Below are 115,343 nucleotides of genomic sequence, written 5' to 3' on the forward strand. Positions count from 1 at the left end.
CATCAGCGATAACAATTACCATCAGCTACTGTTCCAAAGCCGGGCGCTGTTGAAGCGAGCTGGCTTACCGGATGGTTTGCTGGTCACGCTGCCGTATCATGGCGTGCGCCTAAACGAAGAGAAACTCATGGCGATAACACGCTAAATCGTCAGCAAAAAAAAAGGAGCCCGAAGGCTCCTTTTTTTATCAGGCCAGACGGCCGTGACACTGCTTGTATTTTTTGCCGGAACCACATGGGCAGAGATCATTACGGCCCACTTTACGCTCCCCGCCTTGTGCGGCTAACGCTTCGGCTGCTGCGGTGGCATCATCAACATGGCTCAGCTGCTGCTGTTGCGCTAAACGCTCCGCTTCTTCACGGCGCTGCTGCTCCATCGCTTCCACTTCTTCTGGCATGCGTACCTGAACTTTGCTCAGGGTGCTAATCACTTCGTACTTCAGTGATTCAAGCATCGCCGCAAACATAGAGAAGGATTCACGCTTGTATTCCTGCTTCGGATCTTTCTGGGCATAACCGCGCAGGTGGATGCCCTGACGCAGGTAATCCATCGCTGCCAGATGCTCTTTCCACAACGAATCCAGCGTTTGCAGCATCACGCCTTTCTCAAAGTTGCGCATCATCTCTTCGCCAACCACTTCTTCTTTAGCAGCATAGCTTTCTGCGGCGTGGGTCATGATACGTTCGCGCAGCGTCTCTTCGTGAAGATCGGGCTCTTTATCCAACCACTCAGCAATAGGCAAGTTGAGATCGAAGTCGTTACGCAGACGCTCTTCCAGGCCGGCAACATCCCACATCTCTTCCAGTGACTGCGGCGGAATGTAGGTATCAATGGTAGTTTTATAGACATCTTCACGGATGCTATTGATGGTTTCAGACACATCAGACACATCCAGCAGTTCGTTACGCTGGCTGTAGATGGCGCGACGCTGATCGTTGGCAACGTCATCGTATTCCAGCAGCTGTTTACGAATATCGAAGTTGCGGCTTTCCACTTTACGCTGCGCGTTGGCAATCGCTTTAGTCACCCATGGATGCTCGATTGCTTCGCCTGGCTTCATGCCCAGTTTACGCATCATGTTCGATACGCGATCTGAAGCGAAGATACGCATTAATGCATCTTCCATCGACAGGTAGAAGCGTGAAGAACCGGCATCACCCTGACGACCCGCACGACCACGCAGCTGGTTATCGATACGGCGAGATTCGTGACGCTCAGTACCAATAATGTGCAGACCGCCTGCAGCCAGCACCGCATCGTGACGCAGTTTCCACGCTTCTTTCATCGCCTGAATCTGCTCTTCGGTTGGCTCGTCCATTGCGGCGAGCTCAGCCTGCCAGCTCCCGCCCAGCACGATATCGGTACCACGACCGGCCATGTTGGTTGCGATAGTAACCGCTGCAGGTTGACCCGCCTGAGCAACGATATCCGCTTCGCTGGCATGGAATTTGGCATTCAGTACGCTGTGTTTAATGCCCGCGCGCGTCAGTTCATTGGAAACGACTTCAGATTTCTCAATCGAAATTGTACCCACTAACACCGGCTGCCCTTTAGCAGTGCAGGCACGGATGTCTTCGATAATGGCGTCAATCTTCTCTTTCTCGGTCATATAGACCAGATCGGCCATATCTTTACGCACCATCGGACGGTTGGTTGGCACCACGATCGTGTCGAGCTTATAGATGGAGCTGAATTCGAATGCTTCGGTATCTGCGGTACCGGTCATACCGGCCAGTTTCTCGTAGATACGGAAGTAGTTCTGGAAGGTAATGGAAGCCAGCGTCTGGTTTTCATTCTGGATTTCCACGCCTTCTTTCGCTTCAACCGCCTGATGCAGACCATCTGACCAGCGGCGACCTTGCATGGTACGGCCGGTGTGTTCATCAACGATGACCACTTCGCCATCTTTAACGATGTAATCAACATCGCGGGTGAAGAGTGCATGAGCACGCAGCGCCGCAGTAACGTGGTGCATCAGCATGATGTTGGTCGGGGAGTAGAGTGACTCGCCCTCTACCATGATGTTTTGGCTAACCAGTAGCTCTTCAACTTTTACCAAGCCGCGCTCGCTCATGTGTGCCTGGCGCGCTTTTTCATCGACCCAGAAATCGCCTTCGCCCTGGAAGGTTTCAGAGTCTTCTTTTTCCTGACGCACCAGATGCGGGATGATCTTGTTAACTTTGGTATACAGCTCAGAGCTGTCTTCCGCCGGACCAGAGATGATCAATGGCGTACGTGCTTCATCGATCAGGATTGAGTCGACTTCATCCACTAATGCGTAATGCAGCTTACGCTGCACGCGCTCTTCCGGACTGAACGCCATGTTGTCGCGCAGGTAGTCGAAGCCGTATTCGTTGTTGGTGCCGTAGGTGATGTCAGCGGCATAAGCTGCACGCTTAGCCACGGCTGGCATGTTTGGCAGGTTAATGCCGATGGTCAGGCCAAGGAATTCAAACAGTGCACGGTTATTTTCGGCATCACGCTGCGCCAGATAGTCATTGACGGTAACAACGTGCACGCCTTTGCCGCTCAGCGCGTTCAGGTAAGCGGGCAGAGTCGCGGTCAGGGTTTTACCTTCACCGGTGCGCATCTCTGCGATGCAACGTTCGTTGAGCACCATGCCGCCAATCAGCTGCACATCAAAGTGACGCATACCGAAGACGCGCTTACTTGCTTCACGTACGGTGGCAAAGGCCTCAGGAATCAGGCTCTCAAGGCTTTCGCCTTTTTTCAGGCGCTCGCGGAACAGGTCAGTTTTCGCTTTCAGTTCATCGTCAGAGAGCTTTACGAAATCCGGCTCCATCTTATTGATGACGTCGACGATTTTGCGCATACGGCGCAGAGTACGATCATTGCTGCTGCCGAATACTTTAGTTAATAATTTGATTAGCATGATAAATTTTTCTCAATTCAGCCGTGATTTCACGGGCTGCAAAATCTGATTCAGGATGTGGAAAAAACGTTAGCAGTTAAGCAATGAAAGGCCCGGCGCGGATGCCATGAATAGCAGCTTGCCAATCAGCAGAGGAAAGGATTTGTGGTTCGTTGTGACGCAGGTTTTGTTGCGGCTCAATAACAGTCAGCGATTGCGCCGGAGAAGTCAGCAACGCCTGAAGCGAACCTATCAACGCCAGCTTTTGTGCCGTTAGCGGCACAGCTTGATCGGCTTCCGCCTGAGCGGGCGGCGTCATACTAAAGGAAAGGTGGCGAATAACGGTGCGAATCGCATGCTGGTGCCAGTAATCGACGTTGAAATTCGGTCGACGCGCGCTTTCCTGCAGACGAATCAGATGGTCAAAATGGACAACATTGCCGACAAACAGGCTGCTGATCGGCGAATCATTTGCTTTCGGCTCAGAACTTTGCGCACAGGCAGGCAAACCTAAACTGGCCGCCACCATCCCCAACAGGAGATGCGGCCAGAAATAGCGTCTGCCTAATTGTCGCCAGCGTGAGAAAATCCCGATCACAATCCGTCCACAATGCATTGAATATGGTAATAAAGCGGTAGCAAAAATCTGCGTTACCCAGCTTATGTGAGCGCCAGATGATAGCACTTATGTGGGGCTACGACACCAGTGATTAAAGGGGCTTCGGCGGAATTCACGTTTTTTTGTACAGGGTTTCGCCAGTTGCTACAGCGAATTGAGATCGGCTTGGCAGGAATAAAAATGAGGCAATAAAAAACGGCAGGTTCAACTGACCGGAGAGGGTGTCAGCGAAACCTGCCGTTTTATGTCTGACTTACGCCAGAACTAAATTTGGTGCTTTGAATGCTAGTGGCAGTTCAGCTTCATCTTCGAAGGTCGCCCATTCCCAAGCTTCCTGTTTAGCCAGAACCGCTTGCAGCAACTTGTTGTTCAACGCATGGCCCGATTTAAAGGCGGTAAACGCGCCAATTACATTATGACCGCACATGAACAGGTCGCCGATCGCATCGAGCATTTTATGACGAACAAATTCGTCTTCAAAGCGCAGACCGTCTTCGTTTAATACGCGGAAATCATCAAGGCCAATCGCACAATCTAAACTACCGCCCAGGCACAGGCCTTTAGACTGCAGATATTCGATTTCACGCATAAAGCCAAAGGTGCGCGCACGGCTGATTTGGCGAACAAAGTTCTCAGCCGAGAAGTTGAGCTGGTAACGCTGCGAGCTTGAGTCGATCGCTGGATGTTTGAAGTCGATAGTAAAGTCGAGTGAGAAACCGTTATACGGCTTGATCTCGGCCCACTTATCGCCATCTTCCACACGCACCGTTTGCTTAACGCGTACGAATTTCTTCGCGCTGCTTAGCTCTTCGATGCCAGCGTCCATCAGCAAATAGACAAAAGGCGCGGCACTGCCATCCATGATCGGGATTTCCGGTGCATCAACTTCAACAATAATGTTGTCGATGCCCAAGCCCGCCAATGCGGCGTTCAGGTGTTCAACGGTTGAAATACGCACGCCTTCATCGTTCACCAGGCAAGTACTCAGCATGGTGTCGCGCACATATTTTGCATCAGCCGGGAAATCTACCGGTGGATTCAAGTCAGTGCGACGATAGATGACCCCGGTGTTAGCCGACGCAGGGCGTAACGTCAGTGTGACTTTCTTGCCGGTATGTAAACCGACACCAGTCGCCTGAACAATACGTTTTAATGTCCTTTGTTTGATCATCGCTTTATCTCGCAATATTACCTGTCCGACCGCCAGTATAAATTACCAGCGGGCGAATACTTTAGCACAAAGAGCGGAGAATCCCAATTCTCGGGATATTCTTAATCAGCTTGCTTACGCAAGAAGGCTGGAATATCAAGGTAATCGGGTTCTTTGCTGGATGCCGCCGGTTGGTCATTCACCACTTTCGCAGCCGGCTTCTGCTCCTGCGGCAGCGGCGCCATGCCGTGCTGCTGGTAGCGATGATCCATCACTGGCTGAGTGGCCGGCTTGTTGGTCACCAGCGTGATTTCCGGACGCTTATCCATGCCGATGCCGGTTGCAACTACGGTCACACGCAGTTCGTCGTTCATCTCTGGATCCAGAGAAGTACCGATAACCACGGTTGCGTTGTCAGAAGCGAAGGCGCGGATGGTGTTACCCACGGTTTCAAACTCATCAAGACGCAGGTCGAAGCCCGCAGTAATGTTGACCAGCACGCCGCGCGCGCCAGACAGATCGATGTCTTCCAACAGCGGAGAAGAGATAGCCATTTCTGCCGCTTCTTCCGCACGATCTTCACCACATGCCACGCCTGAACCCATCATGGCGTAACCCATTTCTGACATCACGGTACGCACGTCCGCAAAGTCAACGTTCATCAGGCCAGGACGGGTAATCAGTTCAGCGATACCCTGTACAGCGCCTTTCAATACGTCGTTGGCTGCGCCGAACGCATCCAACAGAGAAATACCGCGACCCAGAACTTTCAGCAGCTTGTCGTTTGGAATAGTAATCAGTGAATCGACATGCTTAGACAGTTCAGCGATACCTTGCTCAGCAAAAGCCATACGCTTTTTGCCTTCAAAGTTGAACGGTTTAGTTACCACCGCAACGGTCAGGATACCCAAATCTTTTGCCACTTCAGCCACAACTGGCGCTGCACCAGTACCGGTACCGCCGCCCATGCCAGCTGCGATGAACACCATGTCTGCACCATCCAGCGCAGCACGCAGTGCTTCGCGATCCTCTTCTGCAGAGTTACGGCCCACTTCTGGGTTCGCACCTGCACCAAGACCTTTGGTGATATTGGTCCCGATCTGGATCGTCTGGCCGACCGCTGTCTTACGCAACGCTTGCGCGTCGGTGTTCACAGCGAAGAATTCCACACCTTCGATACGCTCGCGTACCATGTGCTCTACGGCGTTGCCACCGCCACCGCCGACGCCGATGACTTTAATCACCGCGTCATTGGTTAATTCCATAGGTTCAAACATGATTTCTCTCCGTTATGTGCCTGTCGCCTGGAGATCATAAACATTGCCAGCATGATCTCCTTTTTCAAAAATTAAAACTCTTTCTTCAGCCAGCTGTTGATTCGCTTGAACCAGTTGCCCACTGAAGCACGTTTTTCCGTTTCTGCATCACCGTTCATGTGTGACTCTTTGCCGTAATGCAGCAGGCCAACCGCCGTAGAGTAATACGGCTCCTGCGCATAGTCCGTCAGGCCGGTGATGTTAAGCGGCTGTCCGATGCGCACTTGCGTGTGGAACACGCGCTGTGCGCAGGCTGCCAAACCTTCAATCTGCGCCGCACCACCGGTCAGCACGATACCGGCCGCCAGATGATGTTTCACGCCTTGCTGGCGCAGCTGCTCCTGTAATTGCAGAATCTCGTCGTTGACCAGATTCAACAGTTCGGTGTAACGCGGCTCGATGACTTCAGCCAGCGTTTGACGCTGCAGGCTACGTGGTGGACGTCCACCTACGCTCGGCACTTCAACATTTTCGTCTTTGCCGACAATCGAGCCCAATGCACAACCGTGACGCACTTTAATTGCTTCTGCGTCGGTCGGCGGAGTACCAAAAGCGTAAGCGATATCGCTGGTTACCACATTCCCGGCATACGGGATCACTTTGGTGTGACGCAGTGCACCGCCAGTATAGACAGCGATATCCATTGTACCGCCACCGATATCAACAACACAGACGCCCAGCTCACGTTCATCTTCCGTCAGTACGGAGAAACTGGATGCCAACCCGGCAAAAATCAGTTGGTCAACTTTCAGGCCGCAACGTTCAACGGCTTTGACAATATTTTTTGCCATATCGTTGTGGCAAGTGATCAAATGTACTTTCGCCTGCATACGTACGCCAGAAAGTCCCACTGGATTCTTAATGCCTTCCTGATAATCGATGGCATATTCCTGCGGGATAACATGCAGAATACGATGCTCATCGCGTACGCGAACGGATTTCGCCGTATGCACCACGTTCTCTACATCATCCTGAGTCACTTCCTCTTCCGAAATCGGAACCATCCCGATTTCGTTCTGGCAACTGATATGTTTGCCCGATAAAGCAAGGTAGACCGAGGAAATCTGGCAGTCCGCCATCAATTCAGCCTGATCGATGGCGCGCTGTACGCATTTCACCACCGATTCCAGATCGTTTACGCCGCCTTTATCCATGCCGCGAGACGGGCAACTGCCCACCCCAATAATATTGACCATACCATCGGGCAGAATTTCCCCAACCAGGGCGGACACCTTCGCGGTGCCAATTTCGAGTCCTACTACCAGTTTTCTGTCCGTTGCCTTGATCATTGTGGTTTAGCCTGTGCCTGGTTCTGTTGCTGATTACTGTCCTGTGGCTCTATCGGTGCAGCGGCCCAACCGACTGCGGCGCCCGAATCGTAGCGCAAATCAACGTACGTGATGCGCTGGTTCTGACTTTGGCCCTGCTGCTGCAAATCCGGATAAAGCTCAATAAAACGGTTCAGACGCTTCATGGTATCGCTACGACCTAATTCGATGCGCACATCGTCACTGGTCACTAACTGCCACGAGCGCCGCGCCGTCATCGACGCGACCTTCAGGGTAAACTTGTTAGCCTTTAATACATCACTCATGGTGTGATAGCCGGCTAACACCTCGTTTTCACTGCCTTCCGGACCGTACAGCATCGGCAACGTTTCTTTGCCAACGTGACTGGCCGGAACGCTGAAGGAGACGCCAGCTGCGTCCACCATATGTGAGTCATTCCAGCGTGCAACCGGAACATACTCCACCAGATTTATCTTCAGCTCATCAGGCCACTGCTTGCGCACACTGACCTGCTTAATCCAGGGTAAACGCTCAATCTGCTGCTGGATGATATCCACGTTCTGCGACATGAAGGTTCCCGGCGCGCCAAGCGATAAAATGGCCTGACGAATATCATCATGCGTGGTGTAGTGGGTTTGCCCGGTCACCACCAGCTTCGATAACGGCAAGCGTGACGCGTCATTCATCCACTTCAGCACCACGAGGCCACCCGCCACCATAATGCCCAACACAATCAACAGGAACACCATGCCAAACAGTCGCGCACCGTTGCTGCGCCCGGAGCGTGTCCGCTCCTGAGGTTCGCGATTGCGTACTCGTATCGCTGCCTGAGACATATCAGTCAGCCAGCTCCAGAATACGCGCCACCAGCTGCGGGAAGCTGTATCCCGCTTGCTTAGCGGCCATCGGCACTAAACTGTGGCTGGTCATGCCGGGCGAAGTATTCACTTCCAGCAGCTGGAAGTTGCCCTCACCGTCAGCCATCACGTCCACGCGACCCCAGCCGCTGCAACCCAATGCGCGCCAGGCTGACCACACCAACGTCTGCAATTCTGCTTCCTGCTCGGCGCTTAATCCGCTCGGGCAGAAGTATTCAGTATCGTCAGAAATGTATTTAGCTTCATAGTCATAGAACTCGCTGGCGGTTTTAATTCTGATAGAAGGCAGAATTTGCTCACCTACGATGCCCACGGTGTATTCCGCGCCGCTCAGAAAAGCTTCGATCAGCACGTCATCATCATGACGAAAGGCTTCTTCAAGCGCTGCGGGTAATGCATCCGTATGGTTCACGCGGCTGATACCGACGCTAGAACCTTCGCAGCTTGGCTTGACAAATAGCGGTAAACCCAGCGCCTCAATGGCTTTGGTGGTATCCGCGTTTAAACCTTGTTCATGCTGCTGACGCGTCAGCCAGACAAATTTGCCTGAAGGTAATCCCCTGCCCTGCCACAGCAATTTGCTGCGCAGCTTATCCATGGTGATGGCGGAAGCCATCACACCGCTGCCGGTATAGGGCAGTTGCAGAAACTCCAGCACCGCTTGCAGCGTGCCGTCTTCACCACCACGACCGTGCAAAGCAATAAACGCTTTAGCGAAGCCTTGCTGTTTCAGGTCAAGCACCGACACATCACGCGTATCGACTGCATGCGCATCAATGCCCATTTCACGCAGTCCGGCCAGCACTGCCGCACCGGACATCAGCGACACATCACGCTCGGCCGAGGTGCCGCCCATCAATACTGCAACCTTCTCAGTCATAGCGCGCCTCCGACTTAACGGCAGGCTGTAATTCGTTTTCGGCCAGCTTGCGGGCAATCTTGCCGATGTTGCCTGCACCCTGCACGATCACCAGATCGTCGCCCGACAGCAACGGTGCCAGCGCATCTGGCAGCGCGTCATGCTCAGAGACCAGAATCGGATCAACTTTGCCACGGTTACGAATCGCGCGGCACAGCGAGCGGCTATCAGCGCCGGGAATCGCCGCTTCACCCGCCGGATAGACATCCAGCATCAGCAACACATCCACCTGCGACAGCACATTAGCGAAATCATCAAACAGGTCACGCGTACGCGTGTAGCGATGTGGCTGGAACACCATCACTAGCTTCTTGTCAGGCCAGCCCGCACGTGCGGCTTTGATGGTGACATCCACTTCGGTGGGATGGTGGCCGTAATCGTCGACCAGCATCGCACTGCCTGGATTACCGTTGACGGCGGCGGTATCGAACTCGCCCAGCACGTCAAAGCGGCGTCCGGTGCCCTGGAAGCTCTCCAGCGCGGCCAGAATCGCGTTATCTTCAATCCCCTCTTCGCTGGCAACAGCTACCGCGGCGGCCGCGTTCAGCGCGTTATGACGGCCCGGCGCATTCAGCGTTACTTTCAGCACCGGCTTATCCTGACGAATAATGGTGAAGTGGCCTTGTGCGCCACGCTGCTCGTAATTCTCGATACGCACATCTGCGTCATCGCTGAAGCCGTAGGTGGTTACCTGGCGGCCTACGCGCGGGATCAGGTCACGAATCACTGCATCATCCACGCACATTACCGCGCGTCCATAGAATGGCAGGTTGTGCAGGAAGTTAATGAACGTCTGCTTCAGGTTCTCGAAATCGCCCTGATAAGTGTCCATGTGATCCGCTTCGATGTTGGTGACAATTGCCACCATCGGTTGCAGATGCAGGAAGGACGCATCACTTTCATCTGCTTCAGCAATCAGATAACGGCTGCTGCCCAGGCGCGCATGCGTGCCTGCGGCTTTAACCAAGCCACCGTTAACGAAGGTGGGATCCAGCCCGCCTTCCGCGTAAATGCTGGTCACCATCGCGGTGGTGGTGGTTTTACCGTGCGTGCCCGCAACCGCAATGCCATGACGGAAACGCATCAGTTCAGCCAACATCTCAGCGCGACGAATCACGGGAATACGCTGCTCACGAGCGGCAACCAGTTCAGGATTATCCTGCGCTACAGCCGTCGACACCACGACAACGCTGGCATCGGTAACGTTTTCCGGACGATGGTTGAAATAAATCGTCGCACCCAGCGCAGCCAGATGCTGTGTCACCGCGTTCGGCGCCAGATCAGAACCGCTGATGTGATAGCCTTCGTTCGCCAACACCTCGGCAATACCGCCCATGCCAGCACCACCGATGCCGACAAAGTGAATGTGCCGGACGCGACGCATCTCGGGCACAATAGAACGCAGTTTTGCCAATTGTTGTGTATTCATCTGTTTCAATTACCTGTTTTTCCCGTTTGTACCTGCTAAAAGGTACGGGCCAAATCAACTGGCCGATTAATTTACTTCGCGACGCGCGCCACTTCATTTGCAACCCGCTCGGTTGCATCGGGAATCGCGACCTGACGGGCTTTTTCTGCCATCGCCAACAATGTGGTGCGATCCCAGTGACGCAGCGTGTCCGCTACCACAGCCGCGGTGAACTGCGGCTGCTCGAAAATTTTGGCTGCGCCCGCTTTTTCCAGCGGCAACGCGTTCCAGTACTGCTGACGATCTTTGTGCTGAAACGGTACGAAGATTGCCGGTAAACCTGCGGCCGCCACTTCACTTACCGTCAATGCGCCCGAACGGCACACTACGACATCGGCCCAGGCGTAAGCTTCGGCCATGTCATCGATAAATTCGGTGACTTTGTGCTGCGGTTGACCCGCTGCGCGGTAAGCCTGCTGCACGGTTTCCAGTCCGCCTTTACCGGTTTGATGCCAAACCGTAATGGCATCGCCCAACGCTGCGGCCACTTGCGGCACGGTCTGGTTGAGGATGCGCGCGCCCTGGCTGCCGCCAACCACCAGCACGCGAATCGGGCCGAAACGTGCACTTAGACGCTCTGCCGGTAACGGCAGCGCTAACACATCGGTACGCACCGGATTGCCAACCACTTCAGCATTCGGAAACGCCCCCGGAAACGCCTGCATCACTTTGGTGGCGATCTTAGCCAGCCACTTGTTGGTCAGTCCGGCAATGCCGTTCTGCTCATGCAGCACCACTGGAATACCGCAGCTCCACGCCGCTAAGCCGCCAGGGCCCGAAACGTAGCCACCCATTCCCAGCACCACATCCGGCTGCCAGCTCTTCATGATGCGACGCGCCTGGCGCCATGCATTGAAGATGCGTACCGGTGCCAGCAACTGCGCTTTTACACCTTTACCGCGTAAGCCGCTGATGCGGATAAAATCAATTTCAATGCCGTGTTTCGGCACCAAATCCGCTTCCATTCGGTCAGCGGTTCCCAGCCAGCGCACCTGCCAGCCTTGTTCCATCAGGTGATGGGCAACGGCCAGACCGGGGAACACATGTCCGCCAGTACCGCCTGCCATGACCATCAACCGTTTGCCACTCATCGTGCACCTCGGGTAAACGCCTGCGCTTTTGCCAGACGCGTTTCATAATCTATGCGTAATAAAAACACGATGGCGGTCGACATGATGATCAGACTCGAACCACCGTAACTAATCAGCGGCAGCGTCAGACCTTTCGTCGGCAGCATGCCAGCAGCTGCACCCACGTTAACCAGCGCCTGGAAGCTAAACCACACGCCAATTGAGCAAGCGAGGAAGCCTGAGAAGCGCTGATCGATCTCCAGAGCACGGCGACCAATCGACATCGCGCGAAAAGCGACGAAGAATACCATCAACAGCGCTAAAACCACACCGACATAACCCAACTCTTCACCGATGATGGAGAAGATGAAGTCAGTATGTGCTTCCGGCAGATATTCCAGTTTCTGCACCGAGTTGCCTAAGCCCTGCCCCCAGAACTCACCGCGCCCAAACGCCATCAACGATTGCGTCAGCTGGTAGCCGCTGCCGAAGGGATCTTCCCACGGGTTCCAGAAGGAGGTCACACGGCGCATACGGTACGGTTCGGCAATGATCAGCAGCACCACGGCGAAAATGCCGGAGCCGATGATCGCCAGGAACTGCCACATTTTCGCCCCGGCGAGGAACAGCATCGCCAGCGTGGTAACAAACAGCACAACGACGGTACCGAGATCCGGCTGTGCCAGCAGTAGCACGGCCAGCACCACCATCACGCCCATCGGCTTACAGAAGCCCCAGAAGTTGTTACGCACCTCTTCGACTTTGCGCACCAGGTAACTGGCGAGATAGCAAAACAGCGTCAACTTCGAAAGCTCGGCTGGCTGAATACGCAGCGGGCCAAGGGCAATCCAGCGCGATGCACCGTTCACCGAGCTACCGACGACCAAGACGATCAGCAGCATCACCACGGACACCATCAGCATCACGTTGCTGTAGCGCTGCCAGAAATCCATCGGGATGCGCAAGGTCACCAGCGCCATACCAAACGCTAAAGCGATATAAAACGCATCACGCTTGGCAAAGTAGAACGGATCTTCGTTCAGACGTTGACCAACCGGCATCGACGCCGACGTCACCATCACAAAACCAATCAGCGCCAGCCCAAAGGTCAGCCACAGCAGCGTGCGGTCGTACAGCACCACCGGCGCATCATCACTGTCGCGCGCGCCCATCACCCACTCACGCAGGCGCAACGACAGATAGTTGGCGATACCGGCTCCAGGAATGCGCATCAGCTCAACTCCTTCGCCAGTTGCGCGAACTGATCACCGCGCTGTTCAAAATTACGGAACTGGTCAAGGCTGGCGCAGGCCGGTGATAACAGCACCATATCGCCGGCTTTAACCTGGGCGGCAATCTGCGTCATCGCCTGCTGCATGGTTTCAGTGCGCGTGGCGATCTCCGGACGCAATGCCGCTAACGCATCACCATCTCGACCAAAACAGAACAGCTTCACGTTGTCGCCCTGCAGATAGCGCACCAGCGGGCTGAAATCAGCCGACTTGCCGTCGCCGCCCAGCAGCAGCCACAAGGTACCTTTCACCTGCAAGCCATTCAGCGCCGCTTCGGTGCTGCCAACGTTGGTGGCTTTGGAATCGTTGATCCAACGCACGCCATTGGCTTCATGCACTAGCTGGAAGCGGTGCGCCAGGCCGGTAAAGGTGGTTAAGGCTTTCAGGCTGGAAGCGCGTGGAATATTCACCGCGTCGGCCAATGCCAGCGCTGCCAGCGCGTTGGTGTAATTGTGTTGGCCCACCAGCGTCATCTCATCGGTGTTCAGGACTTTTTCGCCCTTCGCCCGCAGCCAGGTGCTGCCCTGCTGCTGATTGAGATGATAATCGCCGAGATTGATGCCGAAGCTTACGCAGCGCTGATCAACACCGCGCACCGGCATGGTCATACCATCGTCGGCATTCACCACGCAGACGCTGGCGTTTTCGTAAATGCGCAGCTTGGCGGCACGATACTGCTGCATGCCAAGCGGATAGCGATCCATGTGATCCTCGGTGAGATTGAGGATCGTCGCCGCCGCCGCTTTCAGGCTATGCGTGGTTTCCAGCTGGAAGCTGGAGAGTTCGAGTACATAAAGCTGTGCTGGCGATTTCAACAGCGTCAGCGCCGGCAAACCGATGTTACCGCCCACGCCTACCTGCCAACCTGCTGCGCGCGCCATTTCACCCACCAGCGTCGTCACGGTGCTTTTACCATTCGAACCGGTGATCGCCACAATCGGAGCCTGCGCTTCACGGCAGAACAGCTCAATATCGCCGATGATTTCAATCCCGGCATCGGCGGCTTCGCTCAATGCAGGATGCGCCAGCGCGATCCCGGGGCTGGCGATAATCAGATCGGAGGCCAGCAGCCAATCACTATTAATACCGCCAACATAGCGCTCCACCGAAGCTGGCAGTTTGTCCAGCCCCGGCGGCGAGACACGGGTATCCATCACGCGTGGCGTTACGCCTTGCGCGAGGAAGAAATCAACACAGGAGAGGCCAGTAATGCCTAATCCAATGATGACGACTTTTCTGCCCCGATAGTCAGCCATGATTAACGTACCTTCAGCGTTGCCAGGCCAATCAGCACCAGCATCAGCGAAATAATCCAGAAGCGCACAATGACGCGCGGCTCCGGCCAGCCTTTCAATTCATAGTGATGGTGAATCGGCGCCATGCGGAAAATACGTTGACCGCGCAGCTTGAACGATCCCACCTGCAGAATCACCGACAGCGTTTCAACCACAAATACGCCGCCCATGATTAACAGCAAAAATTCCTGGCGCAGCAGCACGGCGATGGTGCCGAGCGCACCACCCAGCGCCAATGAGCCGACATCGCCCATGAACACTTGCGCTGGATAGGTGTTGAACCACAAAAATCCGAGTCCGGCTCCGACAATCGCGGTGCAGACAATCACTAATTCGCCCGCGTGCCGTAAATAAGGAATGTGCAAATATTCGGCAAACTTAACGTTACCGGTCGCCCACGCCACCAGCGCAAAGCCTGCGGCCACGAACACCGTTGGCATAATGGCTAAGCCATCAAGACCATCCGTTAAGTTAACCGCGTTGCCGGTACCGACAATCACGAAGTAGGCCAGCACCACGTAGAACAGGCCCAGCTGCGGCATCACGTCTTTAAAGAACGGCACCACCAGCTGCGTTGCAGGCGTATCTTTACCGGCGATAAACAGCGCGAACGCAACCGCCAGCGAAATCACTGACATCCAGAAATATTTCCAGCGCGCGATCAGGCCTTTGGTGTCTTTGCGCACCACCTTACGATAGTCATCCACAAAGCCGATGATGCCAAAACCGACCAGCACCACCAGTACGCACCAGACATATGGATTAGACGGATAGGCCCACATCAGCACCGAAATGGTGATGGAGGTGAGGATCATCACGCCGCCCATGGTTGGCGTGCCGCGTTTGCTGAAGTGTGACTCTGGACCGTCGTTACGCACCACCTGACCGATCTGCAGCTTCTGCAGCCAGGCAATCAGGCGCGGTCCCATCCACAGAGAAATGAACAAGGCGGTCAGCAGGCTGACAATGGCGCGAAACGTCAGATACGAGAAGACGTTAAAGCCGGAATAAAATGCGACCAGATGTTCGGCCAGCCAGACTAGCATGTTCCTTTCTCCTGTAAGCTCTGTACTACCTGCTCCATGGCGGCACTACGTGAACCTTTAACCAAAATAGTGATGTCCTGATGTTCGGACAGCAATGTGCGTAAACGTTCAGTTAGCGCGGTTTTTGTGGCGAAATGCTCGCCTTTACCGCTGTTTTCGCCAATCAGCTGGCTCAGAGTCCCAATGCTCAGCACGCGATCGACACCGGCCGCTTTGGCCGCATCGCCGACCTGGCGATGACACAGTTCGGCTTCATCACCCAATTCAGCCATATCGCCCACTACCATCACGCGGTAGCCCGGCATATCGCCTAGCACCTGTGCGGCGGCAGTCATAGAACCGACATTGGCGTTGTAACTGTCATCCAGCAGCAGTTGATTAACCGCCAGGCGAATCGGGAACAGTCGACCAGGAACAGCCTGCAAGGTTTTAAGGCCAGTTTGAATCGCCGACAGCGGCGCATCTACTGACAATGCCAACGCTGCAGCGGCTAACGCATTCGAGATGTTATGACGGCCCGGCAGCGGCAGCTCCACGGCGATATCACCGCGTGGCGTATGCAGCGTGAACAGCGTGGCATCGGCTCGCAGCACGATTTCGCTGGCGCGGAACTCCGCATCAGCCATCGGCTGCGGCGAGAAGCGCCACAAGGTTTTATCTGCAAACTGTGATTGCCAGTTGACCAGATCGTTGCTGTCAGCGTTGACGATCGCGGTACCGTGTACTGGCAAGCCGCCAAAAATTTCGCCTTTGGCTTTCGCCACACCCGCCAGCGAGCCAAAGCCTTCCAGATGGGCAGCAGCAAGGTTATTCACCAGCGCAGTTTCCGGACGCACCAGATCGGTGGTGTAAGCAATTTCACCCTGATGGTTGGCACCTAACTCGATCACCGCGTAAGCATGCTCTTTGGTGAGACGCAGCAGCGTCATCGGTACACCGAAGTCGTTGTTCAGGTTGCCGGCCGTGTAAAGCGTTTCGCCACACTGACGCAAAATCGCGGCGGTCATCTCTTTGACCGAGGTTTTGCCGGATGAACCGGTCAGCGCAACCACGCGAGCGTTCGCCTGTTGGCGTACCCACGCGGCGAGTTGCCCAAAAGCAATCCGCGTATCAGCCACAACCACCTGCGGGACAGAAACCGGCAGCAGCTTACTGACCAGCAGCGCCTGCGCACCGTTAGCAATGGCATCGTTAGCAAAATCGTGAGCATCAAAACGTTCACCCACCAGCGCCACAAACAGGCTGCCGGCGGTGACCTTTCGGGTATCGGTGGTGACATCGGCAAGGGTTAAATCCGCGCCGTGCAGTTGACCGCCGCTGATTTCGGCCAGCGTATTGAGAGAAATGGGAATCATGCCATCACCCCCAACAAACGGGCGACGGTGTCGCGGTCGGAGTAATCCAAACGGCGGTTGCCAATGATTTGATAATCTTCGTGGCCTTTTCCGGCCACCAACACGATGTCATCGGCGCCAGCTTGCATCACGGCGTTGGTGACCGCCTGCGCACGACCGGAAACCACGCGTGCGCGGCCCGGATCGAGCAAGCCGGTGAGAATGTCATTCACAATCGCCATCGGCTCTTCGCTGCGTGGATTATCGTCGGTGATCACGACGATGTCGGAGAATTGCTCAGCAATCGCGCCCATTAGCGGACGTTTGCCTTTGTCGCGATCGCCACCGCAGCCAAACACGCACCACAGCTGGCCTTTACAATGCAGACGCGCCGCTTCCAGCGCTTTTTCCAGTGCATCAGGCGTGTGAGCGTAATCGACAACCACCGTAGGTTTGTCTGGCGCAGTGAATACTTCCATGCGACCACACACCGGCTGCAGCTGCGGTGCAGTGGCAACCAGCGCATCAAGCGGGTAATCCAGCGCCAGCAGCGTACCCAGCGCCAGCAACAGGTTGCTCACGTTAAAAGCGCCCATCAGGCGGCTATCAAACTCGCCGTTGCCCCAGCTGGAGCTGAACTGAATATGCGCACCGCCGTCGTGATAATCCACCGCCGTGGCTTTCAGCCAGCGGCCATGACAGCCCGATTGCAGATTGTCTTCCATGGTGACCGCTACCGCATCCGGCAATTTTGCCAGCCAGCGACGTCCCACGTCATCATCAGCATTGATGATGGCTTCAGCGACCTGATGCTCAGAGAACAGTAACCATTTAGCGGATTCATAACTCTCCATATCACCGTGATAATCGAGGTGATCGCGGCTCAGGTTAGTAAATACCGCGGCCGCAAACGGCAAGGCGGCAACGCGATGCTGCACCAAACCGTGTGAGGAGACTTCCATTGCCGTCAGGGTTGCGCCCTGCCCGACTAAATCATTCAGCACATGCTGCACATCCACCGCAGAACCGGTGGTGTTTTCGGTTGCCACCAGTTGACCGTAAAGGCCATTGCCTACCGTGCCCATCACTGCGCCGGTTTCACCGAGCAGATTGGCCCACTGCGCCATCAGTTGCGTGGTGGTGGTTTTGCCGTTAGTGCCAGTAACACCAATCAATTTCAGTTTGCTTGCAGGCTGCTGATAAAAGCGTCCGGCCAGTGCAGAGAGACGCTGCTGCAACTGCGCCAGATAGATAACCGGGACGCCATGCATCTCGCGGATATCTCCATCGCTGGCTTCGCCTTCGGCTTCGGCAATCACTGCCGCTACGCCTTGAGCAATAGCCTGCGGAATAAAACGACGTCCATCAGCATGATGGCCCGCCACGGCGATAAACAGATCGCCAGAAGCCGCCGCGCGGCTATCTAGTGTCATGTCACGGAGTGGACGCGCCGGCGCACCCGGCACCCACGGGGCCAGTAAGTCGCGCAGGTTACGATCTGTCACTTGATTCCTCACTTCTATTCTTCACCAACTCGTTCTTATCAACTGTTGGCAGCGCATCAGGTTCGATATTCATGGTACGCAATACGCCGCCCATGATGGCGCCAAACACCGGTGCTGAAACCGCACCACCATAATATTTACCGGCCTGGGGATCGTTGATCACCACCACCAGCGCAAAACGAGGACGGCTGGCAGGCGCAACGCCTGCGGTATAAGCAATGTATTTGTTGACGTAACGTCCATCCGGTCCAACTTTCTTGGCGGTACCGGTTTTGATGGCAATGCGATAGCCCTTGATGGCGGCTTTAACCCCACCACCGCCAGGCAACGCAACGCTTTCCATCATGTGCATCACCGTTTTCACCAGGTCTTCCTGGAAAACGCGTTCACCCGCCACTGGCGGGTCAACTTTGGTGATCGACAGCGGGCGATTGATGCCGTAGCTGCCAATGGTTGCGTAGACTCGCGCTAACTGTAACGGCGTTACCATTAGCCCGTAGCCGAAAGAGAAGGTGGCCCTCTCTATGTCAGACCACCGTTGTTTTTGAGGGTATAAGCCACTACTTTCCCCGACCAGCCCCAAATTGGTCGGTTTACCCAGTCCAAAGCGCGCGTAAGTATCTACAAGTGCTGAGGAGGGCATCGCTAACGCCAAACGTGAAACCCCGACGTTACTCGACTTCTGTAAAACCCCGGTAAGGGTCAATTCGTTGTAGCGCGCCACGTCTTTGATCTCATGACCATTGACGCGGTACGGCACGGTATTCAGTACGCTGTTCTCTTTCACCACACCGCGCTGCAAAGCCGTCATCACCACCATCGGTTTCACGGTGGAACCTGGCTCGAAGATGTCGGTAATAGCGCGGTTACGCATCACGTCTTTCGGCGTGTTGCTGAGATTATTCGGGTTGTAAGCGGGGCTGTTCGCCATCGCCAGCACTTCGCCGGTGTTTACATCCACCAGCACCGCGGTGCCTGATTCGGCTTTGTTGAACGCCACGGCATTATTCAGTTCGCGGTACACCAGCGCCTGCAGACGTTCATCAATGCTTAGCGTCAGGTTGTGCGCAGCGCGACTGTCTACCGAGGAGATATCTTCAATGACGCGGCCGTTGCGGTCTTTACGCACCGTACGTTCACCCGGTGCGCCGGTCAGCCATTTGTCGAAGCTTTTTTCGATGCCTTCAATGCCCTGGCCATCAATGTTGGTAAAACCAATCAGGTGCGCGGTCACCTGGCCCGCCGGATAGTAGCGGCGCGACTCTTCACGCAGGTAGATGCCCGGCAGCTTAAGCTTTTTCACATACTCGCCAATCGCTGGATTCACCTGGCGCGCCAGATAGACAAAGCGCCCTTTCGGGTTGGCATTGATACGTGCAGCAAGTTGATCGAGCGGGATCGATAACGCATCCGACAGCGCTTTCCAGCGACTATCCAGCGAGACGCCGCCGTGTTCGGTCAGCTCTTTCGGATCGGCCCAGATCGCATTCACCGGCACGCTCACCGCCAGCGGACGACCGGCACGATCGCTGATCATACCGCGCGCGGTTGGCACCGATTGCACGCGCAGCGAACGCAAATCGCCCTCTTTCACCAGCTTGTCAGGGTTGATCACCTGCAGCCACGCTACGCGCGACAGCAGTCCGCCCAGCGCCAGTAAAATGCACCCGCACAGTAACGCAAAGCGCCAGCTTACAAAGCTGGCCTTATCTTCTTGTTTTTTTAACTTCAGCGTTTTGCCTGCGCCACTCATTGAGTTCTGCGATTCCTTATTTCTGCACCACAATATTTTCCTGCGAAGGATCAACATGCTGCATTTGCAGTTTATCGGTTGCTATCCGCTCTACGCGGCTGTGATCGCCCAGTGCGTTCTCTTCAAGAATCAGGTTGCGCCATTCGATATCGAGCGCATCACGCTCCAGCACCAGCTGTTCACGCTGCGCCGTTAACAGGCGCGTCTTATGCGTGGTGGTCACGACCATTACCGAGGACACCAGCACCGCGATCAACAGCAACAGCGGGATCTTGCCAAATCGCAGCAAGTCCCCACCAATGACACCGGGTAAGCTGTGGCGCTCGTTGCCAATCATGAGGCCGTTCGCTCCGCGATACGCAATACCGAACTGCGCGCACGTGGGTTTTCGTTCACTTCGGCTTCGCCAGGAATCAATTTGCCCAGCGTTTTCAGCTCACGGCCGCCTAAGGCTTTAAGCTGCGACTCCGTCATCGGAATGCCTGCTGGCACCTGAGGACCGCGGCTCTGATCGCGCATAAAACGCTTCACTAAGCGATCTTCCAGTGAGTGGAAGCTGATGATCGACAACCTGCCGCCTGGCGCGAGAACCGACAAGGCCCCTTTCAGCGCGGTATCGATCTCTTCCAGCTCACTGTTGATCCAGATACGAATCGCCTGGAAAGTACGCGTTGCCGGGTGCTTAAATTTGTCTTTGACGGGCATGGCGGCGGCAATCACCGTCGCCAGCTCTTTGGTGCGCGTCATCGGCTGGTCGCGGTTACGTTCTACGATGGCGCGCGCAATGCGTTTACCGAAACGCTCTTCACCGTAGGTCTTGATCACGAAAGCGATATCCGCCTCCTCTGCGCTCATCAGCCATTCGGCGGCCGATTGCCCGCGTGTTGGATCCATACGCATATCCAGTGGCCCATCACGCATAAAGGAGAAGCCACGTTCGGCATCATCCAGTTGCGGAGAAGAGACGCCCAGATCGAGCAGAACGCCATCGATCTGGCCGGTCAGCCCGCGCTCTTCAACGTATTCTGCCAAAGCCGAAAACGGCCCATGGACGATCGAGAAGCGCGGATCTTTTATCTCAGCGGCTGCGGCTATCGCTTGCGGATCGCGATCAATCGCTATCAGTTGCCCTTTCTCACCAAGCTGCGAAAGGATTAAGCGCGAGTGACCGCCGCGACCAAAAGTGCCATCAATATAAATGCCGTCTTCCCTGATATTGAGGCCGTTTACCGCCTCATCCAGCAGCACTGTGGTGTGTTTGAAATTTTCCTGCATAGCTATAGCGACAAGTCCTGCAACCGCTCAGATAAAGGCTCCTGAGCCGACTGTTCTGTGTCAATATCATCCTTAACTTGTTGATACCAGGTCTGTTCATCCCACAGCTCAAACTTATTGAACTGTCCAACCAGCATCACTTCTTTGGTCAGGCCGGCATGTTGACGTAACGTGTTCGCCAACAACAAACGACCCGCATTATCCATCTGGCATTCACTGGCATGTCCCAACAGCAGTCGCTGTACGCGACGCTCGGCAGGATTCATGCTGGATAAGCGAGACAGCTTTTTCTCAATGATTTCCCATTCGGGCAGGGTATAAAGCAGCAGGCATGGCTGGTGGAGGTCAATGGTGCATACCATTTGCCCCTGAGACTCTGCGACAAGCAATTCTCGATAGCGCGTTGGTACTGCTAATCGTCCTTTGCTGTCGAGATTGACTAACGTTGCTCCACGGAACATGCCAGCCTTACCCCTCAATCACCCGTTTTCACCACTTTATCCCACTTTTTACCACGAAACGAGTTTACGGAGCCGATGAAATCCTTGTCAAGCCGCAACGGCAAGTGAATATCACTATTTACATCGGGTGAAATTAATCAATGAGGGAATTAATCGACATGGATTCGTAAAATAAAAAATTAACCTGATGAATAATTGAATAAAAATTTCTGCACGAGGATAAATGGCGAAAAATAAAGCGCTCCGGCGCAAAAGTATAATTGCCCCGCAATCTGCGACAGCGGCGGCATTTTAGGGGATTTCTGAAAGGAAGCCCAGCATCATCGCGCCAGCTCTGCCGCGCCTCACTGGTGAACATGTAAACAATTAAGAAAAGTCAGCAAGGTTAAATTGTTAGCTGGAGTGGCGATTATTTACGCTTATTTACGCCCTAAGGTTTCAAAATATCGACAGGATTAATAAATGCTGGGCAGCGAACTGCCCAGCATTTCATTTAGAGCGGCGACTTAATTGTCCGCGGCGGAATAAATTGCGACGAATACGGGTTAAACCCGGCTTGGGTTTACGTGGTTCATCTAGCGAGGCTAACACCAGTTCCAGCACGCGCTCAGCCACGTCGCGGTGACGTTGCCCCACCGCCAGCACCGGGCACTCGAGGAAATCCAGCAATTCATGGTCGCCAAAGGTGGCGATCGCCAAATCTGTCGGCAGGCGACCATCACGCTTCAGCGTAATGTCCATTACGCCCTGCAGCAGCCCAAACGACGTGGTGAACAGCGCCTCCGGCATCGGATGATCTTCGAGGTACTTCTCAAACAGCGCCGCAGCGGCGGCCCGATCGAAACTGTTGCAGTAGATGTAATCAATTGGCCGCTCATCATCTTTCCACGCATCGCGGAAACCTAACTCACGCAGGAAGCTGACCGACAACTCAGGCAGCGCGCCGAGGAACAGCACATTTTTCACCGGTAGCTGACGCAATTCAGCCGCCAGCGCCTGCGCATCATCCTGATCGGCACCCACTACGCTGGTAAAGTGTTCACGATCCAGCGCACGGTCCAGCGCGATAATCGGTAACGGATCGTTGATCCAACGCTGATAGAACGGATGCTCTGGTGGCAGTGAAGTTGAAACAATGATGGCATCAACCTGGCGCTGCAACAAATGCTCGATGCAGCGCATTTCGTTGTCTGGCTGATCTTCTGAGCAGGCAATCAGCAGCTGATAGCCGCGCTGACGCGCCTGACGCTCCAGATAATTCGCAATGCGCGTGTAACTGGTGTTTTCCAGATCGGGGATCACGAGGCCAATCGAACGTGTGCGCCCGGCGCGCAGCCCAGCCGCGACGGCATTGGGGTGATAGTTGTGTTCACGCACCACCGCCATCACTTTTTCGACGGTTTTTTCGCTGACACGATACTGCCGCGCTTTGCCATTAATTACATAGCTGGCCGTGGTGCGCGACACGCCTGCCAGGCGCGCAATTTCATCCAGTTTCACGGTGACACCTTAATTCTGATAAGCCAGCGCTGACGAAAATATCCGCAGAGTAGCTATGGGTAAAACATTTGTAACATCTAACCCCAGAACACTACGTCGAGCAACCGCTTTTCTCTCGCATCCTGGTTAAGCGCATAAAATAAAAAAACCCGGCATTTCGCCGGGTTAGGATCAGATGAAATCGTTACTTTGGGTGATTAACGCATCACGCGATCGCCGCGCGACACACCCACAATTCCTGAGCGCGCCACTTCGACAATTTCTGCCACGTCACGAACGGTGTTGAGAAACGCATCGAGTTTATCGCTGGTGCCTGCCAGCTGAACCGTGTAAAGCGTTGGCGTGACATCGATAATCTGCCCACGGAAAATTTCCGCGCTGCGCTTCACTTCTTCACGGCCGTAACCGCTGGCCTGGATTTTCACCAGCATGATCTCACGCTCAACGTAAGCGCCCTGACCCAGCTCGCTGACACGTAACACGTCCACCAGCTTGTGCAGCTGCTTCTCAATCTGCTCCAGCACTTTCTCGTCGCCGACCGTTTGAATGGTCATGCGTGACAAGGTGGGATCATCGGTCGGTGCCACAGTCAGGCTTTCGATGTTATAGCCACGTTGAGAGAACAGCCCCACTACGCGGGACAATGCGCCGGATTCGTTTTCCAGCAGAACCGATAAAATACGACGCATAATTAAGTCCTCTCCGTTTTGCTCAGCCACATCTCATCCATCGAACCACCACGAATTTGCATCGGGTAAACGTGCTCGCTGCCGTCAATGTTTACATCGACAAACACCAGACGGCCTTTCGCCAGCGTATCCAGTGCCAGCTGCAGCTTCTCTTCCAGCTCCGCCGGATGCGCAATGGAAATGCCCACATGCCCATACGCTTCGGCCAGACGCACGAAGTCAGGCAGCGATTGCATGTAGGACTGCGAGTGGCGGCCCGAGTAAATCATGTCCTGCCACTGCTTAACCATGCCGAGGAAGCCGTTGTTGAGGTTCAATACCAGCACCGGTAAATCGTACTGCAACGCGGTCGACAGCTCCTGAATGTTCATCTGGATACTGCCATCGCCGGTCACGCAGATAACCGTCTCATCCGGCAGCGCCATCTTCACGCCTAACGCTGCAGGCAAGCCGAAGCCCATGGTGCCTAAGCCGCCGGAGTTGATCCAGCGACGCGGCTTGTCGAACTGGTAGTAAAGTGCGGCAAACATCTGATGCTGACCAACGTCAGACGTCACGTAAGCTTCGCCTTTGGTCAAACGACAGATGGTCTCGATGACTGCCTGCGGTTTGATTTTGTCGCTGGTACGATCGAATTCCAGGCACTTGCGACCGCGCCAGCCTTCAATGGTCTGCCACCAGTCGCGCAGGCTATCAAGTTCCTGCTTCGCATCGCTTTGCGCCAGCAGCTCTAACATCTGTGCCAGCGTCTGCTTCGCATCGCCAACGATTGGAATGTCGGCGCTGACCGTTTTGGAGATCGACGTCGGATCGACATCGATATGCATGATGGTGGCGTTCGGGCAGTACTTCGCCAGATTGTTGGTGGTGCGGTCGTCGAAGCGCACGCCAATACCGAAAATCAGATCGGCATTGTGCATGGTCATGTTGGCTTCGTAAGTGCCGTGCATCCCCAGCATGCCGACACACTGACGATGTGTGCCAGGGAACACGCCCAAGCCCATCAGCGAGGTCGTTACCGGAATATTCAGTTGCTCTGCCAGCTGCAGCAGCTCGGCTTCGCAGCCCGACATAATCGCGCCGCCGCCGGCGTAAATCACCGGCTTGTGTGCTGCCAGTAACGTTTGCAGCGCGCGCTTGATCTGTCCTTTATGGCCCTGAATGGTCGGATTGTATGAGCGCATGCTCACTGTTTCCGGCCAGACGTACGGCAGCTTGTTGGCGGGATTCAGGATATCTTTTGGCAGATCGATCACCACCGGTCCCGGGCGACCGCTTGCTGCCAGCCAGAAGGCCTTTTTCAACACGGTTGGGATCTCTTCGGCGTTTTTCACCAGGAAGCTGTGCTTCACCACCGGGCGGGAGATGCCGACCATGTCGCACTCCTGGAACGCATCGTAACCAATCAGTGACGAAGGCACCTGACCCGACAGAATTACCATCGGGATCGAATCCATATAGGCGGTTGCAATACCGGTAATCGCGTTGGTGGCGCCCGGACCGGAGGTCACTAGCACCACGCCCACTTCACCGGTCGCACGCGCAAGGCCATCGGCCATGTGCACCGCGCCTTGTTCATGACGGACTAATACGTGGTCAATACCACCGACCGTTTGCAGCGCATCGTAAATATCGAGCACCGCTCCGCCCGGATAACCGAATACCTGCTTAACGCCCTGATCGATCAACGAACGGACGACCATTTCGGCTCCTGACAACATCTCCATTTTCTGCCTCCAGGCTTGAGGGACTGAATCCACTGACGTTCGCGTTTCCCGCACGCCACTGATATCCGGCCCCCGATCGCCAATTAAGATCAAAACCTTATGTTTATGCTCAGAAGGCGGCGTTCTGTCCGCCTTCCAGGTACAGGGAATCTACTTGAGTTAATTATTTGAGAGTAGGTCGATTACCATAACCGCAGACAACCCGCCCTGCAAACGCCAGAACGCCACGTCGCGCCCGATCCGGCAATAAAGGCACTGATGCGTGATTATTGCCTGCGAGGATTAAACTAATGCTTCGTCATAACCACAGAGGAAAATGCTGGTTTATAGATTATTTGCAGCGTGTTCTAAGAAATATGATTTTCATATTGCCTGACCACTCAGTCCACAATCTTTTGTGATAATTACTTTCTGGCGTGATTATCTATAAAACGACCTGATCACATCATATTCTTCTTAACAACAAGCCTAATCTTGTTTTATCAGTAATGCGCATTAGCAACTTAAAATTTTAATTATCAACAATTTAAAATAAATTCTATTTTCTAAACGATTTTTTAAGTGGATGGATTCACTTACTCTGTTGCTAATTAATGTCATTGCTCTGCGCAGCCGAAAAATCACAGCACATCGCCCTTCTTACTTCACAGAAATACCCTTGTACTTAAGGTTGACTTCACACGTCAATTCCAGTACCAATATGTGCAGCACTCAATTTACGAGGTTTGACTCATGTTTCATTCTTTCCGCCTACTCGGTCTACTACTAAACGCATCCAGTTTGCGCGGTAGACTCGTGGGCGGAATCAACAACTGATTCGAACCTGCAGAAGTTTAAGAAACCCGCGCCAATGCGCGGGTTTTTTTATGCTCGTAGCACCGGCAAAGTTAATGCATAAGGAAGATTACGATGAGCCAGCAAGTTATTATTTTCGATACCACTCTGCGTGATGGCGAACAGGCTTTACAGGCCAGCCTGAGTGTTAAAGAAAAACTGCAAATCGCTCTGGCGTTGGAACGTATGGGCGTGGATGTAATGGAAGTGGGTTTCCCCGTTTCCTCTCCAGGCGATTTTGAATCCGTACAAACCATCGCTCGTACCATTAAAAACAGCCGCGTCTGCGGACTGGCACGCTGCGTTGAGAAGGACATTGACGCCGCTTACGAATCACTGCGTGTGGCTGAAGCGTTCCGTATTCACACCTTCATCGCGACTTCGCCGATGCACATCGCCACCAAATTGCGCAGCACACTGCCAGAAGTGATTGAACGCGCAGTGCACATGATCAAACGCGCCCGCAACTATACCGACGACGTTGAGTTTTCCTGTGAAGATGGCGGGCGTACGCCAATCGACGATTTGTGCCGCATGGTTGAAGCCGCGATCAATGCCGGTGCAACCACCATCAACATTCCGGACACCGTCGGCTACACCTTGCCAGGCGAATACGCCAACATCATTGGCCAACTGGTGGCACGCGTTCCAAATATCGATAAAGCCATCTTGTCGGTTCACACCCACGACGATTTGGGTATGGCGACCGGCAACGCCATCGCTGCGGTATTGGCCGGTGCGCGTCAGGTTGAAGGTACGCTGAACGGTTTAGGCGAACGCGCCGGTAACTGTGCGCTGGAAGAAGTGATTATGGCGATCAAAACCCGCCAGCAGATCATGAACGTCCACACCAACATCAATCATCAGGAAATCTACCGCACCAGCCAAACCGTGAGCCAAATCTGCAACATGCCGATTCCAGCCAACAAAGCGGTGGTCGGTTCTAACGCCTTCGCCCACTCTTCCGGTATTCACCAGGACGGCGTGCTGAAGAATCGCGAAAACTACGAAATTCTGACGCCAGAATCTATCGGCCTGCACAAAATCCAGCTGAACCTGACTTCCCGTTCTGGCCGCGCTGCGGTGAAACACCGCATGGAAGAGATGGGTTACAAAGAGTCCGATTACAACCTCGACACGTTGTACGACGCCTTCCTGAAGCTGGCCGACAAGAAAGGTCAGGTGTTCGATTACGACCTGGAAGCGTTGGCCTTTATCAACAAGCAGAACGAAGAGCCAGAATATTTCGAGCTCAACGAATTCAACGTGCAGACCGGCTCCAGCGTAACCGCAACGGCCTCCGTGCAGTTGGGCTGCGGTGAAGAGACCAAAGCCGACGCCGCAACCGGTAACGGTCCGGTTGATGCGGTCTATCAGGCAATCAACCGCATCACCGGCTTTGAAGCTGAGCTGATTAACTACAAGCTGACGGCGAAAGGCCACGGCGAGAACGCGCTGGGTCAGGTCGATATCGTGGTCAACTACAACGGTCGTAAATTCCACGGCGTTGGCCTGGCGACCGATATCGTCGAATCATCGGCGAAAGCGATGGTGAACGCGTTGAACAATATTTGGCGTGCTAAGCAGGTGGAAAAAGAACTGCAGCGTAAATTTAAAGATCAGAAGGAAACGGTGTAACTATGTCTAAGTCTTCTCATATCGCGGTATTGCCAGGCGACGGAATTGGTCCGGAAGTGATGGCGCAGGCCATGAAAGTTCTCGATGCAATTCGTACGCGTTTCGACATGCGTATCACCACCAGCGAATATGATGTTGGCGGTATCGCCATCGATCGTCATGGTGAACCGCTGCCACCGGCTACCGTTGCTGGCGCAGAGCAGGCAGATGCAATTCTGTTTGGCTCCGTAGGTGGCCCTAAATGGGAACATCTGCCACCTGCGCAGCAACCCGAGCGCGGTGCGCTGTTGCCGCTGCGTAAGCACTTCAAGCTGTTCAGCAACCTGCGCCCTGCTGCGCTGTATAAAGGCCTGGAAGCGTTCTGCCCGCTGCGTAGCGATATCGCCGGACGCGGTTTCGACATCCTGTGCGTGCGTGAACTGACCGGCGGCATCTACTTCGGTCAGCCGAAAGGCCGCGAAGGCAGCGGCCCGCACGAGCGCGCTTTCGATACTGAGGTTTATCATCGTTTCGAAATCGAGCGCATCGCGCGTATCGCGTTTGAATCCGCGCGTAAGCGCCGCAACATCGTCACCTCAATTGACAAAGCCAACGTTTTGCAGACTTCCGTCATGTGGCGCGAAATTGTGAACGAAGTGGCAAAAGATTATCCGGATGTGCAGTTGAGCCACATGTACATCGATAACGCCACCATGCAGCTGATTAAAGATCCATCACAGTTTGACGTGCTGCTGTGTTCTAACCTGTTTGGCGACATTCTGTCAGATGAATGCGCGATGATTACCGGTTCAATGGGCTTGCTGCCTTCCGCCAGCCTGAATGAAGAAGGTTTTGGCCTGTTTGAGCCAGCGGGCGGTTCCGCACCGGATATCGCCGGTCAGAACATCGCTAACCCGATTGCGCAGATTCTGTCGCTGTCACTGCTGTTGCGTTACAGCCTGAATGCGGATGAAGCCGCCGCAAGCATTGAACGCGCCGTGAGCCGTGCGCTGGAAGCGGGTTATCGCACCCGTGATTTGGCTGGTGACGGCAAAGCCGTGAGCACAGATGAGATGGGCAGCATCATTGCCGGTTTCATCGCCGAGGAAAAATAATAAAATGAAAAGCTTATATCAGAAGTTATTTGATGCACATGTCGTTAACGAAACCCCGAACGAAACGCCGTTACTCTATATCGATCGCCATCTGATCCATGAAGTGACGTCGCCGCAGGCCTTTGATGGTCTGCGTGCGCACGGGCGCAAAGTGCGTCAGCCGTCGAAAACCTTCGCCACCATGGATCACAACGTTTCGACGCAGACCAAAGACATCAATGCGTCTGGCGAGATGGCGCGTATTCAGATGCAAGAGCTGATGAAAAACTGTGCTGAGTTCGGCATTCAGCTGTATGACCTGAATCACCCGTTCCAGGGCATCGTGCACGTCATTGGGCCAGAGCAAGGTATGACGTTGCCGGGCATGACCATCGTCTGCGGTGATTCCCACACCGCCACGCACGGCGCGTTTGGTTCGCTGGCATTCGGTATCGGTACTTCCGAAGTTGAGCACGTGTTTGCCACGCAAACCCTGAAACAGGGCCGCGCGAAGACCATGAAGATTGAAGTGCTGGGCGAAGCGGCGCCAGGCATTACCGCCAAAGACATTGTGTTGGCCATTATCGGTAAAACCGGCAGCGCTGGCGGTACCGGTCACGTTGTCGAATTCTGTGGCCCCGCGATCGAAGCGCTGAGCATGGAAGGCCGCATGACGCTGTGTAACATGGCGATTGAAATGGGCGCCAAAGCGGGCCTGGTCGCGCCGGACGACACCACTTTCAATTATCTGAAAGACAAGCAGTTCTCGCCGAAGGGCGAGCAGTGGGAACAAGCGGTCGCTTACTGGCGCACGCTGAAGTCTGACAGCGATGCCAAATTCGACAGCATCGTCACGCTGCACGCGGAAGATATCGCTCCGCAAGTGACCTGGGGCACCAATCCAGGCCAGGTAATGGCGGTAGATCAAGCGATTCCGAATCCACAATCCTTTGCCGATCCGGTTGAGCGCGCCTCAGCAGAGAAAGCGCTGGCTTACATGGATCTGCAGCCCGGCATCAAACTGACTGACGTGGCGATCGATAAAGTGTTTATCGGTTCCTGCACCAACTCACGTATTGAAGATTTGCGCGCCGCTGCTGCGATTGCCAAAGGCCGTAAAGTGGCGCCGGGCGTGGTGGCGATGGTGGTGCCAGGTTCGGGTCCGGTAAAAGCACAAGCCGAAGCCGAAGGTTTGGACAAAATCTTCCTCGAAGCCGGTTTTGAATGGCGTTTACCGGGTTGCTCCATGTGTCTGGCCATGAACAACGACCGCCTCAATCCAGGCGAACGTTGCGCATCAACCAGCAACCGTAACTTTGAAGGCCGTCAGGGCCGCGGTGGACGTACTCACCTGGTGAGCCCGGCAATGGCAGCTGCGGCTGCCGTAACCGGTCGCTTTGCCGACATTCGTGAATTGACTCAGGGAGCGTAAGCCATGGCGAACAAATTTACTCAACACACCGGCATTGTGGCGCCATTGGATGCGGCCAACGTCGATACTGATGCCATTATTCCAAAGCAGTTCCTGCAGAAAGTGACGCGCACCGGTTTTGGCGCGCATCTGTTCCACGACTGGCGTTTTGAAGATGATGCGGGCACCGTGCCAACCGCCAGCTTTGTGCTGAACAAACCGGAGTTCAAAGGCACCAGCATTTTGCTGGCGCGTGAGAACTTTGGCTGTGGTTCATCGCGTGAGCACGCGCCGTGGGCGCTGACCGACTTCGGCTTCCATGTGGTTATCGCGCCAAGCTTCGCCGACATTTTCTACGGCAACAGCTTTAACAACCAGCTGCTGCCGGTAAAGCTGAGCGATGAAGAAGTGGATGAGATGTTCAAACTGGTTGCCGCGCAGCCGGGCATCACCTTCACCGTGGATCTGGAAGCGCAAACTGTAACCGCAGGCGATAAGACTTATAGCTTCGAAATCGACAGCTTCCGCCGTCACTGCATGATCAACGGCCTCGACAGCATTGGCCTGACGCTGCAACACGAAGCGTCTATCTCCAGCTACGAGACCAATCAGCCCGCGTTCTTACGCTGAGGCAACAAGGGCGACATCCTGTCGCCCTTCTCTTTGCTATCTATCAACCACATCCCGCACGCGCGACGCCAATCCCAACGCCAGCACCGCCAGCCCCAACGCCAGCCAGTAAACCGACTCATGACCAAAGCGTTCGCTCATGGTGCCCTGAATGATGCCGGCGATAATCATGCCGGTGGAAATTGAGGTGGTGAACAGCGTCGTCGCCGCACCTGCGCGGCCCGGCATTAAATCCTGGAACCACAACATGCCAATTCCGGCGATGATGCCAACAAACGCGGCATTAAACAGTTGCAGCACCATCAACGCTGTCCGCGACTGGAACATCACCAATCCGAGATAAAACACAATCGCCGCCACCAGCGCCAGCAGCATCAGGTTGCGTTTGCCGGTGCGCCGCGCGTAATGCCCGGCCAGCAGCATAATAGGAATCTCCAGCCCGGCGGCGGTGCCCATCAGCAAGCCCGCCAGCTTCTCCGGCAGGCCAAGCGTGGTACTGATATACAGCGGCATATCAATGATATACATGGTGTTGCACGCCCACATGGTGACGGAGGCGATAAACAGCAACCGCACCTGACTGTCCTTCCACGGGCTCAGCTGCGTCAGCACCTCTTCAGGCGATGCCACCACGCGCGGCACCGAGGGCAAGGTGCGCCAGATCAGCAGCATGCTTAGCAGGAAAATCCCCGCCGCCACGCAAAACAGCGTCACAAAACCGTAATTAAGCGCCAGTGCAAACGACAGCGGTGGCCCGATCACCCACGCCAGCGACAGCTGCGCACGCATCACCGAGCTGAACATCACCACTTCACGCGCCGACTGATCGGCATATTCCCGCGCGAGGGCGAACACCTGCGGAATCGACACGCTGGCCAGCGCCGACAAAAACACGCCCAGCGTCACCAGCGTTAAATAGTGGCGATTGAAGGCAAACAGCAGCGCATTCAGCGTGGCCATCAGGCAGCAAAACAGAATCAGGTTGCGGCGATCGCCCTGATTATCGGAGCGTTTCGCCATCAGCAGGCTGACCACAATCCCCGCGATCGCATTGATGGTAAAGAACAAGCCGACCCAGAACGGACTTACCTGTACTTCGCGCGTCAGAAACAGGCTCAGCGTCGGCGCCTGTAGTGCACCGGCCACGCCGGTCATAAACGACACCGCCATAAACGAGAGGTAGACCGGATTGATGCGACGTTGACGCGTTAACAGCGATTTCATGCAGAAATCCCTTTGCGAATAAAAAAGGTAGAGAAATGAGGGTAGAAGATTCTACAGCAAAACGAAAAAAGCCAGCAGATAAAGCGCTGCTGGCGGTGAAAATGCACCCTACTCAGAAAGGGGTTCCACGTCGGCGGAACCGCTGGCAGAGCGCCATTCATTACTGAATGCCTCCCGCTCTTCCATTGCCGGGCAGTATGCCTCTAATATGAGGCAGGAAAAACTGAGCGATTCTGACAAGGAGTTCCCCTTTTATGTCCTCTTCACGTCTGCAGCAGCAATTTATCCGCCTATGGCAAAGCTGTCAGGGGCAGGATCAGGAAACCACGCTCAGCGAGCTGGCCGATCTGCTGCACTGCTCGCGTCGCCATATGCGTAACCTGCTCAACGCCATGCAAAGCGAAGGCTGGCTGATTTGGCAGGCAGAAGCGGGACGTGGCAAGCGCTCAATGCTGAGTTTTTGCTACACCGGCCTGGCGCTCCAGCAGCAGCGCGCCGAGGATCTGCTGGAACAAGATCGTATCGAACAGTTAGTGCAGCTGGTGGGCGATAAAAACCAGGTGCGCCAGATGATTGCGGCACATTTAGGCCGCAGCTTCCGCCAGGGTAAACACATCCTGCGCGTGCTCTATTATCGCCCGCTGCCCAATTTGCTGCCCGGTTCGCCGCTGCGCCGCTCGGAAACCCATCTGGCACGACAAATTTTCAACGGCCTGATGCGCATAAATGAGGAAAAGGGGGAAATCGAACCCGATATCGCCCATCACTGGCAGCAAACCTCGCCGCTGCAGTGGCGTTTCTTCCTGCGCCCGGCGATTCGTTTTCATCATGGCCGTGAACTGGAAATGGCGGATGTGATTGCTTCGCTGGAGCGCGTGCGCAGCCAGCCGCTGTTTTCTCACATCAGTAAACTGGATTCGCCCGCGCCCTGGACGCTGGATATCCATCTGAGCCAGCCGGACGATTGGTTGCCGTGGCTGCTGGCCAGCGTCAGCGCGATGATCCTGCCGCGCGAATGGCCCACGCTGCGCCAGTTTGCCCGCCAGCCGCTTGGCACCGGTCCGTACAGCGTGGTGCGCAATCAGCAAACGCAGCTGAAAATCGCCGCCTTTGATGATTACTTTGGCTATCGCGCGCTGATTGACGATGTGTCGATTTGGGTGCTGCCGGAGATCAGCGACGAGCTGGTGTATGCCGGAGTCAAGTTGCAGGGCGAAATCGCCGATGAAAAATCGGAAGAAAGTCGTCTGGAAGAAGGCTGCTACTTCCTGCTGTACGATCAGCGCTCCGAGTTGGGCCGCGATGCGCATTTCCGCCGCTGGGTAAGCTATCTGTTTAATCCCATCGCCTTACTGAATCATGCTGGCGTCGGCTATCAGCGTTACTGGTTCCCGGCTTATGGCTTGCTGCCGCGTTGGCACCATCGCCGCGATCTTACCTCCGCCGATAAACCGGCAGGCTTAACTCAGCTGACGCTGAGCTGGTACAGCCATCACGTTGAGCATGAAGGTATCGCTAACGCGCTGCGACCGCTGCTGGCGCAGCAAGGTGTTGAGCTAATTACTCGTGTCGTGAGCTACGAAGCGTGGTTCGAGGGCGAAGGTGAAAGTGATATCTGGCTCGGCAGCGTCAACTTTACCCTGCCGCTTGAGTACGCGCTGTTCGCGCAACTGTTCGAGCTGCCGTTGATGCATCACTGCATTCCGATTGACTGGCAAGCCGATGCCGCGCGCTGGCGGCAGAAAGCGTTACCGCTGGCGGAATGGAGCAAACAGCTGATCGACCGCGACTATCTGCATCCGCTGTTCCATCACTGGCTGCTGCTGGAAGGGCAACGCAGTATGCGCGGCGTGCGGCTGAATACGCTCGGCTGGTTTGACTTCAAATCAGCCTGGTTTGCACCACCGGAGCTGTGATCCTTTCGCGCTGTCATATAAATGTCTAGAATGAGCCGTTCTCAACGGGGTGCCTTGATATCAGGGCTGAGAGAAACCCGTCGAACCTGATCCGGCTAATACCGGCGTAGGGATTTGAGATGCCTCACGCCTCAGATCCTTTGCGACTCAACATCTCTTCTCCTCAAGGAGCGCAAAGTGTTAAACAAAGTTCTGCCTATGTTGCTGCTGGTTACGGCTCCGGCTTTCGCTGCTAAACCGGTTCTGACCGTCTACACCTACGATTCGTTCTCTGCCGATTGGGGCCCCGGTCCGGCGGTAAAAAAAGCCTTTGAAGCGCAGTGCGACTGCGAATTGAAGTATGTGGCGCTGGAAGATGGTGTATCGCTGCTCAATCGCGTGCGCATGGAAGGTAAAAACAGCAAAGCCGATGTGGTGCTGGGGCTGGATAACAATCTGGTGCAGGCGGCGGAGAAAACCGGCTTGTTTGCCAAAAGCAGTATTGATACCCGCAGCTTAAAACTGCCGGATGGCTGGAACAATCAAACCTTTATCCCGTTCGATTATGGCTACTTCGCTTTCGTCTACGATAAAAACAAACTGAAGAACCCGCCGAAAAGCCTGAAAGAGCTGGTCGAAAGCCCGGAAAAATGGCGCGTGATTTATGAAGATCCGCGTACCAGCACGCCGGGTCTTGGCCTGCTGCTGTGGATGCAAAAAGTGTATGGCGATAACGCAGCTGATGCGTGGCAGAAGCTGGCGCAAAAAACCGTTACCGTCACTAAAGGCTGGAGCGAAGCTTACGGCCTGTTCCTGAAAGGTGAAGGCGATCTGGTGTTGAGCTACACCACGTCTCCGGCTTATCACATCATCGAAGAGAAGAAAGAGAACTACGCCGCGGCCGAATTCAGCGAAGGCCACTATTTACAGGTGGAAGTCGCCGCGCAACTCGCCAGCAGCAAACAGCCTAAGCTGGCGCAGCAGTTCATGCAGTTTATGGTTTCTCCGGCCTTCCAGCAGACCATTCCTACCGGCAACTGGATGTATCCGGTGATCAAAAGCGATCTGCCAGCCGGTTATCAAACGTTGCAGGTGCCCGCGAAGGCGTTGCAATTCACGCCAGCCGAAGTCGCCGACCATCGCGCCGCGTGGATCAGCGCATGGCAACGCGCCGTTAGCCGTTAATGCCCGGCTGGTTGATTCCCGGTAGCGCCATCGCGCTGTTGCTGTGCGCGGTGGCGCTGCTGGCGTTTGGCGCATTGGTGGTGGTCGCTCCGGCCACCGACTGGCGCGCGCTACTCGACGACAGCTATTTGCATCATGTGCTGCTGTTCTCGTTTGAGCAGGCGCTGCTGTCGGCGCTGCTTTCGGTGCTGCCCGCGATCCTGCTGGCGCGCGCGCTCTATCGCCGCCGTTTTCCGGGACGCAATCTGTTGCTACGTCTGTGCGCCATGACGCTGGTGCTGCCGGTGCTGGTGGCGGTGTTTGGCTTGCTCAGCGTGTACGGTCGCAGCGGCTGGCTGGCACAACTGTGCGCGACCATCGGCTTTGACTACCACTTTTCGCCGTATGGCCTGCAGGGCATTCTATTGGCGCACGTCTTCTTTAACCTGCCGCTGGCGACGCGCCTGCTGTTACAGGCATTGGAGAACATTCCCGGCGAGCAGCGCCAGGTCGCCGCCCAGCTTGGCCTGCGCGGCTGGAATCTGTTTCGCTTGCTGGAGTGGCCGTGGCTGCGCCGTCAGATTCTGCCGACGGCGGCACTGATCTTTATGCTCTGTTTCGCCAGCTTCGCCACGGTGCTGGCGCTGGGCGGCGGACCACAAGCGACCACGCTAGAACTGGCGATCTATCAGGCGCTGAATTTCGATTACGATCCGGGCCGCGCGGCGCTGCTGGCGCTGTTACAGCTCGCTTGCTGTTTGCTGCTGGTGCTGCTGAGCCAGCGCTTTAGCAAAGCCATTCCCACCGGCAGCCAGAGCATTCGCGGCTGGCGCGATCCGCAGGATTCATGGCAGGCGCGCATCAGCGATACGTTGCTGATTGGCCTGGCGCTGCTGCTGCTGTTACCGCCGCTGGCGGCATTAATCGTCGATGGTTTGCGCGGCGGCGTTGCCGGTGCGCTGCAACAAGCGGCGCTGTGGCAAGCCACCTTTACCTCGCTGCGTATTGCCGTAGGCGCCGGCGTGCTCTGCGTGCTGCTGACCATGATGCTGCTGTGGAGCAGCCGCGAACTGCGGCAGCGCCAGAACAGAGTCGCCGCGCAGGCGATGGAGATGAGCGGCATGCTGATTCTGGCGATGCCGGGCATTGTACTGGCGAGCGGTTTCTTTCTGCTGTTCAACGCCACCGTGGGGTTGCCGCAGCGCGCCGATGGTTTGGTGATCTTCACTAACGCCCTGATCGCCATTCCTTATGCGATGAAAGTGCTGGAGAATCCGATGCGCGATATCAACGCCCGTTACAGCCAGCTCTGCGCTTCACTCGGCATCTCCGGTTTCAACCGCTTGCGGCTGATTGAGCTGCGCGCGCTGAAACGCCCGATTGCTCAGGCGCTGGCGTTTGCCTGCGTGCTGTCGATTGGCGATTTCGGCGTGGTCGCGCTGTTTGGCAGCGCCGATTTCCGCACGCTGCCCTTCTATCTGTTCCAACAGATTGGCGCCTATCGCGGTGCGGACGGTGCCGTCACCGCACTCCTGCTGCTGCTGCTCTGCTTACTACTTTTTACTCTGATGGAAAAATTACCGGGTCGCCATGCTGACACTGAATAACCTCACTTACCTTTATCAGCATCTGCCGATGCGCTTCAGTTTTGCGGCGCAGGCGGGTGAACGTCTGGCGATCCTCGGTCCGAGCGGCGCGGGGAAAAGTACTTTACTGAGTCTGATTGGCGGCTTTTTGCCGATCAATCAAGGCGCGCTGGTGATGAACGGCGTTGATCATACCCACAGCGTGCCGTCGGCGCGCCCGGTTTCCATGCTGTTCCAGGAGAACAATCTGTTTCCGCATCTCACGGTGCAGCAAAACATGGCGTTGGGCTTACATCCGGGCCTGAAATTGACGCGCGAACAGCAGCAGCAAGTGGTGGATATCGCCGAGCAAACCGGCTTGCAGGCGATGCTCACGCGTTTGCCTGGTCAGCTTTCCGGTGGCCAGCGTCAGCGCGTGGCATTGGCGCGTTGCCTGCTGCGCAATCAACCGATTTTGCTGCTGGATGAACCCTTCTCAGCGCTGGATCCGGCGCTGCGCAACGAGATGCTGCAGCTGGTACGTTCGGTATGCGAAAACCGCAACATCACCTTGTTGATGGTGTCGCACAGCCTGGAAGATGCTCAGCAGATTGCGCCGCGCAGTTTGGTGATCGTCGACGGGCGCATCTATTGGGATGGCAGTACAGAGAGTTTGGTGCGCGGTGAAAGTGCCGCGGCCGCCATCCTTGGCGTGACAGCGCGTTAAGCGAAGAAAACTTTCCACAGCAGGTGGCGGAAGATTGGCATCATCGGATGGAACTGGATTGCGATAAACGCGCCCAGGCCAATCGCCGCCATCAGCGGTGCCAGCCAGCGCAAACGCGATGCAGGCAGATACTTTGTCGCCCAATCCACCGTTTTACCGCTGCGCGACCAGCGCCACAGCAACCAGCCACCGATCCACAGCAGCAGCGCCACCAGCAACAGCAGCCATTTAAAGCTGCCGCCCTGCGCGGCCTGTGGTACATCAATTGCCACGCCCGCCAGAATGCCCGGCATCAAATACGCGGGCGGCCAGAGAATGCAGCCAATCAGGTTAGGCGGCAGGAATTTGCGCACCGGCAACTCCAGCATGCCCGCTGCTAGGGGAATCAGCGGACGCGTCGGGCCGACAAATCGCCCCACCAGAATGGTGAACATGCTGTGTTGATGCAGCGCATGCTCGGTTTTATCCAGCAAACCCTTGTACTTTTTCAGATATTTCCAGCGATGCAGCGGCCCCTGAAACTTCCAGCCGATGCCGTAGGAGACCCAATCGCCAATTAAACAGCCAACGAATCCGGCCGCCCACGCAGGGTAAAGACCAATTTGTCCGCTTCCGACCAGCGCCCCAAGGCTGGCCATTAATACCGTGCCCGGCAACAGCAATCCCACGAAGGCCAGCGACTCAAGGAAGGTCACCAGCGCCACAGCGATCAGCGCGTACTCCAGCGATTGCGAAAACAGGTGTTGAATCCAGGCTTCCATAAATATCCTCTGCGGAATATAGAGGCTGGATTGTCCAGAGCATACACATGGTCGTCAAGGCAAGAATTGTAGAACGATGTTGACAAAGTGGTGACAATTTCGCCTGCAGGACACTGTATAAACATCCATGTTATACTCAATGCAATTCATTCTCTGGAGTTCACGTGACCGATCCGCGCGCAGGTTTTCTGCTTACCCGACATTGGCGAGATACGCCGACCGGCAGCGAAGTGGTGCTGTGGCTGGCCACCGACAGCGGCCCGCAGCGGCTGGTGCTGCCTGCCCAGGAATCCGTGGCGTTTGTGCCCGAGGAGTTTCGCACGCCAACCGAAGCGCTGATCCGCGACGAACGTCATACGCGCCTGCAAACGCTGGAGCTGAAGGATTTCCGCCGCCGCCCGGTGTTTGGCCTCTATTGCCGCAGCAATCGCCAGCTGCAAAATCTGGAAAAGCGCCTGCGTGAAAACGGCATTCCGGTCTATGAAGCGGATATTCGGCCACCCGAACGCTATTTGATGGAGCGCTTTATCACCGCGCCGGTGTGGTTTAGCGGTGAAACACGTGGTGACAGCGTGGTCAACGCGCGTCTGAAACCGCATCCTGATTACCGTCCGCAGCTGAAATGGGTATCGCTGGATATCGAAACCACGCAGCACGGTGAGCTCTACTGCATCGGGCTGGAAGGCTGCTGTCAGCGCCAGGTTTACATGCTCGGTCCGCCCAACGGCGATGCCAGCACGCTCGATTTTGAACTGATCTATGTTGATAGCCGCCCGCAGCTGCTTGAGCAGCTCAACGCATGGTTCGAGCGGCATGAACCGGATGTGATTATTGGCTGGAATGTAGTGCAGTTCGATCTGCGCGTACTGCAGAAACACGCCGATCGCTACGGCATTCCGCTGCGTCTAGGGCGTCAGAAGCAGGCGCTGGAGTGGCGCGAGCACGGCTTCAAACCTGGTGTGTTCTTCGCGCAGGCAGCGGGCCGCTTAATTATTGATGGTATCGACGCGCTCAAATCCGCGTTTTGGGATTTCCCGTCATTCAGCCTCGAAGCGGTCTCGCGCCAGCTGCTCGGTGAAGGCAAGGCCATCAATAATCCGTGGGATCGCATGGAAGAGATCAACTGGCGCTTTGCCAACGATAAACCGGCGCTGGCGAAATATAATCTCAAGGATTGTGAGCTGGTGACGCGCATTTTCCAGCACACCGCCATCATGCCGTTCCTGCTGGAACGCGCCACGGTAAATGGTTTAGCGGTGGATCGTCACGGCGGTTCGGTGGCGGCCTTTGGTCATCTCTATATCCCGCGCATGCACCGCGCCGGTTTCGTGGCGCCGAATCTCGGCGAAGTGGCGCCGGAAGCCAGCCCCGGCGGTTACGTGATGGATTCGCGGCCCGGCCTGTACGATTCGGTGCTGGTGCTGGATTACAAAAGCCTCTATCCCTCAATTATTCGCACCTTCCTTATCGATCCGGTGGGTTTGGTGGAAGGCCTGGCGCACCCGGATGACGCCGATTCCGTGCCCGGCTTCCGCAATGCGCGCTTTTCCCGTGAGACCCACTGTTTACCGGCGATTGTCGAGCAGATTTGGCAGGGGCGTGAAGCCGCCAAGCGCGACAACAACAAACCGCTGTCGCAGGCGCTGAAAATCATCATGAATGCTTTTTATGGCGTGCTCGGCACCAGCGCCTGCCGCTTCTTCGATCCGCGCCTCGCGTCATCCATCACCCTGCGCGGCCACGCCATCATGCAGCAAACGCGCGAGCTGATTGAAGCGGAAGGCTTTGATGTGATTTACGGCGATACCGATTCCACCTTCGTCTGGCTGAAAGGCGCGCACAGTGAAGCGGAGGCGACGGCGATTGGTCGTCATCTCGCTGAACAGGTTAACGGCTGGTGGCGGCAGCATCTGCAATCAACTTATGGGCTGGAGAGCGCGCTGGAGCTGGAGTATGAAACGCACTTCAGCCGTTTCCTGATGCCCACCATTCGCGGCGCCGAACAGGGCAGCAAAAAGCGCTATGCCGGCATGATTCTCAGAGAGGGCGGCGAGCGGCTGGTGTTTAAAGGCCTCGAATCAGTGCGCACCGACTGGACGCCGCTGGCGCAGCAGTTCCAGCAAAATCTGTATGGCCGTATTTTCCGTGGCGAGCCGTGGCAGGATTACATTCGCGAAACGGTGGCGCAGCTGCTGGCCGGTGAACTCGACGATCAGCTGGTGTATAAAAAACGCCTGCGGCGCGCGCTGAAAGATTACGAGCGCAATGTGCCGCCTCATGTGCGCGCTGCGCGTCTCGCCGATGAGCAAAATCGCAAGCTGCAGCGCCCACTGCAGTATCAAAATGGTGGCTCGATCCGCTATGTGATGGCCACGGCCGGACCGGAACCGCTCGAGGCGCGTAATACGCCCCTCGACTACGATCATTACGTCACCAAACAGCTGCAGCCGGTGGCTGACGGCATTTTGCCGTTCGTCGGTGACGACTTTGCTACACTCATTACTGGGCAGCTGGGGCTTTTTTGACAGGTGACGAATGCCTTGCCATCCAGTACCATAGCGCCCTTCCTGATTCTCACCGCACTCACAATCTGACCAAACACCCGTTTGGCGGTTGGGTATTGCCTGAGTACAGGTGAACTTCTTTATGGCATGTCAGAGAGTCGAGCAAAAAATATATGGTTTTTACACTGGGTCAGCGCTGGATTAGTGATACGGAAAGTGAACTGGGATTGGGCACGGTGGTCGCGCTCGATACGCGCATGATCACCATGCTTTTTCCGGCAACCGGCGAAAACCGCCTGTATGCCCGAAACGATTCTCCGGTCACTCGTGTGATTTTCAATCCGGGTGACACCATCACCAGCCACGAAGGCTGGCAGATGACCGTCGATGAAGTCCGCAACGAAAACGATTTAATGACTTACATCGGCACACGTCTCGACACCGAAGAAGCGGGCGTCGTCATGCGCGAAGTGATGCTGGACAGCAAACTGGTGTTCAGCAAGCCGCAGGATCGCCTGTTCGCCGGTCAGCTCGACCGCATGGACCGCTTTGCGCTGCGTTTCCGCGCACGCAAATACCACAGCGAGCAATACCGCCTGCCGATCAGCGGCCTGCGCGGGATGCGCACCAATTTGATTCCGCATCAGCTGCACATCGCTCACGATGTCGGCCGTCGCCACGCGCCGCGCGTGCTGCTGGCGGATGAAGTGGGCTTGGGTAAAACCATTGAAGCCGGGATGATCATCCAGCAACAGCTGCTGGCCGGTCGTGCCGAGCGCGTGCTGATTGTGGTGCCGGAAACGCTGCAACATCAGTGGCTGGTGGAAATGCTGCGTCGCTTTAACCTGCGCTTTGCGCTGTTTGATGACGATCGCTACACCGAAGCGCAGCACGACAGCGACAATGCCTTTGAAACCGAGCAGCTGATTATCTGTTCGCTCGATTTTGTACGCCGTAACAAGCAGCGTCTTGAGCTGCTGGCCGATGCCGAGTGGGATCTGCTGGTGGTTGATGAAGCGCACCATCTGGCATGGAGCGAAGACGCACCAAGCCGCGAATATCAGGTTATCGAGCAGCTGGCAGAGAAAACCGCTGGCGTACTGCTGCTGACTGCCACGCCAGAACAGCTGGGCTTAGAGAGCCACTTTGCGCGTCTGCGTCTGCTCGACCCAAATCGTTTCCACGATTTCGGCCAGTTTGTCGAAGAGCAGCAGCATTATCGTCCGGTGGCCGATGCGGTGAGCTCGCTGCTGGCCGACCACGCCATCAGCAAAGATGAGATGAACCTGATCAACGATCTGATCGGTGAACAGGATATCGAGCCGCTGCTGCAAGTGGCGAACAGCGATCGCGATGGCAAAGAAGACGCGCGTAAAGAGCTGGTCTCGATGCTGATGGATCGCCACGGCACCAGCCGCGTGCTGTTCCGTAACACCCGTAACGGCGTGAAGGGCTTCCCGAAACGCGAGCTGCACCAGATTCGTCTGCCGCTGCCGGCGCAGTATCAAACCGCGATTAAAGTCTCCGGCATAATGGGCACGCGCAAAAGCGCAGAAGAGCGCGCGCGTGACATGCTGTATCCCGAGCAGATTTATCAGGAATTTGAAGGCGATAGCGGCACATGGTGGAACTTCGATCCGCGCGTTGAGTGGCTGATGGGTTACCTCACCAGCAACCGCAAAGAGAAAGTGCTGGTGATCTGCGCCAAAGCCGCCACCGCGCTGCAGCTGGAGCAGGTGCTGCGTGAGCGCGAAGGCATCCGTGCCGCCGTGTTCCACGAAGGCTTGTCGATTATCGAACGCGACCGCGCAGCAGCCTTCTTCGCCTCCGAAGAGGATGGCGCGCAGGTGTTGCTGTGTTCCGAAATCGGTTCTGAAGGCCGTAACTTCCAGTTCGCCAGCCGTTTGGTGATGTTCGATTTGCCGTTCAACCCGGATCTGCTGGAGCAGCGTATCGGTCGTCTCGATCGTATCGGCCAGATGCATGACATCCAGATTCTGGTGCCGTGGCTGGAAAAAACCGCGCAGGCGGTGCTGCTGCGCTGGTATCACGAAGGGTTGGATGCGTTTGAACACACCTGCCCAACTGGCCGCGCCATTTATGACAATGAGTACAATCAGCTGATTGAATATCTTGCCGCGCCGGAAAATCCGCAGGGACTCGATGAGTTCATCAGCGCAAGCCGCAAGCAGCACGATGCGCTGAAATCACAGCTGGAACAGGGACGCGATCGCTTACTGGAACTGAACTCCAACGGCGGCGAAGCCGCTCAGGAGCTGGCAAATGCCATCGGCGAGCAGGACAACGATACCGATCTGGTTAACTTTGCGCTGAACCTGTTCGATATCGTCGGCATCAATCAGGAAGACCGCAGCGATAGCCTGATCGTGCTGACGCCGTCCGATCACATGCTGGTGCCTGATTTCCCTGGCCTGCCGGAAGAGGGTTGCACCGTGACCTTTAACCGTAACCAGGCGCTGTGGCGTGAAGATACCCAGTTTATCACCTGGGAACATCCGCTGATCCTCAACGGCCTCGACCTGATTCTTTCGGGCGATACCGGTAGCTGTGCGCTGTCGCTGCTGAAGAACAAGGCGCTGCCGGTCGGGACGCTGCTGGTCGAGATGATCTATGTGGTTGAAGCGCAAGCGCCGAAAAGCCTGCAGCTCACCCGCTTCCTGCCGCCAACGCCGGTACGTTTGCTGATGGATCGTGCCGGGAACAATCTGGCGGGCAAAGTGGAGTTTGAAAGCTTTAACCGTCAGTTGAATGCGGTGAATCGCCATACCGGCAGCAAGCTGGTGAATGCGGTGCAGCAAGACGTGCACGAGATTCTGACCCAGGCCGAAAAAGCGATCGTTCCGGAAGCGCAGGCGATTATCGCGGCAGCGAAAGTGGAAGCCGAAGAGAAACTCGGTGCTGAGCTGTCACGTCTCGAAGCGCTGCGCGCGGTTAACCCCAACATCCGTGATGACGAGGTTGAAGCGCTGGAAAGCAATCGCGAACAGGTATTGGAAAGCCTGGGCGATGCAGGCTGGCGTCTCGATGCGCTGCGCCTGATCGTGGTCACGCACCAATAATGTTCAGGACCGCGACATCATGCTGATGGAAGCTTACAACCCGCCGCTTGAACCCTGGCTGCATATTCTGTATCAGGACGAGCACATTATGGTGGTGAATAAACCGAGCGGGTTGCTGTCGGTGCCGGGCCGTCTCGAAGAGCACAAGGATAGCGTGATGACGCGCATCCAGCGTGATTTCCCGCAGGCGGAATCGGTGCACCGTCTCGATATGGCTACCAGCGGCGTGATCGTCGTGGCCCTGAATAAAGCGGCAGAGCGTGAGCTCAAGCGCCAGTTCCGTGAGCGCGAGCCTTCCAAATACTATGTGGCGCGCGTGTGGGGCCATCCGGCGGCAGAAGAGGGTTTGATCGATCTGCCGCTGATTTGCGACTGGCCGAATCGGCCGAAGCAGATGGTGTGTTTCGAAAACGGCAAAGCGGCGCAGACCGAGTATCAGGTGCTGGAGTATGAAGCCACGAACAGTGCGCGCGTCAAGCTTAAGCCAATTACCGGACGCTCACACCAGCTGCGTGTGCATCTGCTGGCGCTGGGGCATCCGATTCTTGGCGACCGCTTTTATGCACATGATGAGGCGCTGGCGATGGCGTCGCGTTTGCAGTTGCATGCGGAGTCGCTGACGATCACCCATCCGGCGTTTGGCAATAGCATGACGTTCAGGCAGCCGGCGGGATTTTAGTGTTGGAGATGCTGCCCCTCCTCGGTCCGTGCGTGCAGTCCCCCTCCTCGTTCCGTGCTTGCTGCCCCCCACCTCGGTCCTCCCCCATAAATGGGGGAGGAAGATGTTGCTACATGTTAGTGATGAAGCTGCATGGGGCAGCATCTCCTTCCCCCGCTTGCGGGGGAAGGCCGGGATGGGGGACAGCAATAAAATTATTTAAACCCTTTCTCCTTACGAATCAGATCGTAAGCCGCCTGAATCTCCTGCGCTTTCTGCTTCGCCATCTCCATCATTTCCGGCGGTAAACCTTTCGCCACCAGCTTGTCAGGATGATGTTCGCTCATCAGCTTACGGTACGCGCGCTTGATGGTGGTGCCATCATCGCTGCTTTTCACGCCCAGCACGCTGCAGGCATCTTCCAGCGTAGGACCGCGTTGCGCCTGCTGATACGCGCCGCCGCGGGAAGAACCGCCACCACCAAACTGCTGACCGCCTTCCATCATGCGCAGGAACTGATCGAACTGTGCGCGTGAAATACCCAGCTCTTCGGCAATCACATACAGCACCTGACGTTCGTTGGGATGCAGTGAACCATCGGCGAAGGCGGCCTGGATTTGGATTTCCAGAAACATCCGAATCAGATCAAACCGGCCAAAGCAGGCGCTGCGCAGCTCGCGCAGTTTACTGCGCAACGGATAGTCGCTCTGTTTACCTTCACGGAACGCACGCTGCGCGGCAGTGCGCGCATCGCCATGCAGCTGCATGCGATCCATAAATAAGGAAGCAATCTGGATATCCGCTTCGGTGACGCGCCCTTTTGATTTGGTCAAATGGCCCATCACCTGAAATGTGGTACTGAAAAACAGCGTCTGACGCGCCTGGTTATTGGCGAAATAGCCCTGTCCTTTTACGCTGCGCACTTTGTCAAACATGTGACCAATGATCAGACCCAGTACAATGCCCCAAAAGCCTGCCCCGGAAAATATCCCAAGCGCCAGACCAATTACTTTTCCCCAGTAGCGCATAAACTCCTCAATTCGCCATGCTTGCGGCTGAAAATTGCATTATCATACCTGTCATTTATCTCAGCGCCTAACGGCAACGCGGACAGACAAGGATTAACACTGGCGCAACGCCGGGCAGTAAGTTAGTCTCTGACCGGATTGTCGGCATGATGCCAGTTTTCATGGAATTATCGAAACCGCGTATGAAAAAACGTATACCTACCTTGCTGGCTACCATGATTGGTGCAGCGCTTTATAGCCAGTCATCACTCGCCGACGATCTGATGTCGCAGTGCATGCTGGGCGTGCCGAGTTACAACCGCCCGCTGGTCAATGGCGACACCAACTCGCTGCCGGTCACCATCCATTCTGATTCCGCTAAAGGCAACTATCCGGATGATGCGGTGTTCACCGGTAACGTCGACGTGCAGCAAGGCAATAGCCGCCTGCGTTCCGACGAGGTGCAGCTTCATCAACGTCAGCAGGAAGGACAAACCACGCCGGTTCGTACCGTGGATGCGCTGGGTAATGTGCACTATGACGACAATCAGGTCATCCTCAAAGGTCCAAAAGCCTGGTCAAATCTGAACACCAAAGACACTAACGTGTGGAACGGTGATTATCAGATGGTTGGCCGTCAGGGCCGCGGCGATGCCGATCAGATGAAACTGCGCGGTAACAATCGCTACACCATTCTGGAAAACGGCAGCTTTACCTCCTGTTTGCCGGGTTCCAACAGCTGGAGCGTGGTCGGTTCCGAAGTGATTCAGGACCGCGAAGAAGAAGTCGCGGAAATCTGGAACGCCCGCTTTAAGCTCGGCAATGTGCCGGTATTCTACAGCCCTTATTTACAGCTACCGATTGGCGATCGCCGCCGCTCCGGTTTCCTGATCCCGAATGCGAAATACGGCAGTAATAACGGCTTCGAATTCATGCTGCCTTATTACTGGAACATCGCGCCGCAGGCCGATGCCACCATCACGCCGCACTATATGGAAAAACGCGGTCTGCAGCTGCAGAACGAATTCCGCTATTTGACGGTGTTTGGCGCAGGCTTGATGGAGCTGGATTATCTGCAGTCAGATAAGCAGTACGACAATGACAAAGCAGTGCGTGGTATCGCGCAGGACGATAGTTCCGATCGCTGGCTGTTCTACTGGCGCCATTCGGGTGTATACGACCAGCACTGGCGCTTCAACGCTGACTACACCAAAGTAAGCGATCCCTATTACTTCAACGATCTTGAGTCGAAGTACTACAGCTCCACCGATGGTTACGCCACGCAGAAATTCAGCCTTGGCTACGCGGATACCAACTGGGACGCGACGCTGTCGACCAAAGACTTCCAGGTGTTTGGTAACACCAGCAACAGCAACGTCTATCGTGCGATGCCGCAGCTCGATCTGAACTTCTATCAGAACGATATGGGGCCGTTTGATGGTCGAATCTTTGCGCAGGCGGTGAAATTTACCAACGTGAATAGCCAGATGCCTGAAACCACGCGTCTGCATGTTGAGCCAACGTTGAATTTGCCGCTGTCTAACGGCTGGGCGAGTCTCGATACCGAAGCGAAATTCCTGGCAACCCATTATCAGCAGGATGACGTTGAGTATTACAACACCTCGGTTAATACCGCTCGTGATAATCAGCTGGAAAACTCGGTTAACCGCACGCTGCCTCAGTTCAAAGTGGATGGTCGCCTGGTGTTTGACCGCGATATGGACTGGGAACCAGGCTATACACAAACGCTGGAACCGCGTGTTCAGTACCTTTACGTCCCCTATCGTAACCAGAGCAATATCTATCCGTACGACTCGACGTTGCTGCAAACCGACTACACCGGCCTGTTCCGCGATCGTACCTACAGCGGCCTGGATCGCATCGCTTCAGCAAATGAAGTGGCGACCGGCGTAACCACGCGTATTTATGATAACGATCTGGTTGAACGTTTTAACGTTTCTGTGGGTCAAATCTACTCGTTTACCCCGTCTCGTACCGGCGTAAACCAGACGAACAAAGAAGATGACACCGGCAGCCTGGTTTGGGCCGGCGACACGTACTGGAAAATCAGCGATCGCTGGGGGGCGCGTGGCGGTCTGCAATATGACACCCGCCTCGATAACGTCGCGCAGGGCAATGCGGTAGTTGAGTATCGTCAGGATGCCGATCGTATGGTGCAGCTGAGCTATCGCTACAGCAGCCCGGAATATGTGGCGCAGGCGCTGAATAACTCAAGCCTGGTGACTAACCCGATCTATAAAAACGGGATTTCACAGGTGGGCGGCACTGCCAGCTGGCCGATTGCGGATGCCTGGTCACTGGTGGGCGGTTATTACTACGATACCCGCAATAGTCGTCCGGCTGAACAGCTGGTCGGCCTGCAGTACAGCTCGTGCTGCTATGCCATTCGTCTGGGTTACGAACGCAAGATCAACGGTTGGGAAAACAACGACAGTAAGTATGACAACCAAATCTCATTCAACATTGAGCTGCGTGGTCTGAGTTCTAACTATGGCTTAGGCACCAACGAAATGCTGCGTCAGGGCATCATCCCTTACCAGCGCGCTTTCTGATGTTGTGATGTTTGACAGGCTCTCCCGCAGTGCGGAAACAACAATGGATAAAGTATGAAGAACTGGAGAATGCTGATTCTTGGTGTAGCGATTACCGCTAACACTGCGTTCGCAGCCCCACAAGTGGTTGATAAAGTTGCCGCAGTCGTGAACAACGGCGTGGTACTGGAAAGTGACGTTGATAACATGATGCGCACCGTGAAATCACAGGCGCAGCAGGCAAACCAGCAACTCCCTGATGAAAAAACCTTGCGTCATCAGATCCTTGAACGCCAGGTCATGGATGCCATCATTCTGCAAATGGGTGAAAGAGCGGGCGTGCAGATTACCGATCAGCAGCTGGATCAGGCAATTCAGAACATTGCCGCGCAAAACCGCATGAGCCTCGATCAGCTGCGTAGCCGTCTGGCCTATGACGGTATGAACTACAACGATTACCGTGCGCAAATCCGCAAAGAGATGCTGATTTCAGAAGTGCGTAACAACGAAGTGCGTCGCCGCGTCACTATACTGCCGCAGGAAGTGGATACGCTGGCTACGCAGGTGGGTGCGCAGAACACGCAAGGTACTGAGCTTAACATCAGCCAGATTCTGCTGCCGCTGTCAGAAAACCCGACGCAGCAGCAGGTTGACGACCAGGAAACGCTGGCGCGCCAACTGGTTGCTCAGCTGAAAGGCGGTGCCGACTTCGGCAAGCTGGCCGTGACTTACTCAGCCGATCCGCAGGCGCTGAAAGGCGGCAACATGGGTTGGGGCAAAATCGAAGAGCTGCCAACGCTGTTCTCGCAGGCGCTGAGCACCGCGAAGAAAGGCGATATCGTCGGTCCAATCCGTTCAGGTGTTGGTTTCCACATCCTGAAGGTGAACGACCTGCGTGGCGAAAGCAAAAGCATCTCTGTGACTGAGGTGCATGCGCGTCATATTCTGCTGAAGCCTTCACCGATCCTGACCGACGCACAGGCGCAGGCCAAAATCGAACAGATTGCAGCGGATATTAAAAGCGGTAAAACCACCTTCGCCGCAGCGGCCAAACAGTTCTCCGACGATCCGGGTTCGGCTAACCAGGGCGGCGATCTCGGCTGGGCATCTCCAGAGATTTACGATCCGGCATTCCGCGATGCATTGCTGAAGTTGCAGAAAGGCCAGGTCAGCCAGCCGGTTCACTCCTCATTTGGCTGGCACTTGATTCAGTTGCTGGATACGCGTCAGGTTGATAAGACCGATGCCGCGCAGAAAGAGCGCGCCTATCGCATGCTGTTCAACCGTAAATTCGCGGAAGAAGCGCAAACCTGGATGCAGGAACAGCGCGCCAGTGCTTACGTGAAAATTCTGGATAACAATGGTCAGTAATTATCGTGTGGTGATCACGCCCGGCGAACCCGCCGGGATTGGTCCCGACCTCACCCTGCAACTGGCGCAGCAAAACTGGCCGGTTGAATTGGTGGTCTGCTGCGACGGCGAGCTTTTGCGCCGTCGCGCTGCTTTATTGGGTTTGCCGCTGACGCTGCGTGACTATCAACCTGCAGTGGCACAACCGCAGCAGGCCGGCACGCTTACGCTGCTGCAGGTCGATACCGCTCAGCCAGTGACCGCCGGAGAACTCTGCGTCGCAAACAGTCACTACGTGCTGGAAACCCTGACGCGCGCCTGTGACGGTTGTCTGAACGGCGAATTTGCCGCGCTGATTACCGGTCCGGTGCACAAAGGCGTGATCAACGATGCGGGCATTCCGTTTACCGGTCATACCGAGTTTTTTGCCGATCGCGCCGGTGGCGATTTAGTGGTGATGATGCTGGCAACAGAAGAGTTGCGTGTGGCATTGGCTACCACACATCTGCCGCTGAAAGATGTTTCTGCCGCAATTACCCGCGACACGCTGCATGAAGTGATCACCATTCTGCATCGGGATCTGCAGCAGAAGTTTGGTTTACCGCATCCTCATATTTTCGTCTGCGGCCTTAATCCGCATGCCGGCGAGAGCGGCCATATGGGCCGCGAAGAGATTGATACTATCATTCCGGCCCTCAACGAACTGCGCCAGCAAGGCATCCAACTTACCGGACCTCTGCCAGCCGATACGCTGTTCCAGCCGAAATACCTGCAACATGCCGATGCGGTTCTGGCGATGTATCACGACCAGGGCTTGCCGGTGCTAAAATTTCAGGGGTTTGGCCGCGCGGTGAATATCACACTTGGCCTGCCCTTTATCCGGACTTCTGTCGATCACGGCACCGCGCTTGAATTAGCCGGTCTCGGTCAGGCAGAACCGGGCAGCTTTATCACGGCGCTTAATCTCGCCATCACTATGATCAAGAGCAGTAATGAATAATCGCGTCCATCAGGGGCATTACGCCCGTAAACGTTTCGGGCAGAACTTCCTGAACGATCAGTACATTATCGATAGCATTGTCTCCGCCATTCACCCGCAAAAAGGTGAAGCTATCGTGGAAATCGGCCCCGGCTTGGGTGCATTAACCGAGCCGGTAGGCGAACGTCTGGATGAGCTGACCGTGGTCGAGCTGGACCGCGACCTTGCTGCGCGTCTGCAAACGCACCCGTTCCTCGGTCCTAAGCTGACCATTTTCCAGCAGGATGCCATGACCTTTGATTTCTCTGCGCTGGCGCAAGAGAAAGGTCAGCCGCTGCGCGTGTTCGGCAACCTGCCATACAACATCTCGACGCCGCTGATGTTCCACCTTTTCAGCTATACTGGTTCGATTAAAGATATGCACTTCATGCTGCAGAAAGAAGTGGTGAATCGTTTAGTCGCCGGTCCGGGCAGCAAAGCTTATGGTCGTTTGAGCGTGATGGCGCAGTACTATTGCCAGGTTATTCCTGTGCTCGAAGTGCCACCAGAATCCTTCACGCCGGCACCGAAAGTGGAATCGGCCGTGGTGCGTTTAGTGCCGTATATGCAGCCACAGTATCCGGTCAGCGATATTCGACTGCTGAGCCGTATCACCACGGAAGCCTTTGGTAAACGCCGAAAAACGCTGCGCAACAGCCTTGCTCATATGTTTGCGGCTGGTGCGCTGGATCAATTAGAAATCGATGCCTCGCTGCGTGCAGAGAACGTCTCTGTGGCGCAATATTGCCAACTGGCAAACTGGTTGAGCAAGCATCAGGCAGAAACTCCGGAGAGTTGAGTGCATGAGTGATTTGGCCCGCGTCTGTATCCATGTGCATAGCCAGTATGTGGAGTCGCAATCCTTGCCCGACGAGGATCGCTACGTGTTTGCCTACACCATCACCATTCGCAATTTGGGGCGCAGCAACGTCCAGCTGCGTAGCCGCTATTGGCTGATCACCAACGGCAACGGTCGCGAGACTGAAGTGCAAGGTGAAGGCGTGGTCGGCGAACAGCCGCACATTGCGGCCGGCGGCGAGTATCAGTACACCAGCGGCGCGATTCTGGAGACGCCGATGGGCACCATGCAAGGCCACTATGTGATGATCGACGATGCGGGCGAAGAGTTCCACGTCGAGATTCCGGTGTTCCGACTCGCGGTGCAAACCCACATTCACTAATCCTCCTCCGCCCGGCCCGTCCGGGCGGCGCGTTTTAATCGGACTGACAATGAGTACATACCTGATTGGCGATGTTCATGGCTGTTATGACGAGCTTCGTGCGCTGTTGGCGCAGGTTGACTTCGATCCGCAGCAGGACACCTTATGGCTTACCGGCGATTTGGTGGCGCGCGGCCCCGGTTCGCTCGATGTGCTGCGCTATGTAAAATCGCTGGGAAATTGCGTGCGCCTGGTGCTGGGTAATCACGACCTGCATTTGCTGGCGGTGTATGCCGGTATCAGCCGTAACAAGCCGAAAGATCGCCTGACGCCGCTGCTGGAAGCCGATGATGCCGATGAGTTGATTAACTGGTTACGTCGTCAGCCACTGTTGCAGGTAGATGAAGAGAAGAAGCTGTTGATGGCGCATGCGGGCATTACGCCGCAATGGGATTTAGAGACGGCGCAGCTGTGCGCGCGTGAAGTGGAAGCGGTGCTCTCCAGCGACAGCTATCCGCTGTTTCTGGATGCGATGTATGGCGACATGCCAAACAACTGGACGCCGGAACTCAGCGGTCTGGCGCGACTGCGCTTTAGCACTAATGCGCTGACGCGCATGCGCTTCTGCTTCCCGAACGGCCAGCTGGATATGATCTGCAAAGAGTCGCCTGAATCAGCGCCGCCGCCGCTCAAGCCGTGGTTTAAGGTGCCGGGCAAAATCGACAGCGACTATACGCAGATCTTTGGTCACTGGGCATCGCTGGAAGGTAAAGGCACACCGGAACATGTGATTGGTCTGGATACCGGCTGCTGCTGGGGTGGAACATTGACGCTGCTGCATTGGGAAACCAAACAGTATTACGTACAGGCATCCAATCGCGAACAGGCAATGGCCGAAAGCGCGGTAAGTGCGCATCCACCGTTAAGTGATACGCCGTAAATAAAAAACCCGCATAAGCGGGGTTTTTTATGGGTCGCCATCACTGGCAACGTTACTTGCGGCGATCCAGGATCTCGAAGCAGTAGCTGTGCGAGTTCTGCTCATCGGCGTCATGGAATTCGCTGAAGGTTGACTGCCACTCGTCCGGTTCGTAATCCGGGAACTGCGTATCCCCTTCCACTTCCGCATCGATATGGGTCAGGTAGAGGCGATCCGCGCGAGCCAGCATCTGCTCGTAAACGCGTCCACCACCAATCACCATCATCTCTTCGACATCACCCGCCGCTTTTACCGCCTCTTCCAGCGATGTCACCCAGGTAACGCCTTCGTGGTTGCCCGGCTGGCTGCTGACCACAATGTTCAGGCGTCCAGGAAGCGGGCGGCCAATCGATTCAAAGGTCAGACGACCCATAATCACCGGCTTATTCAAGGTATTACGTTTGAACCATGCCAAATCTGCTGGCAGGTTCCATGGCATGGCGTTTTCCATACCAATAATGCGATCCGCTGCCAGTGCCGCGATCAGACTAATCATGTTAAAAGACCTACTGGAAAAAATTGGCGCCATCATACGTAAAGGCGAAACTTTCGTCGATAGGCCGCCCCCGCTATTTGCGTAAAGCTCCGATGCCACCGCACTTTTGTTATTGGACAGAGTTTTACACCGACTTTCCCGGCAATTGCGGGGCGAGGAGCCAGAAATTGCTGACGAGGCGGCACAACTCCGCGCGAAACGTCGCATTATTGGTATCGCAGTGTAAAGAAAAGCGCACTCTGTGCAAAAAAAGAAAACGGCTCCCGCAGGAGCCGTTGAAACGCTTTAGAAATCGTAGCGTAGACGCACCAGGTTCACGTTGCCCAGTGACTTGTCGGTGCTGGAGGTGATGACATATTCGTAGTCGACACGGAAGCCGTAATCCAGCTGAGCACTCACGCCAACGCCGTTATCAATACGCTTGTAGTCACGTCCGTTGACGAACTCCAGACGGTCGCCCATGAAGTAAGGCTGAATAGATTTCACCGCATACTGGCCAATTGGGAATTTGTAGCCGGCAAAGTATTCGATGCCCCACGCGTCATCCGCGAAGTAATTGTTAACGGTATTACGTTTGGTTGGGGAGAAGTTCTCATACCAACCCGCTCCGGCTGACAGCGTCCAGTTATCCGGCGTCCAGCTCAGAGCGGTACCGTAGATATTCTGGTCATAGCGCTTGCTGTCGCCATTGCCTGGATTGCGAATATCGGCGCGGGTGTAGTTCCACGCGGTTCCCCACGCCAGGTCTTTGGTGATGTGGTAGTTCACACCCAGCGAGCCACCGCCTTTACGCTTGTAGCGTAGGCCGTTGCCTGGCAGGAACTCATTATCTTCAAACAGATACGACGCATACACATCCGCATCGCCGAAGGTATTTTTGTACTTCAGCATTTTGCGCGAACGGTAAGAACCATCGTAATCACCATTGATGCCATTGCCCGGCGCCTGCGCCAGCATGTCGTAATCCCAGATATCGGTCTTCGCTCCTACGACATCGTAGTAAACGCTGTTCTGCTGACCAAAGTAGAGCTCACCCAAGGTGGCGCTTTTGAAGCCAGTATAAAGTTGGCGGCGCGAAGTGTTATTCGCACCATCTGCATGATGATTGTCCCAACCCCACCAGGCCGGGAAGTTAACGCCCAGCTCGTAGTAACCGACCCAGCTTACGTCGTCGAACAGGTAATAATTGGCGCTGAAGCGGAAGCGTGAGCCGCCGTCGTAGCCATTACGTTTGTACGATTTGTCGTTTACGCCATTCTGATGTTGGAACTGCGGACGAATACTGCCGCCCACTTTGAAGTCGAGACGGCTTAGCGCATCGCCCGCCTGTGGATCCTGCTTGAGTAAAGTAATTTCCGCCTGGCTGGCGAGTGGCGCCGCTGCGAGTAACGCAGCAATAGCGCTGAGAGTGAAAGCACGCATTTGCATTTTTATATCCCAGTTAAGGTGAGCGCTCTATTGGTGAGCGGGCGAAATAGTACGGTGCGCTAACTGGGATCTTATTTATAATTTTGTGCGGATATTCCGAGGTGTAACGCTTTCCGCATCAACTGATAAAACATATGTCAAATCAATAGGATTTTTACAGATAAGGAAATGCGGGCATTGGTAAAAGGATAAAAAAACGGCCCCCGCAGGAGCCGTTAGTGAGTAGCCAATTGGAATCAGCCTTTAATTTGCGCGTGCATTTCCTGCACCGAAATTACCTGCTCCGTTGGATCCGCGTTCAGCGCCATCGCTGTGGCAAAACCGCCGTTCAGCGTGGTGTCGTAATGCACTTTGTACTGTAGCGCACTACGACGAATCAGCTTGGAGTCTTCAATCGCCTGACGTCCCGCCGTGGTGTTGACGATGTAGGTATATTCGCCATTCTTCAGGCGATCCTGAATGTGCGGACGACCTTCATGCACCTTGTTCACCAGACGTGGATTGATGCCCGCTTCGCCCAGCACAACTGCGGTACCGTGTGTCGCATCCAGCTCGAAACCAAACTTCTGCAGTTTTGCCGCCAGGTCGACGATACGTTTCTTATCGCCTTCACGCACTGACAGCAACGCGCGACCGGTTTTCTTCATGTTGCTCTGGGCACCCAGCATCGCTTTGGCGAAGGCTTCAGCGAAGGTGCGACCGACGCCCATCACTTCACCGGTAGAGCGCATCTCTGGGCCGAGAATCGGGTCAACGCCTGGGAACTTGTTGAACGGCAGCACCACTTCTTTCACCGAGTAATACGGTGGAATCACTTCTTTAGTGACGCCCTGCTCAGCCAGCGTTTTACCTGCCATCACGCGCGCGGCAACCTTCGCCAGCGCCACGCCAGTGGCTTTCGACACGAACGGCACGGTACGCGCGGCACGTGGATTCACCTCAATCAGGTAAACTTCATTGTCCTTCACCGCGAACTGCACGTTCATCAGGCCACGTACGTTCAGCTCGAAGGCCAATTTTTCCACCTGCTGACGCATCACGTTCTGGATTTCAGTGTTCAGCGTGTAGGCTGGCAGTGAACATGCGGAGTCACCTGAGTGCACGCCTGCCTGCTCGATGTGCTCCATGATGCCGCCAATCAGCACGCGCTCGCCGTCGCAAATCGCATCGACATCCACTTCAACCGCATCATCGAGGAAGCGATCCAGCAGCACCGGCGCATCGTTAGAGACCGACACCGCCGTCTGGAAGTAACGCTTCAGGTCGATTTCGTCGTAAACGATCTCCATCGCGCGGCCGCCCAGCACATAAGAAGGACGCACCACCAGCGGATAACCGATACCGGCGGCTTTCTCAACGGCCTGTTCCAGCGTGGCAACGGTGGCGTTAGCCGGCTGCTTCAGGCTCAGGCGATCAACCGCCTGCTGGAAACGCTCACGGTCTTCTGCACGGTCAATCGAGTCCGGGCTGGTACCAATCACCGGCACGCCAGCCGCTTCCAGCGCGCGTGCCAGTTTCAGCGGCGTCTGGCCGCCGTACTGTACGATGACGCCTTTCGGCTTCTCGATACGCACGATTTCCAGCACATCTTCCAGCGTGACCGGCTCGAAGTAGAGGCGATCCGAGGTGTCGTAGTCGGTTGAGACGGTTTCCGGGTTACAGTTGACCATGATGGTCTCGTAACCGTCTTCACGCAGCGCCAGCGCCGCATGCACGCAGCAGTAATCGAACTCGATGCCCTGGCCGATACGGTTTGGACCGCCGCCCAGAATCATGATTTTTTCACGATCCTGATTTGGATTGGCTTCGCACTCTTCCTCGTAGGTTGAGTACATATAAGCAGTATCCGTCGCAAATTCAGCGGCGCAGGTATCGACGCGTTTGTAGACCGGATGCAGGTTAAATTGCTGACGCAGCTTACGGATTTCGCCTTCAGATACGCCCGCCAGCGCGGCCAGACGGACATCAGCAAAGCCTTTACGCTTCAGCGCGCGCAGGAACTCCGCGTTCAGCGAGTTCACACCTTCGCGTTCAACCTGCTCTTCCAGACGCACCAGCTCTTCAATCTGCACCAGGAACCAGCGATCAATGTTGGTGAGGTTGAACACGCCATCAACTGACATGCCGGCGCGGAACGCATCGGCGATGTACCAGATACGGTCAGAACCGGCATCTTTCAGTTCGCGGCGAATGCGCGTTAACGCTTCTGGATCGTCGAGGCTGACTTTCGGGTCGAAACCGTTGGCACCGACTTCCAGACCGCGCAGCGCTTTCTGCATCGATTCCTGGAACGTGCGGCCAATCGCCATCACTTCACCGACCGATTTCATCTGCGTGGTCAGACGATCGTTGGCACCGGCGAACTTCTCGAAGTTGAAGCGAGGAATCTTGGTAACGACGTAGTCGATAGAGGGTTCGAACGACGCAGGCGTTAAGCCGCCGGTGATGTCGTTCATCAGCTCATCAAGGGTAAAGCCCACCGCCAGTTTCGCCGCCACTTTGGCAATCGGGAAGCCGGTCGCTTTTGAAGCCAGCGCTGACGAACGCGATACGCGCGGGTTCATTTCGATGACGATCATACGGCCATCTTTCGGGTTCACCGAGAACTGGACGTTCGAACCACCGGTTTCGACACCGATTTCACGCAGTACCGCCAGCGAGGCGTTACGCATGATTTGATACTCTTTGTCGGTCAGAGTTTGCGCGGGCGCCACAGTGATAGAGTCACCGGTGTGGATGCCCATTGCATCGAAGTTTTCGATCGAGCAGACGATGATACAGTTGTCGTTTTTATCACGTACCACTTCCATCTCGTACTCTTTCCAGCCAATCAGCGACTCATCAATCAGCAGCTCATTGGTTGGCGACAAGTCCAGACCGCGTTCGCAAATCTCTTCGAACTCTTCGCGGTTATAGGCGATACCGCCGCCGGTGCCGCCCATCGTAAAGGAAGGGCGGATGATGCACGGGAAGCCAACGTCTTCGGCCACCGCCAGCGCTTCTTCCATGGTATGCGCGATACCGGAACGAGCGGTGCCCAGACCAATGCTCTTCATCGCCACGTCGAAGCGACGACGATCTTCGGCTTTATCAATGGCATCGGCAGTTGCACCAATCATGGTGACGCCGAACTCAGCCAGCACGCCCTGACGCTCCAGCTCCAGCGCACAGTTCAGCGCTGTCTGGCCGCCCATGGTTGGCAGCACCGCATCCGGACGCTCTTTTTCGATAATCTTGCGCACCACTTCCCAGTGAATCGGCTCGATGTAAGTCGCATCGGCCATTTCCGGGTCGGTCATAATAGTTGCCGGGTTCGAGTTCACCAGAATGACGCGGTAGCCCTCTTCACGCAGCGCTTTACACGCCTGCGCACCGGAGTAGTCAAATTCACATGCCTGGCCGATAACGATCGGGCCAGCACCAAGAATCAGGATGGATTTTATGTCTGTACGTTTTGGCATCGTGGGCTCCTGATTACTTCGCGTTAGAACGGTATGCTTTGATCAGTTCGATGAAGTGATCGAACAGTGGCGCCGCATCATGCGGGCCTGGGCTCGCTTCCGGGTGTCCCTGGAAGCTGAAGGCCGGTTTGTCAGTGCGTTGAATGCCCTGCACGGTTTGGTCGAACAGCGACACATGCGTCACGCGCAGATTGGCCGGTAATTGGCTGTCATCAACCGCAAAACCGTGGTTCTGTGCGGTGATCATCACGGTGTTGTTATCAAGATCTTTCACCGGATGGTTGCCGCCGTGGTGGCCGAGTTTCATCTTGATGGTTTTGGCACCGCTCGCCAGCGCTAACAGCTGATGGCCAAGGCAGATACCGAATACCGGAACATCGGTTTTCAGGAACGCCTGAATGGCATTAATGGCGTAGTCGCATGGCTCCGGGTCGCCAGGACCGTTCGACAGAAAAATACCGTCTGGATTAAGTGCCAGAACCTCTTCCGCCGGAGTTTGCGCCGGCACGACCGTCAGGCGGCAGCCGCGATCCACCAGCATGCGCAGGATGTTGCGCTTGGCGCCGTAATCGTACGCCACCACATGGAACGGCAGCTCTTCCGCCGTTTTCTGCTCCGGCAGGTCACCTTCCAGTGTCCAGCTGCCCTGCTGCCACGCGTAGGTTTCCGCGGTGGTCACCTCTTTCGCCAGATCCATGCCTTTCAAGCCTGGGAACGCCTGCGCTTTCTGCAGCGCCAGTGCGGCATCCGGATTATCACCCGCAATAATGCAGCCGCTCTGTGCACCCTTCTCGCGCAGCAAACGGGTCAGTTTGCGCGTGTCGATATCGGCGATGCCAACGATGTTATTGCGCTGCAGGTAAGCTGCCAGACTTTCTTCGCTGCGGAAGTTGCTGGTAATCAGCGGCAGATCGCGAATAACGAGGCCTTGAGCATGAATTTGGCTGGATTCTTCATCGGCGGCGTTAACGCCAACATTGCCGATATGGGGATAAGTGAGGGTAACGATTTGGCGGGAATAGGAAGGATCAGTGAGGATTTCTTGATAACCGGTCATTGAAGTGTTGAAAACAACTTCCCCCACTGCCGACCCCGTAGCCCCGATGGCCCGACCGTGGAATTGGGTTCCGTCTTCCAGAACCAAGAGCGCTGACTTAATCAAAACATCCTCCAGGGAATAAACAGTCACAATATTTGCATATTAATTCAAAAGCAGTGCCAGAATCAATGCAAAACCCGCCTGAGTACTCGAATTTTGGCAAATTGCGCGCATTCTAATGATCGCCCCGCACCTTGTCTACAACATGTGGTTATTTTTTTGTATATTTCGGGCAACTGAATGTTAAAAACGGCGAAAGGCGACAAAAGAGTGAGATAACTCGGAAAAATAATCGGTTGCCTGACGGCGATAATGGCAAACTGGTGCTGGCGCGCATAAATTTTTTACCAAACGGTCAAAATTAGCCATCGCAAGCCTGATAATCACTCATCAACTTCGACAAATAAGCACTTCGAACCAATAATATAGCAAAATGGTCATTTACAGATAAAATAAAGGGCAATGATCACATTGCCCTCGTCAATCAAGGTCTTACCGATTGAAATAACCACATCACGATGGTTCACAACACTCACAACATCGATAAATCCAGCACATCACGCATGTCGTAAAGGCCAGATTTCTTGTTCTTTAACCAGCTTGCCGCTTTAACTGCACCATTTGCAAAGGTCATACGGCTGGAAGCCTTGTGGGTAATCTCTACGCGCTCACCAATATCTGCAAACATCGCGGTGTGTTCGCCGACGATATCACCAGCGCGCACGGTAGCAAATCCGATGGTTTGCGCTTTACGCTCACCGGTATGACCTTCACGGGCATACACCGCGTGCTCATCCAGATTCCACTTCATGGCATCGGCAATCGCTTCGCCCATCGCCAGCGCAGTACCTGATGGTGCATCAACTTTGTGACGATGGTGCGCTTCAACGATTTCAATGTCCGCGTAGTCGCCCATCACCTTCGCTGCCTGCTGCAGCAGATTCAGCACCAGGTTGACGCCCACACTGAAGTTAGCGGCGAACACGATGCCAATCTCTTCAGCAGCCGCGCGAATCGCCGCTTTACCGGCTTCATCAAAACCGGTGGTACCGATCACCATCGCTTTGCTGTGCTGTCGGCAAAACGCCAGATACTCCAGCGTGCCTTCCGGACGGGTGAAGTCGATCAGGACATCGAAGTCGTTAACCACCTTTTGCAGGTCGTCAGAGACGATCACGCCCGTTTTACCGATGCCCGCCAGTTCGCCAGCATCTACGCCCAGCAATGACGAACCGCTACGCGCCAGTGCTGCGCCTAGCGCAACACCTCCCGCCTGCTGTACGGCCTGAATCAAATTGCGTCCCATGCGGCCCGGCGCACCAACGATAGCAATGCGGATTTCACTCATAATTATTCATTCCTGATACAAATCTATGCATGTAAAGCGTAAACAGGTTAACGGTCAGATAACAGTCACGCCACAACAATAAAGGGATATAAGAATTTTATGCCAGCCGCGAAACATTATCAGTAAAAGCAATCCCGCATGCTGGTAGCAGGATTTTCTACTGCGACAGGCAAAGAAAAGGCCGAACAATGTCGGCCTGATTTTACTGCGGTGTAAACCGCTTACTGCACGTTTCGCACGTCGACGCGCAGCTCTTTTGGTACTTCAAACACGATGTTCTCTTCACGGCCAATCAGCTCAATCGCCGCTTCACCGCCGAGCTCACGCAGACGTTGAATCACCTGTTGCACCAGAATATCAGGAGCAGAAGCGCCCGCGGTGACGCCGATGACCTGCTTGTCTTTGACCCACTCTTCCTGGATGTCATCAGCCGAATCAATCAGCTTCGCCAGCTTACCAGCACGCTGCGCCAGTTCGGCCAGACGGTTCGAGTTAGAGGAGTTTTTCGATCCCACTACCAGCACCACTTCAGCATCACGCGCTAAGACGCGTACCGCTTCCTGACGGTTGGTGGTGGCGTAGCAGATGTCATCTTTACGTGGACCGATAATCGCCGGGAAGCGCTGACGCAGTGCATCAATCACGTCCGAAGTATCATCGACTGAAAGTGTGGTCTGCGTCATAAAGCACAGGTTGCTCTCATCTTTGACGTTCAGCTTGAACACATCTTCCGGCGATTCCACCAGATACATGCCGCCGTTAGGATTGCTGTACTGGCCCATGGTGCCTTCCACTTCCGGATGCCCCGCATGACCAATAAGAATCGCTTCAACACCTTTACGGCTAGCGCGCGCCACTTCCATATGCACTTTGGTCACCAGCGGACAGGTCGCATCAAACAGCATGGTGAGGTTACGCGCTTTGGCTTCGGCGCGAACCGCTTGCGATACGCCGTGCGCGGAGAAGATCAGAATGGCGTTATCCGGCACTTCAGCGATCTCTTCAATGAAGATCGCCCCACGTTCGCGTAAGCTACTCACCACGTAGCGGTTATGCACCACTTCGTGACGCACGTAGATGGGCGCGCCGTACATCTCCAGCGCGCGCTCAACGATGCTGATGGCGCGATCAACGCCTGCGCAAAAACCGCGTGGGTTAGCTAACAGGATTTGCATCGTTGGCCTCCAGCGCCGGATCAATCTCCAGCACTTCAATGTCAAACTGAATGCGCTGGCCCGCCAGCGGATGGTTGAAGTCTACGGTGATCGAGTCACCGGACACTTCACGAATCACGCCAGGCATTTCGCTGCCGCCGCGGCCGCTGAACAGCATAATGGCACCCACTTCCGGCTCGCCCGCGTCGTTAAAGTCACGACGTGAGAAGTACTGAACCAGATCCGGGCTGGTGCCGCCAAACGCATCTTCCGGCTCCAGCGTAAATGCGTGCTTGTCGCCCACTTTACGCCCGAGTAGCTGCTGTTCCAGCGCGCCCGACAGGCTGCCATCACCCAGACGGAACAGCGCAGGTTTGCCGTTGGCGCGCGTGGATTCGGCCGTCGAGCCATCCTCCAGCTTCAGCGTAAAATGCACCAGCAACGCGCTATCGCGCTGAACTAAGTCTGTCATCAGTTACCCTTTCTGTTTAGCCGGTTTGCCGTTCGGGCTGAGAAAACCTTCCAGCACTACCAGCGCCGCGCCGATGCAGATGGCACAGTCGGCGATGTTAAAGGTCGCGAAGTGCCAGTCACCGACATAGAAGTCGATAAAATCGACCACAAAACCGTGATACGAACGGTCAAACAGGTTACCCAACGCCCCGCCGATAATCAGGGCGTAGGCAATATTGGTTAATTTGTTGCTGGCAGCGTTGCGATACATCATCACCAACAGCGCCACCACGATAGCAATGGCGATGCCGGCGAAGAACCAGCGCTGCCAACCGCCTTTGTCGGCCAGGAAGCTGAACGCCGCGCCATAATTATGCGCGTAGAACAGGTTCAGGAACGGCATCAGCGGCTGCGTTTCATGCAGCATCATGTTGTTGATGACCCACATCTTGCTGCCAAAATCGATGGCAATCACCACCAGCACCAGCCAAAGCCAGCGCAAACCGGTTGAAGAGAGCGCTTTACTCATCAGGCAAATTTCCGCTGTTCGCCATTGCCGGCGACGTTGGTGTAGCAACGACCACACACCGCAGCATGCTCCGGATTCTGGCCAACGTCAGTAGTGTAATGCCAGCAGCGCGGACATTTCTCGCCTTCTGCTTTGTGCAGCGCGATTTTCAGACCTTTGAACAGCTCGCTCTGCTGCGCTTCATCGCTGGCAGTAGCGTAATCCGCCACGGTCGCGCCTGAAGTTAACAGCACGAAACGCAGCTCATCGCCCAGCGCCTGCAGCTTGGCTGCCAGCTCGGCATCCGCATACAGCGTCACCGTCGCTTCCAGCGCACCGCCGATGCGTTTGTCGCTACGCGCTTGCTCAATCACCTTGTTCACTTCACCGCGGACTTTCAGCACATCATCCCAATAAGCATCGTTCAGCGTTTCGTTATCTGCCAGACCAAACAGATCCTGATACCACTCTTCGGTGAACACGTATTTCGCGCGCTCGCCCGGCAGGTAGCCCCAGATTTCGTCTGCGGTGAAGGACATGATTGGCGCCATCCAGCGCACCAGCGCTTCAACGATGTGCCACAGCGCGGTTTGGCAGCTGCGACGCGCCAGGCTGTCGCCTTTTGCGGTGTACTGACGATCTTTGATCACATCGAGATAGAACGAGCCCATTTCGATTGAGCAGAAGTGCATCAGACGCTGCACCACTTCGTGGAAATCGTAGTTTTCGTAGGAGTGCACGATATCCTGCTGCGCTGCCAGCGCACGGCCAACCGCCCAGCGATCCACCACCACCATCTCTTCCGGCTTGACGCAATCGGTCGCCGGGTTAAAGCCAGCAAGGTTTGCCAGCAGGAAACGCGCGGTGTTACGGATACGACGATAGCTGTCTGCGGCACGCTTCAGGATTTCGTCGGAAACCGCCATCTCACCGGAATAATCGGTAGAAGCGACCCACAGACGCAGAATATCCGCACCCAGCTTATCCATCACATCCTGCGGCGCCACGGTGTTGCCGATCGATTTCGACATCTTGCGGCCCTGACCATCCACGGTGAAACCGTGCGTCAGTACCTGACGATAAGGCGCTTTGCCTTTCATCGCCGTGGAGATCATCAGAGAAGACATGAACCAGCCGCGATGCTGATCCGAACCTTCCAGGTACATATCTGGCGTATGGCCACCGAATTCAGGACGCGCATCCACCACCGCGTAGCTGGTTGATCCGGAGTCGAACCAGACATCTAAGGTGTCTGGCACTTTGACGTAATGGTCCGCGTCGTCGCCCATCAGGTCGCGCGGATCGAGATCCCACCACGCCTGAATGCCGTCCTGCTCAACCCGTTTCGCGACTTTCTCCATCAGCTCCAGCGTATCCGGATGCAGCTGCTCGCTCTCTTTATGCACGAACAGCGCCATCGGCACACCCCACGTACGCTGACGTGAGATACACCAGTCCGGACGGTTCGCTACCATCGCTTCGATACGCGCCTGGCCCCAATCTGGGATCCACTGCACGCCTTTGATCTCTTTCAGCGACTGCGCACGCAGGCCTTTCTGATCCATGCTGATGAACCATTGTGGCGTGGCACGGAAGATGATTGGCGTTTTATGACGCCAGCAGTGCGGGTAGCTGTGCAGCAGCTTCTCCACGTGCAGCAGCGCGCCCTTCTCTTTCAGCAGCTCAACGATCATGTCGTTGGCTTTAAAGACGTTTACACCATCCAGCGTCGGGTAGGTGCCTGGTAGATACGCGCCATCCGGCCCCACCGGATTGGCGGTTTCCAGACCGTATTTCTGACCGATAACATAGTCATCCGGGCCATGGCCTGGCGCGGTATGTACCGCACCGGTACCGGCTTCCAGCGTCACATGCTCACCCAATACCACTTTCGATTGGATCTGCTCGAGGAACGGATGCTGGAACAGCTGCAGCTCCAGCGCCGCGCCGTTGCATTCGCCCAGCACGGTCCAGTCGCTGATGCCCGCGCGCTTCATCACGCTCTCAACCATCTCTTTGGCGAGAATCAGGCTGCGACCGTCGATCTGCAGCAGCTGGTATTCAAATTCAGGATGCAGCGAGATACCACGGTTGGCTGGCATGGTCCACGGCGTGGTGGTCCAGATCACCAGTGAAACCGGGCCTTCTGAAGCCGCGACGCCAAACTTCGCGCGCACCGCATCTGCATCCACGGCATTGAACATCACATCGATGGATGGCGAAGTTTTGTCGTAATACTCCACTTCCGCTTCAGCCAGCGCCGAACGGCAATCCATGCACCAGTGCACCGGCTTAGCGCCTTTGTGCAGATGGCCGTTGCCGATGATTTTACCCAGCGCACGGATGATGTTGGCTTCGGTCTGGAAATTCATCGTCAGATAAGGACGATCCCAGTCACCGAGCACGCCGAGGCGGATGAAGTCATTTTTCTGCCCTTCAACCTGCTCTGCCGCATATTGGCGGCAAGCGGCACGGAATTCAGACGCGCTCACTTTTTCGCCCGGCTTACCAATCATCTGTTCAACTTTGTGCTCAATCGGCAAGCCGTGGCAGTCCCAACCTGGAACGTACGGCGAGTCGTAGCCCGCCATGCCTTTCGACTTAACGATAATGTCTTTCAGAATCTTGTTAACTGAGTGACCAATATGAATGCTGCCGTTCGCATAAGGAGGGCCATCGTGCAAAATAAAGGTTTTTTTCCCTTTTTTGGCTTCGCGGATGATGCCGTACAGGTTGTCATCATACCAACGTTGCAGCATTCCCGGTTCACGCTTGGCCAGATCGCCACGCATCGGGAACCCCGTTTCCGGCAAATTCAGGGTAGATTTATAGTCACTCATCAGATTCTCGATTCCGTATTTCGGTCATTAAACCGGTGTTTTTAGCCCAAAGAATTGGCGGGCTGTCACCACATCTTTCGCAATTTGTTCTTTCAGCGCGTCCAGCGAAGCGAAACGCTGTTCATCGCGAATCTTCTGTTTCAGCACCACTTCAATGTGACGCCCATAGAGATTCATATGTGTGTCGAGCAGATGAACTTCAAGCTGCTGACGTAAACCTTTTACCGTTGGGCGCGTACCAATATTGGCCACGCCGGGCAGCGGCTGATCCCCAAGGCCCAACACTGCCACCGCAAACACGCCTTTAACCGGCGTAACGGTGCGACGCAAAGGGAGATTAGCCGTTGGGAAACCGATGGTGCGCCCGAGTGCATCGCCGTGCACTACGCGGCCTGAGATGCTGAACGGATGGCCCAGCAGCGCTTCGGCTTGCGCAAAATCATCCTGCGCCAGCGCCTGACGAACGGCGGTACTGCTGATGCGCTTGCCGCTGTCACAATAAGTCTGGGTGCTGATAACCTCAAAGCCATACTCCGCACCGGCTTTCTGTAATAACAGGAAATCCCCCTGGCGACCAGCGCCGAAGCGGAAATCATCGCCTACGGCCAGGAACTTGACGTTGAGCTTGTCTACCAGCAATTCGGAAATAAAACTCTGCGCCGAATGCGCAGCGAAGCGACGATCAAAACGTACGCAGAGTACGGCATCAACGCCCGCTTGTTCGAGGTACTTCAGCTTTTCACGCAAACGCGTAAGGCGCGCCGGGGCTTTGTCGCCGGCAAACAGCTCAAGCGGTTGTGGCTCAAATACCATCACCACCACCGGCAGATTGCGTTTTCGTCCTTCGGCAATCAGCTGCGCCATCAAAGCCTGGTGGCCGCGATGTACGCCGTCGAAATTGCCAATGGTCAGGACGCAGCCGCGATGCTGCTCTTTCAGATTATAAATACCGCGGATAAACTTCATGGCTGACTCAAACCGGTGGAAATCGGCGGATTATACCCTTGAATGGCGTTTAGGTTAACCCGTATACGTGCCTTTCCTGCTTCTGGCGCGGCTTATTCCACGCGTGGGCAATTGCTTAGCAAGGATCTGAAGATTTTTGCTGCGAAATACTGTATTCAACGCCGCGTTGCTGGTAGAATCCTGCGCCATCAATTACGTAATCGAGTGTTGTTTTTAAAACGACGCTTATTTGCACAAATCCATTGACATAAGAAGGCGCAAAAGGCATAGTCCTCGGCCTTTGATTTGTCCATATAGATCACATTTGGGAGTTGGACCTTGGCTAATATCAAATCAGCTAAGAAACGCGCCGTAACATCTGAGAAACGTCGCAAGCATAACGCAAGCAACCGTTCAATGATGCGTACTTTCATCAAGAAAGTATACGCGGCTATCGCAACAGGCGACAAAGCTGCTGCGCAGAACGCATTCAACGAAATGCAACCACTCGTGGACCGTCAGGCTGCTAAAGGTCTGATCCACAAAAACAAAGCTGCACGTCATAAAGCAAACCTGACTGCTCAGATCAACAAACTGGCTTAATCGCCCGTCTGTTAATCGCTTTGTAAAAAAGAACCGGCGTTTAGCCGGTTTTTTTATGCCTGCAATTCAGGGGTAAACAGCGCACTAAAGTCGCGATGGCAGATCCGCTGTACCGCCGGATGCTGAATCATCCGTTCGGCAAAGATCACGTGATACTCCTCCATCACCGCATCCAACCGCCCAATCTCTTTGATGGCGTCATCCCGGTAAATCTCGTCGCCATACAGCGTCGGAGCCACAAATATCGCGTTGTTAAGCGCACCAAAAGCTTTCATTAATGCCGCATCATCAAACTCGCCCAGAATCTCCACTTGCAATCCCTGGCTGTGAATCCAGTTCAGCAGTTTACGACCCAGCATCGAGCGACGCCCCGGAATCAGCAAACGCCGCTCTTCCAGGCTGGCAGGAAACGGCAGCGTCGGTAACGGTGTGTTGCACCAGAAGCTGATCGGACACTCGCCCAGCTTGACCGAAAACAGCCCTTCCTGCTGAGTCGAATCAATTGGGCAATCGGAAAGAATCATATCCAGCTTGTGCTGGCTTAACTGTTCCAGCAGCATCTCGTGCGTTGATTCAAAGCAGCGCAGATGGATTCCCTCTTCTGCCACCACCGCAGCCTGCAGCACCTTGCTCACCAGTTGCTTAGACAAGGCATCCGCTACGCCAACATCAAACAGCAGATGCGACTCTTTGCGGTAGTTAACGATATCGAGCATCTCCTGGCTCAGCATGAACATGCGGTCGGCATAGCGGAACACCAGCTGACCAAGCTCCGTCGGCACTAAACCGCGCCCCTGACGACGAAACAGCACGCCGCCGAGTTGCTCTTCCAGCGATTTAATCTGGCCAGTAACCGTCTGTGGCGCCAGGCACAGCACATCCGCCGCGCGCACTACCGAACCGGCTTTACACACCTGCCAGAAATAGTAGAGATGATTAAAGTTGAGCTGATTCATCGGCAAAAAAGGAGGCTTTCGCCCCCTTCCTCTTTTTAACGCAGTTTGATGCGCAGCAGCGTGTAACCAATCACCGCTGAGAGCAGCGAGCCACTGAGAATCCCCAGCTTGGAGAAGGTCACCAGTTGCTCATGGGCGGCATCAAACGCCAGCGAACTGATAAAGATTGACATGGTGAAGCCGATACCGCACAGCACACCAATCGCCATGATATCGCGTATCGTGGTGCCCGCCGGCAACACCGCCAGCCGCCACTTCACCGCCAGCCAGCAGAACAGCGTGATACCCAACGGTTTACCAATCAGCAAGCCGAGAATGATGCCCAGCGGCTCTGGCGACAGCGTATCCATAAAGGTAATGCCGCTCAGCGAAATGCCGGCGTTGGCAAAAGCGAACAGCGGCAGAATCAGCCAGTTTACCCACGGCATTAAACCATGCGCCAAATGCTCGGCTGGAGAATGGCCGTTCTTCTCTTCCAGCGGCACGAAGAAGCCAACAATCACGCCCGCTAACGTTGCGTGCACACCCGATTTGAGCACCGCCGTCCACAGCACAATGCCGACCAACATATAGATGGCAATGTTACGCACGCCACAACGATTGAGAATCGTCAGCAGCACAATCGCACCCGCCGCCACGCTCAGCGACAGCACGGAGAGATCGCTGGTATAGAACAGCGCGATAATCACGATAGCGCCGAGATCATCAATAATCGCCAGCGCCATCAGGAACACTTTCAGCGCGGTTGGCACGCGGCTGCCCAACAGTGCCAGCACGCCCAAAGCAAAGGCGATATCAGTAGCAGTAGGAATTGCCCAGCCGTTACGTGCAATAGGATCGCCATGATTGAGCAGCAGGAAAATCAGTCCCGGCATAACCATGCCGCCAATTGCCGCAATCACCGGGAAAATGGCGCGATCGCGGCTGGCGAGTTCACCGGTGATCAGTTCACGTTTCACTTCCAAACCAATTAACAGGAAAAACAGCGCCATCATGGCATCGTTGATCCACAGCAGCAGGTTTTTGCTGATGTCTAATGCACCGAAGCGAATCTGCACCGGTTCGGCGAGAAACGATTGATAAGCTTGAGCGGTTTCCGCGCTGTTAGCCAAAATCATTGCCGCGACGGCCGCCAGAATCAGCACCATGCCGTTGCTGGCATCGCTGGCAATAAAGCTTTTCAGTAAGCTTCGAAGAGAACGGGGTTTGTTCACAACTCCTCCTGAGTAGAGACATTTAGGCTGAGAAGTGTAGCGACTCAAACACCTCGTTAAAAGCAGCTTATGTCTCGTTAACGACTCGATAATACCGATGCATTACGAGAGGGTTTCTGCTTTTATCTCACGCCAGGCAGATTGAGCTTATATCAGGAGCGACGCGTTGGCGGTAAAACATAAAAAAAGCGGAGAGTTTCCTCTCCGCTTTATTAAGCATGCCAGACGGGATTAACGTGTTAAATCGTCAAAAAACTTCTTCACGCCGTCGAGGAAGCTTTTGGAGCGCGGGCTGTTTTTCTCGCCGCTCGGGCCGCCAAAACTCTCTTCCAGTTCACGCAGCAGCGCTTTCTGTTTGTCATTGAGGCTAACTGGCGTTTCCACCACCACACGACACAGCAAATCGCCTACCGCACCGCCACGCACCGATTTCACGCCTTTACCGCGCATGCGGAACAGCTTACCGGTTTGCGTCTCAGAAGGCACTTTCAGGTTCACACGCCCATCAAGCGTCGGCACTTCAATCTCGCCACCCAATGCTGCCATCGCAAAGTTAATCGGTACTTCGCAATACAGGTTGTTATCTTCACGCTCAAAGATCGGGTGCTTTTTCACCGAAACCTGAACGTACAGATCGCCCGCTGGTGCGCCCTGTTCGCCCGCTTCACCTTCGCCGGTCAGACGAATGCGATCGCCGGTATCCACGCCTGCTGGAATTTTCACCGACAGGGTTTTACTGCGCTCAACGCGACCGTGACCATGACAAGCATTGCAAGGATCTTTGATCACTGAACCGCGACCGTGACAGGTCGGACACGCCTGCTGCACAGTGAAGAAGCCCTGACGCATCTGCACCTGGCCTGCGCCATGACAGGTATGACAGGTCTGCGGTTTGGTCCCCGCTTTCGCGCCGCTGCCGTGGCAGACATCGCACTCTTCCAGTGTTGGAATGCGGATCTCTTTGGTCACGCCGCGTACCGCTTCTTCCAGCGTTAGCTCCATGTTGTAGCGTAAATCGGCGCCACGTGCGGCACGCTGACGGCGGCCACCACCAAAAATATCGCCAAATACGTCGCCAAAGATATCGCTGAAGTCGGCACCGCCGCCGCCGAAGCCACCACCGCCGCCCATGCCGCCTTGTTCAAAGGCTGCGTGACCATATTGGTCGTAGGCCGCACGCTTCTGTGCGTCGGTCAGAATTTCGTAGGCTTCCTTAATTTCTTTAAACTTCGCTTCGGCTTCTTTATTGTCCGGATTACGATCCGGATGGTATTTCATCGCCAGGCGCTTATAAGCCTTTTTGATTTCACGCTCATCTGCGGATTTAGAGACGCCTAAGATCTCGTATAAATCACTCTTAGCCATATTTGTTCTGCCCTTAACATGATCGCACGGGCGTGGAGAGATCTCCTACGCCCGTGCTGGTTTCAACGGCTGTCAGGCCAGCCGTCGCGCCCGGTCAGGGGCAATTATTTTTTGTCTTTAACTTCTTCGAACTCAGCGTCGACAACGTCGTCTTCTTTCTGTGCAGAAGCATCGCCTGCATCAGCTGCCTGACCCTGCTGCTGTGCCAGCTCCATCAGTTTGCTGGACACTTCCATCAATGCCTGCATTTTGGCTTCGATTTCTGCTTTGTCTTCGCCTTTCAGCGCGGTGTTCAGCTCGGTCAACGCAGCTTCGATTGGCGCTTTGTCGTCAGCAGACAGTTTGTCGCCCGCTTCGTCCAGCTGCTTACGGGTGCTGTGCGAAATCTGATCGCCCTGGTTACGGGTCTGAACCAGCTCTTCGAACTTGCGGTCAGACTCGGCGTTCGCTTCCGCGTCACGCACCATTTTTTCGATCTCTTCTTCATTCAGACCAGAAGAAGCCTTGATGGTGATCTTCTGCTCTTTACCGCTGTTTTTGTCTTTCGCAGACACGTGCAGGATACCATCTGCATCGATATCGAAGGTGACTTCGATCTGCGGCATACCGCGCGGTGCAGCCTGGATACCGTCGAGGTTGAACTGGCCCAAGGATTTGTTATCGCCTGAACGCTTGCGCTCACCCTGCAGCACGTGAATGGTCACGGCAGACTGATTGTCTTCAGCGGTAGAGAACACCTGGCTGTGCTTGGTTGGGATGGTGGTGTTCTTGCTAATCAGCGAAGTCATCACGCCGCCCATGGTTTCGATACCCAGCGACAGCGGAGTCACGTCCAGCAGCAGAACGTCTTTCACTTCACCCGCCAACACGCCGCCCTGAACCGCAGCACCCACGGCGACCGCTTCATCCGGGTTCACATCTTTACGTGGCTCTTTACCAAAGAACTCAGTCACTTTGGCCTGAACCATTGGCATACGCGTTTGACCGCCCACCAGGATCACGTCGTTGATGTCTGAAACAGACAAACCTGCATCCTGCAGAGCCACTTTCAACGGCTCGATAGAGCGAGAAACCAGGTCTTCAACCAGTGATTCCAGTTTCGCACGTGTTACTTTGATGTTCAGGTGCTTAGGACCGGTCGCATCCGCCGTGATGTACGGCAGGTTAACGTCGGTCTGCTGTGCTGAAGACAGCTCGATCTTGGCTTTCTCTGCCGCTTCTTTCAGACGCTGCATGGCCAGCGGATCGTTGTGCAGATCGATGCCCTGATCTTTCTTAAATTCAGCCACCAGATAGTTAATCAGACGGCTATCGAAGTCTTCACCACCAAGGTGGGTATCACCGTTGGTTGCCAGAACTTCAAAGGTTTTCTCGCCATCAACGTCATCGATCTCAATGATTGAGATATCGAAAGTACCACCGCCCAGGTCGTATACCGCGATGGTGCGGTTGCCCTGACCTTTATCCAGGCCGTAAGCCAGTGCAGCTGCGGTTGGTTCGTTGATGATACGTTTTACTTCCAGACCCGCGATACGGCCGGCGTCTTTGGTCGCCTGACGCTGCGCATCGTTGAAGTAAGCTGGAACGGTAATAACCGCTTCAGTGACGGCTTCACCGAGGAAATCTTCCGCGGTTTTCTTCATCTTTTTCAGCACTTCAGCAGAAATCTGCGGCGGTGCCATTTTCTGGCCTTTTACGTCCAGCCATGCGTCGCCGTTATCTGCGCCGATGATTTTGTACGGCATAATTTTAATATCACGCTGTACTTCTTCGTCCTGGAAGCGACGGCCAATCAGGCGCTTGATCGCAAACAGGGTGTTCTGCGGGTTGGTCACAGACTGACGTTTAGCCGGTTGACCCACCAGAGTTTCGCCATCCTGTGCATACGCAATGATCGACGGCGTGGTGCGATCGCCTTCGGCGTTTTCCAGTACGCGTGCTTTACCACCATCCATAACTGCAACACATGAGTTGGTTGTACCCAAGTCAATACCAATAATCTTGCCCATCTAAACGTCTCCTACTTAAATTCTTTGCCAATTTGGGTTGTGAAACAGAGATGCGGTCAAACTGACCACTTTCAACTGCTGAAGCAGGCTTTTTTTGCTGCCTCACAACGCTCGATGACAAGTAAATGGGGCCGGTTCGATGCGCATCAAGGGTTAAAACTAAAAAAAATTTCATTCTCTCGTCGATTCAGATCAAAGTTGGGCAAAAAGAGGCCGCTTATTATGCAGTGCCTCGCGCCCCCAGCGGTTTGCGCGGGTGTAAAACACGAACAACATCTTCAACGCTGCTTCTGAGGAATTATGAGCAATACCACGCTGGCGAATCCCGCCCCGTTGGGCCTGATGGGATTCGGTATGACCACCATCCTGCTCAACTTACACAACACCGGCCTGTTTGCGATGGATGTGATCATCCTGGCGATGGGGATTTTCTACGGCGGCATCGCGCAAATTTTTGCCGGGCTGCTGGAATATAAGAAAGGCAACACCTTCGGGCTGACCGCCTTTACCTCTTACGGCAGCTTCTGGTTAACGTTGGTGGCGATTCTACTGCTGCCAAAACTGGGGCTGGCAGAGGCGGCCGACGGCCACTTCCTTGGCGCGTATCTCGCGCTGTGGGGCGTGTTCACTGCATTCCTGTTTTTCGGCACGCTGAAGTCACCGAAAATGCTGCAGTTCATCTTCGCCAGCCTGACGCTGCTGTTTGCGCTGCTGGCTATCGGCCACCTGACCGACAACGCGGGGTTGCTGCGCGTTGCCGGCTGGATTGGCATTATTTGCGGTTCGAGTGCGTTCTATCTGGCGATGGGCGAAGTGCTGAACGAGAAGTTTGGTCGTACGGTATTGCCGATTGGCGAGTGACAAATGAATAGCGGAGCTGTTTGGCTCCGCTTTTTGCATTATGACGAGTGCAGCGACATATCTAACTGCGCATACTGCTGACGGCTATCGCGCCACAGCCAGATTCCCACCATAAAGCCAATTATCGCCAGCGCCAGCACATACCAGGCAGGCGCCATTGGCGTCAGGCTCATCATCAGCGTTACGCTAATCGGCGTCAGACCACCGAAAATCGCGTAAGCAACATTGTACGAGAATGAGATGCCGGTAAAGCGCACCGCCGCCGGGAATGCGCGCACCATCACCAACGGCACTACACCGACGACCCCCACGCTCAGGCCCGCTAAACCGTACCAAACAAACAGCATTTCCGGCGTGCTACTTAACTGATGGAAGAAGTTCCAGCTGCCGATCGCCAGCAGTATTGAACCGACCATCAGCGAACGCGCCGCGCCGAAGCGATCCACCAGCCATCCGGCGATAACACAACCCAGCAGCAGCATAATGGTGGCGAAGCTGTTGGCCTGCAGACTGAGCGCGGCGGGAATGCCATGCTGTTTTTGCATCAGCGTCGGCGCCATCAAAATCACCACCACAATGCAGGCCGACAGAAGCCAGGTGAGCAGCATCGAAATTACGATGCCGCGCTTATGGCTGGCAAAAATGGTTTGCAGCGGCATTTTTTCTGCCAGCGCTTTACGCTGCTGCATCTGCTGGAACACCGGGGTTTCATGCAGCCAGCGACGCAGATACATCGCCAGCAAGCCAAACACACCGCCGAGGAAGAAAGGAATGCGCCAGCCATGATCGCGCATCGCAGCCGGTGACAGCGTGGTGTTCAGCACCGTTGCCACCAGCGAACCGAGCAGAATCCCTGCGGTTAAGCCTGCGGTCAGCGTGCCGCAGGCAAAACCAATGCGTTTTTCAGGCACATGTTCGGCGACAAACACCCACGCGCCAGGCACTTCACCGCCGATAGCCGCGCCTTGCAGCACGCGCATTAGCAGCATCAATAACGGCGCAGCGATGCCAATGCTGGCATAAGTGGGCAATGCGCCCATCGCCAACGTCGGCAGCGCCATCAGCAGAATACTGAGGCTGAACATCTTCTTACGCCCCACTTTGTCACCAAAGTGCGCCATGATAATGCCGCCTAACGGACGCGCCAGATAACCCGCAGCAAAGATGGCGAAAGTCTGCACCTGACGCAACCATTCAGGAATGTCAGGCGGGAAGAACAGTTCGCCAATCACGGCGGCAAAGAAGACGAAGATAATGAAGTCGTAGAATTCCAGCGCCCCACCAAGGGCGGCCAGCGACAGGGTTTTGTAATCCTGCCCGTTGAGTCGGCGCGTTGCGTGCGTATCCATAATCCAGCGGTATCCAGAGGCAAAACAACTTATGTAAAGATTGAATTACTATACCGTCAATATTTTGCCACACCAGTGCCGCTGGATTTTATGCCTGAAAATGCCGATTTTTAGTCATTTGTCTCACGACGGGCGCTTTTGGGGCGAAAAGCTGCTACCACATCGGCATGAGTTTCCACATACGGCCCTTCCAGTAGCTGTAAACAATAAGGTACAGCGGCAAAAATCCCCGGCACCTTTACCGTTCCATCTTCCGCTTTCAGCCCTTCCAGCGTCTCTTTAATGGATTTTGGCTGGCCCGGCAGATTGAGGATCAGCGACTGCTTGCGGATCACGCCAACCTGGCGAGACAAAATAGCGGTCGGCACAAATTGCAGGCTAATTTGGCGCATCTGCTCGCCGAAGCCCGGCATTTCACGGTCGGCAACCGCCAATGTGGCATCTGGCGTCACATCACGCCGCGCCGGTCCGGTGCCGCCGGTGGTGAGGACCAAATTGCAGAACAGCTCATCGACCAGCTCGCAAATCGCCTGCTCAATCATTGGCTGCTCATCCGGTACCAGACGCGTTTCAATTTCAAACGGCGTAGCCAGCGCGGCGGTGAGCCAGCTCTCTAACGCCGGAATGCCCTGATCCTGATAGATGCCGTTAGCAGCACGATCGGAAACGGAAATTAATCCAATTCGTAAAGTATCCATAGAGTTATCGCTGTGGTTAGCTGCATGGCAGCAAATGACGTGAGTAGTTAGAAGGATAATACAAGAAGCGGGGGAAAAAACGTAAAACCGTGGCAGCGGTTGCCGCCACGGCCAATCACCTTACAGCAGCTCGGCGATCATCTTCTCAAGTTTGCCCTGATCGATGGCAAAGTTGCGGATACCTTCAGCCAGTTTGGTAACGGCCATTGGATCCTGGTTGTGCTGCCAGAAGAACTCAGCTTCGGTCATCTTCGCTGGACGCGCTTTCACTTCGCCGGTGTAGCTCAGCTTACGCTCAACGGTGCCTTCGCTCTCAGCCAGCTCTTTCAGCAGGCCCGGAGAGATGGTCAGACGGTCGCAGCCAGCCAGCTCAATGATTTCACCAACGTTACGGAAGCTTGCGCCCATTACCACGGTTTCATAACCGTGCTGCTTGTAGTAGCTGTAGATTTCAGCCACAGACACCACGCCTGGATCTTCGTGGGCTGCATACTCTTTCTTATCGGTGTTCTGCTTGTACCAGTCGAGGATACGGCCAACGAATGGGGAGATCAGGAACACGCCCGCTTCGGCACAGGCACGCGCCTGCGCGAAGGAGAACAGCAGCGTCAGGTTACAGTTGATACCTTCTTTTTCCAGCTGCTCAGCAGCACGAATGCCCTGCCAGGTTGACGCCAGTTTGATCAGGATACGGTCATTGCTGATGCCCGCATCGTTGTACAGTTTGATCAGGCTACGCGCTTTAGCGATGCTCGCTTCAGTGTCGTAAGAGAGGCGCGCATCGACTTCAGTCGAGATGCGACCAGGGATCAGTTTGAGAATTTCCAGACCAATGTTGACGGCCAGCTTGTCAGAAACCAGCGCCAGCTGATCTTCTTTGTTGCTGCTCTGCTGACGTGCCCAGGTAATGGCTTCGTCAATCAGTTTGCGGTATTCAGGGATTTGAGCGGCGTTGAGAATCAAAGAAGGGTTCGTGGTCGCGTCCTGCGGCTGGTAAAGTTTCATCGCCGCGATATCACCGGTGTCGGCGACCACAGTAGTCAGCTGACGCAAGGAAGTAAGTTTGTCCGTCATGGTTCTCTTTCTCTTAGGTTGACTGTCAGGGTGTAAAAGGCTGTTGCGATAATATCACGCACAAGTGACGGCGCAACACCACGAAGTGCCCTTTACGATAGCGCTAACAAATGGGAGCGATTTGCCGATCCATGCCGCTTTTTTGCTACACTCCTTGCGACATTTTCCCTTCAATTCCCTGATAAACCTGCGGGTCAAAGAGGACGTACACGATGCTGATGGTTATCTCACCAGCGAAGACACTGGACTATGAAAGCCCGCTGGCGACACAACGTTTTACCCAACCGGCGCTGTTAGAAAAATCACACCAATTAATTGACGTTGCGCGCGATCTTTCACCGGCGCAAATCAGCTCACTGATGGGCATTAGCGACAAGCTGGCGCACCTGAATGCCGATCGTTTTAACCAATGGCAGCCGCCCTTCTCGCTGGAGAATGCGCGTCAGGCGATCCTGGCGTTCAAAGGCGATGTATATACCGGTTTGCAGGCCGAAACTTTTAGCGACGACGATTTTGACTTTGCCCAGCAGCACCTGCGCATGTTGTCGGGTCTTTACGGCCTGCTGCGCCCACTCGATTTGATGCAGCCTTATCGCCTGGAGATGGGCATCAAGCTGGCGAATCCGGCCGGGAAAGATCTTTACGGCTTCTGGGGCGATTTGCTGACTGAGAAGTTAAACGAGGCGATTGCTGAGCAAGGCGATGACGTGCTGATCAATCTGGCATCCGATGAGTATTTCAAAGCCATCAAGCCGAAGAAACTCAACGCCGAGTTGATCAAGCCGGTGTTCCTCGATGAGAAGAATGGCAAATTTAAAGTCATCAGCTTTTACGCCAAGAAAGCGCGCGGTTTGATGAGCCGCTATGTGATTCAGAACCGCCTGACCAACCCTGCGCAGCTGAAGAAGTTCGATGTGGATGGATATTTTCTGGACGGTGCAGAAAGCAGCGAGAACGAACTGGTGTTTAAGCGCCGCGAGCAGAAATAGTTCAGCAAGCGCTGCAATGGATTGTGCTCGCTGCCCCCCTCCTTGGTTCGTGCTCGCTGTCCCCCTCCTCGGTCCTCCCCCATAAATGGGGGAGGAAGATGCTGCGATATGATAGTTGGGGAGCTGCGTGTGGCAGCGTCTCCTTCCCCCGCTAGCGGGGGAAGGCCGGGATGGGGGACAGCGAGCACTTACCCCAGTCAGCACTTACTTCAGCAAAAACGCCCGCAGCTCCGCGAAATCGCCTTTCAGGTTGTGCGACAGCAGTGGCAAATCGGCGCGCTCGGCCAGCTCTTTTGGCAGCGGCAGATCCTGACCCAGAATCTCATCCACGCTCTCTTTGAACTTCGCCGGATGCGCAGTCCCGAGGAACAGGCCATATTCGCCCTCCTGCAGGTTGTCGCGCAGCAAACGGTAAGCAATCGCCGCATGCGGTTCAGAGATATAGCCAATCTCTGCCAGCTCGCGCATGGTGGATTTGGTGGTTTCATCGGTTACCGCGCCGTACGCCAGATCGGTCAAACGCCAGGTTTTGCGGCGGAACAGCTCTTCCACGCGCGGCCAGTTGTTCGGCTGGCTGACATCCATGGCGTTCGACAGCGTTGCTACAGTGGCGTTTGGCTGCCATGCGCCGTTGCCGAGGAAGCGTGGCACGGTATCGTTAGCATTGGTCGCAGCGATAAAGCGCTTAATCGGCAGACCCAATGATTTAGCCAGCAGGCCAGCCGTTAAGTCACCGAAGTTTCCGCTCGGTACCGACACCACCAGCTGATTGCGCTTCTCTTGTGGCAGCTGCGCCACCGCTTCGAAGTAGTAGCAAATCTGCGCCAGCAGACGGCTAATGTTGATAGAGTTCGCCGAGTTCAGGCCAATCGCCTTTTTCAGCTCTTCATCATCAAACGCCTGCTTCACCAACGCCTGACACGCATCGAAATCGCCTTCAACCGCGATGGTTTCGATGTTGCCGCCCAGCGTACAGAACAGTTTCTCCTGCAGCGGGCTGATTTTGCCCTGCGGATAGAGAATCACCACGCGCACGTTTTCCATGCCGTAGAAGGCATGCGCCACGGCGGCGCCGGTATCGCCGGACGTGGCGGTCAGAATGGTGATCTGCTCATCCGCACCGCTCACATAGGAAAGCATCTGCGCCATAAAGCGGCCGCCGAAGTCTTTGAACGCCAGCGTTGGACCGTGGAACAGCTCGAGGCAAGCCACATCATCGCTGACCTTCGCCACAGGCGCCGGGAAAGCAAAGGCGTTTTTCACGCGCTCGGCCAGCTGATGCGCCGCAATTTCATCGCCAATGTAGGCAGAGAGAATTTTGCTGCTGCGGCTGACGAAATCCATCTCCAGCATGGCATCGATATCGGTCAGTTCGAATTCCGGCAGTTCGAGCGGGAAAAACAGCCCTTGCTGCGAGCCGAGGCCCTGTTTAACGGCCTGAGCAAAACTAACCTGCTCGTTGTGATCCTTAAGGTTGTAGAGTTTCATGCGTTATCCCAATTTACGTGCGCCAGCCGTATCAAGACGGCAGATGTGGACGAAACCTTCTTCATTCTGCAGATAGTGCTGGCTCAGCCAGTCCGCCATCCGCTGTGCCGTTGCCATCTCGTTGCAAACGGCGAAAAGTGTCGGGCCGGAGCCCGAAATGCCGCACGCCAGCGCGCCAACATCCTGCGCTGCTTTACGCGCATCGGCGAAGCCTGGCAGCAGTTTGGTGCGATACGGCTCGGCGATAACATCCTGCATAAGTTTAGCCGCCAGCCCAGGCTGACGCGTATGACAAGCGTGAATAAAGCCTGCCAGCAGGCGGCCATGCTTAATGGCATCCTCTTTGCGGTACTGTGCCGGCAGAATGGCACGCGCTTCGGCGGTGGAGACTTTAATCCCCGGATACGCCATCACCCACAGCCATTCGTCAAAGCACGGCACGTCCTGACTGATGATGCCGTTCTCTTCAATCATCAGCTGCACGCCGCCAAGGAAGCACGGCGCAACGTTATCAAAATGTACGCTGCCGGAAATACGCCCTTCCAGCTCGCCCATCAGCGCCAGCAGTTCGGTGTCGTTGAGCGGTTTGCCGCAGAATTCGTTCATCGCCATCAAACCGGCAACCACCGAACAAGCACTTGAGCCGAGTCCGGAACCAATCGGCATATTCTTTTCCAGCGTCATCGCCACCGGAACTTGTTTACCAATCGCCTGGCAAAAACGCTCCCAGCACTGATAAACGATGTTCTCCTGCGGATTGGTCGGCAGTTTGCTGACAAAACGCCCGGAGTTCACCAGGCTAAAGCTGTCGGCGGCTTCCACGGAAACGCAGTCACCCAGCAAGGTGCCATCCACCGGCGAAACCGCCGCGCCAAGCACATCAAAGCCGACGCTGACGTTACCTATCGAGGCCGGTGCATAAATTTTTACCATCATCAAACTCCCAACTTCCACGACAGCGTACGCAGAAGGTCAGCAAATACGCCCGCTGCTGTGACATCATTCCCTGCACCATATCCACGCAGAACCAGCGGGATTGGCTGATAGTAGCGGCTGTAGAATGCCAGCGCATTCTCACCGTTCTTCACTTTGTACAGCGGATCGTTGCCGTCCACCGCGTCAATCTTCACTTTGCAGACGCCACCCTCTTCTATCGCGCCGACGAAGCGTAATACTTTACCTTCGTCACGCGCTTTGGCAACGCGCGCGGCAAAGGCGTTATCCAGCTCCGGCAGACGTTGCATAAACTGCTCAACGTCGGCGATCTCCGTCAGGCTGGCGGGCAGCAGCGGTTCGATATCGATATCGCTAAGCTCCAGCTGATGCCCCGCTTCACGCGCCAGAATCAGCAGCTTACGCGCCACATCGGTGCCAGAAAGATCGTCACGTGGATCCGGCTCGGTAAAGCCCATCTCACGCGCCATTTTGGTCGCTTCCGACAGCGAAACGCCCTCATCAAGCTTGCCGAAGATAAAAGAGAGCGAGCCAGAGAGAATACCGGAGAACTTGATCAGTTCATCCCCGGCATTCATCAGGTTTTGCAGGTTTTCGATCACCGGCAAACCGGCACCAACGTTGGTGTCGTACAGGAACTTACGGCGCGATTTTGCTGCCGCTGCACGCATCTGCTGGTAATAATTCCACGACGACGTGTTGGCCTTTTTGTTCGGCGTGACGACATGGAAACCTTCGGCAAGGAAATCGGCATACTGATCGGCAACCGCCTGGCTGGAGGTACAATCGACGATCACCGGGTTTAGCAGATGATACTCTTTCACCAAACGCATCAGGCGACCGAGATTGAACGGCTCTTTGGCTTCGTTCAGTTCTGCCTTCCAGTTGCTGAGATCGATACCGTGTACGTTGGTCAACAGCGCCCGCGAGTTAGCGATGCCGCACACGCGCAGATCGATGTGCTTCTGTTTCAGCCACGTCTGCTGGCGATGCAGCTGATCCAGCAACGCTGCGCCCACACCGCCAACGCCGACCACGAACACTTCAATGACCTGATCGGTAGCGAACAGCATCTGATGCACCACACGCACGCCGGTGGTGACTTCATCGTTGCTCACTACCACCGAGATGGAACGCTCAGACGAGCCCTGCGCAATCGCCACGATATTGATGTTGGCTCGCGCCAGCGCCGAGAAGAATTTAGCCGAGATGCCGCGCAGCGTGCGCATGCCATCACCGACCACCGAGATCACCGCCAGCTGTTCCAGCACGTCCAGCGGATCGAGTAAGCCATCTTTCAACTCCAGATAGAACTCCTCCTCCAGCACGCGACGCGCACGCGCCTGCTCGCTTTGCGGTACGCAGAAGCTGATGCTGTATTCCGAAGAGGATTGGGTGATCAGCACCACGGAGATGCCGGTGCGTGACATTGCGGCGAAAACGCGCGCCGCCATGCCGACCATGCCTTTCATGCCCGGACCTGACACGTTGAACATCGCCATGTTATTCAGGTTAGTAATGCCTTTCACCGGATTCTCATCCAGCTCGCCTTCGCCACCAATTAAGGTGCCCGGCGCTTGCGGGTTAGCGGTGTTTTTGATCAGGCAAGGAATCTGGAACTGGGCGATGGGCGCGATGGTACGCGGATGCAAGACTTTGGCGCCGAAGTAGGAGAGCTCCATTGCTTCCTGATACGACATCGATTTCAGTAAGCGCGCATCAGGCACCTGACGCGGGTCGCAGGTATACACACCGTCAACATCGGTCCAGATTTCACAGCAATCAGCGCGCAAACACGCAGCCAACACGGCAGCGGAGTAGTCAGAACCGTTGCGGCCCAGCACCACCAGTTCGCCCTTCTCATTACCGGCGGTGAAACCGGCCATCAGGATAAAGTGATCGGCAGGGATCTGGCTGGCGGCGATGCGACGCGTGGATTCGGCGATATCAACGGTGGATTCAAGGTAATGACCAATCGCCAGCAGCTTCTCCACCGGATCGATAACGGTAACTTTGTGGCCGCGCGCCTGCAGCAGCGCTTCCATAATAGCAATCGACAGCTTTTCGCCACGGCAGATGATGGCGGCATTCACAGCGTCCGGACATTGGCCCAGCAAGCTGATGCCGTGCAGCACTTGTTTCAGCTGTGCAAATTCCAGTTCAACGCGGGTTTTCAGTCCGTCATAATCAAAGCCCGGCTGCGCATCACGCAAGCCTTGCAACAGATCGGCAAAAATACGTTCGGCATCGCTGATATTCGGCAACGTGTCCAGGCCGCTGATGGTTTTCTCAATCATCGCCACCAGATGATTGGTAATTTTTGCTGGTGCAGAGAGTACGGTCGCAACCTGTCCCTGTTGTGCATTGCTTTCCAGAATATCCGCCACACGGAGAAAACGTTCCGCATTGGCTACTGAGGTTCCGCCGAATTTCAGCACTCGCATATTTGAAGCTCTCCTGAATTTTTGCCGAAAAAAAAGCCCGCACTGTTTAGGTGCGGGCTTTTTTCTTTGTTTTTCCTGTATGCGTCAGCCCGCACCGTTACCTGTGGTAATGGTGGTGGTAATAATAATTGTGGTGTTCAGGCTGAGTTTACGCATTTAGATTTTTTTCTGTCTGTCTTTGTCTTGTCCGTCTGCCTTCCAGAAGTAAAGCAAAGCGCACGTTAAGTCAACGAATTTGTCTTAGCCGCGCCGTCCCTGGCGTTGCGCAGTGCTGCGCTTGCTGAGGCAAAAATTATCGCGATCGTTCAGGAGATGCGGCGGATTGCCGCATCAGTCACTAGCATCTCAGGATTTATCCGAGCAATTATCTATAAGTTTTTTTTCTACGTCGTGTAACAAACGATGCAGCATGGCGCTGTCACGCTGTTCCAGCAGGCCGATGCGCTGATCGATCCAGTCCGCCATTTTGACGTCATCACTCACATCCAGCTTGACCAGCAACTGATGAAAGCGCTGGCGCAATGCCTGCAACTGCTGCTCATTCGCCACTTCTGCGGTCTCAGCCGCAATCTGATTGAGCGCCGACAGCTGATAGCAATACACCATCACTGCCTGACCGAGATTCAGCGACGGATAATCATTGGCCATCGGAATGCCGGTTAACAGATCGACCTGCTCCAGCTCTTCATTGGTTAAGCCGCTGTCTTCACGGCCAAACACCAACGCGATGCGGCTCAGCCATTGGCGCTTCTCCTGCAGGATGTTTTCAACCTGGCTGGGCGTAGCGTAATAGCGGAATTTCGCGCGGCTACGTGCGGTGGTCGCTACGGAAAAATCGACATCCTTGAGCGCCTCGCTCAGCGTGGCGTAGGTTTTGACGTTATCGAGGATCTCACCGGCGCCGTGCGCCACTCGGCGTGCTGCGGGATCTTGCCAGGCATCGCTGGCGACAATGCGCAGCTCGCTAAATCCCATGGTTTTCATAGCGCGAGCAGCCGCACCGATATTTTCCGGACGAGCGGGAGAGACAAGGATTAAGGGGAAATGCATGATTTTTCCATCGAACTGTTAACAACTCGCATTATGTTGGCATGCAGGAGAGAAAATACCAACTGCGGCTAGAGGAGAAAATAAGATGTTAACGATGTTAAAAGAGGGATAAATCCAGCTGTAGTGGAAATTAGCGGGCATAAGCAAAATTATCGGACCTATTGAATATAAAACCCTTTTCTTTCATATCATTGAAATATAATTTCCTGCGTGTTTTAGTTTTGGTTATATAAGGACGAAATGTAGCAAAAATGCTGCATTTTGTGAGCTAAACTAGCAATCCTGGAGAAGTTTTTCATAAAAGTGTTAACGTGCTACACTTGCATTTGATATAAGTCAACGAAGCGTTGTTTTTATGCTTATCGGTTGTTGTTGGTGCTGTTAGGTTGCTGTTAATACGGTTAGGATGAGCGCCTGTCCGAGATCCTCGGGGCGTGCAAATATCCATCCTGACTGGCTGAGCTAACACTGAAGTTGACGTAGATGGATGGTGTATTCCGAAGATTATTTCGTATACCGGTTGCAGCACATTAGCGTAACCGACGTACGCCCTGTTTTCGATTTGTTGGCAAATTTTAGGTAGCGAAACATGCAGACCCCGCACATTCTTATCGTTGAAGACGAACTGGTCACGCGTAACACCCTCAAAAGTATCTTTGAGGCAGAAGGTTACGTGGTCTATGAAGCCACCGACGGCGCCGAGATGCATCAGGTTTTGACGGAAAATGACGTCAATCTGGTGATTATGGATATCAACCTGCCAGGTAAAAACGGTTTGCTGTTGGCGCGCGAATTGCGTGAGCAAGCAAACGTCGCGCTGATGTTCCTTACCGGCCGTGATAATGAAGTGGATAAAATTCTCGGTCTGGAAATCGGTGCCGATGATTACATCACCAAACCGTTCAACCCGCGTGAGTTGACGATTCGTGCACGCAATTTGCTGTCGCGCACCATGAATCTGGCGATGCCAAGTGAAGAACGCCGTACCGTTGAAAGCTATCGCTTCAACGGTTGGGAGCTGGATATCAACAGCCGCTCACTGATCAGTCCAAACGGCGACCAGTACAAGCTGCCGCGCAGTGAATTCCGCGCCATGCTGCACTTCTGTGAAAACCCTGGCAAAATCCAGACGCGTGGTGACTTGCTGAAAAAGATGACCGGCCGCGAGCTGAAGCCGCATGACCGTACCGTGGATGTCACCATCCGCCGCATCCGTAAGCATTTCGAATCCACGCCAGACACGCCAGAAATCATCGCCACCATTCACGGCGAAGGTTACCGCTTCTGCGGCGAACTGCAGGATTAAGCGTTGAAAGAAAAAACGCCCGTGAGGGCGTTTTTTTATGCCTGCATTAATGCCACGGCATAATCGGCACGGCGCTCAGCGCATTCTTCGGCGATCCATCCACCACCTTGTCGGAATAGCTTAGGTACACCAGCGCATGACGTTTCTGGTCAAAGAAGCGCACCACCTGCAGCTTCTTAAACACCAATGATGTGCGTTTTTTGAACACCACTTCACCTTGCGCCTTGCCTTGTGCGATTTTCTCGCTAAGCTCTACCGGGCCCACCTGTTGACAGGAGATGGCCGCGTCGGACGTGTCTTCCGCCAAACCTAATCCCCCTTTGATACCGCCGGTTTTTGCCCGGCTGATATAACAGGTTACATTTTTTACGTCGGGGTCATCGAAGGCTTCTACCACGATCTTATGATCGGGGCCAAATATCTTGAATACCGTGTCAACTGAGCCGATCTCTTCGGCCTGAACGCCAGCACTGAATACATATGTTGCCAACGTGATTATAAGAATACGAGCTATTGTCATTGAGTTACCATTGCCAATCGAATAGATGAGAATGTAATGTACTGTCAATCGAACAGAGAACCAAACCTAAAAGGGTTTTAACCGCTTTGACTTAGCACACTCGATTAGCAAACCGCCCCCACGCTTTTGTGCATTTCGTGCTATTATTCGACGACTTCATAGTTGCGCCACCAGAGAGTTATGAGGATGTTTTATGGACCAAGCCGGTATCATTCGCGATTTGCTTGTCTGGCTGGAGAGCCATCTGGATCAACCGCTTTCATTAGATAACGTTGCGCAGAAAGCAGGCTACTCCAAGTGGCATCTACAGCGGATGTTCAAGGAAGTAACCAGCCACGCGATTGGTGCGTACATTCGCGCGCGTAGGCTGTCGAAAGCCGCGGTGGCGCTTCGCCTGACCAGCCGCCCCATCCTCGACATCGCGTTACAATATCGCTTCGATTCGCAGCAGACCTTTACCCGTGCGTTTAAAAAGCAATTCAACCAAACGCCTGCCTGGTATCGTCGCTCATCGGAGTGGAACTCGTTTGGCATTCGCCCGCCAATTCGTCTCGACGATAACAGCATGCCGGAAGCGCAGTTTGTCACGCTGCCAGAAACGGTGTTGGTCGGCCAGACGCAGAGTTACTCCTGTACGCTGGAGCAGATTTCCAGCTACCGCGATGAGATGCGCCTGCATTTCTGGAAGCAGTTCCTGCTGGAAACCGACACGGTGCCGCCGGTGCTGTATGGCTTGCATCAGGTGCGCGCCAGCCATGAAAAAGATGATGAGCAGGAGATTCTCTACACCACTGCGGTGCCTGCCGATCAGCTGGCAAAAAGCATGCAGTCGAATCAGAGCGTGATTGTGGAAGCCGGTGATTACGTGCAGTTCACCTACAACGGTGCGCGCAGCGCGCTGGGTGAATTTATCCTGCTGCTGTACGGCACTTGTATGCCAACGCTGGGATTAGTGCGTCGTCAGGGACAGGACATCGAGCGTTTCTACACGCACGGGGGTAAAAAACGTAGCGAGCCGCCAACGGAAATCCGCTGCGAATACCTGATTCCGATTCGCCAACAGAATAACTAATAAAAAAATGCCGTCATCGCGACGGCATTTTTATTTTGGCTTAGCGTTGAAGCTCGTCTAACGCTGGCGCATCCAGATGCGACACATCGCCCGCCGTCTCAACTACCCAACCGGCCGCCAGCCACGCGCTCTGCTGATGATCCACGCGCGAGATCGAGCAATTCCGCAGACGCAAACGACGTTCCGCATGCGCAGGCAAACCGAGAATGGTACTGACCAACACGCCCAGCGCCATCCCGTGGCTGACAATCAGCGGACGGCTGCCGGCAGGCAGCTCCAGCAGTGCATTCAGCGCTTCGTGCATCCGCGTCGCCATCTCCGCCATCGATTCGCCACCCGGAATACGTCCAGCAGTGGTGCCATCCACCAGCGTTTTCCGCCAGTGTTCCTCTTCTTCGGTTAAGCCATCGAGTGGACGTTGTTCCAGGCAGCCCATATTGAGCTCGCGCAGACGCGCATCAAGCGTCACGGTGCAGCCACACGCATCGGCGATAATCTCTGCCGTACGCCGCGTCCGTCCCAAATCGCTGGCAATCACATGGGTAATGCCCAGCGATTTCACTCGCTCGCCCACTTGCTGAGCCTGCTGCTCACCTTTTTCCGTTAACGGGCTGTCAGACTGCCCCTGAATGCGCCGAGCCGCATTCCATACCGTTTCACCGTGACGAACAAGATAGACCTGTAGCATGCTTAATTTCCGTTATACTGCGACAAATTTGCCTCGAGGGTTCAAACAATTATGTACCATGTTGTCGCAGCCACCATCAACCCGGCAAAAATTCGCGCGATTGCTCAGGCGTTCAACGACGTTTTCGGCGAAGGATCCTGCCACATCGAAGGGGTTGAGGTCGAGAGCGGCGTCGCAGCCCAGCCACTTAGTGATGTTGAAACGCGAACTGGCGCACGTCAGCGGGTTGAGAACGCGCGTCAAACGCGTCCACGGGCCGATTATTGGGTGGCGATCGAAGCGGGCATTGAAGGCGATTGCGCCTTTGCGTGGATGGTGGTTGAAAACGCGCAGCAGCGCGGAGAATCACGTTCGGCCAGCTTTACGCTGCCGCCGATTGTCGTGGCAGGCTTGGCTGCCGGGCATGAACTGGGTGATGAGATGGCACGCTTAACCGGCGTGGAGAATATCAAACACAAAGGTGGCGCGATTGGTGCCCTCACCCACGGCCTGCTTAGCCGCTCCAGCGTCTACCATCAGGCGTTGATTCTGGCGCTGTGTCCGTTCACCCATCCGCTCTACAGCCAGCGTTAACCGCGGCCGAGACGCGCTTCCAGCCAGCGTTTTAGCTCTGGCGGCGCCTCTTTCAGACTATTAGACCCGCGCGTAATGGTGGCGATGCCGACGCCCAACTCATTCTTCAGTTCACGCTGGCTCATATCGCCGTTCATCAGCTCTTCAATAATGCGCAAACGCGTCCCGTAGGATTCACGTTCATCCGGCGTCATCATCAGTTGTAATAACGGCAGCGCCACGCCATCGGCAAAGGCATTTTGCATCAGTTCGATAAATCGCAGCCAGTTATCTTCAACAGGCTGAGCCGATTCCGGCTGGGAAGAAAGGGGTTGGCTCATGAAGGGCTTCCGTACTCATTAACGAGTACGGAAGCATAGCACAGTCAATACTGGCGATTCCACTCACTGTCGGCGAGAATCTTGTCCGGCTTGCCCATGAAGTAGCGGTAATAGGCATCGTAGGCCAGCACGTTTTTCACGTAGCCACGCGTTTCGGAGAACGGGATGGTTTCGATAAACGCCACCGCATCCAGATTACCACCGCTGGTTTTCTGCCAGCTGCGCACGCGTCCCGGACCGGCGTTATAGGCGGCCGAAGAGAAGATGCGGTTCTGACCAAACTGCTGATAGACATACTCCAGATACTGCGTACCGATCTGAATATTGGTCTGCGGATCCAGCAGCTGGCTGCTGTTCACATAGCCGGGAATGTTATACATCTTCACGGTATGCGTCGCCGTAGCGGGCATCACCTGCATCAATCCGCTGGCGCCCACCGGTGAACGCGCTTTCGGGTTCCACGCGCTCTCCTGACGTGAAATCGCCATCGCATAACTCTGCGGAATGCCTTTGTCGCTGGTGTATTGCTGGTAAAGGTTTTGCCATGCCAGCGGGAAGCGCTCTTTCAGGCTATCCCACATTTTCGCGGTGATGGTGGCCTGCACGCTGAGATCCCACCAATCCTGCTCGTTAGCGTAACGCGCCAGCATCTGCTGCTGCGAACGGGTTTTGCTGGAGATCAGATTGGCCCACTCGCTGCGTGCCAGGTTATCCAGCCCCCAATACATCAGCTCACGCACGCGCGCCATTTCCGCACCTTGCGTCACGCTGCTGTCGGCTGCCGGAGCTTTGTCGACCTGCAACGGATACTCCACGCCCAAACGCTGCGCCGCGACCATCGGATAGAAACCGCGCGCCTGCATCAGCTTCCGCAGAATATCGTTGGCTTCCTCTTTACGGCCCTGCGAAATCAGCAGATCCGCCTGCCAGTATTGCCACTCATCTTTCTCTTTGGCTTCCACCGGCAAACGCGCGATCCAGGTATTGAGACCACGACGATCGTTCTGGCTCAGCGCCAGGCGTACGCGGCGCTCCACCAGCGCGGTAGATTCGCTGTTCATCACCACCGCATCACGCCAGCGCGCCTGCTCGCTGGTGAGATCCGCGCCCATCATGCGCCACACCACGGTCTCTTTCAGATTCTGCTCATCGGCCTGGCTCATCTTCTGCGCCTGCACCAGCTGCGGGATCATCATGCGCGCGTTATCCATATCCTCACGCGCCACGCGGGCGAAGGCGTAGCTGGTCGCCATGCGGGTGAAATCGGTGGGTCCCATGCTGCTGGCAAAGGTGGTGACGGTTTGCGGATTCTGCTGCAGCGCAATCAGCCCGCTGGCGGTGGTTTGATAATCCGCCGGCAGCATTTTCGCCAGATAGTTCACCAGGCTGTCGTTACCGGCTTTCATCGCCAGACGAATACGCTCGAGAATGGTGATCGGCGAGAGTTGCCCGCTGGCTTGCCATACCGAAAACAGCTTGTCGCAGTCGTTCGGTAACGCGGTGCCGCGCAGCCAAATCTCTTTCGCACCGGCAAACGCCGCCTGCTGCTGGCCGGTCGCCCACTTAGCGTAGTACCAGTTACAGCGCGCCTGCACCGGTTTCGGTTCATCCGGGCTGAAGCTGAGTACGCCCTGCCAATCCTGACGGTTCGCCAGCACATTCACAAAGCGCGTTGAGAGCGAGCGCGCCGGCGGCAGCGTAGGATACTGTTGAATAAAGTTCTTCACCGCCAGCGGTGTCTCTTGATCGAGATCCTGCGCCAGCAGGCGATATTGCAGATACGGGTAGAGCGGATAATCCTGCAGCGTCGGCATCAGCTGCGTCACCTGGTCCATCTGTTTGTTATCCCAGGCTTGCTTGATTTGCGCATAGCGCTGTCGCTGCTGATCCAGCGAATCGGCCCATACGCTGCTGGCCGTGCTGGCCAGACAGATCCCTAGCATCCAGTAACGCCACTTCTCCATTACGCTCTCCTCTCAGTGCTGCGATCCAGCTCATGCCAGACTTCTTTCATGCTAACCAGGCCAACCGTCTCTTGCCATGTTCTTCACAAAATTTACGCTCGCGCACCGCCGTTGCGCAGCGTTTGCGCCGCCGTTGTGCAATTTATCATCAGAAAAACGTATTACACATCAATTAACTACGCGGTTTCATCGGCTTACAAAAATGGCACGCGCTTTGCTCTGTTGAATTCCATCTTGTATACCAGTTGGAATTCACTCATGGCATCGACCTTTGGCTTTACGCTCCAGGATTGGCAACGCAGTTACCAACAGGATCCACAACAGATTACCGCCTTGCTGGCGGCTCATCTCGACGCCCTCGACGCGCAGGATAACGCGTGGCTCTATCTTGCCACGCCCGCGCAGTTGCAGGCACAGATTGAACCGCTGCTGGCGAGCTATCAGCGCAACCCGGCGGCGCTGCCGCTGTTTGGCGTGCCGTTTGCGGTAAAAGATAATATTGATGTCGCCGGCTGGCCGACCAGCGCCGCCTGCCCGGCCTTCACCTACACCGCCGAAGCCGATGCCTTTGTTGTCGCGCAGCTCAAAGCAGCAGGCGCGGTGGTGATTGGCAAAACCAACCTCGACCAATACGCCACCGGCTTAGTCGGCACGCGTTCGCCGTTTGGTGCCGTGAGCAACACCTTCAATCCTGATTACGTCAGCGGCGGTTCCAGCTCCGGTTCTGCGTCGGTGCTGGCGCGCGGTCTGGTGGGCTTCTCACTCGGCACCGACACCGCCGGTTCGGGCCGCGTGCCCGCCGGTTTTAACAACATTGTCGGCCTCAAGCCGACCAAAGGTTGGTTCTCTGCCAGCGGCGTGGTGCCCGCTTGCCGCCTCAATGACACCATTTCCGTGTTCGCGTTAACGGTCGAAGATGCCTTCGCGGTGGCTACCGCAGCGGGCGGCTATGACGCGGGCGATGCCTATTCGCGCAGCAATCCGCACACCGCGCCAGCCAGCTTCAAAGCGCAGCCCGATTTCGCCATTCCCGCCACGCCTGAATTCTTCGGCGACAAGCAAGCCGAAGCGGCCTGGCTGGCGGCGCTGGAGCAATTGCAGGCCGGCGGCGCCACGCTGCATCCGATCGATTTTTCCCTGTTCCATCAACTCGCCGAGCAGCTCTATTACGGTCCGTGGGTCGCCGAGCGCACCGTGGCGGTGGGCGAGATGATCAACCGCCCGGAAGAGATGGATCCGGTGGTATACGGCATCGTCAACAGCGGCCTGAAATACACCGCAGTCGAAGCCTATCAGGCGGAATACTTGCGCGCCGAACTGACGCGCCAGATTCAGCAAACGCTGACGCAGTTCGATGCGCTGGTGGTGCCCACCTCGCCAACCATCCATACGCTGGACGAAATGCAGCAGGAGCCGGTGAATTACAACTCGCAGTTCGGCACCTACACCAACTTCACCAACCTGGCCGATCTCAGCGCGCTGGCGCTGCCTGCGCCGTTCCGCGCCGATGGTTTGCCTGCCGGCATCACGCTGATTGCGCCTGCGTGGCACGATCGCGCGCTGGCTGGTTTTGGCCTGCGCTGGCAGCAGCAGATGGCGCTGCCGCTCGGTGCCACCGGCAAGGCGCAGCCTGCTCAGCAAGGCGCATTGCCGGTTTCCGCCGATCACGTCCGCGTGGCGGTGGTGGGTGCGCATCTCACCGGCATGCCGCTCAACTTCCAGCTCACCACGCGCCAGGCGGTGCTGGTCGAGGAGACGCAAACCGCCAGCCATTACCGTCTGTTCGCCCTGCTCGATGGCTCGATTAAGAAGCCGGGCCTGCTGCGTGGCGAGAGCGGTGCGGCGATCACCGTGGAACTGTGGGATATCCCGCTGGCGCGCTTTGGCGAGTTCGTGGCGGAAATCCCGGCCCCGCTCGGCATTGGCTCGCTGACGCTGGCCGACGGACGCATCGTAAAAGGCTTTATCTGTGAACCGGCGGTGCTGTCGCAGGCGCTGGAAATTACCGAATTTGGCGGCTGGCGCAACTGGCTGGCCTCTCTGGGGAGTAAATAAGCATGTTCAGCACCGTTCTGATTGCTAACCGTGGCGAGATCGCCTGCCGCGCCATTCGCACCTTAAAACGCCTCGGCGTGAAAAGCGTCGCCGTCTATTCCGATGCCGATCGCAACGCGCGCCACGTCAAAGAAGCTGACGTCGCCATCGCCCTTGGCGGTGACAAAGCCAGCGACAGCTATTTACGCATCGACAAAATCCTCGCCGCCGCGCAGGAAACTGGCGCGCAAGCCATCTGGCCGGGCTACGGTTTCCTGTCAGAAAGCCTGCCGTTTGCCGATGCCTGTGAAAAAGCCGGCATCGCCTTTGTCGGCCCCACCGCGCAGCAGATTGGCGAGTTTGGCCTGAAACACCGCGCGCGTGAGCTCGCTGCCAGCGCGGGCGTGCCAATGACGCCGGGCACGCCGCTGCTGAGTTCGCTGGAAGAAGCCTTAAGCGCCGCCGACACCATCGGCTATCCGGTGATGCTGAAAAGCACGGCAGGCGGCGGCGGCATTGGCCTGACGCGCTGCGCCGACGCCGATGCGCTGCGCAATGCGTGGGAGAGCGTGCGCCGCCTTGGCGAGCAGTTCTTCAGCGATGCGGGCGTGTTTTTAGAACGCTGCATCGATCGCGCGCGCCACGTTGAAGTGCAGATTTTTGGCGACGGCAGCGGCAAAGTGATCGCGCTCGGCGAACGCGACTGTTCGCTGCAGCGCCGCAACCAGAAAGTGGTCGAAGAGACGCCTGCACCGAATCTACCGCAGGCAACGCGTGAAGCGCTGCTCTCTTCTGCGGTGCGCCTCGGCGAGCTGGTGAATTATCGCAGCGCCGGTACGGTGGAATACATCTACGACGCCGAACAAGATGCCTTCTACTTCCTCGAAGTGAACACCCGCCTGCAGGTTGAACATCCTGTCACCGAATGCGTCACCGGCCTCGATCTGGTTGAGTGCATGCTGAAAGTCGCCGCTGGCGATGCCCTCGACTGGGCGCGCCTGCAGCAAGCGCCCGCTGGCGCATCGATTGAAGTGCGTATCTACGCCGAAGATCCGCTGAAAAACTTCCAGCCCAGCCCCGGCGTACTGACCCACGTCAGTTTCCCGGATGACGTGCGCGTTGATGGCTGGATCGCTACCGGCACCGAAGTCTCGGCGTTTTACGATCCGATGGTCGCCAAACTGATCGTGCATGCCGAGACGCGCGCAGCGGCGCTGGCGAAGATGCAGCAGGCGCTCGACGCCACGCAGCTGCACGGCATCGCCAGCAATCTCGATTATCTGCGCCAGATCGTCGCCACCGACGCCTTCCGCAGCGGCAACGTGTGGACGCGCTTCCTCGATAGCTTCACACCAGCCGCCAGCGTGATTGAAGTGCTGCAACCCGGCACCTTCAGCAGCATTCAGGATTTTCCTGGCCGCCTCGGCTATTGGGATATCGGCGTGCCGCCATCCGGCCCAATGGACGATTTCGCCTTCCGCCTCGCCAACCGCATTGTTGGCAACCACGACAGCGCCGCCGGACTGGAATTCACGCTGCAAGGCCCCACGCTGCGCTTCCACAGCGATGCCGTTATCGCCCTGACCGGCGCTGATTGCCCAGCCGACATCGATGGCGAAAACATCGCCTACTGGCAGCCCGTCAGCGTCAAAGCGGGACAAACCCTGACGCTGGGCCGCGCGCAGAGCGGCTGCCGCACCTACTTAGCGGTGCGCAACGGGTTCGACGTGCCGGAATATCTCGGCAGCCGATCCACCTTCTCGCTCGGCCAGTTTGGCGGCCACGCCGGACGCACTCTGCGCGTCGCCGATATGCTGCCAATTTCTCAGCCGCAGCTCGCTGCCTGCACCACGCCCGCGCCGGTCAGCGCCCCGCAGGCGCTCGATCATGCGCTGGTGCCGCACTACGGCACTGAATGGCGCATCGGCGTGCTGTATGGACCGCACGGCGCACCGGATTTCTTCACTCAGGCGGCGATTGATGAGTTCTTTGCCAGCGACTGGCAGGTGCACTACAACTCCAACCGCCTCGGCGTGCGTTTGGTTGGCCCGAAACCGACATGGACGCGCGCCAACGGCGGCGAAGCCGGCCTGCATCCGTCCAACGTGCATGACTGCGAATACGCCATCGGCGCGGTGAACTTCACCGGCGACTTCCCGGTGATCCTGACGCACGACGGCCCCAGCCTCGGCGGCTTCGTTTGCCCGGTGACCATCGCCAAAGCCGAACTGTGGAAAGTCGGCCAGGTGAAACCGGGCGATAAAATTCGCTTCCACCCAATCAGCGCCGACGAAGCGGTGGCGCTGGAAAAAGCCCAGGCGCACAGCGTGGCCACGCTGCGCAGCAGCCACGCGCCGGCCTTTGCGGTGCCCTCTTTAGCAGCCAGCGCTATCGGTTCCGCCACCTTGCTGGCGGCGCTCCCCGCCACGGCAACCACGCCAGCGGCGGTTTATCGCCAGGCGGGCGACAAATATGTGCTGATTGAGTACGGCGATAATGTGCTGGATCTGGCGCTGCGTCTGCGCGTGCATCTGCTGATGAATGCGCTACGTGAACGCGCGGTGCCGGGCGTGGAAGAGCTGTCGCCGGGCGTGCGCTCTCTGCAGGTACGCTACGACAGCCTGATTCTCAGCCAGAAACAGCTGATGCAGCTGCTGCTGGAACTGGAAGCCGGGCTCGGCGATGTCAGCCAGCTGAAAGTGCCGTCGCGCATTGTCTGGATGCCGATGGCCTTCGAAGATAGCGCCACGCTCGGCGCGGTCGAACGTTATCAGGAAACCGTGCGTGCCAGCGCGCCGTGGCTGCCAAATAACGTCGATTTTATCCAGCGTATTAATGGCCTGCCGAGCCGCGAAGCGGTGCGCGACACCCTTTTTGATGCCAGCTACCTGATTCTCGGCCTCGGCGATGTTTATCTCGGCGCGCCGTGCGCGGTACCGATCGATCCACGCCATCGCCTGCTGAGCTCCAAATACAGCCCGGCGCGCACCTTTACCGCCGAAGGCACGGTCGGCATTGGCGGCATGTACATGTGCATCTACGGCATGGATTCACCCGGCGGCTATCAGTTGGTGGGCCGCACACTACCAATCTGGAACAAGTTCCTGAAAAACGAGCAGTTTGCGGCCGACGAGCCGTGGCTGCTGCACTTCTTCGATCAGGTGCGCTTTTATCCGGTAACGGAAAACGAACTGACGCAGCTGCGCGATGACTTCCGCGAAGGCCGCGCCACGGTGCGCATCGAAGAAACGGTCTTCGACTTCGCCGCCCATCATCAATTCCTGGCGGAAAATGCCGCATCGATCAGTGATTTCCGCCAGCGTCAGTCCGCCGCCTTCGAACAGGAAGTGACGCTGTGGGCGCAGGAAGAGCAGAACGCGCCGCTCACCAGCGAGGAGACGCTGGTGGTGGCCGAAGCCGACGACGATGCGCTGGCGGTGTGCGCCGATATGAACGGCAACATCTGGAAAGTGCTGGTGCAGCCGGGCGACGCGGTGGAATCCGGTCAAACGCTGGTCATCGTGGAAGCGATGAAAATGGAACTGGCGATTGTCGCGCCGCAGGCCGGCACCGTGAAACGCATTGCCTGCCAGGCTGGACGTCCGGTGAGTCCGGGCGATGCCCTGCTGTGGCTGGAATAAGGAGTCGGCATGAACACGAGCCCTCGTAGCAAAGGTCGTCCGGAAGCACTGGCCGAAAAGGTTTATCAGGCGCTGAAACAGGACATTTTTGAGTTCCGACTGATGCCGGGCGATCGCTTTAGCGAAAACGAAATCGCCGATCGGCTGGAAGTGAGCCGCACGCCGGTGCGTCAGGCGCTGTTCTGGCTGGAGCGCGAGGGCTACGTCGAAGTGTGGTTCCGCAGCGGCTGGCAGGTGAAGCCGTTTGACTTTGAATATTTCGAAGAGCTGTACGACTTTCGCACCGTGCTGGAGTGCGAAGCGGTGCGCCGCTTGTGCGCACTGCCCGCACCGCAGTGCATCGACATGCTCACCGCGCTGAAAAGCTTCTGGATGGATGCACCGCCTCTGGCCGATGGCAAAGCGGTTTCGGCGCAGGATGAAGCCTTTCACATGGCGCTGGTGGCCGCCGCTGGCAATCAGGAGATGGCGCGCATCCACGCCGAACTGACCGAAAAAATCCGCATCATTCGCCGTCTCGATTTTACCCGAGACGACCGAATGGAGGCGACATACCGCGAGCACGCTCAGATTTTACGGGCGATTTTCCAGCAACAAACCGAGGAGGCGCAGCGCATTTTAACCGACCACATCGCCGTCAGTAAGGCAGAGGTCAGAAAGATCACATTGCATATGTTACAGCAGGCTCGACTTCAACCCATTGAATAACAATACAAACATCGTGAGGGGTTTACTGATGAAAAGACGTTCGTTGCTCAAGGCTTTCGCGCTCTCTGCCTCTGTGGCCAGCATGGGCTTTGCCTTTGCGGCGCAGGCTGCTGACACCATCAAGGTGGGCATTATGTCCTCGCTCTCCGGCACCATGGCGATCTCCGAAACGCCGCTGAAGGATGTGGCGCTGATGACTATCGATGAGATCAACGCCAAAGGCGGCGTGCTGGGCAAAAAGCTGGAACCGGTGGTGGTCGATCCGGCCTCCAACTGGCCGCTGTTCGCTGAGAAAGCGCGCCAGCTGCTGACCCAGGACAAAGTGGCGGCGGTGTTTGGCTGCTGGACCTCGGTATCGCGTAAATCGGTGCTGCCGGTGTTTGAGGAGCTGAACGGCCTGCTGTTTTATCCGGTGCAGTACGAAGGCGAAGAGATGTCGCCGAACGTGTTCTACACCGGCGCCGCGCCGAACCAGCAGGCGATTCCGGCGGTGGAATACCTGATGAGTGAAGATGGCGGCAGCGCGAAACGCTTCTTCCTGCTGGGCACCGACTACGTTTATCCGCGCACCACCAACAAGATTCTGCGCGCCTTCCTGCACACCAAAGGGGTACAGGATAAAGACATCGAAGAGGTCTATACGCCATTTGGTTACAGCGATTATCAGACCATCGTCTCCAACATTAAGAAGTTCTCTGCCGGTGGCAAAACCGCGGTGATCTCCACCATCAACGGCGACTCCAACGTGCCGTTCTACAAAGAGCTGGCCAATCAGGGCATCAAAGCCACGGATATCCCGGTGATCGCCTTCTCGGTCGGCGAGGAAGAGTTGCGCGGCATTGATACCAAACCGCTGGTCGGTCAGCTAGCGGCGTGGAACTACTTCGAGTCGGTGGATAACCCAACTAACCAGAAGTTCGTCGCGGATTACCGCGCCTACGCTAAGGCGCACAACCTGCCGAACGCCAACACCGTGGTGACCAACGACCCGATGGAAGCGACCTACGTTGGCCTGCACATGTGGGCGCAGGCGGTAGAGAAAGCGGGCACCACCGATGTGGATAAAGTGCGCGCGGCGATGGCGGGACAGACCTTTAAAGCCCCGGACGGTTTCACCCTGACCATGGATAAAACCAACCATCACCTGCATAAGCCAGTGATGATTGGTGAAGTGGAAGAGAACGGTCAGTTCAACGTGGTGTGGCAGACCGAGCAACCGGTACGCGCCCAGCCGTGGAGCCCGTACATTGCGGGTAATGATAAGAAGCCGGACCATCCGGTGAAATCAACGCAGTAGGGGTTGTGCTGGCTGTCCCCCATCCCGGCCTTCCCCCATAAATGGGGGAAGGAGACGCTGCCACATGCATGTTCATTGCTGGCATTGGGCAACGTCTTCCTCCCCCATTTATGGGGGAGGACCGAGGAGGGGGACAGCCACACCAATCCAAACCAAAACAACTTCTCACCATCAGGGCCAGAACCATGACAATCCGCCGTTATCTCTGCTGTCTGCTGTTACTGCTGCCCTGGCTCGCCCAGGCGGGCGATGGCGCAGACTTCGCGGCCGCCAGCCGCGCGCAACAAGCCACGCTGCTCCAGCAGTGGGCCGCCGCACCGCAGGCCAGTCGCTTGCCGCTGCTGCAGGCGCTGCGCAATGAAACCGTGGTCATCGACCAAAAACAGCAGCCGTTCAGCAAACAAGGTGAAGCCTTGCAGCCGCTCGACAGCGCGCAACAGCCCGACGGCGACACCAAAAAGCTGTTTATGAACAACCGCCTGCGCGTATTGATCGCCAGCGCCCTCGCCGCCCATCAGCTGGTGAGCGATGATGCCGCGATCCGTTTACGTGCCGCACAACAACTGCAAAATGATGGCGTCGCCGATATGCTGCCGCTGATTGAGCAGCGTCTGACGCTGGAAAAAGACGCGAAAGTGCACGACGTACTGCTGATGGCAGCGGCCAACCTGCAGCTCGCCAGCCCGGATGCCGCGCTGCGCCTGAAGGCTGTCAAACTGCTCGGCGAATCCAGCGATCCCAACATGCAGGCCAGCCTCACGCGCTTAACCCAGGCCAGCAATGAACCCGATACCAGCGTGCGTGATGCCGCCGCCGCCAGCCTGAAGCAGATTAAACAGCGCCTGATGTGGGGCGATCTGCTCGGTCAGGCGTTTACCGGCCTGTCGCTCGGTTCGATTCTGCTGCTGGCCGCGCTCGGTCTGGCGATCACCTACGGCCTGCTGGGCGTAATCAACATGGCGCACGGCGAAATGCTGATGCTGGGTGCATACGCTACCTGGTTTGTGCAAAGCCTGTTCCAGCAGTTCGCACCGCAGTGGCTGGCCTGGTATCCGCTGCTGGCGCTGCCGGTGGCCTTTCTGGTCACCGCCGGTATGGGCATGCTGCTGGAACGCACCATCATCCGCCATCTGTACGGACGTCCGCTAGAAACGCTGCTCGCCACCTGGGGTATCAGCCTGATGCTGATTCAACTGGTGCGCATGCTGTTTGGCGCGCAGAACCTGGAAGTGGCTAACCCAGGCTGGCTCTCCGGCGGGCTGCAGCTGTTACCGAATCTGGTGCTGCCGTACAACCGTATCGCGGTGATCCTGTTTGTGTTTGCCGTGCTGGCCCTCACCTGGCTACTGCTGAATAAAACCCGTCTCGGCCTGAGCGTGCGCGCCGTGACGCAAAACCGCGCAATGGCCGACTGCTGCGGCGTGCCGACCGGACGTATCGATATGCTGGCGTTTGGCCTCGGTTCTGGCATCGCCGGACTCGGCGGCGTGGCGCTGTCGCAGCTCGGCAACGTCGGGCCGGAGCTCGGTCAGGGCTACATCATCGACTCCTTCCTCGTGGTGGTGCTGGGTGGCGTCGGCCAACTGGCGGGCACCGTGGTCGCGGCCTTTGGTCTTGGCATTCTTAACAAAGTGCTGGAGCCGCAGATTGGCGCGGTGCTGGGAAAAATCCTCATCCTCGTGCTGATCGTGCTGTTTATCCAGAAACGTCCGCAGGGCCTGTTTGCCTTCAAAGGGAGGGTGATTGACTGATGAGCCAGCCAATGACGTTAACTATTGCGCGCAAAGCGCCACGCCTGACGCTCAGCCTCGGCGTGGTGATCGCTGCGCTGCTGCTGGCGCTGCCGTTCTGCGCCCTGCTGCCCGCCACCCATCCGCTGGCGATCTCCACCTACACGCTAACGCTGGTCGGCAAGATTCTCTGTTACGCCGTGGTCGCGGTGGCGCTCGATTTAGTGTGGGGTTACGCCGGGCTGCTGTCGCTCGGTCACGGCCTGTTCTTCGCGCTTGGCGGCTATGCGATGGGCATGTATTTGATGCGCCAGGCTTCCGGCGACGGCCTGCCTGCGTTCATGTCTTTTCTTTCATGGAGTGAGCTGCCGTGGTTTTGGGCGGGCACGCAACATTTTGCCTGGGCGCTGTGCCTGATCATGCTGGTGCCGGGTTTGCTGGCGCTGGTGTTTGGCTTCTTCGCCTTTCGCTCGAAAATCAAAGGCGTTTACTTCTCAATCATGACGCAGGCGCTGACCTACGCTGGCATGCTGCTGTTTTTCCGCAACGAAACCGGCTTCGGCGGTAATAACGGCTTTACCGGCTTCACCACATTGCTCGGCTTTAACGTCACCGCTACCGACACGCGTATTGGACTGTTTGTCGCCACGGTGCTGCTGCTGCTGGTCAGCCTCGGCATTGGCTTCGCGCTGGCACGCAGCAAGTTTGGCCGCGTGTTGACCGCGGTGCGCGATGCGGAGAACCGCCTGATGTTCATCGGATACGATCCCAAAGGTTTCAAGCTGTTTGTCTGGACGCTGTCGGCGGTGCTGTGCGGGCTGGCGGGCGCGCTCTACGTGCCGCAGGTTGGCATTATCAACCCCAGCGAAATGTCGCCAACCAACTCGATTGAAGCGGCGATATGGGTGGCGCTGGGCGGACGCGGCACGCTGATTGGTCCGCTGCTTGGTGCCGCCATCGTTAACGGAGCCAAAAGCTGGTTCACCGTCGCCTTCCCGGAATATTGGCTGTTTTTCCTTGGCCTGATGTTTATCCTGGTCACGCTGTTCCTGCCGCGTGGCGTGATTGGCCTGCTGCGCCGGAGGCGTGATGACTGAACAACTGTTTACCCAACCTCATCCCTCGGATCGCTATCGTGAACAAAGCGATCCGGTATTGCAGCTGGAGAAGATCAACGTGTCGTTCGACGGCTTTCGCGCGCTCACCGATCTCTCACTGAAGATCGGCGTGGGCGAACTACGCTGTGTGATCGGCCCCAACGGCGCGGGAAAAACCACGCTGATGGATGTGATCACCGGTAAAACCCGGCCGGATAATGGCCAGGTGATCTACGACCAGGATACCGATCTCAGCAAAATGTCGCCGGTGGAGATCGCGCGCGCCGGTATTGGGCGCAAGTTCCAGAAACCCACGGTATTCGAAGCGCTGACGGTGTTTGAGAATCTGGAAATCGCGCTGAAAAACGACAAATCAGTGTGGGCCAGCCTGCGCGCGCGGTTGAACAGCGAGCAGCAGGATCGCATTGATGAGGTGCTAAAACTGTTGCGATTGGGCGGCGAGCGTCAGCGCAAAGCCGGTTTGCTGTCGCACGGTCAGAAGCAGTTTCTGGAAATCGGCATGCTGCTGGTACAGGACCCGCATCTGCTGCTGCTGGATGAACCGGCAGCCGGCATGACCGATGCCGAAACCGAGTACACCGCTGAGCTGTTTCGCAGCCTCGCTGGGAAGCATTCGCTGATGGTGGTCGAGCACGACATGGGCTTTGTTGAAACCATTGCCGATCACGTCACCGTGCTGCATCAGGGCCAGGTTTTGGCCGAGGGATCGTTACGCGAAGTGCAGGCGGACGATCGGGTTATCGACGTTTATCTGGGGCGTTAACATGCTGCAAGTCGCGGAACTGAATCAATATTACGGCGGCAGCCACATTCTGCGCGGCCTGTCGTTTGAAGCGAAGCCGGGTGAAATTACCTGCCTGCTGGGACGTAACGGCGTGGGTAAAACCACGTTGCTGAAATGTTTGATGGGGCTGATCCCGGCTAAATCCGGCGAAATTCGCTGGCAGGATAATGTGATCAACATCCGCAAGCCGCATCAGCGCGTGCAGGCCGGTATCGCTTATGTGCCGCAGGGGCGCGAAATCTTCCCGCGTCTGACGGTGGAAGAGAATCTGCTGATGGGGCTGGCGCGTTTTTCTGGCGCACAGGCCAAAGCGGTGCCGGAGGAGATCTATCAACTGTTTCCGGTGCTGCGTGAGATGAAAGCGCGCCGCGGCGGCGACCTGTCGGGCGGACAACAGCAGCAATTAGCGATTGGCCGCGCCCTCGCCTGTTCACCAAAGCTATTGATCCTCGATGAGCCAACCGAAGGGATTCAGCCGTCGGTGATCAAGGAGATCGGGGCGGTGATCCGCCAGTTGGCGCAGCGCGGTGATATGGCGATCCTGCTGGTCGAGCAGTTTTATGATTTCGCCGCCGAACTGGCCGACAGCTATCTGGTGATGTCGCGCGGCGAGATCGTGCAGCGCGGCGCCGGATCCGCCATGGAAGCCGAGGGCGTACGCGGATTAGTAGCGATTTAGTTGAGCTTGATAATTCAAATGGGCGGCCTAACGGCCGCGTCTACAAGCAGAAGGCACGTCGTTTCGAGCATTTTAAATATTTTAATTAATTTTCAAATTCAAAATCTGCCATGCGAACTTTACTGCTCACTGACACAATTTTTCCACTCCATCCAAAGGTGATATGCCCATTAGCTGATATGTTAATTGAGCGGATGCTTCCTACACCTTCAATGAGAGGTTCCAACGTTTTAAGTTTATTTAAAACTTGTTTTTCGTTGCCGGTAATCTCACTGGTTAAATAATATCGATAAATAACAGGAACAGTGGCACCGCCAGCACTGTATTCAGTCATATATAGCCAGGAAGATTGATTAATTTTTTGACTACGCTTCAATACATCATTATCGCGTGAGCTTTCATTACCGATGACTAAAAAACCAATAATAATCAGCAAAAGAAGAGTCAGTATCAAATGAAATCGCTTAATAACCGTGCTGTTTAGCATACTCAATTCCCTCGCGTATATTGCGTTGATCTGTGGGATCATCTCCATAGGGAGGAACATCATACCACTTTCCCCAGCGAGATTTTGATGTGCCAGCGAGTGTTTGAGCAAATCCCGCGCCCATCAGCAAAATGTCATCGGGTATGCCAGCTGCTCTGCCTGAAGCGCCAAAATTGAAGTTTCCAAAAGCAGCCCAATTGAAGTCGAATTGTTTGTAATCCCAAGGGCCGCGATTGCGTACTTTTTGATAAAACCAGTAATAGGTTTCCGGTGTCGCCATACCTCTCGACATACCATTACATCTGGCTTCACGCATATTATTCTGAATAATTAATGCACCAGGTCCTATCGGTACAGATGCCATAATCCTTCCCTGAACGTAAATTTAAATCAGTTAACTATAATGCACATCCTCTTATTTAATAATTTGACCTAAATCATTAGGTCATTGCAATTAACCGAGGGGAGATAGGGGTATATTTGATATTTTTTAAATGATTTTTAATATCAACATCCGCTGTTGATATTGATTTTAAAATGGCGATCCTAAGACCGCCATTGATTACAAAATCCCGGTCTCAACGCTGAAATGGCGCTGTTCGCCGGGGGCCAGCTCAATCAGCGTGCCGGCGCGCTGTGCGGCTTTGAAACCCTCCGGGCGGCAGGTTGACGGCAGCACATAGGCGGCGACCTGCTGATCGCGGTTATGCAGCATCCAGCGCGTGGCGTGCGGGAATTGCTGGCTGGAGAAGCGCGTCATCAGGGCAAACCCTTGCGGTGAGTGCAGCTCGAACTGCATCTCATCACCGTACTGCTGGAGATCGTCGGCGAAAAACACGATCTCCGGATCGCACATCTGCGGCTGATCCAGCTGCTGAAACGCCTGCGGATCGCGCGCCAGTTGATCGGTGTATGCGCGCCACTGCGGGGTAGGTTTGACGTGCGCCGGGATCGAACTGCGCAGCTGGAACGCATCGGTCGGAATCGACTGCTGGAAACGCCCTTGATCCAGCCAGGCGCTGTTCAGATGACACATATACTGCAGCGGCATCAGCGCGCCTGCCAGGTTAGTGACGTTCATCTCAATGTGCAGGCGCGCAGCATTGGCCTCAAGGCGCACCGCCGGTGCGGCAAGATAGTGATGGCCAAAGCCCTTCACATACTCGGTTTCGCCCTCCAGCGACAGGCGATCGTCCTCCAGCACGAGCCATGCGCTGTCCATGCGCGCGCAGGCCATTTCGCCATGCAGCGGATGATCGTCATCCTCTGCCGGACAGCCGTTGGCCAGCAGCCCGGAGTGGAAAGCGAAACAGCCGTAGGTATCAATGATCGAACTGCCGGGCAGCGGCTGCTTAAAGCTGTGGCTCATGGTCAGCGAATGGCCGTCAAAGTTGGCGTCCCACACCATCTGACCGTAAAACGGCAGTACGATCACCGTGCCGCGTGGATTGCTGATGCGTACCGCTTCCACGCCTGCGGGATAGCGAAACAGCTCGACGTGGAACGTCTCGTTGCGCAGCAGCGTGGCTGGCGTTTCATGAAACTGCTCACGACGTAACGGTAAACGGGTTTTCATGGCATCTCCTCAACTAAACGACCGGCTGCTTCTGCCTGTTTTTTATGACGCAGCTCGCCCCAGAAGAAGTAACCCACCCAGGCGAAGCACAGCAGCGAAACGCCGAACGCCAGCTGCATCGATCCCAGATGATCGGAGACGAAGCCCTGAATCGCAGGAATAAAGGCAGCACCGACAATCGACATCACGATAAACGCGCCCGCCACTTCGGTGTATTTGTTATCGACGGTCGCCAGCGTTCCAGCGTAGATCGTCGCCCAGCACGGACCAAACAGCGCACTGACCAGGATGGCGGCATACACGGCGGTAAAGTTCGGCACAAACATCACATACGCCAGCGCCAGAACACCCAGCAGCGAGTAGGCAATCAACACTTTTTCCGCACGGAAGCGCGTCATCAGGACGTTGGCGATAAATTTACCGATAAAGAAGCCGATGAAGCTGTAAATCATAAAGTTAGAGGCATGGCGCTCATTGACCGCGCCGAGCGTCAGCGCCTGACGAATGGTGAACGACCATACCGCCACCTGCATGCCGACATACAAGAACTGCGCCAGAATCCCGCGTTTGAAGTGACGATTCGCCGCCAGGTAGCGGAAAGTCTCGCCGAGCGACGGCAACGATTTTTCACTGCTTTCCGGTTTGCAGCGCGGATAGCGGGTGAAAAGGAACAGCAGCATCACTACCACCAGCACCATCACCAGATATTTGTAGGGTTCCAGCGTATGCTCCAGCATGGTGAGACGGAACGCATGCGCCTGTTCCGCATTCATGCCGGCCAGCTGACTTTCCAGACTGTCGCCCTCCTGAAACACCAGATATTTGCCCAGCACGATGCCCATCAGTGCGCCCACCGGATAGAAGGTCTGGCTGATATTCAGGCGCAGCGTGGCGTGATCGCGATGACCAATCATCGAGCTGTAGGTGTTGGCGGCGGTTTCGAGGAAGCTCAAACCGATGGCGATGGCGAAAATCGCCGCCAGGAACATGGTGTAGGTTGCCATGTGCGACGCGGGATAGAACAGCACGCAGCCCAAGATATACAGCGCCAGTCCCAATAAAATCGCCAGTTTATAGGTGGCTTTGCGGATCACCAGCGAGGCCGGAATAGCGATCAGGAAGTAGCCGCCATAGAACGCGCTCTGCACCAGCGCGCTGGCGAAATCGCTTAACGCGAACACGCTTTTGAACTGGGTGATCAGGATGTCGTTCAGACTCGCCGCACAGCCCCACAACGGGAACAGGCACGAGAGCAAAATGAACTGGAACAGCGGCGTTTTATTCAGATAGCCATCAGATTGCTGAACAATGTTCGGTTGCATAACTCGACCTCAGTGAACGTTGAGAAAACGCTGGAAGGTTTCCGCGTCGGGATAGGAGCGCTGCGTGCCGCGACCGGTCACGCTGCAGGCGGCATAAGCCGAGGCTTGTGCCATCGCGGCCGGGATATCGCCGCTTTTCACCAACTCGTGGGCGAAGCAGCCGATAAAGGCATCGCCCGCGCCGCTGGTATCCACCGCTTTTACCGCGGTGGGGGCAACCTGGTACACGCTGTCGCCAGACATCCACAGCGAACCGCGCCCGCCCAGCGTGATGATCAGGTTTTTCAGCCCGCGTTTGAGCAGCGATTGCCCCGCCAGCTTCACCTCTTCATCCGTGGTGACCGGCATGCCGGTGAGGATCTCCAGCTCGGTTTCATTCGGCATGAAAAAGTCGCATTTGCAGGCGTAGTCGATATTGAGATCCGCCACCGCCGGTGCCGGATTGAGGATCACTTTGATGTCATGCTGACGGGCAAAATCAATGGCGTAATAAACGGTCTCCAGCGGGATCTCCAGCTGCAGGATGATCAACTGGCAGCTTTTCAACGCGTCAGCGGCGGCATCGATATCGGCTGGCTTCAACTGTTGGTTGGCACCTTTAATAATCAGAATGCGGTTCTGCGACTCATCGTCGACGAAGATAGGTGCCACGCCGCTGGAGGTGCCTGGCGCGGTGGTGACGAAGCGGGTATCAACGCCTTGCTGCTGCAGATTGGCCACGGTATTCGGCGCGAACAGATCGTCGCCGACTTTACTCACCATCATCACGCTGCCGCCCATCTTCGCTGCTGCCACAGCCTGATTGGCACCTTTACCCCCGCAGCCGATGGCAAAATCGGGTGCTTCCAGCGTTTCGCCCGCTTTAGGCAGCTGATTGGTATAGGTAATGAGGTCCACCATATTTGACCCAATAACCGCAATATCCATTGTTTTCTCCCGGTGAATTTTTAGCTTTATAATGTTATTAAAATAACAATATCAGGTTAATAAAGTTAATTATGTGATAAATTTCACACCTCGACATCCTGATGAAAAGCCGATAAACAGCCCTTCATTCGTAGAAATGAATGTTATTATTCTAACAATGGAACAACATTGAGAATCAGAGCGAAGCGGCTTGAGAGCAACACGTTGGCGGCATTGCATGAGGTTTGCGGGCCGATCTCATTACAGGTAAGATTGAAAACTGGCCTGCTGGATACGTCGCAAATCATTAAAATATGTGAGATTTATCGTGATTTTTGACCAGGCCACTTCGACTTCAGGATTAATTACGCAGAGATGATCATGGAAACCCGGCGCGACGAACGTATTCACAAGTTGGCTCAGGCGCTGAAACGCACCGATAAACTGCACCTGAAAGACGCGGCGCAGCTGCTGGGTGTGTCGGAAATGACCATTCGCCGCGATCTCACCGAACCGGCTTCAACCGTGGTGCTGCTGGGCGGCTATATCGTCAGCGATCCGAAAAGCCACGCCGGACACTACTTTATCTCCGATCAGCACGGTCAAAACGCCGCACGCAAACAGCGCCTGGCGCAGGCTGCTGCGGATCTGATCAGTGAAAATGACACGGTATTTTTTGATTGCGGCACCACGCTGCCGTACATCGTAGATGCGATTCCTGACACCTTGCCGTTCACCGCCATCTGCTGCGCGATGAACACTTTCCTGGCGTTGAAAGAGAAACCGGCCTGCAACGTGATCCTGAGCGGCGGTGAGTTCCACGCCGATAACGCGCTGTTCACGCCGATTGGCGCGCACTCGATCCTCGACGATCTCTGCCCGACGCTGGCGTTTATTTCAGCGGCAGGTATCGATCAGGAACAGGGCGCCACCTGCTACAACATTAACGAGCTGGCGATGAAGCACCACGCGATGCTGCGCGCACGTCAGCGCGTGCTAGTGGCGGACAGCAGTAAATTTGGCAAAGTGCTGCCCGCGCGTATCGGTGAATTGCGCCGTTTTGATTTGCTGGTCAGCGATAGCGCACCCGAACCGGCGCTGAAGAGCTGGCTGGCACAACAGAATATTCCGCTGCGATTGCCTAAAGCTTAGAATTCCTCTGTTTCTATTACCGGGAAACAAAACCAGACCCTAAATACTTCGTGTTGCAGGAAGGCGGCAAGTGGGTTCATCCCCAGGAGCATACATTAGTATGTGACTGGGGTGGACACACGCAGCCAACGCACCTGCAGCGCGAAGTATGACGGGTATGAATAAAGGGTGAAAACAGCTAAACTTCTGTACCTAAAGTTCATAACTCACAGACCAAAAGGCTCAATACAACGTGGCTCAATTCGTCTATAGCATGCATCGCGTCGGCAAGGTCGTTCCGCCGAAGCGTCACATCCTGAAGAATATTTCTCTTAGCTTCTTCCCTGGAGCAAAAATCGGTGTACTCGGCCTGAACGGCTCGGGTAAATCGACGCTGCTGCGCATCATGGCCGGTATCGATACCGATATCGAAGGGGAAGCACGCCCACAGCCGGGCATCAATGTGGGTTATCTGCCGCAGGAACCGCAGTTGAACCCGGAGCACACCGTGCGTGAATCCGTTGAAGAAGCGGTTTCAGAAGTGGTGGGCGCGCTGAAGCGCCTCGACGAAGTGTATGCGCTGTATGCCGATCCCGATGCGGATTTCGACAAGCTGGCCGCTGAACAGGGCCGTCTGGAAGAAGTGATCCAGGCGCACGATGGTCACAACCTCGATACCCAGCTGAACCGTGCCGCCGACGCGATGCGTCTGCCAGACTGGGACGCCAAAATCGCTACCCTTTCCGGTGGTGAGCGCCGCCGCGTTGCGCTGTGCCGTCTGCTGCTGGAAAAGCCAGACATGCTGCTGCTCGATGAACCGACCAACCACCTGGATGCCGAATCCGTGGCGTGGCTCGAGCGCTTCCTGCACGACTTCGAAGGCACCGTTGTGGCGATCACGCATGACCGTTACTTCCTGGATAACGTGGCTGGCTGGATTCTGGAACTGGACCGCGGTGAAGGTATTCCGTGGGAAGGTAACTACTCTTCCTGGCTGGAGCAAAAAGATCAGCGTCTGGCGCAGGAAGCTTCTTCTGAAGCGGCGCGTCGCAAATCTATCGAGAAAGAGCTGGAGTGGGTGCGTCAAGGCGCGAAAGGCCGTCAGTCGAAGGGCAAAGCCCGTCTGGCACGCTTTGAAGAGTTGAACAACACCGATTACCAGAAGCGTAACGAAACCAACGAACTCTTCATTCCACCTGGCGCACGCCTCGGCGACAAAGTGCTGGAAGTGACCAACCTGAAGAAATCGTATGGCGATCGCGTGCTGATCGACGATTTGACCTTTTCCGTACCGAAGGGCGCGATTGTCGGCATCATCGGTCCGAACGGCGCGGGTAAATCTACGCTGTTCCGCATGATGTCAGGTCAGGAGCAACCGGATTCCGGCACCATCGAGCTGGGCGAAACCGTCAAGCTGGCGTCGGTTGATCAGTTCCGTGACGCGATGGACAATTCCAAAACCGTGTTTGAAGAAGTGTCTGGCGGTCAGGACATTATGCGCGTTGGCAACACCGAGATGCCAAGCCGTGCTTACGTTGGTCGCTTCAACTTCAAAGGCACCGATCAGGGCAAACGCGTGGGTGAGCTGTCAGGGGGTGAGCGCGGTCGTCTGCACCTCGCCAAGCTGCTGCAAGTCGGCGGCAACCTGCTGCTGCTTGATGAACCAACCAACGACCTCGACATCGAAACTCTGCGCGCGCTGGAAAACGCCCTGCTGGAATTCCCAGGCTGTGCCATGGTGATCTCGCATGACCGTTGGTTCCTCGACCGTATCGCCACCCACATCATCGATTATCAGGATGAAGGCAAGGTGGAGTTCTTCGAAGGTAACTTTACCGAGTACGAAGAGTACAAGAAACGCACCCTCGGCGCCGATGCGCTCGAGCCGAAGCGTATCAAGTACAAGCGTATGACGAAGTAAGCCTGTTGCTGTGAAAAAGGCGCCATTAGGCGCCTTTTTTTATGGCTGAATCAACTGCCCAGCATCTGCTTCACCAACTCGACGCAGCGCAGGAAGCGTGTGTCGTAGTCATCTTCTTTAACGTGAACAAACTCGATATTGTTTTCACGCAGCATGGTGATCAGCATGGTCTGGAATTCGCGGCGATCCATTGAGCTGCCGAGGCTGCGCAATCCATCCGCCACCCATGGCACGTTGTTTTCCAGCAAAATTACCAGGTCGAAACGGTACTCATCAATCAACGCCTGCACAAACGGGTGCTCGCGTCCTTCGTACTTGAGGCAAAACGCCTGCGTGGTGATGAAATCGGTATCGATAAAGGCGACTTTACTGGCGTACTTCACGGCGAAGTCGATGTACTGCGCCTGGCCGAGCGCAATTTTGTCGTAGTCGGAATATTGCAGCGCCATCTCGTCGCCACCGAGGTGCGAGAAGACATAATCGCGGCCATATTCCCATGCGCTGGTGGTGTTGAAGATGTTCGCCAGCTTGTTCACCAGCGTTGATTTGCCGCTCGACTCGCCGCCCAGCACCGCCACGGTGCGCACGAAGAACGGCTTCACTTCGGTCGGGATGTATTCCCAGTAGCGGAACGGATCCTGACGAATCTGGCCGCCGCTAATGTTCATAAAGGATCGATTGGGATCGATCACCACCGCCGGAATGCCGAGGTGCTGCTCATACATCGCGGCATCCGGTTCTTCACTGGTGTAGATACAATTCGGCTCAATGCCCTGCTCAGCCAAAAAGGTTTTGACGCCGCCGCTCCACACATCCCAGCCGTGCGGATAAGGTTCAATGCCCTCTTCATCAAACGAATGGATGCGGATATTTTTCTGGTATTTGAAGGTTTGCAGCAACCAGCGTAGTCGATCGCTGATGGTCGGCTGCTGCGACATGGCGCTGTTTTCAAACAGTTCACGATCGCGCGGCTCGTCGTGGCCCATGATGATATGCAGCTCATCCACCTGACTGCAGGCGCGCTGGATTAAATAGATGTGGCCGGTATGCAGCGGATAAAATTTCCCGAACACCACGCCAACGGTTTTATCGCGGCGCGGAAATTCCAGGCCAAGAAAACGGTGCAGCGCTTCCAGCTTCTGCGCGCTCGGGCTTTTAATTTTGGCGTTGAGCAGCTGGCTTAAGTAGCCTTTGGTCATTCCGCTGGCGTCGGCAACCTGCTGCAGCGTGTGGCCTTGCTGGCGAATGGCTGTTTTCAGGTAGTCAAACGATGACATTTAGTGCCTCCTGCGTGGAATAAAGGGCGGTGCGGCCTTTAAGACGGTGCGCATAAATGCGCACCCTACAAACGTAGGGTCGGCATTCATGCCGACCGGTAAAACTTACAACTCATCCAGAATCGCTAACGCATCCGCCAGCTTCTTTGCGCTGTACACCTTCATCCCTTCGACCGGTTTCTTCGGTGCATTACCGGCCGGGACGATGGCGCGCTTAAAGCCGTGTTTCGCCGCTTCGGAAATGCGCTCCTGGCCGCTTGGCACCGGGCGAATTTCACCGGCAAGGCCCACTTCACCAAAGATCACCAGATCCTGCGGTAGCGGACGATCGCGGAAGCTCGATACCATCGCCATCAGCAGCGCCAAATCGACGCTGGTTTCGGTGACTTTTACGCCGCCGACCACGTTAACGAACACATCCTGATCCGCCATCTGCAAGCCGCCGTGGCGATGCAGTACCGCTAACAGGATTGCCAGGCGATTCTGCTCCAGACCCACCGCGACGCGGCGTGGGTTGCCCATCATCGAATGGTCCACCAGCGCCTGAATCTCGACCAGCAGCGGACGCGTACCTTCCCATAGCACCATCACCGAACTGCCCGAGGTGATCTCATCACCGCGTGACAGGAAGATGGCCGATGGATTGCTGACTTCGCGCATACCTTGTTCGGTCATGGCGAATACGCCGAGCTCATTCACCGCGCCAAAGCGGTTTTTATGGCTGCGTAAGGTGCGGAAACGGGAATCAGCGTCGCCATCCAGCATCACCGAACAGTCGATACAGTGTTCCAGCACTTTCGGGCCGGCCAGCGAACCGTCTTTGGTGACGTGACCGACCATGATGATCGCCACGCCGCGCGTTTTGGCGAAGCGTGTCAGGTAGGCGGCCGTTTCACGCACCTGCGCTACGCTGCCCGGCGAGGATTGGATCTCCGCCATGTGCATTACCTGAATCGAGTCGATCACCATCAATTTCGGCTGCTCCTGCTCGGCGATCAGGCAGATCTGCTCGATGCTGGTTTCCGACAACATATTGAGATTTTCGGTCGGTAATCCCAGACGATGGGCGCGCATCGCCACCTGTTGCAGTGACTCTTCGCCGGTGACATACAGGGTTTTCATCCCTTCTGCCAGCTTGCACATCACCTGCAGCAGCAGCGTCGATTTACCGGCACCCGGATTACCACCAATTAAGATGGCGCTGCCCGGCACCACGCCGCCGCCCAATACGCGATCGAACTCTTTGAAACTGGTTGAGAAACGCGGCAGGGCTTCGAGGCTGATCTCCGACAGCTTCTGCACGCGGCTAACGCCCGCGTTGCCGCCGGCATAACCGCTCAGGCGCTCATTACGCGCCGCCGCAGGCGAGGCGGCAATGCGCACCTCGGTGATGGTGTTCCACGCATGGCAGGCGCTGCATTGCCCCTGCCAGCGCGGATAATCAGCGCCGCATTCGTTACAAACGAAGGCGCGTTTTGCCGCTTTGGCCAAATCAAATCCTCAGTTAACGCTCTTCGTGAATCAGGCTGCCGGTCAGGATGCAGAACACACCCATCAGGTCAGCATGTCGGATGATGATTTCCGTCTGCTCATTCACTTTAGGTTTAGCATGATAGGCGATACCCAGCGCCGCGGTTTTAATCATCGGCAGATCGTTGGCACCATCACCAATCGCCACGGTTTGTTCCGGCGCAATTTCAAAGCGCTGTGCCAGATCGTTCAGGGTATCGGCTTTAAATTGGGCGTCGACAATTTGTCCCAGCACCTGGCCGGTTAGCTTGCCGTCGCGAATTTCCAGCTCGTTGGCCACCGCCGCGGCTAAATGCAGCGTATGGCGCAAATAGTCGGCGTAGAAGGTAAAGCCGCCCGAGGCGATCGCCACCTGCCAGCCCAGCGCCTGCAGCTTCTGCACCAGCGTGGTTAAGCCTGGCATCAGCGGCAGCGCATCGCGCACTTGCATCAGGATATTGGCATCGGCGCCCGCCAGGGTGCCGACGCGCTCGCGCAGGCTGGCTTTGAAATCCAGCTCGCCGCGCATCGCGCGCTCGGTGACTTCCGCCACCTGCTCGCCGCAGCCCGCCAGTTTGGCGATCTCATCGATGCACTCAATCTGGATCGCGGTGGAATCCATGTCCATCACCAGCAAACCTGGCGTTTTCAGATGCGGGATTTTGCCGAGCGGTGCCACATCAAAACCGGCTTCATGCGCCAGTTTGCTGGCGCGCGGCGTCAGCGAGCCTGCCAGACGTATCACCTGATACTCATCGACATTCCAGGCGCTGACGATCACCATCGCCGCCCCCAGCTTATGCTGATAATCGGTGAGTTTTTGTTTATCGAGCCCGCGCCCATACAGCAACCAGCCAGTCCGACCAGCACGGTAATCCAGCGGCATCACTTCATCACCGCTGAGGGAAAGGGGTAAACCCGGCCAAAGTGAAACATCGGCGGGCAGATCGCACCAGGTAAGACGATTTGGCATTACAGCTCCTGTAGGGACAACAAAACCACGCAAGAGGCTACCTTGTCTGCGCGGGTTCTGGCAACATAATTGCCAGCCTTTCTGCTGTTACATCACACGGGTTTCTGATGGTTAAAACCGCACTGAAATTTCGCCTGCATCGCACGGTGATTGTTCTTATCTCGCTGGCTCTGTTAGTGGTTCTGATGCAAGGCGCATCCTGGTTTAGCCTCGGCCATCAAATGGCTCGCTCTGAACAAGTGGAAGAACTGGCGCGCACGTTGACCAAACAGGTGGCGTTTAGCCTTAAACCGTTGATGGATAACAGCGACGATAACCGCACGCAGATTGCCGCCATCCTCAATCAGATGACCGACAACAGCCGCATTCTTGATGCTTCCGTCTACGCCGATGATGGCAGCCTGGTGGCGCACAGCGGCGAAAGCATTAATGTGCGCGATCGGCTGTCGCTGGATGGCAAACGCGCTGGTAGCTACTTCAACCATCAAATTGTGCAGCCGCTGGAAGGCAAAGATGGCCCGCAAGGTTTCCTGCGCGTCACGCTGGATACTCACGTGCTGGTGACGGAATCACGTCAGGTGGATAACACCACCAACATCCTGCGCCTGATGATGTTACTGGCGCTGGCCATCGGCATTATCCTGACGCGCACCCTGCTGCGCGACCGCCGCACCCGCTGGCAGCAATCGCCGTTCCTGCTAACGGCGAGCCGCACGGTGAAAGAGGATAAAGAGAAAGAGCAAGAAGAGGCGGCGGCGGCAACCACAGAGACTGAAAAAGAGCGTTAAGCCATTTTATGCATTGTTACTTCCATCGCTTCCAGTTGCTGTAATGCCTGCCCGGCAATGCTGCGGAAGTTCGCGCTAAACTCAGCATCCTCTGCAATCGCTTGCCAGTAGATTTTCGCCATAGCGCTGGCAGCGCGCCACACGGCGCCTGGCAGCGCGAAATCCAGCGTCAGTTTGACTTCATCGCGCATGTGCCCCTGAGAATTGGGCGCCAGCGCCATCGGCAGCATGTCGTAAGCCGGTGTCAGGCTGAAACGTTCTTCATCAGTAAAGAAAGACAGATTGCCCGCGTGCATGTCGCTATTGGCAATCAGTCGTCCAAACGCCCACTGCAAAGTCCCGCGTTCAACCGCTACCGCATCAACACGTTGCTGACGCTGCAACTCACGCAGCGCATCCGGCCAGTGTTGTTGATGGCCGATAAACTCTGCGCTTACCGCTTCTAATGAACTCATGCAGCGTCGACCACGTTGATGAATGCGATCAAAACGCTGCACTTCGAGGAACAATTGTCCTTCACTATCAATCAGCTGGCTATGTGCGGCAGGCAATCCCGCCGTCAGTAAATGTTGCAACGCCAGATGCTCCGCGCGTAACAAATCACGCCAGCGCTCAGCATTATCACTTTGACGGGCGACGGTAAATTTCACCAGACAATGACGATCGCCATTCGCCGTTGCGGCATAGCACAGGAATTTCGGTTGTTCGCCGCCAGCCGATGAGCCCGGTTCATCGCCGCTCAGCGCCTGTTGTGCCATCAGCGGATAACGCGCGATTTTTTGCGCCTCGCTGATGGCTTGCGGTGCGGGCTGTTGCAGCCAACGCTGGTATGTCATGTCGCCAACAATAAAAGCGCCCGGCATATCGATGCCGCCGCTTGCCAGCGCCATCAGGCACTGCTCATCACTCCAGAGACGAATATCATCCGTCAGCCCGAGCTGTGGCGCGTATTCACGGCCCCATTGTCGGCCCAGAAAACCTTGCGGACGCATCTCCTGCAGGAACCACGGTAAGCCGTCATAAAAGCGGCCTTGATCGTGCTGGTCCAGATGCAGACAACTGCCCTGCGGCCAGGTTGGCAAAAGGATGCCAGCGGGCGATGCCTGACCTTCAGCAGAAATACGATACAGCGGGAAGCGGCTTTCACCCCGGATGGGCCGCAGCAACGCATAACGCGTCGCGCGCGCTTTGCCCCATTTGATAATCTGCGGCTGCTGACGCAGTTGGCGTGAAAGCGTGGCCTGGCTGATATGCAATCGAGCCAGCAGATCCGCCGCGCTAAGCGGTCCTTCCAGCAGCAAACTTTGTAGCTCAGCCATTGCCGCCACCTTACCTGATGAATAGATTGATGAATAGATTCATGCATAGATAATAACATAAAAAAAAGCCCGCACAGCGGGCTTCTCAGCATCATCACGATGGTAACGATGAATAGATACTTTTAACCTTCCGTCAGAATCGTTTCCAGCTCGGCCAGCGTTTTCACCTGCCAGGTTGGCGTGATGTGATCGGGTAACGGACGCGTACCGTGATCGATCCAGCAGG

96 protein-coding genes, 1 riboswitch and 1 other annotated feature (2 of these 98 running past the window's edge) are annotated in these 115,343 nt (G+C 55.8%); of the genes, 36 read left to right on the plus strand and 60 right to left on the minus strand.

Features of this window, described 5'->3' with window-relative positions; all coding sequences use genetic code 11:
- Window positions 1-145, plus strand: the 3' end of a protein-coding gene (locus KVT28_RS14880; protein WP_101762108.1) for a response regulator. It extends 242 nt beyond the left edge of the window; only the last 145 of its 387 coding nucleotides appear in the window; its start codon lies beyond the left edge, outside the window; its stop codon occupies window positions 143-145.
- A gap of 42 nt (window positions 146-187) precedes the next feature.
- On the opposite strand, the gene secA is transcribed toward KVT28_RS14880, so the two are convergent.
- The 21 genes from secA to ilvI form a co-directional block, all read right to left on the minus strand.
- Entirely contained in the window at window positions 188-2,893 is a 2,706-nt protein-coding gene (gene secA / locus KVT28_RS14885) for a preprotein translocase subunit SecA (RefSeq protein WP_101762109.1), read from the minus strand.
- Between the two features lie 76 nt (window positions 2,894-2,969).
- On the minus strand, window positions 2,970-3,470 hold the full coding sequence (gene secM / locus KVT28_RS14890; protein ID WP_368734929.1) for a secA translation cis-regulator SecM: 501 nt from the start codon (window positions 3,468-3,470) through the stop codon (window positions 2,970-2,972).
- A gap of 274 nt (window positions 3,471-3,744) precedes the next feature.
- Complete coding sequence (gene lpxC, locus KVT28_RS14895; RefSeq protein WP_097094933.1) at window positions 3,745-4,662, minus strand: UDP-3-O-acyl-N-acetylglucosamine deacetylase; 918 nt, start codon at window positions 4,660-4,662, stop codon at window positions 3,745-3,747.
- Window positions 4,663-4,763: 101 nt separating this feature from the next.
- A complete protein-coding gene (gene ftsZ / locus KVT28_RS14900; protein ID WP_008108602.1) occupies window positions 4,764-5,918 on the minus strand; it encodes a cell division protein FtsZ in 1,155 nt (384 codons plus the stop codon).
- Window positions 5,919-5,989: 71 nt separating this feature from the next.
- Entirely contained in the window at window positions 5,990-7,246 is a 1,257-nt protein-coding gene (gene ftsA, locus KVT28_RS14905; protein WP_007888634.1) for a cell division protein FtsA, read from the minus strand.
- Window positions 7,243-8,082 (minus strand): cell division protein FtsQ, encoded by an 840-nt coding sequence (ftsQ, locus tag KVT28_RS14910; protein ID WP_101762111.1) that lies wholly within the window; start codon window positions 8,080-8,082, stop codon window positions 7,243-7,245. The genes ftsA and ftsQ overlap by 4 nt, the downstream gene beginning before the upstream one ends.
- Before the next feature lies 1 nt (window position 8,083).
- On the minus strand, window positions 8,084-9,004 hold the full coding sequence (locus KVT28_RS14915) for a D-alanine--D-alanine ligase (protein ID WP_217549109.1): 921 nt from the start codon (window positions 9,002-9,004) through the stop codon (window positions 8,084-8,086).
- A complete protein-coding gene (murC, locus tag KVT28_RS14920) occupies window positions 8,997-10,472 on the minus strand; it encodes a UDP-N-acetylmuramate--L-alanine ligase (RefSeq protein WP_217549111.1) in 1,476 nt (491 codons plus the stop codon). The genes KVT28_RS14915 and murC overlap by 8 nt, the downstream gene beginning before the upstream one ends.
- Window positions 10,473-10,543: 71 nt before the next feature.
- Window positions 10,544-11,602, minus strand: coding sequence for an undecaprenyldiphospho-muramoylpentapeptide beta-N-acetylglucosaminyltransferase (gene murG, locus KVT28_RS14925; RefSeq protein ID WP_101762114.1), 1,059 nt, complete (start codon window positions 11,600-11,602; stop codon window positions 10,544-10,546).
- On the minus strand, window positions 11,599-12,813 hold the full coding sequence (gene ftsW, locus KVT28_RS14930) for a cell division protein FtsW (RefSeq protein ID WP_101762115.1): 1,215 nt from the start codon (window positions 12,811-12,813) through the stop codon (window positions 11,599-11,601). The genes murG and ftsW overlap by 4 nt, the downstream gene beginning before the upstream one ends.
- Entirely contained in the window at window positions 12,813-14,129 is a 1,317-nt protein-coding gene (gene murD / locus KVT28_RS14935; protein WP_217549113.1) for a UDP-N-acetylmuramoyl-L-alanine--D-glutamate ligase, read from the minus strand. The genes ftsW and murD overlap by 1 nt, the downstream gene beginning before the upstream one ends.
- A gap of 2 nt (window positions 14,130-14,131) precedes the next feature.
- The gene (gene mraY, locus KVT28_RS14940; protein ID WP_007888613.1) at window positions 14,132-15,214 is read right to left on the minus strand and encodes a phospho-N-acetylmuramoyl-pentapeptide-transferase; all 1,083 of its coding nucleotides are present in this window, start codon (window positions 15,212-15,214) and stop codon (window positions 14,132-14,134) included.
- Complete coding sequence (gene murF, locus KVT28_RS14945) at window positions 15,208-16,569, minus strand: UDP-N-acetylmuramoyl-tripeptide--D-alanyl-D-alanine ligase (RefSeq protein ID WP_217549115.1); 1,362 nt, start codon at window positions 16,567-16,569, stop codon at window positions 15,208-15,210. Before murF ends, mraY begins: the two co-directional genes overlap by 7 nt.
- Window positions 16,566-18,053 (minus strand): UDP-N-acetylmuramoyl-L-alanyl-D-glutamate--2,6-diaminopimelate ligase, encoded by a 1,488-nt coding sequence (gene murE, locus KVT28_RS14950; protein WP_101762118.1) that lies wholly within the window; start codon window positions 18,051-18,053, stop codon window positions 16,566-16,568. Before murE ends, murF begins: the two co-directional genes overlap by 4 nt.
- Window positions 18,040-19,806 (minus strand): peptidoglycan glycosyltransferase FtsI, encoded by a 1,767-nt coding sequence (locus KVT28_RS14955; protein WP_008108616.1) that lies wholly within the window; start codon window positions 19,804-19,806, stop codon window positions 18,040-18,042. The genes murE and KVT28_RS14955 overlap by 14 nt, the downstream gene beginning before the upstream one ends.
- Window positions 19,807-19,822: 16 nt before the next feature.
- Entirely contained in the window at window positions 19,823-20,143 is a 321-nt protein-coding gene (ftsL, locus tag KVT28_RS14960; RefSeq protein WP_101762119.1) for a cell division protein FtsL, read from the minus strand.
- Entirely contained in the window at window positions 20,140-21,081 is a 942-nt protein-coding gene (rsmH, locus tag KVT28_RS14965) for a 16S rRNA (cytosine(1402)-N(4))-methyltransferase RsmH (protein ID WP_176970711.1), read from the minus strand. Before rsmH ends, ftsL begins: the two co-directional genes overlap by 4 nt.
- Window positions 21,082-21,083: 2 nt before the next feature.
- Complete coding sequence (gene mraZ, locus KVT28_RS14970) at window positions 21,084-21,542, minus strand: division/cell wall cluster transcriptional repressor MraZ (protein ID WP_007885013.1); 459 nt, start codon at window positions 21,540-21,542, stop codon at window positions 21,084-21,086.
- 489 nt (window positions 21,543-22,031) lie between these two features.
- Entirely contained in the window at window positions 22,032-23,042 is a 1,011-nt protein-coding gene (cra, locus tag KVT28_RS14975) for a catabolite repressor/activator (RefSeq protein WP_101762121.1), read from the minus strand.
- 197 nt (window positions 23,043-23,239) lie between these two features.
- Entirely contained in the window at window positions 23,240-23,731 is a 492-nt protein-coding gene (gene ilvN, locus KVT28_RS14980) for an acetolactate synthase small subunit (protein WP_008108620.1), read from the minus strand.
- Between the two features lie 2 nt (window positions 23,732-23,733).
- A complete protein-coding gene (gene ilvI / locus KVT28_RS14985) occupies window positions 23,734-25,458 on the minus strand; it encodes an acetolactate synthase 3 large subunit (RefSeq protein ID WP_137385150.1) in 1,725 nt (574 codons plus the stop codon).
- A gap of 732 nt (window positions 25,459-26,190) precedes the next feature.
- Between ilvI and leuL the strand changes: the two genes are divergently transcribed.
- From leuL to leuD, 5 genes are all read left to right on the plus strand, one after another.
- A complete protein-coding gene (gene leuL, locus KVT28_RS28210; protein ID WP_099686952.1) occupies window positions 26,191-26,274 on the plus strand; it encodes a leu operon leader peptide in 84 nt (27 codons plus the stop codon).
- 93 nt (window positions 26,275-26,367) lie between these two features.
- Entirely contained in the window at window positions 26,368-27,930 is a 1,563-nt protein-coding gene (gene leuA, locus KVT28_RS14995) for a 2-isopropylmalate synthase (protein WP_101762123.1), read from the plus strand.
- 2 nt (window positions 27,931-27,932) lie between these two features.
- Window positions 27,933-29,024: a 3-isopropylmalate dehydrogenase gene (leuB, locus tag KVT28_RS15000; RefSeq protein WP_101762124.1), complete on the plus strand. Its 1,092-nt coding sequence runs from the start codon at window positions 27,933-27,935 to the stop codon at window positions 29,022-29,024.
- Between the two features lie 4 nt (window positions 29,025-29,028).
- The gene (gene leuC, locus KVT28_RS15005) at window positions 29,029-30,435 is read left to right on the plus strand and encodes a 3-isopropylmalate dehydratase large subunit (RefSeq protein ID WP_101762125.1); all 1,407 of its coding nucleotides are present in this window, start codon (window positions 29,029-29,031) and stop codon (window positions 30,433-30,435) included.
- A gap of 3 nt (window positions 30,436-30,438) precedes the next feature.
- On the plus strand, window positions 30,439-31,044 hold the full coding sequence (leuD, locus tag KVT28_RS15010; RefSeq protein ID WP_101762126.1) for a 3-isopropylmalate dehydratase small subunit: 606 nt from the start codon (window positions 30,439-30,441) through the stop codon (window positions 31,042-31,044).
- A 36-nt stretch (window positions 31,045-31,080) separates the two neighbouring features.
- Here leuD and KVT28_RS15015 read toward each other — a convergent pair whose 3' ends face one another.
- Window positions 31,081-32,268 (minus strand): MFS transporter, encoded by a 1,188-nt coding sequence (locus KVT28_RS15015; protein WP_217549117.1) that lies wholly within the window; start codon window positions 32,266-32,268, stop codon window positions 31,081-31,083.
- A 254-nt stretch (window positions 32,269-32,522) separates the two neighbouring features.
- Here KVT28_RS15015 and sgrR point away from each other — a divergent pair, with 254 nt between their 5' ends.
- The 4 genes from sgrR to thiQ all read left to right on the plus strand — a co-directional run bounded on the left by sgrR (window position 32,523) and on the right by thiQ (window position 37,619).
- Window positions 32,523-34,184, plus strand: coding sequence for an HTH-type transcriptional regulator SgrR (sgrR, locus tag KVT28_RS15020; RefSeq protein WP_101762128.1), 1,662 nt, complete (start codon window positions 32,523-32,525; stop codon window positions 34,182-34,184).
- Between the two features lie 35 nt (window positions 34,185-34,219).
- Window positions 34,220-34,315, plus strand: a riboswitch (TPP riboswitch).
- Between the two features lie 46 nt (window positions 34,316-34,361).
- On the plus strand, window positions 34,362-35,348 hold the full coding sequence (gene thiB, locus KVT28_RS15025) for a thiamine ABC transporter substrate binding subunit (protein ID WP_217549119.1): 987 nt from the start codon (window positions 34,362-34,364) through the stop codon (window positions 35,346-35,348).
- Window positions 35,348-36,934 (plus strand): thiamine/thiamine pyrophosphate ABC transporter permease ThiP, encoded by a 1,587-nt coding sequence (gene thiP / locus KVT28_RS15030; protein WP_101762130.1) that lies wholly within the window; start codon window positions 35,348-35,350, stop codon window positions 36,932-36,934. The genes thiB and thiP overlap by 1 nt, the downstream gene beginning before the upstream one ends.
- Window positions 36,918-37,619, plus strand: a complete 702-nt coding sequence (gene thiQ / locus KVT28_RS15035) for a thiamine ABC transporter ATP-binding protein ThiQ (protein WP_101762131.1) — start codon at window positions 36,918-36,920, stop codon at window positions 37,617-37,619. The genes thiP and thiQ overlap by 17 nt, the downstream gene beginning before the upstream one ends.
- Here the strand turns inward: thiQ and KVT28_RS15040 are convergent.
- A complete protein-coding gene (locus KVT28_RS15040) occupies window positions 37,616-38,380 on the minus strand; it encodes a DedA family protein (protein WP_101762132.1) in 765 nt (254 codons plus the stop codon). The two genes, thiQ and KVT28_RS15040, sit on opposite strands and share 4 nt — an antisense overlap.
- 164 nt (window positions 38,381-38,544) lie before the next feature.
- Between KVT28_RS15040 and polB the strand changes: the two genes are divergently transcribed.
- The 3 genes from polB to rluA all read left to right on the plus strand — a co-directional run bounded on the left by polB (window position 38,545) and on the right by rluA (window position 44,643).
- The gene (gene polB, locus KVT28_RS15045) at window positions 38,545-40,905 is read left to right on the plus strand and encodes a DNA polymerase II (RefSeq protein ID WP_217549121.1); all 2,361 of its coding nucleotides are present in this window, start codon (window positions 38,545-38,547) and stop codon (window positions 40,903-40,905) included.
- A gap of 152 nt (window positions 40,906-41,057) precedes the next feature.
- Window positions 41,058-43,964 carry an RNA polymerase-associated protein RapA gene (rapA, locus tag KVT28_RS15050; protein WP_217549124.1) on the plus strand — a complete coding sequence of 969 codons (2,907 nt, stop codon included), beginning with the start codon at window positions 41,058-41,060 and terminating at the stop codon, window positions 43,962-43,964.
- 19 nt (window positions 43,965-43,983) lie between these two features.
- Window positions 43,984-44,643, plus strand: coding sequence for a bifunctional tRNA pseudouridine(32) synthase/23S rRNA pseudouridine(746) synthase RluA (gene rluA / locus KVT28_RS15055; protein ID WP_101762135.1), 660 nt, complete (start codon window positions 43,984-43,986; stop codon window positions 44,641-44,643).
- A gap of 194 nt (window positions 44,644-44,837) precedes the next feature.
- On the opposite strand, the gene djlA is transcribed toward rluA, so the two are convergent.
- Window positions 44,838-45,650 carry a co-chaperone DjlA gene (gene djlA / locus KVT28_RS15060; RefSeq protein ID WP_061718138.1) on the minus strand — a complete coding sequence of 271 codons (813 nt, stop codon included), beginning with the start codon at window positions 45,648-45,650 and terminating at the stop codon, window positions 44,838-44,840.
- A gap of 182 nt (window positions 45,651-45,832) precedes the next feature.
- Between djlA and lptD the strand changes: the two genes are divergently transcribed.
- Genes lptD through apaH form a run of 6 tightly spaced genes read left to right on the plus strand, consistent with a single transcriptional unit; the run spans window position 45,833 to window position 52,649 of the window.
- Window positions 45,833-48,202: an LPS assembly protein LptD gene (gene lptD / locus KVT28_RS15065; protein ID WP_240632902.1), complete on the plus strand. Its 2,370-nt coding sequence runs from the start codon at window positions 45,833-45,835 to the stop codon at window positions 48,200-48,202.
- A 54-nt stretch (window positions 48,203-48,256) separates the two neighbouring features.
- On the plus strand, window positions 48,257-49,552 hold the full coding sequence (gene surA / locus KVT28_RS15070) for a peptidylprolyl isomerase SurA (RefSeq protein ID WP_217549126.1): 1,296 nt from the start codon (window positions 48,257-48,259) through the stop codon (window positions 49,550-49,552).
- Window positions 49,542-50,531: a 4-hydroxythreonine-4-phosphate dehydrogenase PdxA gene (gene pdxA / locus KVT28_RS15075; protein WP_217549128.1), complete on the plus strand. Its 990-nt coding sequence runs from the start codon at window positions 49,542-49,544 to the stop codon at window positions 50,529-50,531. Before surA ends, pdxA begins: the two co-directional genes overlap by 11 nt.
- Entirely contained in the window at window positions 50,524-51,348 is an 825-nt protein-coding gene (rsmA, locus tag KVT28_RS15080; protein WP_008108647.1) for a 16S rRNA (adenine(1518)-N(6)/adenine(1519)-N(6))-dimethyltransferase RsmA, read from the plus strand. The genes pdxA and rsmA overlap by 8 nt, the downstream gene beginning before the upstream one ends.
- Before the next feature lie 4 nt (window positions 51,349-51,352).
- Window positions 51,353-51,730 carry a Co2+/Mg2+ efflux protein ApaG gene (apaG, locus tag KVT28_RS15085; protein ID WP_101762139.1) on the plus strand — a complete coding sequence of 126 codons (378 nt, stop codon included), beginning with the start codon at window positions 51,353-51,355 and terminating at the stop codon, window positions 51,728-51,730.
- Between the two features lie 49 nt (window positions 51,731-51,779).
- Complete coding sequence (gene apaH / locus KVT28_RS15090; RefSeq protein WP_110867508.1) at window positions 51,780-52,649, plus strand: bis(5'-nucleosyl)-tetraphosphatase (symmetrical) ApaH; 870 nt, start codon at window positions 51,780-51,782, stop codon at window positions 52,647-52,649.
- 52 nt (window positions 52,650-52,701) lie between these two features.
- On the opposite strand, the gene folA is transcribed toward apaH, so the two are convergent.
- The 10 genes from folA to ribF form a co-directional block, all read right to left on the minus strand.
- Entirely contained in the window at window positions 52,702-53,184 is a 483-nt protein-coding gene (gene folA, locus KVT28_RS15095; RefSeq protein ID WP_101762141.1) for a type 3 dihydrofolate reductase, read from the minus strand.
- Window positions 53,185-53,469: 285 nt separating this feature from the next.
- Window positions 53,470-54,612 (minus strand): porin, encoded by a 1,143-nt coding sequence (locus KVT28_RS15100; RefSeq protein WP_101762142.1) that lies wholly within the window; start codon window positions 54,610-54,612, stop codon window positions 53,470-53,472.
- Between the two features lie 236 nt (window positions 54,613-54,848).
- Window positions 54,849-58,073 (minus strand): carbamoyl-phosphate synthase large subunit, encoded by a 3,225-nt coding sequence (carB, locus tag KVT28_RS15105; protein WP_217549130.1) that lies wholly within the window; start codon window positions 58,071-58,073, stop codon window positions 54,849-54,851.
- A 13-nt stretch (window positions 58,074-58,086) separates the two neighbouring features.
- On the minus strand, window positions 58,087-59,235 hold the full coding sequence (carA, locus tag KVT28_RS15110) for a glutamine-hydrolyzing carbamoyl-phosphate synthase small subunit (RefSeq protein ID WP_217549132.1): 1,149 nt from the start codon (window positions 59,233-59,235) through the stop codon (window positions 58,087-58,089).
- 469 nt (window positions 59,236-59,704) lie between these two features.
- Window positions 59,705-60,520 carry a 4-hydroxy-tetrahydrodipicolinate reductase gene (gene dapB / locus KVT28_RS15115; protein ID WP_217549135.1) on the minus strand — a complete coding sequence of 272 codons (816 nt, stop codon included), beginning with the start codon at window positions 60,518-60,520 and terminating at the stop codon, window positions 59,705-59,707.
- Window positions 60,521-60,741: 221 nt separating this feature from the next.
- Complete coding sequence (ispH, locus tag KVT28_RS15120; protein WP_064737614.1) at window positions 60,742-61,695, minus strand: 4-hydroxy-3-methylbut-2-enyl diphosphate reductase; 954 nt, start codon at window positions 61,693-61,695, stop codon at window positions 60,742-60,744.
- Window positions 61,676-62,146 (minus strand): FKBP-type peptidyl-prolyl cis-trans isomerase, encoded by a 471-nt coding sequence (gene fkpB, locus KVT28_RS15125; RefSeq protein ID WP_101762146.1) that lies wholly within the window; start codon window positions 62,144-62,146, stop codon window positions 61,676-61,678. The genes ispH and fkpB overlap by 20 nt, the downstream gene beginning before the upstream one ends.
- 3 nt (window positions 62,147-62,149) lie before the next feature.
- Entirely contained in the window at window positions 62,150-62,656 is a 507-nt protein-coding gene (lspA, locus tag KVT28_RS15130) for a signal peptidase II (protein ID WP_101762147.1), read from the minus strand.
- Window positions 62,656-65,475: an isoleucine--tRNA ligase gene (gene ileS, locus KVT28_RS15135; protein ID WP_192412412.1), complete on the minus strand. Its 2,820-nt coding sequence runs from the start codon at window positions 65,473-65,475 to the stop codon at window positions 62,656-62,658. Before ileS ends, lspA begins: the two co-directional genes overlap by 1 nt.
- Before the next feature lie 27 nt (window positions 65,476-65,502).
- The gene (ribF, locus tag KVT28_RS15140; protein WP_101762149.1) at window positions 65,503-66,441 is read right to left on the minus strand and encodes a bifunctional riboflavin kinase/FAD synthetase; all 939 of its coding nucleotides are present in this window, start codon (window positions 66,439-66,441) and stop codon (window positions 65,503-65,505) included.
- A 318-nt stretch (window positions 66,442-66,759) separates the two neighbouring features.
- Here ribF and rpsT point away from each other — a divergent pair, with 318 nt between their 5' ends.
- Entirely contained in the window at window positions 66,760-67,023 is a 264-nt protein-coding gene (gene rpsT, locus KVT28_RS15145) for a 30S ribosomal protein S20 (RefSeq protein ID WP_036619798.1), read from the plus strand.
- A 53-nt stretch (window positions 67,024-67,076) separates the two neighbouring features.
- On the opposite strand, the gene nhaR is transcribed toward rpsT, so the two are convergent.
- The 4 genes from nhaR to dnaK all read right to left on the minus strand — a co-directional run bounded on the left by nhaR (window position 67,077) and on the right by dnaK (window position 72,567).
- A complete protein-coding gene (gene nhaR / locus KVT28_RS15150; RefSeq protein ID WP_217549137.1) occupies window positions 67,077-67,979 on the minus strand; it encodes a transcriptional activator NhaR in 903 nt (300 codons plus the stop codon).
- A gap of 35 nt (window positions 67,980-68,014) precedes the next feature.
- On the minus strand, window positions 68,015-69,193 hold the full coding sequence (nhaA, locus tag KVT28_RS15155; RefSeq protein ID WP_217549139.1) for a Na+/H+ antiporter NhaA: 1,179 nt from the start codon (window positions 69,191-69,193) through the stop codon (window positions 68,015-68,017).
- Between the two features lie 231 nt (window positions 69,194-69,424).
- Window positions 69,425-70,558 (minus strand): molecular chaperone DnaJ, encoded by a 1,134-nt coding sequence (dnaJ, locus tag KVT28_RS15160; protein ID WP_101762152.1) that lies wholly within the window; start codon window positions 70,556-70,558, stop codon window positions 69,425-69,427.
- Between the two features lie 104 nt (window positions 70,559-70,662).
- On the minus strand, window positions 70,663-72,567 hold the full coding sequence (dnaK, locus tag KVT28_RS15165; RefSeq protein ID WP_101762153.1) for a molecular chaperone DnaK: 1,905 nt from the start codon (window positions 72,565-72,567) through the stop codon (window positions 70,663-70,665).
- A 300-nt stretch (window positions 72,568-72,867) separates the two neighbouring features.
- Between dnaK and satP the strand changes: the two genes are divergently transcribed.
- Complete coding sequence (gene satP / locus KVT28_RS15170) at window positions 72,868-73,428, plus strand: acetate uptake transporter (RefSeq protein WP_101762154.1); 561 nt, start codon at window positions 72,868-72,870, stop codon at window positions 73,426-73,428.
- Between the two features lie 38 nt (window positions 73,429-73,466).
- Here the strand turns inward: satP and KVT28_RS15175 are convergent, their stop codons facing one another.
- From KVT28_RS15175 to tal, 3 genes are all read right to left on the minus strand, one after another.
- Window positions 73,467-74,777 carry an MFS transporter gene (locus KVT28_RS15175; protein ID WP_192235756.1) on the minus strand — a complete coding sequence of 437 codons (1,311 nt, stop codon included), beginning with the start codon at window positions 74,775-74,777 and terminating at the stop codon, window positions 73,467-73,469.
- 110 nt (window positions 74,778-74,887) lie between these two features.
- Window positions 74,888-75,475 carry a molybdopterin adenylyltransferase gene (mog, locus tag KVT28_RS15180; RefSeq protein ID WP_101762156.1) on the minus strand — a complete coding sequence of 196 codons (588 nt, stop codon included), beginning with the start codon at window positions 75,473-75,475 and terminating at the stop codon, window positions 74,888-74,890.
- Between the two features lie 120 nt (window positions 75,476-75,595).
- A complete protein-coding gene (tal, locus tag KVT28_RS15185; RefSeq protein WP_137385129.1) occupies window positions 75,596-76,549 on the minus strand; it encodes a transaldolase in 954 nt (317 codons plus the stop codon).
- Window positions 76,550-76,761: 212 nt separating this feature from the next.
- Between tal and yaaA the strand changes: the two genes are divergently transcribed.
- On the plus strand, window positions 76,762-77,538 hold the full coding sequence (yaaA, locus tag KVT28_RS15190; RefSeq protein ID WP_137385128.1) for a peroxide stress protein YaaA: 777 nt from the start codon (window positions 76,762-76,764) through the stop codon (window positions 77,536-77,538).
- A 204-nt stretch (window positions 77,539-77,742) separates the two neighbouring features.
- Here yaaA and thrC read toward each other — a convergent pair whose 3' ends face one another.
- The 5 genes from thrC to KVT28_RS15215 all read right to left on the minus strand — a co-directional run bounded on the left by thrC (window position 77,743) and on the right by KVT28_RS15215 (window position 83,474).
- Window positions 77,743-79,026 (minus strand): threonine synthase, encoded by a 1,284-nt coding sequence (gene thrC / locus KVT28_RS15195; protein ID WP_008108676.1) that lies wholly within the window; start codon window positions 79,024-79,026, stop codon window positions 77,743-77,745.
- A 3-nt stretch (window positions 79,027-79,029) separates the two neighbouring features.
- On the minus strand, window positions 79,030-79,959 hold the full coding sequence (gene thrB / locus KVT28_RS15200; protein WP_110867585.1) for a homoserine kinase: 930 nt from the start codon (window positions 79,957-79,959) through the stop codon (window positions 79,030-79,032).
- 2 nt (window positions 79,960-79,961) lie between these two features.
- The gene (gene thrA, locus KVT28_RS15205) at window positions 79,962-82,424 is read right to left on the minus strand and encodes a bifunctional aspartate kinase/homoserine dehydrogenase I (RefSeq protein WP_110867500.1); all 2,463 of its coding nucleotides are present in this window, start codon (window positions 82,422-82,424) and stop codon (window positions 79,962-79,964) included.
- Window positions 82,425-82,450: 26 nt separating this feature from the next.
- Window positions 82,451-82,573: a sequence feature (Thr leader region), on the minus strand.
- Window positions 82,509-82,580, minus strand: coding sequence for a thr operon leader peptide (gene thrL / locus KVT28_RS28215; protein ID WP_071531027.1), 72 nt, complete (start codon window positions 82,578-82,580; stop codon window positions 82,509-82,511). (Overlaps the previous feature by 65 nt.)
- Window positions 82,581-82,769: 189 nt before the next feature.
- A complete protein-coding gene (locus tag KVT28_RS15215) occupies window positions 82,770-83,474 on the minus strand; it encodes a tRNA/rRNA methyltransferase (RefSeq protein ID WP_101762160.1) in 705 nt (234 codons plus the stop codon).
- A 589-nt stretch (window positions 83,475-84,063) separates the two neighbouring features.
- Between KVT28_RS15215 and arcA the strand changes: the two genes are divergently transcribed.
- Window positions 84,064-84,780 (plus strand): two-component system response regulator ArcA, encoded by a 717-nt coding sequence (gene arcA / locus KVT28_RS15220; RefSeq protein WP_008108686.1) that lies wholly within the window; start codon window positions 84,064-84,066, stop codon window positions 84,778-84,780.
- 46 nt (window positions 84,781-84,826) lie between these two features.
- On the opposite strand, the gene creA is transcribed toward arcA, so the two are convergent.
- Window positions 84,827-85,300, minus strand: coding sequence for a protein CreA (creA, locus tag KVT28_RS15225; protein ID WP_101762161.1), 474 nt, complete (start codon window positions 85,298-85,300; stop codon window positions 84,827-84,829).
- A 193-nt stretch (window positions 85,301-85,493) separates the two neighbouring features.
- Between creA and robA the strand changes: the two genes are divergently transcribed.
- On the plus strand, window positions 85,494-86,372 hold the full coding sequence (robA, locus tag KVT28_RS15230) for an MDR efflux pump AcrAB transcriptional activator RobA (protein WP_101762162.1): 879 nt from the start codon (window positions 85,494-85,496) through the stop codon (window positions 86,370-86,372).
- Window positions 86,373-86,412: 40 nt separating this feature from the next.
- On the opposite strand, the gene gpmB is transcribed toward robA, so the two are convergent.
- Window positions 86,413-87,060 (minus strand): 2,3-diphosphoglycerate-dependent phosphoglycerate mutase GpmB, encoded by a 648-nt coding sequence (gene gpmB, locus KVT28_RS15235; RefSeq protein WP_101762163.1) that lies wholly within the window; start codon window positions 87,058-87,060, stop codon window positions 86,413-86,415.
- Between the two features lie 51 nt (window positions 87,061-87,111).
- Between gpmB and yjjX the strand changes: the two genes are divergently transcribed.
- Window positions 87,112-87,633: an inosine/xanthosine triphosphatase gene (gene yjjX / locus KVT28_RS15240; protein WP_217549141.1), complete on the plus strand. Its 522-nt coding sequence runs from the start codon at window positions 87,112-87,114 to the stop codon at window positions 87,631-87,633.
- Here the strand turns inward: yjjX and trpR are convergent.
- Both trpR and sltY read right to left on the minus strand, forming a co-directional pair.
- Window positions 87,630-87,953, minus strand: coding sequence for a trp operon repressor (gene trpR / locus KVT28_RS15245; protein ID WP_101762165.1), 324 nt, complete (start codon window positions 87,951-87,953; stop codon window positions 87,630-87,632). The two genes, yjjX and trpR, sit on opposite strands and share 4 nt — an antisense overlap.
- A gap of 44 nt (window positions 87,954-87,997) precedes the next feature.
- Window positions 87,998-89,917: a murein transglycosylase gene (gene sltY / locus KVT28_RS15250; protein WP_101762166.1), complete on the minus strand. Its 1,920-nt coding sequence runs from the start codon at window positions 89,915-89,917 to the stop codon at window positions 87,998-88,000.
- A 258-nt stretch (window positions 89,918-90,175) separates the two neighbouring features.
- Between sltY and atzF the strand changes: the two genes are divergently transcribed.
- The 8 genes from atzF to urtE all read left to right on the plus strand — a co-directional run bounded on the left by atzF (window position 90,176) and on the right by urtE (window position 101,908).
- A complete protein-coding gene (atzF, locus tag KVT28_RS15255) occupies window positions 90,176-91,972 on the plus strand; it encodes an allophanate hydrolase (protein WP_101762167.1) in 1,797 nt (598 codons plus the stop codon).
- 2 nt (window positions 91,973-91,974) lie between these two features.
- A complete protein-coding gene (gene uca / locus KVT28_RS15260; RefSeq protein WP_217549143.1) occupies window positions 91,975-95,592 on the plus strand; it encodes an urea carboxylase in 3,618 nt (1,205 codons plus the stop codon).
- A 9-nt stretch (window positions 95,593-95,601) separates the two neighbouring features.
- Window positions 95,602-96,300, plus strand: a complete 699-nt coding sequence (locus KVT28_RS15265; RefSeq protein WP_192412422.1) for a GntR family transcriptional regulator — start codon at window positions 95,602-95,604, stop codon at window positions 96,298-96,300.
- A 28-nt stretch (window positions 96,301-96,328) separates the two neighbouring features.
- Window positions 96,329-97,597 carry an urea ABC transporter substrate-binding protein gene (urtA, locus tag KVT28_RS15270; protein ID WP_110867492.1) on the plus strand — a complete coding sequence of 423 codons (1,269 nt, stop codon included), beginning with the start codon at window positions 96,329-96,331 and terminating at the stop codon, window positions 97,595-97,597.
- Between the two features lie 185 nt (window positions 97,598-97,782).
- Window positions 97,783-99,348 (plus strand): urea ABC transporter permease subunit UrtB, encoded by a 1,566-nt coding sequence (gene urtB, locus KVT28_RS15275; RefSeq protein WP_101762171.1) that lies wholly within the window; start codon window positions 97,783-97,785, stop codon window positions 99,346-99,348.
- Window positions 99,348-100,424 (plus strand): urea ABC transporter permease subunit UrtC, encoded by a 1,077-nt coding sequence (gene urtC, locus KVT28_RS15280; RefSeq protein WP_101762172.1) that lies wholly within the window; start codon window positions 99,348-99,350, stop codon window positions 100,422-100,424. The genes urtB and urtC overlap by 1 nt, the downstream gene beginning before the upstream one ends.
- On the plus strand, window positions 100,417-101,208 hold the full coding sequence (gene urtD / locus KVT28_RS15285) for an urea ABC transporter ATP-binding protein UrtD (RefSeq protein WP_101762173.1): 792 nt from the start codon (window positions 100,417-100,419) through the stop codon (window positions 101,206-101,208). The genes urtC and urtD overlap by 8 nt, the downstream gene beginning before the upstream one ends.
- A 1-nt stretch (window position 101,209) precedes the next feature.
- Window positions 101,210-101,908 (plus strand): urea ABC transporter ATP-binding subunit UrtE, encoded by a 699-nt coding sequence (urtE, locus tag KVT28_RS15290; protein WP_217549145.1) that lies wholly within the window; start codon window positions 101,210-101,212, stop codon window positions 101,906-101,908.
- Between the two features lie 85 nt (window positions 101,909-101,993).
- Here the strand turns inward: urtE and KVT28_RS15295 are convergent, their stop codons facing one another.
- From KVT28_RS15295 to rbsK, 5 genes are all read right to left on the minus strand, one after another.
- Window positions 101,994-102,395, minus strand: a complete 402-nt coding sequence (locus KVT28_RS15295) for a hypothetical protein (RefSeq protein WP_146001293.1) — start codon at window positions 102,393-102,395, stop codon at window positions 101,994-101,996.
- The gene (locus KVT28_RS15300) at window positions 102,373-102,759 is read right to left on the minus strand and encodes a polymorphic toxin type 44 domain-containing protein (RefSeq protein WP_101762176.1); all 387 of its coding nucleotides are present in this window, start codon (window positions 102,757-102,759) and stop codon (window positions 102,373-102,375) included. Before KVT28_RS15300 ends, KVT28_RS15295 begins: the two co-directional genes overlap by 23 nt.
- 198 nt (window positions 102,760-102,957) lie before the next feature.
- Window positions 102,958-103,971 (minus strand): aldose 1-epimerase family protein, encoded by a 1,014-nt coding sequence (locus KVT28_RS15305; protein WP_217549147.1) that lies wholly within the window; start codon window positions 103,969-103,971, stop codon window positions 102,958-102,960.
- Window positions 103,968-105,293 (minus strand): L-fucose:H+ symporter permease, encoded by a 1,326-nt coding sequence (gene fucP / locus KVT28_RS15310; protein WP_217549150.1) that lies wholly within the window; start codon window positions 105,291-105,293, stop codon window positions 103,968-103,970. The genes KVT28_RS15305 and fucP overlap by 4 nt, the downstream gene beginning before the upstream one ends.
- Window positions 105,294-105,302: 9 nt before the next feature.
- A complete protein-coding gene (gene rbsK, locus KVT28_RS15315) occupies window positions 105,303-106,220 on the minus strand; it encodes a ribokinase (RefSeq protein ID WP_217549152.1) in 918 nt (305 codons plus the stop codon).
- Window positions 106,221-106,580: 360 nt separating this feature from the next.
- On the opposite strand from rbsK, the gene deoR reads away from it, so the two are divergent.
- Window positions 106,581-107,351: a DNA-binding transcriptional repressor DeoR gene (gene deoR / locus KVT28_RS15320; RefSeq protein ID WP_101762370.1), complete on the plus strand. Its 771-nt coding sequence runs from the start codon at window positions 106,581-106,583 to the stop codon at window positions 107,349-107,351.
- A gap of 232 nt (window positions 107,352-107,583) precedes the next feature.
- Window positions 107,584-109,251, plus strand: coding sequence for an energy-dependent translational throttle protein EttA (gene ettA / locus KVT28_RS15325; RefSeq protein WP_008101764.1), 1,668 nt, complete (start codon window positions 107,584-107,586; stop codon window positions 109,249-109,251).
- Window positions 109,252-109,301: 50 nt separating this feature from the next.
- Here ettA and nadR read toward each other — a convergent pair whose 3' ends face one another.
- The 3 genes from nadR to serB all read right to left on the minus strand — a co-directional run bounded on the left by nadR (window position 109,302) and on the right by serB (window position 113,010).
- On the minus strand, window positions 109,302-110,528 hold the full coding sequence (nadR, locus tag KVT28_RS15330; RefSeq protein WP_110867484.1) for a multifunctional transcriptional regulator/nicotinamide-nucleotide adenylyltransferase/ribosylnicotinamide kinase NadR: 1,227 nt from the start codon (window positions 110,526-110,528) through the stop codon (window positions 109,302-109,304).
- Between the two features lie 105 nt (window positions 110,529-110,633).
- Window positions 110,634-112,019: a DNA repair protein RadA gene (gene radA, locus KVT28_RS15335; protein ID WP_007886867.1), complete on the minus strand. Its 1,386-nt coding sequence runs from the start codon at window positions 112,017-112,019 to the stop codon at window positions 110,634-110,636.
- Between the two features lie 13 nt (window positions 112,020-112,032).
- A complete protein-coding gene (gene serB, locus KVT28_RS15340; RefSeq protein ID WP_217549154.1) occupies window positions 112,033-113,010 on the minus strand; it encodes a phosphoserine phosphatase in 978 nt (325 codons plus the stop codon).
- Between the two features lie 107 nt (window positions 113,011-113,117).
- Between serB and KVT28_RS15345 the strand changes: the two genes are divergently transcribed.
- Window positions 113,118-113,798: a YtjB family periplasmic protein gene (locus tag KVT28_RS15345; protein ID WP_101762182.1), complete on the plus strand. Its 681-nt coding sequence runs from the start codon at window positions 113,118-113,120 to the stop codon at window positions 113,796-113,798.
- On the opposite strand, the gene yjjJ is transcribed toward KVT28_RS15345, so the two are convergent.
- Window positions 113,795-115,117, minus strand: coding sequence for a type II toxin-antitoxin system HipA family toxin YjjJ (gene yjjJ / locus KVT28_RS15350; RefSeq protein ID WP_217549156.1), 1,323 nt, complete (start codon window positions 115,115-115,117; stop codon window positions 113,795-113,797). The genes KVT28_RS15345 and yjjJ overlap by 4 nt on opposite strands.
- A 122-nt stretch (window positions 115,118-115,239) precedes the next feature.
- Window positions 115,240-115,343, minus strand: the end of a protein-coding gene (yjjG, locus tag KVT28_RS15355) for a pyrimidine 5'-nucleotidase (protein ID WP_217549158.1). Its footprint extends 580 nt past the window's final position; 104 of the gene's 684 nt are visible here — the last part of the coding sequence; the start codon falls outside the window, past its right edge; its stop codon occupies window positions 115,240-115,242.

Origin of the sequence: Pantoea sp. GbtcB22 (genome assembly GCF_019091025.1) — a bacterium.
GTDB classification, from domain to species: Bacteria; Pseudomonadota; Gammaproteobacteria; order Enterobacterales; family Enterobacteriaceae; genus Pantoea; species Pantoea leporis.

Excerpts from the sequence above, each read along its gene's own strand:
- tal (WP_137385129.1), bottom strand. The coding sequence starts at position 76,549 with ATGACGGACAAACTTACTTCCTTGCGTCAGCTGACTACTGTGGTCGCC.
- dapB (WP_217549135.1), bottom strand. The coding sequence starts at position 60,520 with ATGAGTGAAATCCGCATTGCTATCGTTGGTGCGCCGGGCCGCATGGGA.
- ribF (WP_101762149.1), bottom strand. The coding sequence starts at position 66,441 with ATGAAGTTTATCCGCGGTATTTATAATCTGAAAGAGCAGCATCGCGGC.
- lpxC (WP_097094933.1), bottom strand. The coding sequence starts at position 4,662 with ATGATCAAACAAAGGACATTAAAACGTATTGTTCAGGCGACTGGTGTC.
- ftsL (WP_101762119.1), bottom strand. The coding sequence starts at position 20,143 with ATGATTGGCAACGAGCGCCACAGCTTACCCGGTGTCATTGGTGGGGAC.
- urtB (WP_101762171.1), top strand. The coding sequence starts at position 97,783 with ATGACAATCCGCCGTTATCTCTGCTGTCTGCTGTTACTGCTGCCCTGG.
- apaH (WP_110867508.1), top strand. The coding sequence starts at position 51,780 with ATGAGTACATACCTGATTGGCGATGTTCATGGCTGTTATGACGAGCTT.
- rbsK (WP_217549152.1), bottom strand. The coding sequence starts at position 106,220 with ATGGATATTGCGGTTATTGGGTCAAATATGGTGGACCTCATTACCTAT.
- KVT28_RS15175 (WP_192235756.1), bottom strand. The coding sequence starts at position 74,777 with ATGGATACGCACGCAACGCGCCGACTCAACGGGCAGGATTACAAAACC.
- KVT28_RS15040 (WP_101762132.1), bottom strand. The coding sequence starts at position 38,380 with ATGGAAGCCTGGATTCAACACCTGTTTTCGCAATCGCTGGAGTACGCG.
- secA (WP_101762109.1), bottom strand. The coding sequence starts at position 2,893 with ATGCTAATCAAATTATTAACTAAAGTATTCGGCAGCAGCAATGATCGT.
- urtC (WP_101762172.1), top strand. The coding sequence starts at position 99,348 with ATGAGCCAGCCAATGACGTTAACTATTGCGCGCAAAGCGCCACGCCTG.
- deoR (WP_101762370.1), top strand. The coding sequence starts at position 106,581 with ATGGAAACCCGGCGCGACGAACGTATTCACAAGTTGGCTCAGGCGCTG.
- atzF (WP_101762167.1), top strand. The coding sequence starts at position 90,176 with ATGGCATCGACCTTTGGCTTTACGCTCCAGGATTGGCAACGCAGTTAC.
- mraZ (WP_007885013.1), bottom strand. The coding sequence starts at position 21,542 with ATGTTCCGTGGAGCAACGTTAGTCAATCTCGACAGCAAAGGACGATTA.
- KVT28_RS15305 (WP_217549147.1), bottom strand. The coding sequence starts at position 103,971 with ATGAAAACCCGTTTACCGTTACGTCGTGAGCAGTTTCATGAAACGCCA.
- trpR (WP_101762165.1), bottom strand. The coding sequence starts at position 87,953 with ATGAGCCAACCCCTTTCTTCCCAGCCGGAATCGGCTCAGCCTGTTGAA.
- KVT28_RS14915 (WP_217549109.1), bottom strand. The coding sequence starts at position 9,004 with ATGACTGAGAAGGTTGCAGTATTGATGGGCGGCACCTCGGCCGAGCGT.
- murG (WP_101762114.1), bottom strand. The coding sequence starts at position 11,602 with ATGAGTGGCAAACGGTTGATGGTCATGGCAGGCGGTACTGGCGGACAT.
- surA (WP_217549126.1), top strand. The coding sequence starts at position 48,257 with ATGAAGAACTGGAGAATGCTGATTCTTGGTGTAGCGATTACCGCTAAC.
- yjjX (WP_217549141.1), top strand. The coding sequence starts at position 87,112 with ATGTACCATGTTGTCGCAGCCACCATCAACCCGGCAAAAATTCGCGCG.
- nadR (WP_110867484.1), bottom strand. The coding sequence starts at position 110,528 with ATGTCATCGTTTGACTACCTGAAAACAGCCATTCGCCAGCAAGGCCAC.
- rsmH (WP_176970711.1), bottom strand. The coding sequence starts at position 21,081 with ATGCAGGAAAATTTCAAACACACCACAGTGCTGCTGGATGAGGCGGTA.
- KVT28_RS15215 (WP_101762160.1), bottom strand. The coding sequence starts at position 83,474 with ATGCATTTCCCCTTAATCCTTGTCTCTCCCGCTCGTCCGGAAAATATC.
- urtE (WP_217549145.1), top strand. The coding sequence starts at position 101,210 with ATGCTGCAAGTCGCGGAACTGAATCAATATTACGGCGGCAGCCACATT.
- ilvN (WP_008108620.1), bottom strand. The coding sequence starts at position 23,731 with ATGCGTCGTATTTTATCGGTTCTGCTGGAAAACGAATCCGGCGCATTG.
- ilvI (WP_137385150.1), bottom strand. The coding sequence starts at position 25,458 with ATGGAGATGTTGTCAGGAGCCGAAATGGTCGTCCGTTCGTTGATCGAT.
- KVT28_RS15015 (WP_217549117.1), bottom strand. The coding sequence starts at position 32,268 with ATGAAATCGCTGTTAACGCGTCAACGTCGCATCAATCCGGTCTACCTC.
- arcA (WP_008108686.1), top strand. The coding sequence starts at position 84,064 with ATGCAGACCCCGCACATTCTTATCGTTGAAGACGAACTGGTCACGCGT.
- lptD (WP_240632902.1), top strand. The coding sequence starts at position 45,833 with ATGAAAAAACGTATACCTACCTTGCTGGCTACCATGATTGGTGCAGCG.
- leuD (WP_101762126.1), top strand. The coding sequence starts at position 30,439 with ATGGCGAACAAATTTACTCAACACACCGGCATTGTGGCGCCATTGGAT.
- fkpB (WP_101762146.1), bottom strand. The coding sequence starts at position 62,146 with ATGACAGACTTAGTTCAGCGCGATAGCGCGTTGCTGGTGCATTTTACG.
- gpmB (WP_101762163.1), bottom strand. The coding sequence starts at position 87,060 with ATGCTACAGGTCTATCTTGTTCGTCACGGTGAAACGGTATGGAATGCG.
- carB (WP_217549130.1), bottom strand. The coding sequence starts at position 58,073 with ATGCCAAAACGTACAGACATAAAATCCATCCTGATTCTTGGTGCTGGC.
- dnaK (WP_101762153.1), bottom strand. The coding sequence starts at position 72,567 with ATGGGCAAGATTATTGGTATTGACTTGGGTACAACCAACTCATGTGTT.
- sltY (WP_101762166.1), bottom strand. The coding sequence starts at position 89,917 with ATGGAGAAGTGGCGTTACTGGATGCTAGGGATCTGTCTGGCCAGCACG.
- thiP (WP_101762130.1), top strand. The coding sequence starts at position 35,348 with ATGCCCGGCTGGTTGATTCCCGGTAGCGCCATCGCGCTGTTGCTGTGC.
- mraY (WP_007888613.1), bottom strand. The coding sequence starts at position 15,214 with ATGCTAGTCTGGCTGGCCGAACATCTGGTCGCATTTTATTCCGGCTTT.
- urtA (WP_110867492.1), top strand. The coding sequence starts at position 96,329 with ATGAAAAGACGTTCGTTGCTCAAGGCTTTCGCGCTCTCTGCCTCTGTG.
- murD (WP_217549113.1), bottom strand. The coding sequence starts at position 14,129 with ATGGCTGACTATCGGGGCAGAAAAGTCGTCATCATTGGATTAGGCATT.
- leuA (WP_101762123.1), top strand. The coding sequence starts at position 26,368 with ATGAGCCAGCAAGTTATTATTTTCGATACCACTCTGCGTGATGGCGAA.
- KVT28_RS15295 (WP_146001293.1), bottom strand. The coding sequence starts at position 102,395 with ATGCTAAACAGCACGGTTATTAAGCGATTTCATTTGATACTGACTCTT.
- KVT28_RS15265 (WP_192412422.1), top strand. The coding sequence starts at position 95,602 with ATGAACACGAGCCCTCGTAGCAAAGGTCGTCCGGAAGCACTGGCCGAA.
- murF (WP_217549115.1), bottom strand. The coding sequence starts at position 16,569 with ATGATTCCCATTTCTCTCAATACGCTGGCCGAAATCAGCGGCGGTCAA.
- KVT28_RS15345 (WP_101762182.1), top strand. The coding sequence starts at position 113,118 with ATGGTTAAAACCGCACTGAAATTTCGCCTGCATCGCACGGTGATTGTT.
- lspA (WP_101762147.1), bottom strand. The coding sequence starts at position 62,656 with ATGAGTAAAGCGCTCTCTTCAACCGGTTTGCGCTGGCTTTGGCTGGTG.
- yjjJ (WP_217549156.1), bottom strand. The coding sequence starts at position 115,117 with ATGGCTGAGCTACAAAGTTTGCTGCTGGAAGGACCGCTTAGCGCGGCG.
- thiQ (WP_101762131.1), top strand. The coding sequence starts at position 36,918 with ATGCTGACACTGAATAACCTCACTTACCTTTATCAGCATCTGCCGATG.
- dnaJ (WP_101762152.1), bottom strand. The coding sequence starts at position 70,558 with ATGGCTAAGAGTGATTTATACGAGATCTTAGGCGTCTCTAAATCCGCA.
- urtD (WP_101762173.1), top strand. The coding sequence starts at position 100,417 with ATGACTGAACAACTGTTTACCCAACCTCATCCCTCGGATCGCTATCGT.
- djlA (WP_061718138.1), bottom strand. The coding sequence starts at position 45,650 with ATGCGCTACTGGGGAAAAGTAATTGGTCTGGCGCTTGGGATATTTTCC.
- ftsA (WP_007888634.1), bottom strand. The coding sequence starts at position 7,246 with ATGATCAAGGCAACGGACAGAAAACTGGTAGTAGGACTCGAAATTGGC.
- KVT28_RS14955 (WP_008108616.1), bottom strand. The coding sequence starts at position 19,806 with ATGAGTGGCGCAGGCAAAACGCTGAAGTTAAAAAAACAAGAAGATAAG.
- thrB (WP_110867585.1), bottom strand. The coding sequence starts at position 79,959 with ATGGTAAAAATTTATGCACCGGCCTCGATAGGTAACGTCAGCGTCGGC.
- rapA (WP_217549124.1), top strand. The coding sequence starts at position 41,058 with ATGGTTTTTACACTGGGTCAGCGCTGGATTAGTGATACGGAAAGTGAA.
- satP (WP_101762154.1), top strand. The coding sequence starts at position 72,868 with ATGAGCAATACCACGCTGGCGAATCCCGCCCCGTTGGGCCTGATGGGA.
- thrC (WP_008108676.1), bottom strand. The coding sequence starts at position 79,026 with ATGAAACTCTACAACCTTAAGGATCACAACGAGCAGGTTAGTTTTGCT.
- apaG (WP_101762139.1), top strand. The coding sequence starts at position 51,353 with ATGAGTGATTTGGCCCGCGTCTGTATCCATGTGCATAGCCAGTATGTG.
- uca (WP_217549143.1), top strand. The coding sequence starts at position 91,975 with ATGTTCAGCACCGTTCTGATTGCTAACCGTGGCGAGATCGCCTGCCGC.
- folA (WP_101762141.1), bottom strand. The coding sequence starts at position 53,184 with ATGATTAGTCTGATCGCGGCACTGGCAGCGGATCGCATTATTGGTATG.
- ispH (WP_064737614.1), bottom strand. The coding sequence starts at position 61,695 with ATGCAAATCCTGTTAGCTAACCCACGCGGTTTTTGCGCAGGCGTTGAT.
- pdxA (WP_217549128.1), top strand. The coding sequence starts at position 49,542 with ATGGTCAGTAATTATCGTGTGGTGATCACGCCCGGCGAACCCGCCGGG.
- leuB (WP_101762124.1), top strand. The coding sequence starts at position 27,933 with ATGTCTAAGTCTTCTCATATCGCGGTATTGCCAGGCGACGGAATTGGT.
- rluA (WP_101762135.1), top strand. The coding sequence starts at position 43,984 with ATGCTGATGGAAGCTTACAACCCGCCGCTTGAACCCTGGCTGCATATT.
- ftsW (WP_101762115.1), bottom strand. The coding sequence starts at position 12,813 with ATGCGCATTCCTGGAGCCGGTATCGCCAACTATCTGTCGTTGCGCCTG.
- leuL (WP_099686952.1), top strand. The coding sequence starts at position 26,191 with ATGTTTCATTCTTTCCGCCTACTCGGTCTACTACTAAACGCATCCAGT.
- leuC (WP_101762125.1), top strand. The coding sequence starts at position 29,029 with ATGAAAAGCTTATATCAGAAGTTATTTGATGCACATGTCGTTAACGAA.
- rsmA (WP_008108647.1), top strand. The coding sequence starts at position 50,524 with ATGAATAATCGCGTCCATCAGGGGCATTACGCCCGTAAACGTTTCGGG.
- thrA (WP_110867500.1), bottom strand. The coding sequence starts at position 82,424 with ATGCGAGTGCTGAAATTCGGCGGAACCTCAGTAGCCAATGCGGAACGT.
- robA (WP_101762162.1), top strand. The coding sequence starts at position 85,494 with ATGGACCAAGCCGGTATCATTCGCGATTTGCTTGTCTGGCTGGAGAGC.
- KVT28_RS15100 (WP_101762142.1), bottom strand. The coding sequence starts at position 54,612 with ATGCAAATGCGTGCTTTCACTCTCAGCGCTATTGCTGCGTTACTCGCA.
- yaaA (WP_137385128.1), top strand. The coding sequence starts at position 76,762 with ATGCTGATGGTTATCTCACCAGCGAAGACACTGGACTATGAAAGCCCG.
- creA (WP_101762161.1), bottom strand. The coding sequence starts at position 85,300 with ATGACAATAGCTCGTATTCTTATAATCACGTTGGCAACATATGTATTC.
- serB (WP_217549154.1), bottom strand. The coding sequence starts at position 113,010 with ATGCCAAATCGTCTTACCTGGTGCGATCTGCCCGCCGATGTTTCACTT.
- ftsQ (WP_101762111.1), bottom strand. The coding sequence starts at position 8,082 with ATGTCTCAGGCAGCGATACGAGTACGCAATCGCGAACCTCAGGAGCGG.
- fucP (WP_217549150.1), bottom strand. The coding sequence starts at position 105,293 with ATGCAACCGAACATTGTTCAGCAATCTGATGGCTATCTGAATAAAACG.
- sgrR (WP_101762128.1), top strand. The coding sequence starts at position 32,523 with ATGTCCTCTTCACGTCTGCAGCAGCAATTTATCCGCCTATGGCAAAGC.
- murC (WP_217549111.1), bottom strand. The coding sequence starts at position 10,472 with ATGAATACACAACAATTGGCAAAACTGCGTTCTATTGTGCCCGAGATG.
- ileS (WP_192412412.1), bottom strand. The coding sequence starts at position 65,475 with ATGAGTGACTATAAATCTACCCTGAATTTGCCGGAAACGGGGTTCCCG.
- ftsZ (WP_008108602.1), bottom strand. The coding sequence starts at position 5,918 with ATGTTTGAACCTATGGAATTAACCAATGACGCGGTGATTAAAGTCATC.
- nhaR (WP_217549137.1), bottom strand. The coding sequence starts at position 67,979 with ATGAATCAGCTCAACTTTAATCATCTCTACTATTTCTGGCAGGTGTGT.
- mog (WP_101762156.1), bottom strand. The coding sequence starts at position 75,475 with ATGGATACTTTACGAATTGGATTAATTTCCGTTTCCGATCGTGCTGCT.
- KVT28_RS15300 (WP_101762176.1), bottom strand. The coding sequence starts at position 102,759 with ATGGCATCTGTACCGATAGGACCTGGTGCATTAATTATTCAGAATAAT.